This window comes from Escherichia sp. 10290, from assembly GCF_030295155.1.
GTDB classification, from domain to species: domain Bacteria; phylum Pseudomonadota; class Gammaproteobacteria; order Enterobacterales; family Enterobacteriaceae; genus Escherichia; species Escherichia coli_F.
Genome location: NZ_AP025741.1, coordinates 1,607,904 through 1,723,246, shown reverse-complemented (window position 1 = coordinate 1,723,246; position 115,343 = coordinate 1,607,904). Strand labels below are relative to the sequence as shown.

Genomic DNA, 115,343 nt, shown 5'->3' with positions numbered 1-115,343 from the left:
TGGCAGCAAGGTCGCGGTAATAGGTCAGCGCCTGCATCATCTCCGGCGTATCAAGGGTGATTTTGCCTTCGGCGTTAAAAACGTTGGCCTGATTGGATAACGCAAACTGAGAGAACGATTGTTCCGTCAGTACGCTTTCTGCCGTCGGCAGTGCAATACCGTATTTTTTATTCGCCGGATCGTTCAGTTTCTGTGCGACATCCAGCAACTGTTGCCAGTTTTTCGGCTCATCCAGCCCGGCTTTTGCCAGCACATCTTTGCGATACCAGATACCGCCAATCCATGCGCTGACAGGAACACCGGTCCAGGCGCTACCATCTTCGGTGCGCACAATCCGCAGAACGCCGTCATAAAACGCGCCTTCACCGACATTACTGATGACCGTAGCAACCGCTTTGCGATCGATAAGCTGTTCTTTGTCCATCACTTTCGCGTAGTCATGGCTGGTTTCGATCACTTCCGGCAGCGAGCCGCTACGGGAAAGGGTGATGACTTTGGTGTTATAGGCATCTTCTTCCACCGGCACTTGTTTAACAGTGATGCCTGGGTTTTCTTTTTCAAAACGCGCAATTAAATGACTAATTACCGCCTGGCGTTCCTGTTCCACCGAAGAATGCATAAACTCGATGGAAACATTCGTTTTATTTTCTTCTTTACAACCTGAAATCAGGGCGCAGGAAACCAGTGCTGATAACAGCACGATTTTTGATTTAATCATGAGATGTTCCTTTTTATTTAATCCACATAACCTGCCAGGGGCGCAGCGTTATTTCATTATCCACTATATCAACTTCACTAATCAGATCCCGACCGTGCAGGTCAGTAATATTTATATGCAGAATATTTTCACTGACATTAAACAACCCCGTCAGACAATCACCAGTTGCAGTGCTTCTTCGAATACGCATTACAGATGAATTAACCGTATCGATGGTAAAACTATTATCCGGATGAAATTCTTTATGCCGGCGACGAAGCGTAATTAAATGCGACAACTGATGATATACTGCGTGCCTGAGTGTCGTTTCATCGTTCAGTTCACTGGCTATCTCTTCACTACGATATTTCTTACGGTTAATCGCACGGTTATATCCCGGCTTTTCGACACCAGCGTAATCATTACGTGAACCCAGAATACTTTGAATATAGACAGCAGGCACACCGGGAAAGGTTAACAATATGGCATGAGCAAGAATAAACCGGGCACAGCGTTCTTCGTCACTGCAATCGCGATGGCTCAATGCGTCCATGTAGGTCACATTCATTTCATACGGACTGCGCGTACCATCGGGATTATTTTTCCAGTTTACTAATGCCCCTTCCTGCTGTAACGCCTCGACTAGCGCTAATATCTCGCTTTCAGGCAACAAGCCTCGCAGTGGGTTAAGTCCAATACCATCATGAGACGCGAGGAAGTTAAACCAGGTGGTTTTGCTGGAAGGCAACGTCAGACTTTGCGCCCACTGGCACAGCGCCTGGACGTTCTGTTTTTGCACCGCATGTAACACCAGCGGCGGCAGTGAGAACTGGTACACCATATGCGCTTCGTCATCGCCGTTGCCAAAGTAAGCAATGTTGTCTTTATGCGGGACATTGGTCTCAGTAATGATGACCGTCCCCGGCGCGACGCTGTCAGTAATGGCGCGTAACAGTTTGATAATTTGATGTGTTTTATCCAGGTGGATGCAACTCGTTCCCGGCTCTTTCCACATAAAGCCAACGGCATCCAGACGGACATACTCTGCGCCTTTTTCCAGGTAACACATCAGCACATCTACCATCGCCAGTAATACATCTGGGCTGCGATAATTGAGGTCAATTTGATCGTCGCTAAAGGTCGTCCATAAATGGCGCATTGAATTATCGTGCATTTTAAACGGCGTTAATAAGGGTAACGCGCGTGGGCGAGTGACGGCGCTAAGATCGGTTTGCGGGTCAACAGCAATGAAAAAGTCTTCAAAGCCTGGCTTTTGTTGTAAATAGTTTTTAAACCATTCACTTTTAGCCGACATGTGGTTGCAGACAAAATCAAACATTAAATGACTGCATTCACCGAGTTGCTGAATATCCTGCCACTCCCCCGCTTCACTGGCGACCTGATGATAATCAATTACCGAAAAGCCATCATCAGATGACCATGGATAAAACGGCAATAAATGAACATGTGAAAAAATGCTTTGCAGCCAGTGATGGTAAAACTGATTAAATGTGGGTAGTGGTTTTAAATCATTACTGTGAAATTGATCGGCATAGGTAATTAACACGACATCACTTTCATCCCAGTGTTTTTTACGTCGCTGTGTAATTAATCTTTTCGCACTCTCAAGACGCGTTACAAGTTTCTGTAAATGAGTCGCGGTAAATGTTCCACCGTAGATTTCGTCCAGGTAATCCGTAATTTTCTGTTTCATGTTGCCTTTCCGTGGTAGCGGTCCCATGAGACGAGAGACTACTCCGCAGAAAATAAACTGTCAATTGAGCACAAGGGTTTTAGTCACGCAGGAAATCATTTTTTACCAGGGAAAAAGCGTATTTGTGAACTGACGCAAATAATCTATGGGGATGTAAATAAGGTGTGACAGAAAAAGTAAACGGCGCATAAGCGCCGCTTAGGGGGGATTCTTTTAACCTTTGACCTTCGGCATTGCGATGTCTTTCAGGCCGCCAGCGTTCTCAACGTGGGTATATCCCATCTCGCTAAGGATCTCTTTTGCCTGCCCTGACTGGCGTCCGGCATTGCAATACACTTTCACGGTGTCGTTTTTATCCGGAACGGCGGTGGCAATGCGCTCTTTCACTTCCTTCAGGGGAATATTGATGGCTCCCTGAACGTGCTCTTGCTGATACTGCTCTGGAACACGAACATCGATCCAGTGTTCAGCGGCGAAAACGGGCAGTGAAAACACCAGTGTCAGAGCAAGTAAGCCTTTTTTAAACATGTAAGCGTCCTTCTATGGATGAAAATTGCCATCCATAATACGCCTTAGCTTTAACAATTTTTGCGAAACTCCCCTCACCTTTTATAACGCTGCGCCAGTTTATTGGCAGCCCGACTTAACAGCGGTTCCAGCGCCACGGCCAGCAACATTTTCAGCGGTCGGCGAGCAACTGATTTTATCGCCCAGCCAGCTACACCTGCCGGGCCATAGCGCAGTGCGGTAAGAAGTACCAGCTTGCCTGCTAATTTGAAACCAGGCTTCACCTTTTGCCCGGCCTGTTGCCAGCGAGTATTCATAACTTTCCTCACAGTTGACGGAAACGGCTACGTAACGTGAAAGTATCGGAAGTGACATAACGTTCCATCTCGCGTAAACGCGTTTCACTTGCCGCCAGTTCACGGTCGACATCATCCAGCAATTCGCTGCTGGAAGGTAGCTGCTCACCAAAGGCCATGTTGTCCGGCATTGGATCAAGCGCAAATGACAAAATGATGTAAGCAACCAGGGTAAACAGCGCCAGGCCGAAGAAAATCGACAGCACCACCAGGATACGTACCAGTTTTACCGGTACATCAAAATAGTTGGCAATCCCGGCGCAGACGCCACGTACCATGCCCTGCTGTGGAATACGCCATAATTTTTTATTGAGATTAATACCCGCCATTAGCGATCCCTCCAGTTCGGATGTTCTGCATCAAGAATGGATTCCAGTGCCTGAATACGTTCGCGCATCCGTTTTGCTTCATCAGCCAGTTGCGCTAATCGTTGCTGCTCACTTTGCGACAATTCACCGCGACCGGAACGATTGCTGTAATGCAGCCATAACCAGATCGGTAAAACAAACAGCACAAAAATGGTTAACGGAATAGCCAGAAATAGCGCGCTCATAAGGACTCCTTAGACGATGAGCGGCGGCGCGTTCGGACGCCGCCTGGATGTTATTATTGATTGTCTTGCTTCATTTTGGTTTTTAATTGTGCCAGTTGCTCGCTGATTGCATCATCGGCTTTCAGTTCGGCAAACTGATCGTCCAGCGATTTTTGTTTACCGAAGCTGTGGCTTTCTGCTTCCGCTTCCATCTGGTCAATTCGACGTTCGAAAGATTCGAAACGAGCCATTGCTTCATCCAGTTTGCCACTGTCCAGCTGACGACGCACATCGCGCGACGAGTTTGCCGCCTGATGGCGTAACATCAATGCCTGCTGGCGAGCGCGTGTTTCACTCAATTTGTTTTCCAGCTCGCCGATCTCTTTCTTCATACGCACCAGCGTATCGTCCACCAGCGTCACTTCATGTTCCAGGCTCTTAATCAGATCGGTCAGTTTCTGTTTTTCAATTAACGCCGCACGCGCCAGATCTTCTCTCTCTTTCAGCAGCGCCAGTTCGGCTTTTTCCTGCCATTCAACTTCACGCGCCGACGCTTGTTCAATACGGCGAGTCAGCTGTTTCTTTTCTGCCAGCGCACGCGCCGAAGTAGAACGTACTTCAACCAGTGTATCTTCCATCTCCTGGATCATCAGACGCACCAGTTTCTGTGGATCTTCCGCTTTCTCTAATAGAGCGTTGATGTTGGCATTTACGATGTCGGCAAAGCGAGAAAAAATACCCATAATGTTGTCCTCTTGATTTCTGCGTTCAGGATTGTCCTGCTGAACTATTAATACAATTTGCGTGCCAATTTTTTATCTTTTTGATTTATAAAGATCTGATTGAAGAATCAACAGCAACATGCCAGGATGAGTTAGCGAATTACACTAACAAGTGGCGAATTTCATCATGGCAGAATACAAAGATAATTTACTCGGTGAGGCGAACAGCTTTCTCGAAGTGCTGGAACAGGTTTCGCATCTCGCACCGCTGGACAAACCGGTGCTCATCATCGGCGAGCGCGGCACAGGTAAAGAGCTGATTGCCAGCCGTCTGCATTATCTCTCCTCCCGTTGGCAGGGGCCGTTTATTTCCCTTAACTGCGCGGCGTTAAATGAAAATCTGCTGGATTCCGAACTGTTTGGTCACGAAGCGGGCGCGTTTACCGGTGCGCAAAAACGTCATCCAGGGAGATTTGAACGTGCCGACGGCGGTACGCTATTTCTTGATGAACTCGCTACGGCACCGATGATGGTACAGGAGAAATTATTGCGCGTGATTGAGTACGGTGAACTGGAGCGCGTTGGCGGCAGCCAGCCATTGCAGGTGAATGTGCGGTTGGTATGCGCGACGAATGCCGATCTCCCGGCGATGGTCAATGAAGGTACTTTTCGCGCTGACCTGCTCGACCGGCTGGCTTTCGATGTAGTGCAACTGCCGCCCCTGCGCGAGCGCGAAAGCGACATTATGCTGATGGCAGAACACTTTGCCATTCAGATGTGTCGGGAAATCAAGCTGCCTCTGTTCCCGGGTTTTACGGAGCGCGCCAGAGAAACATTGCTGAATTATCGCTGGCCAGGAAATATTCGTGAATTGAAAAACGTGGTGGAACGTTCGGTGTATCGCCACGGCACCAGCGATTATCCGCTTGATGACATTATTATTGATCCCTTTAAACGGCGTCCGCCTGAAGACGCTATCGCCGTTTCAGAAACCACCTCGCTTCCAACGCTGCCGCTGGATTTACGTGAGTTTCAGATGCAGCAGGAAAAAGAGTTGCTGCAACTCAGTTTGCAACAAGGGAAATATAACCAGAAGCGCGCGGCTGAATTACTGGGGTTAACCTATCATCAGTTCCGCGCGTTGTTGAAAAAGCACCAGATTTAGCGAAGTTGGGCAATACAACTTGCCGGATGCGGCGTGAACGCCTTATCCGGCATACATAATGAATACGTCGTTTGCAGGCCTGATAAGCGCAGCGCATCAGACATTATTGCGTTGGGCTATTAATCGCTCAGCGCATCCTGCAATATTTTCATTGCCGCATCGAATTGCGCATCCGGGATGGTCAGCGGATACAGGAAGCGAATCACGTTGCCGTATGCACCACAGGTCAGCAGGAGCAGCCCCTGCGCCAGCGCGCGTTGCTGGATTTTCTGTGCAATCGCCGCTGACGGCTCGCCCGTTTGCGGATCGTTAAACTCTGCCGCAATCATCGACCCCAGACCGCGTACCGCCGCGATGGCCGGAACGCTTTCTTTGGCATCAATCAACGTATTTGTCAGACGCTGGCCCAGTTGATTAGCGCGTTCACAGAGTGATTCTTTGTCGATAATGTTGAGCACCGCGTGCGCGGCAGCCACCGCCAGCGGGTTCCCGGCGTAGGTACCACCAAGTCCGCCCGGCGCGGGCGCGTCCATAATATTCGCGTTACCGACCACGCCCGAAAGCGGCATCCCGCCCGCGAGGCTTTTCGCCATTGTCATTAAGTCCGGCTTATCGGCGTAGTGATCCATGGCAAACAGTTTACCGGTACGCGCAAAGCCGCTTTGCACTTCATCGGCAATCATCACAATACCGTGCTCGTCGCACAGGCGGCGAATGGCGGCAACCAGCTCTTTTGGCGCAACGTTGAAACCGCCTTCGCCCTGCACCGGTTCGAAAATAATCGCCGCCACCTGCTTCGCTTCAATGTCCGATTTAAACAAGCGTTCGATGGCATCGAGGGAGTCCTGCGTTGAAACGCCATGTAAATCTGACGGATAAGGTACGTGATACACCGAACCGGGGAACGGGCCGAAGCCGATTTTGTACGGCGCGACCTTTCCGGTCAGCGCCATGGTCATATATGTACGACCGTGGAAGCCGCCGCTAAACGCAATCACGCCAGGGCGTCCGGTATGGGCGCGGGCGATTTTCACCGCGTTCTCCACCGCTTCCGCATCGGTGGTGAAGAACGCGGTTTTAGCCTGCCCGCTCACCGGGGCAAGGGCGTTGATTTTCTCCGCCAGGGTGACGTAGCTTTCGTACGGCACAATCTGATACGCCGTGTGGGTAAACTGTTGCAATTGCTGCTCCACCGCCGCGACCAGATCAGGGTGGCGATGCCCGGTATTCAGCACCGCAATGCCTGCGGCGAAATCGATATATTCGTTGCCCTCTACATCCTTCAGCGTGGCGTTTTCTGCCGACTGGGCGAAGAAGTTACACATCACGCCAACCCCGCGTGGGGTAGCAGAAAGACGACGCTGATGGAATTCATTGTTGCTCATGTTTCACACCTTTTGACTCTTCACTGTTAATCGGAAATTAAACGCCCAGACGATCGCGCAGGCTGTAATAAGCCGCGCCCATCGCGGTAAATGGCACGCGCAGCGTGCGCCCGCCGGGGAACGGGTAATGCGGCAGATTGGCGAAGGCGTCGAAGCGTTCGGCGTCACCGCGCAGCAGTTCAGCAATCAAACGCCCGGCAAGATGGGTACAGGTGACGCCGTGGCCGCTGTAACCCTGCATGTAATAGATGTTGGTATCAAGGCGATCGAACTGCGGCATGCGCGACAAGGTCAGCAGGAAGTTGCCCGTCCAGCGGTAATCAATTTTCACGCCCTTCAGCTGCGGGAAGGTTTTCAGCAGTTTCGGCACCACAAGACGCTCAACGTCATCCGGGTCGCGCGCGCCGTAGACCACGCCGCCGCCGTACAGCAGGCGGTTATCGGCAGTCAGGCGGTAGTAATCAAGAAGATAGTTACAGTCTTCCACACAGTAGTTTTTCGGGATCAGCGAACGGGCTAAATCTTCCGACAGCCGCTCGGTGGTGATCACCTGCGTGCCGCACGGCATGCTGCGTTTCGCCAGTTCCGGCTCTACTTTATCGCCCAGATACGCATTCCCGGCGACAATCACATACTTCGCCGTCACCTGACCATTGGCAGTCCGCACCACGGCTGGCGTGGTGTGCTGGATATGCGTCACGGCGGAAAGCTCATACACGCGCCCGCCGTTCAGGCGAATGGCATCGGCTTCACCAATGGCGAGGTTTAGCGGATGAATATGCCCACCGCTGTGATCCAGCAGCGCACCAGTGTAGCGATCGCTGGCGACCTCGCGGCGAATAGCGTTGGCGTCCAGCAGCTCCAGCTGTTTATTGCCGTAGCGTTCCCAGTTCTCTTTCTGCTCTTCGAGTGTGGCGAGTTGTTTATCATTCATCGCCACAAACAGGCCGCCGGGGCGATAGTCGCAGTCAATCTGATAACGTTTGATACGTTCGCGGATGATCTCGCCACCCTCGAACATCATGCTGCCGAGCATACGGGCGGTATCCATGCCGTAGCTTTTTTCGATAACGTCGATGTCGCGGCTGTAGGAGTTCACAAGCTGCCCGCCGTTGCGTCCGCTTGCGCCGAAGCCGATGCGTGAGGCTTCAAGAACCACCACGTCAAAGCCCGCTTCCGCCAGATGCAGCGCGGAGGAAAGCCCGGTATAGCCGCCGCCGACCACGCAAACGTCGCAGGAAATCGACTCATTCAGCGTGTCGAATGGCGCGTATTTATTCGCACTGGCGGCGTAATAACTGCTGGTATGTTCGGTCATTTCAGGCCTCCAGGCTTATCCAGATGGTTTTCAGTTCGGTGAATTTTTCAAGGGCGTGCAGGGATTTGTCGCGACCGTTGCCGCTCTGCTTATAGCCGCCAAACGGCACGGTCATATCACCGTCGTTGTAGTTATTGACGAAGACGGAACCGGCTTTCAGGCGGCGACTCATGCGGTGCGCGCGGGAGAGGTCGCGTGTCCATACCGCCGCGCCAAGTCCGTACTGGCTGTCGTTGGCAAGCTGTAGCGCCTGTTCTTCTGATGTGAAACGCGTGACCACCAGCACCGGACCGAAAATCTCTTCGCGGCTTAAGGACGCATTCGGGTCTACATCTACAAAGATGGTCGGGCCGATGGCGGCAGCCAGCTCGGCGTTACGGCCATCCAGCAGCAGTTGCCCTTTGCTTTCGCCTTCCCGAATAAAGCTATGGACCGAGTCGGCGTGGGCGCAGTCGATTAAGGTGCCCATGGTGGTTGCGGGATCAAGTGGATGGCCCGGCTGCCAGTTTTGCGCCTGCTGTTTTAACAGGGCTAAGAACTCATCGGCAATGCTCTCTTCCAGCAACAAACGCGTTCCGGCGATGCACACCTGGCCCTGGTTATAGAAGATACCTGCAGCGGTGGCACTCGCGGCTTTTTGCAGATCCGGGCAGTCAGCGAAAACGATGTTGGCGCTTTTGCCGCCCGCTTCCAGCCAGACGCGTTTCATGTTGCTGTCGCCTGCATCTTTCAGCAGCTGTTTCCCGGTACGGGTCGAACCGGTAAAGGCGATGGCATCGATATCGTTATGACGCGACAGCGCCTGCCCCGCTTCATGACCAAAACCCGTCACCACGTTCAACACGCCATCCGGCAGACCTGCTTCTTTCGCCAGCCCGGCGAGACGAATCGCGCTAAGCGGTGATTTTTCCGACGGCTTCAGGACGACACTGTTCCCTGACGCCAGCGCCGGGCCGAGTTTCCAGCAGGTCAGCAGCAGCGGGAAGTTCCACGGTACAATGGCAGCAATCACGCCCACCGGTTCACGCACGATCATCGCCAGGTCATTGCTACTGGTGGTCGCCACTTCGCCATACACTTTGTCGATTGCTTCGGCGTACCAGCGAATGGCGCGCGCCGCGCCGGGAATATCATCACGCAGACTGTGACGAATCGGTTTGCCGGTGTCGAGCGTTTCCAGCAGTGCCAGCTCTTCGGCGTTGGCTTCCATTAAATCGGCGAGTTTATTCAGTACCGCTTTACGTTTTGCCGGAGAAGAGAGTGACCAGTCGCCGCGTTCAAATACGCCGCGTGCTGCGCTCACCGCACGGTCGATATCGACGCTCTTGCCGCGGGCAATTTTCGCCAGCGGTGCCTGGGTGACCGGATCAACGGTTTCAAAAGTTTCATTTTCCGCCGCAGCAGTATATTCACCGTTAATAAATAAGCGGGTTTCAATGGCGAGACTTAACGTTTTATCCTGCCAGTAAGCCAGATGATGAAAATTCATTATGACTCCTGTTTCACGTGTATCAGATATATGCAGTTTGTGAACGTCAGGGCGCAGAGATCCCCGGGCCGTATGCCCGTTTATTTCTGGCGACATTCTTTATGGATTGCCGGGCGCATTGCGCTTACCCGGCTTACAGAACAAAAAGATTAAAACGTGGTGGGCGTATGGGCGCTGATAATTCGGCAAATACCTGCCGACGTATTACTGAAACTGTGCGGGATGCCGGTATTAATGGCATAACTTTGCCCCGCGACGAGGTGGTAATCCTGACCATTAATCGTCAGAACAATTTCACCTTCCAGTACAGTGCCTATTTCCTCACCCTGATGCTTAATTCTTTCCCCAGTGGTTGTGCCCGGCTGGTAAGTTTCAAAGATCATCGCCAGCGTGCGATTCGGGTTACCGTTATGAACCAGCTTCATTGACACACCCTGACTGCCCATCTCAATTAAGTCGTCCTGATTAATGACGACCTGTGGCTCATCAGGTTTTTCCGGCTCGGAAAAGAATTCCGAGAGTGACAGACCATACACCTTCAGCAGCTTTTGCAGCGTACTGATGGCAGGGCTGACTTTATCTTGTTCTATCGTACTGATAGCACTGTGAGTCAGCCCGGAGAGTTCGGCGGCACGACGTTGTGAAAGCCCCTGCTGCTGGCGGATTTCCGACAAGCGTTTTCCTGGCGCCAGTCCCTCATCACTCATATTTGCATTTCCTTAAACTGTAGTGGTCAGAGTCGCTGTTTTTCAGCGATATGGTGCTGACAAGCGGTGATAAAGCCCTCGAACAATATACGCGAAAGCGCGTACTCGCTACTGTTCCATTCCGGGTGCCACTGTACGCCCAGCGCAAAAGGATGATTGATGACGCTAACCGCCTCAACTAAGCCATCCGGCGAGCGAGCTTCAACACGCAACCGTGGGCTAACGACCTTCGCCCCTTGTCCATGCAGAGAGTTTACCCAAAAGTTGCTACATTCAGGTAACAGTGCAGACAGCAATCCCCCCTCTTCAACCTGAACTTCATGCGACGGTGCATATTGCTGTTCCACCGGCAGTTCGGGATCTTCCCGATGTTCCAGCAATTCAGGCTGTTCGCACAGCTTGCGATGCAACGAACCACCGGTTGCCACCACCAGTTCCTGTAAACCCCGGCAGATGGCGAAAATGGGGATGCGCCTTTCGAGTGCGGCATTAATTAACGCCATGCTCAGAAGATCACGCCCGGGATCGGCGTCAGGCTCATCGCCGTTTTCACCATATAGGTGCGGCTGCACATTGCTGGGACTACCAGGAAGATAAATACCATCGAGTTTCGGCAAAAGTTGTTCAAGTAATGACGGTTCCGCCAGCGCATGTGGCAGCGCAATTGGCAAGCCGCCTGCGTGGATGATGGCATTCAGGTACTTTTCTTGCAGAGTCTGGGTCGCATGACCCTTAAGCCTGTTCCTGCACATTACGACACCGATAACCGGATTGTTCATTATATTTTCCATGCTCAATCTCACAAAGTGGACTAAATTATCGCCATTACTGCGCTTTAAATGACCTTTATGTTCAATATTTTTTCAATTTAGCAGCGGGTTTTCATTTTTGCAAACTCAATTTAACATTTGACAAACATTTAGTTTGCATACAGATTCGAATGGTGGTCATTATATTTTACGCTTTGATAACGAGCGGAAAACAAACCAAAGGCGAAGAATCATGGAAACCAATATCGTTGAAGTAGAGAACTTTGTTCAGCAGTCAGAAGAGAGGCGGGGTAGCGCCTTTACGCAGGAAGTGAAACGCTACCTGGAGCGCTACCCGAATACGCAATATGTTGATGTTTTACTTACCGATCTGAATGGTTGTTTTCGTGGGAAACGTATTCCTGTTTCAAGCCTGAAGAAGCTCGAGAAAGGGTGTTATTTCCCGGCCTCGGTGTTTGCAATGGATATTCTGGGCAACGTAGTAGAAGAAGCGGGCCTGGGTCAGGAAATGGGCGAGCCGGATCGTACCTGTGTTCCTGTTCTCGGTTCCTTAACCCCATCTGCTGCAGATCCTGAGTTTATCGGTCAGATGCTCCTGACCATGGTCGATGAAGATGGCGCTCCCTTTGACGTTGAGCCGCGGAACGTTCTTAACCGCCTGTGGCAGCAGCTACGCCAGCGCGGATTGTTCCCGGTTGTAGCGGTAGAGCTGGAGTTCTATTTACTGGATCGCCAGCGCGACGCTGAAGGGTATCTGCAACCGCCCTGCGCGCCCGGCACCGATGACCGCAATACACAAAGTCAGGTTTACTCCGTTGATAACCTCAACCACTTCGCCGACGTGCTCAATGATATTGATGAGCTGGCGCAGTTACAGCTGATTCCGGCAGATGGCGCGGTCGCCGAGGCCTCGCCAGGTCAGTTTGAAATCAATCTTTACCATACCGATAACGTGCTGGAAGCTTGCGATGATGCGCTGGCACTAAAACGCCTGGTGCGTCTGATGGCAGAAAAGCATAAGATGCACGCCACTTTTATGGCGAAGCCGTATGAAGAGCACGCGGGCAGCGGGATGCATATCCATATCAGTATGCAAAATAATCGTGGCGAGAACGTGCTTTCTGACGCGGAAGGCGAAGATTCGCCGCTGCTGAAAAAGATGCTCGCCGGGATGATTGACCTGATGCCGTCATCAATGGCGTTGCTGGCACCAAACGTGAACTCGTATCGCCGCTTCCAGCCGGGGATGTATGTACCGACGCAGGCGTCGTGGGGCCATAACAACCGCACCGTCGCCCTGCGTATTCCCTGCGGCGATCGCCATAATCACCGCGTGGAATATCGCGTGGCGGGTGCCGATGCCAACCCGTATTTGGTGATGGCAGCGATTTTTGCCGGTATTTTGCACGGTCTTGATAACGCGCTGCCGTTGCAGGAAGAAGTCGAAGGCAACGGGCTGGAGCAGGAAGGCTTACCCTTCCCGATTCGCCAAAGCGATGCCCTGAGTGAGTTTATCGAGAACGATCATCTACGCCGCTATTTAGGTGATCGCTTCTGCCATGTCTATCACGCCTGTAAAAATGATGAGCTGTTGCAGTTTGAGCGCCTCATCACAGAAACAGAAATTGAGTGGATGCTCAAAAACGCGTAATACCCCTTACGGGGTTGTTTCATCGGCCTGAGCGGAGCCAGGCCTGACATTTGCTGGTAATCCAGACATTTCCCGGATGTCGCGTTATGGAGCGCAGGCGGCAACGGGCTTCCGTTAACGATTAAGACTGTGACGAGGAAATGAGATGATGCCGATGATTAAATCCCCGCATGGCGAGGGAGGCTGCGTATGCGCCCCTCCTGCGACTGACTGGACTCCGCCCCCTTTGCTTCCCTTGCTAAACAGGTTTGATTTCAGGTCGATACGACCGCAAACCTTATTACGCAGGGGAGGCAGCAATTATGGCTATTAATTCACCACTGAATATTGCTGCGCAACCCGGCAAAACCCGTCTGCGAAAATCACTGAAATTGTGGCAGGTGGTGATGATGGGTCTGGCCTATCTCACGCCGATGACTGTGTTCGATACCTTTGGCATTGTTTCCGGCATTAGCGACGGTCACGTTCCGGCGTCCTATTTGCTGGCGCTGGCGGGTGTGCTGTTTACCGCGATCAGCTACGGCAAACTGGTTCGCCAGTTTCCGGAGGCCGGTTCGGCCTATACCTACGCGCAAAAGTCGATTAACCCGCACGTCGGATTTATGGTCGGCTGGTCATCGCTGCTGGATTATCTCTTTTTGCCGATGATCAACGTTTTGTTGGCGAAAATCTATCTCTCCGCCCTCTTCCCGGAAGTGCCGCCGTGGGTGTGGGTGGTAACCTTCGTCGCCATTTTAACCGCCGCGAATCTGAAGAGTGTCAACCTGGTCGCTAACTTCAATACCCTGTTTGTGCTGGTGCAGATTTCCATCATGTTGGTGTTTATCTTCCTGGTGGTTCAGGGGCTGCATAAAGGAGAAGGCGTTGGCACCGTCTGGTCACTTCAGCCGTTTATCAGCGAGAACGCGCACCTGATCCCGATTATTACCGGGGCGACGATTGTCTGTTTCTCGTTCCTCGGTTTCGATGCGGTGACCACGCTTTCGGAAGAGACGCCGGACGCCGCACGCGTGATCCCGAAAGCCATCTTCCTGACGGCGGTATACGGCGGCGTTATCTTTATCGCGGCGTCGTTCTTTATGCAGCTGTTCTTCCCGGATATCAGCCGCTTTAAAGATCCGGACGCCGCACTGCCGGAAATCGCACTGTACGTTGGCGGCAAGTTGTTCCAGTCGATTTTCCTCTGCACGACGTTTGTGAACACGTTAGCGTCTGGCCTGGCGTCACATGCCAGCGTGTCGCGTCTGCTGTATGTGATGGGGCGCGACAATGTGTTTCCGGAACGCGTGTTTGGCTATGTGCATCCGAAATGGCGGACTCCGGCACTGAATGTCATTATGGTCGGGATTGTCGCGTTGTCAGCGCTGTTCTTTGATTTAGTCACCGCGACAGCATTGATTAACTTCGGTGCTCTGGTGGCGTTTACCTTTGTGAATCTGTCGGTGTTTAATCATTTCTGGCGGCGTAAAGGAATGAATAAAAGCTGGAAGGAGCACTTCCACTATTTGCTGATGCCGCTGGTTGGCGCGCTGACGGTGGGTGTGCTGTGGGTTAACCTCGAGTCAACGTCACTGACACTCGGTCTGGTATGGGCTTCATTAGGCGGCGCATATTTGTGGTATCTGATCCGCCGCTATCGCAAAGTGCCGTTGTATGATGGTGACAGAACGCCGGTGAGCGAAACGTAATAGTCGGATGCGCGGCGCATTATCCTGCCTGAGGGTAATGCGCCGCGCCATTAACTATAAAAAGATGTATGACCCGGATCACGAGTGCTATCATCCGCCCTTATGCTTAGCGCATTAACCCCAGGGGCAAATAATGAACCACGATATCCCGCTAAAATATTTTGATATTGCCGATGAGTACGCGACCGAATGCGCAGAGCCTGTCGCAGACGCTGAACGCACACCGCTGGCCCACTACTTCCAGTTACTGCTCACCCGTTTGATGAACAATGAAGAGATCAGCGAAGAAGCCCAACATGAAATGGCTGCTGAAGCGGGGATTAATCCCGTACGCATTGATGAGATCGCAGAGTTTTTGAATCAATGGGGTAATGAGTAATTATTTCATTGCAGACGCTCGGTCAGTATCGTTGCCCGGATAAAGCGTTCACGCCGCATCCGGCTAAAAATGACACGCACTGCAGCGTGCTTTAATGGGTTTCTCACGATCGTACCGCTCTGCTCCTCGCTAAGTTGTTCTGTGAGTTATAGTTATAGAGAAATCACGGGTACGAATGTTGAACAGATGGCGACGTCACCTGTTCAACGACCAACCACACGGCCCTCATTACGACCCCTGAACACAAACGGTAATGGCAAATGTCATTAAATATTAGTAAGATAGCCTCTTTACATAAAATCCCTTAATATTATGCGCCAGGTATTATCGTCTCTTTTGGTGATTGCTGGACTTGTGAGTGGTCAGGCAATCGCCGCGCCTGAATCCCCCCCGCATGCTGATATCCGCGACAGCGGTTTTGTCTATTGCGTCAGCGGGCAAGTCAACACCTTTAACCCATCCAAAGCGAGCAGTGGGTTAATTGTCGATACCCTTGCCGCCCAGTTTTATGATCGACTCCTGGATGTCGATCCCTATACCTATCGCCTGATGCCGGAACTTGCCGAAAGCTGGGAAGTGCTCGACAACGGCGCGACCTATCGCTTCCACCTGCGTCGCGATGTTCCGTTTCAAAAAACCGACTGGTTTACTCCCACTCGTAAAATGAATGCCGACGATGTGGTGTTTACCTTCCAGCGAATTTTTGACCGCAACAACCCGTGGCATAACGTCAACGGCAGCAACTTCCCCTACTTCGACAGCCTGCAATTTGCCGATAACGTGAAAAGCGTCCGCAAACTGGATAATCATACCGTTGAGTTCCGACTCGCCCAGCCGGATGCTTCTTTTTTGTGGCACCTGGCGACCCATTATGCATCGGTCATGTCGGCAGAATATGCCGGGAAGTTAGAGAAAGAAGATCGCCAGGAGCAACTCGACCGTCAACCGGTTGGCACTGGACCGTATCAGTTGTCGGAATACCGCGCCGGGCAATTTATTCGCCTACAACGTCATGATGACTTCTGGCGCGGCAAACCGTTAATGCCGCAGGTGGTGGTGGATTTAGGCTCCGGCGGTACCGGACGTCTGTCGAAACTCCTGACCGGGGAGTGCGACGTTCTGGCCTGGCCTGCTGCCAGCCAGCTATCTATTTTGCGTGACGACCCACGCTTGCGTTTAACGCTGCGTCCAGGGATGAATGTCGCCTATCTGGCATTTAACACCGCTAAACCGCCGCTAAATAATCCCGCCGTGCGCCATGCGCTGGCTCTGGCGATCAATAACCAACGCCTGATGCAATCCATCTATTATGGTACGGCTGAAACGGCGGCCTCTATTTTACCGCGCGCCTCGTGGGCCTATGACAACGAGGCTAAAATTACTGAATACAATCCGGCGAAATCGCGCGAACAGTTGAAGGCGTTAGGGCTGGAAAACTTAACTCTGAAACTTTGGGTGCCCACACGTTCGCAGGCGTGGAACCCCAGCCCACTGAAAACCGCCGAACTAATTCAGGCGGATATGGCGCAGGTTGGCGTAAAAGTGGTGATTGTGCCGGTAGAAGGTCGTTTTCAGGAGGCGCGGTTGATGGATATGAGCCATGATCTGACGTTATCCGGTTGGGCGACAGACAGTAACGATCCGGACAGTTTCTTTCGTCCGCTACTGAGCTGCGCAGCAATACATTCCCAGACCAACCTCGCCCACTGGTGCGATCCGAAATTCGACAGCGTGTTGCGTAAGGCGCTCTCCTCGCAGCAGCTAGCGGCGCGTATTGAAGCCTATGACGAAGCGCAAAGTATTCTGGCGCAGGAATTGCCCATTTTGCCGCTGGCGTCGTCATTGCGCTTGCAAGCCTACCGTTACGATATCAAAGGGCTGGTTCTTAGCCCGTTTGGTAACGCCTCCTTTGCTGGTGTGTATCGCGAGAAACAGGATGAGGTGAAAAAACCATGATTATCTTCACCTTACGCCGCATTTTGTTATTGATTGTCACCTTGTTCCTGCTGACGTTCGTTGGCTTTAGCTTGAGCTATTTCACCCCACATGCGCCGTTACAAGGCGCGTCACTGTGGAATGCCTGGGTGTTCTGGTTTAACGGCCTGATCCACTGGGATTTTGGTGTTTCCAGCATTAACGGTCAACCGATTGCCGAACAGTTAAAAGAGGTCTTCCCGGCGACGATGGAACTGTGCATCCTCGCCTTCGGTTTTGCGCTGATTGCTGGCATCCCCGTAGGAATGATTGCCGGGATTACGCGCCATAAGTGGCAGGATAACTTGATCAACGCCATCGCCTTACTGGGCTTTTCAATCCCGGTGTTCTGGCTGGCGCTTCTGTTGACGCTGTTTTGTTCACTCACGCTAGGTTGGTTGCCCGTTTCAGGGCGTTTCGATCTGCTCTACGAAGTGAAACCGATTACCGGTTTTGCGTTGATTGATGCCTGGCTTTCGGACTCACCGTGGCGGGATGAAATGATCATTAGCGCAATCCGTCATATGGTATTGCCCGTGATCACCCTGTCGGTTGCGCCAACAACTGAAGTGATCCGACTAATGCGTATCAGCACTATCGAAGTGTATGACCAGAATTATGTAAAAGCGGCGGCGACCCGCGGTTTGTCACGCTTTACTATTTTGCGTCGCCACGTTCTGCATAACGCGTTACCTCCGGTTATTCCTCGCCTGGGCTTACAGTTTTCCACCATGCTGACGCTGGCAATGATCACCGAAATGGTCTTTAGCTGGCCGGGTTTAGGGCGCTGGTTAATTAACGCCATCCGCCAGCAAGATTACGCGGCCATTTCCGCCGGAGTGATGGTGTGTGGCTCACTGGTCATTATTGTTAACGTGATTTCTGATATTTTGGGTGCCATGGCTAACCCTCTGAAACATAAGGAATGGTATGCCTTACGATAGCGTATACAGCGAAAAGCGCCCGCCGGGCACGCTGCGTACCGCCTGGCGCAAATTTTATAGTGATGCCTCTGCGATGGTCGGTCTGTACGGCTGCGCGGGACTGGCTGTACTGTGTATTTTTGGCGGCTGGTTTGCGCCTTACGGCATCGATCAGCAATTTCTCGGCTATCAATTATTGCCGCCTTCATGGTCACGCTATGGCGAAGTTTCTTTCTTCCTGGGGACTGACGACCTCGGACGCGATGTTTTAAGTCGTTTACTGAGTGGAGCTGCACCAACCGTGGGGGGGGCATTTGTGGTGACGCTTGCAGCGACAATCTGTGGCCTGGTACTTGGCACCTTTGCCGGGTCGACGCACGGTCTACGCTCAGCAGTACTAAACCATATTCTGGATACCTTACTGGCGATCCCTTCTCTGCTGCTGGCAATTATCGTTGTAGCGTTTGCCGGACCGAGTTTGTCGCACGCCATGTTTGCCGTCTGGCTGGCGCTGCTGCCTCGTATGGTACGTTCGATTTACAGCATGGTGCATGACGAACTGGAAAAAGAGTACGTTATCGCCGCCCGTCTGGATGGCGCATCAACGCTGAATATTCTCTGGTTTGCTGTGATGCCAAACATCACCGCCGGGCTGGTCACCGAGATCACCCGCGCACTTTCGATGGCAATTCTCGATATCGCCGCGCTGGGCTTTCTCGATCTCGGCGCACAACTCCCCTCGCCTGAATGGGGAGCGATGCTCGGTGATGCGCTGGAACTGATTTATGTCGCCCCGTGGACTGTCATGCTGCCAGGTGCGGCAATTATGATTAGCGTGCTGTTGGTTAACCTCCTTGGCGACGGTGTTCGTCGTGCAATTATTGCGGGGGTGGAATAATGCCATTACTCGATATTCGTAACCTGACCATTGAATTTAAAACCGGTGATGAGTGGGTTAAAGCCGTCGACCGCGTAAGTATGACCTTAACCGAAGGTGAAATCCGCGGTCTTGTTGGCGAATCCGGTTCCGGCAAAAGTTTGATTGCAAAAGCAATTTGTGGGGTGAATAAAGATAACTGGCGTGTTACTGCTGACCGTATGCGTTTTGATGATATCGATTTGCTGCGTCTCTCCGCACGCGAACGGCGCAAGCTGGTTGGTCACAACGTGTCGATGATTTTCCAGGAACCGCAGTCGTGTCTTGACCCGTCAGAACGTGTGGGTCGCCAGTTGATGCAAAACATCCCAGCCTGGACCTATAAAGGCCGTTGGTGGCAGCGTTTTGGTTGGCGCAAACGTCGCGCTATTGAACTGTTGCACCGCGTGGGGATTAAAGATCACAAAGATGCGATGCGCAGTTTTCCCTATGAGTTGACAGAAGGTGAATGTCAGAAAGTGATGATAGCCATTGCACTGGCGAATCAACCGCGTCTGCTGATTGCTGACGAACCGACCAACTCAATGGAGCCAACAACCCAGGCGCAAATTTTTCGCCTGTTGACGCGTCTCAACCAGAACAGCAATACCACTATTTTGCTTATCAGCCATGACTTACAAATGCTTAGCCAATGGGCGGATAAAATTAACGTGCTTTACTGCGGTCAAACGGTGGAAACCGCGCCAAGTAAGGAGTTGGTGACAATGCCACATCATCCTTATACCCAGGCGCTGATCCGCGCGATACCAGACTTCGGCAGCGCGATGCCGCATAAAAGTCGCCTCAATACGCTGCCCGGCGCTATCCCACTGCTGGAACAGTTACCGATTGGGTGTCGTCTGGGGCCGCGTTGCCCGTATGCACAACGAGAATGCATTGTGACGCCACGTTTGACGGGGGCGAAAAATCATCTCTATGCCTGTCACTTCCCGCTGAACATGGAGAAAGAGTGAGATGATCGAAACGCTGCTTGAAGTGCGTAATTTAAGTAAAACGTTCCGTTACCGGACCGGCTGGTTTCGTCGTCAGACCGTAGAAGCGGTAAAACCTTTGAGCTTTACGCTACGTGAAGGCCAGACACTGGCGATCATTGGCGAGAATGGTTCTGGTAAATCCACGCTGGCGAAAATGCTGGCGGGAATGATAGAACCGACCAGCGGCGAGTTATTGATTGACGATCATCCGCTGCATTTTGGCGATTATTCCTTCCGTAGTCAGCGTATTCGCATGATTTTTCAGGATCCTTCGACCTCGTTGAATCCCCGTCAACGTATCTCGCAGATTCTTGATTTTCCACTGCGCTTGAACACCGATCTGGAACCTGAACAGCGTCGGAAACAGATTATTGAAACGATGCGGATGGTTGGGCTGCTACCGGATCACGTCAGTTACTATCCGCATATGTTGGCACCCGGGCAAAAACAGCGTCTGGGGCTGGCGCGCGCGCTGATATTGCGCCCAAAAGTCATTATTGCCGATGAAGCCCTCGCCTCACTGGATATGTCGATGCGTTCGCAGTTGATTAATCTGATGCTGGAGTTACAGGAAAAACAGGGCATTTCGTATATTTATGTTACCCAGCATATTGGGATGATGAAGCACATTAGCGACCAGGTACTGGTGATGCATCAGGGCGAGGTTGTCGAGCGAGGTAGTACTGCGGATGTGCTCGCCTCTCCGCTGCACGACCTCACTAAACGACTGATTGCCGGTCATTTTGGCGAGGCATTGACGGCGGATGCGTGGCGTAAGGACCGTTAATTTTCTGAATCAAGCTTGCAGAATATTCACCTCATTCTGACAGGGAAATTCATCCTGTCAGAATGAAGGGATGGATAAAATAAAAGCAAATGCCCGCGATTTAAGACGCAACCTCACCCCGCAGGAGCGAAAGTTCTGGCGATATCTTCGCAGCCGACGTTTTGCTGATTTCAAATTTCGCCGTCAACATCCGGTGGGGAATTACATTCTCGATTTTGCCTGTTGCTCTGCACGTTTAGCGGTAGAGCTTGATGGTGGGCAACATGATTCAGCTATCGCGTATGATACCAGGCGCACGCGCTGGCTTGAGTCCCAGGGCTGGACCGTGCTGCGTTTCTGGAATAACGAGATCGATCATAATGAAGAGGCGGTTCTGGGGGAGATTCTGCAGGAACTGAGCCGCCGGTCACCCTCACCCCAACCCTCTCCCTGAAAGGGCGAGGGGGCTGTATGTGCCTGTTTGTTGCTGCGCAGGCAAATGAACAAGCGGTGCCGGGGATCATTCTGCAGGAACTGAGCCGCCTGTTACCCTCTCCCTGAAAGGGCATGGGGGCTGTATGTGCCTGTTTGTTGCTGGGGTGACAACGCGCACAATCGGTCCCCTCGCCCCTCTGGGGAGAGGGTTAGGGTGAGGGGAAAAGCGCACACCCGTGCCCACATTCCTGCCAACTATAGCCACTCACACCCAGGTTGATTATAATAACCGTTTATCTGTTCGTACTGTTTATTCAAACGACGAATCGCCTGATTTTCAGGCAACAACAAGCATCAACAATAAGGATTAAAGCTATGGGTTTTCTTTCCGGTAAGCGCATTCTGGTAACCGGTGTTGCCAGCAAACTGTCCATCGCCTACGGTATCGCTCAGGCGATGCACCGCGAAGGAGCTGAACTGGCATTCACCTACCAGAACGACAAACTGAAAGGCCGCGTAGAAGAATTTGCCGCTCAATTGGGTTCTGACATCGTTCTGCAGTGCGATGTTGCAGAAGATGCCAGCATCGACACCATGTTCGCTGAACTGGGTAAAGTTTGGCCGAAATTTGACGGCTTTGTACATTCCATTGGTTTTGCACCGGGCGATCAGCTGGATGGTGACTATGTTAACGCCGTTACTCGTGAAGGCTTCAAAATTGCCCACGACATCAGCTCCTACAGCTTCGTTGCAATGGCAAAAGCTTGCCGCTCCATGCTGAATCCGGGCTCTGCCCTGCTGACCCTTTCCTACCTTGGCGCTGAGCGCGCTATCCCGAACTACAACGTTATGGGTCTGGCAAAAGCGTCTCTGGAAGCGAACGTGCGCTATATGGCGAACGCGATGGGTCCGGAAGGTGTGCGTGTTAACGCCATCTCTGCTGGTCCGATCCGTACTCTGGCGGCTTCCGGTATCAAAGACTTCCGCAAAATGCTGGCTCATTGCGAAGCCGTTACCCCGATTCGCCGTACCGTTACTATTGAAGATGTGGGTAACTCTGCGGCATTCCTGTGCTCCGATCTCTCTGCCGGTATCTCCGGTGAAGTGGTCCACGTTGACGGCGGTTTCAGCATCGCTGCAATGAACGAACTCGAACTGAAATAATCGTTCTGTTGGTCAAGATGGGCGGCGTTCTGCCGCCCATTATCTCTGTTATACCTTTCTGATATTTGTTATCGCCGATCCGTCTTTCTCCCCTTCCCGCCTTGCGTCAGGATAACGATTTCCTTCACGACCAAGGAGCGCCCATGGAACAACGCCACATCACCGGCAAAAGCCACTGGTATCATGAAACGCAATCCAGTACTGCGGAGAATGACGTTCTGCCTCTGGTCCCGGAAGCCGCAAAGGTTCGCGATCCCTTTCTGCTCGACGTGATCCTTGATGAAGAAACGCTGGCCCCCTTCCTTTCATGGATGGTCCCGGCGCGCATTCTTGCAGCGGAGTTGTTCCCTGACCAGCTTACTGTGACCCGTTCACAGACCTTCACCGCTTATGAACGCTTGACGACGGCCCTGACGGTTGCTCAGGTTTGCGGCGTCCAGCGGTTATGTAACTACTATTCGGCGCGACTTACGCCGCTCCCCGGGCCTGATTCCTCCAGGGAAAGTAATCATCGGTTGGCACAAATCACGCAATATGCCCGCCAACTGGCCAGCTCGCCTTCTATTATCGACAACCGATCGCGCCAACATCTGAATGACGTCGGTCTTACTGCCTGGGACTGTGTGATAATCAACCAAATAATTGGTTTTATTGGCTTTCAGGCGCGGACAATTGCGACATTTCAGGCTTATCTCGGGCATTCGGTACGCTGGTTACCCGGTCTGGAGATACAAAACTACGCCGACGCGTCACTGTTTGCTGATGAATCAATACGCTGGCGAAGCAGCTATGAGGTGGAAAAACTACCTGAAGAGCACACAAAAAGTTCTAATGCAGAACTTTGCCAACTGACCGAAACACTCTCTCTCCACCCTATTTCACTTTCCCTTCTCGAAAAGTTGTTAAACAGCACACGGGTCAATACACAGCCGGATAATAAGCTTGCGGCGTTGTTATGCGCGCGTATTAATGGCAGTCCTGCCTGTTTTGCTGCCTGTATGAATTCATCAAATGAATATAAAAAAATCAGCCCCCTTCTGCGCAAGGGCGAAAATGAAATTAACCAATGGGCTGACCGTGATTCTGTTGAGCGCGCTACCGTTCAGGCGATACAATGGCTGACCCGAGCACCCGATCGCTTTAGCGCCGCCCAGTTCAGCCCATTACTCGAACACGAAAAATCATCAACGCAGATTATTAATCTGCTGGTATGGAGCGGGCTGTGTGGCTGGATAAATCGCTTAAAAATCGCGTTGGGTGAGACATATTAACCTTGCCGCGTCAGACAGATTCGCGTAAAACTGTCAGCCGCTCTAATGGCCACCAAAATAGACAATTATGTTTCAGGACAACCCGCTGCTAGCGCAGCTTAAACAGCAACTGCATTCCCAGACGCCACGCGCTGAAGGGGTGGTAAAAGCCACAGAAAAAGGCTTTGGCTTCCTGGAAGTCGACGCGCAAAAAAGTTATTTCATTCCGCCGCCGCAGATGAAAAAAGTCATGCATGGCGACCGAATTATCGCGGTGATCCACAGTGAAAAAGAACGTGAATCCGCAGAGCCAGAAGAACTGGTTGAACCGTTTCTGACTCGTTTCGTGGGTAAAGTTCAGGGCAAAAATGACCGTCTGGCCATCGTTCCTGATCATCCACTCTTAAAAGACGCCATTCCTTGCCGCGCAGCCCGTGGCCTGAACCACGAGTTTAAAGAAGGCGACTGGGCGGTTGCCGAAATGCGCCGTCATCCGCTGAAAGGCGATCGTTCTTTCTATGCTGAACTAACACAATACATCACTTTTGGTGACGACCACTTTGTACCGTGGTGGGTTACCCTGGCGCGCCATAACCTGGAAAAAGAAGCACCAGACGGCGTCGCTACCGAAATGCTCGATGAAGGTCTGGTTCGTGAAGATCTGACAGCGCTGGATTTTGTCACCATCGACAGTGCCAGCACTGAAGATATGGATGACGCCCTTTTCGCTAAGGCGTTGCCGGATGACAAACTTCAGCTGATTGTGGCGATTGCCGATCCAACCGCGTGGATTGCTGAAGGCAGCAAGCTGGACAAAGCCGCGAAAATTCGCGCATTCACCAACTATCTGCCTGGCTTCAACATCCCTATGCTGCCTCGCGAGCTTTCTGACGATCTCTGCTCACTGCGCGCCAATGAAGTCCGCCCGGTACTGGCATGCCGCATGACGCTCTCCGCTGATGGCACCATTGAAGATAATATCGAATTCTTTGCCGCCACCATCGAATCCAAAGCGAAGCTGGTGTATGACCAGGTCTCTGACTGGCTGGAAAATACCGGTGACTGGCAGCCTGAAAGTGAAGCAATTGCCGAACAAGTCCGTTTGTTAGCGCAAATTTGCCAACGCCGTGGCGAGTGGCGTAATAACCACGCACTGGTATTTAAAGATCGCCCGGATTACCGCTTTATTCTCGGTGAAAAAGGTGAAGTGCTGGATATCGTCGCCGAGCCTCGTCGCATTGCCAATCGTATCGTCGAAGAAGCGATGATTGCCGCTAACATTTGTGCGGCCCGCGTACTGCGCGATAAGCTCGGTTTTGGCATCTATAACGTGCATATGGGCTTTGATCCGGCGAATGCCGACGCGCTGGCGGCGTTGCTGAAAACCCATGGTCTGCATGTCGATGCCGAAGAAGTGCTCACGCTGGACGGTTTCTGCAAACTGCGTCGTGAACTGGATGCGCAACCAACTGGTTTCCTCGACAGCCGCATTCGTCGCTTCCAGTCATTTGCTGAAATTAGCACTGAACCCGGTCCTCACTTTGGCCTCGGTCTGGAAGCATACGCCACCTGGACTTCGCCAATCCGTAAATATGGCGACATGATCAACCACCGTCTGCTGAAAGCGGTTATCAAAGGCGAAACTGCGACGCGTCCGCAGGATGAAATCACTGTCCAAATGGCCGAGCGTCGCCGTCTCAACCGAATGGCAGAACGTGATGTTGGCGACTGGTTATACGCACGCTTCCTGAAAGACAAAGCCGGGACCGACACCCGTTTCGCGGCGGAAATTGTCGATATCAGCCGTGGCGGCATGCGTGTGCGTTTGGTTGATAACGGCGCTATCGCCTTTATTCCAGCACCTTTCTTACACGCTGTGCGCGATGAACTGGTTTGCAGCCAGGAAAACGGCACTGTACAAATTAAAGGTGAAACGGCTTACAAAGTGACCGACGTTATTGACGTCACCATTGCCGAAGTCCGCATGGAAACCCGCAGCATTATTGCACGCCCGGTCGCGTAATCTCCTTTCACGGCCCATTCCTCATGAATGGGCCGTTTATTTCCCCGCTCCACCTTCGCCATATCCCGGCAGATTTTTAACTGACTTTCGTTTGAAAACTGGCGTTTTTCCAAAACTGGATTACAAATAAATAGATAAAAAAAACAATGCGTTTAGCCGCCGTTAATTTCATGTAAGTCATGTTGTTCCTTTTATTTAACCGCGAACTCCGCTGTTAACCGGAGGATATGCATCATGAAAACCGTTAGGGAGTCCACAACGTTGTACAACTTTCTCGGATCGCACAATCCATACTGGCGGTTGACGGAAAGCAGCGATGTTTTGCGCTTTTCTACCACCGAAACCACAGAACCTGAACGTACGTTGCAGTTATCTGCCGAACAGGCTGCTCGCATCAGGGAAATGACGGTCATCACTTCCAGCCTGATGATGAGTCTGACCGTCGATGAAAGCGATCTTTCTGTGCATCTGGTAGGACGAAAAATCAATAAACGGGAATGGGCTGGCAACGCGTCGGCATGGCATGACACACCGGCGGTTGCTCGTGATTTATCACACGGGCTTTCCTTTGCTGAGCAGGTAGTTTCTGAAGCACATTCCGCAATAGTGATTCTCGACAGTCGGGGGAATATCCAACGCTTCAATCGGTTATGTGAAGATTACACAGGGTTGAAAGAACACGACGTCATTGGGCAAAGCGTGTTTAAACTGTTTATGAGCCGTCGTGAAGCTGCGGCATCCAGGCGCAATAACCGTGTATTTTTTCGAAGCGGCAATGCATATGAAGTCGAACTGTGGATACCAACACGTAAAGGCCAGCGGCTGTTTCTGTTTCGCAATAAATTTGTCCACAGCGGCAGTGGCAAGAACGAGATTTTTTTAATCTGTTCCGGCACCGACATTACCGAAGAGCGCCGCGCTCAGGAGCGACTGCGTATTCTGGCAAATACCGACAGTATCACCGGACTGCCGAATCGTAACGCAATGCAGGAGTTAATCGATCACGCCATTAATCAGGCAGATAACAATAAAGTTGGGGTTGTGTATCTTGATTTGGATAATTTTAAAAAGGTCAACGACGCTTATGGGCATTTGTTTGGTGACCAGCTATTACGCGAAGTGTCATTGGCCATTTTAAGCTGTCTCGAACATGATCAGGTGTTGGCGCGTCCAGGTGGCGATGAGTTTCTGGTACTGGCATCCAATACCTCACAAAGCGCGCTGGAAGCAATGGCATCACGAATTTTGACCCGCTTACGACTCCCCTTCCGCATTGGTTTAATTGAAGTTTATACCAGCTGTTCAGTGGGTATTTCACTCTCTCCCGAACATGGTTCGGACAGCGCGGCTATTATTCGTCACGCCGACACAGCAATGTACACAGCGAAGGAAGGCGGACGAGGACAATTTTGCGTTTTTACCCCAGAAATGAATCAGCGGGTATTTGAATATCTCTGGCTGGATACCAACTTGCGTAAAGCACTGGAAAACGATCAGTTGGTTATTCACTATCAACCGAAAATCACTTGGCGTGGCGAAGTACGCAGTCTGGAAGCTTTAGTACGTTGGCAGTCACCTGAACGTGGGTTGATTCCACCGTTGGACTTTATTTCCTACGCCGAAGAGTCAGGGCTAATTGTGCCTTTAGGCCGTTGGGTGATTCTCGATGTCGTACGCCAGGTGGCGAAGTGGCGGGATAAAGGCATTAACCTGCGAGTGGCGGTAAACATTTCTGCACGTCAGCTCGCCGATCAAACCATTTTCACCGCCCTGAAACAGGTTCTCCAGGAACTCAATTTTGAATACTGCCCTATTGATGTTGAACTGACGGAGAGCTGCCTGATTGAGAATGATGAACTGGCACTGTCTGTTATTCAACAATTTAGCCAACTAGGTGCGCAAGTGCATCTGGACGATTTTGGTACCGGCTACTCTTCACTTTCGCAACTGGCGCGCTTTCCGATCGATGCGATTAAACTTGACCAGGTTTTTGTTCGAGATATTCACAAACAACCTGTATCGCAGTCGCTGGTCCGGGCGATCGTCGCTGTGGCCCAGGCATTGAATCTTCAGGTGATCGCTGAAGGAGTGGAGAGTAAAAAGGAAGATGCTTTTTTAACCAAGAACGGGATCAATGAGCGGCAAGGATTTTTGTTTGCCAAACCGATGCCCGCCGTCGCCTTCGAACGCTGGTATAAACGCTATCTGAAGCGCTCATAAGTAGATGAATATATATACTTAGCGATGTATTCCGTCATTATATATCGTATTCCCGGATGATAATTAGCCGTTGCCGTTAAACACTTCTCTTTTAGCGGCAATTTTTGCATTATTCACTTTCCCCCTTTTGCTATAAGGATGTCCTTGATGTCTGAATTTGATGCCCAGCGCGTTGCCGAACGTATTGATATTGTGTTAGATATCCTTGTGGCAGGCGATTACCACTCTGCGATCCATAATCTCGAGATACTTAAAGCAGAACTCTTGCGCCAGGTTGCTGAATCTACGCCAGACATCCCGAAGGCACCGTGGGAGATTTAACAATCGTGCCTTCAGGTTTTCCTATTTGAGGATGCCCGGCGCGTCAGTATTTTTTTATTAAGTATTATAACGTTATAAGAATTACAGCGATGAATTCCCGACAACAAACTATTCTACAGATGGTCATTGACCAGGGTCAGGTTAGCGTAACCGATCTGGCAAAAGCCACTGGAGTTTCTGAAGTTACCATTCGCCAGGATCTCAACACCCTCGAAAAACTGAGTTACCTCCGCCGTGCACATGGCTTTGCAGTTTCGCTTGATAGTGATGACGTCGAAACCCGTATGATGAGCAACTATACACTGAAGCGTGAACTCGCCGAGTTTGCCGCGTCACTGGTTCAACCGGGCGAAACTATCTTTATCGAAAATGGCAGCAGCAATGCCCTACTCGCCCGGACTCTGGGCGAGCAGAAGAAAAACGTCACTATCATCACGGTCAGCAGCTATATTGCACATTTGCTGAAAGACGCGCCTTGTGAAGTCATTTTACTCGGTGGCGTGTACCAGAAAAAAAGCGAAAGTATGGTTGGCCCTTTGACACGTCATTGCATCCAACAGGTGCATTTCAGCAAGGCATTTATTGGTATTGATGGCTGGCAGCCTGAAACTGGGTTTACCGGTCGCGATATGATGCGTACCGATGTGGTCAATGCCGTGCTGGAAAAAGAGTGCGAAGCGATAGTCCTGACTGACAGTTCGAAATTTGGTGCTGTACATTCATACTCCATCGGCCCCGTTGAGCGATTCAATCGCGTGATTACCGATTCGAAAATACGCGCCAGCGATCTGATGCATCTTGAGCACAGTAAACTCACCGTTCACGTCGTTGACATTTAACCATTTCCCTTCTCTACGGATGATTTGCTGTTTTGCAAATCATCCGCTCTAAGATGATTCCTGGTTGATAATTAAGACTATTTACCTGTTATTAACACTCTCAAGATATAAAATTATTATCAGCGATATAACAGGAAGTCATTATCACCTGCGTGATATAACCCTGCGCGCGAGCGGATTTCACGGAATAATTTCACCAGGCTTATTCTTAGCTATTATAGTTATAGAGAGCTTACTTCCGTGAATCATAAATTCAGGAGAGAGTATTATGTTTGTAACGAGCAAAAAAATGACCGCGGCTGTTCTGGCAATTACCCTGGCAATGTCTCTGAGTGCCTGTTCTAACTGGTCTAAACGAGACCGTAACACCGCAATTGGCGCGGGCGCAGGTGCATTAGGCGGTGCAGTACTGACCGATGGCAGTACGCTGGGTACATTAGGTGGTGCAGCCGTCGGTGGTGTTATTGGTCACCAGGTCGGTAAATAATCGTAAATAAATGTCGATTATCGACTCGCAATTATAATACGCTTGATTCTGTTCAGTACGAAATAACTGAATAATACACACAGTAAAATATTCTAAAGCCACGGATATATCCGTGGCTTTTTATGTTAACCGCCGGCGAGTTTTACCTTCATCCCTTTCGCTTCAAGCAGTGATTTTAATAAATCGCGCTTATCACCCTGGATTTCAATAATTCCATCTTTAACTGCCCCGCCGCAGCCGCATTTTTTCTTCAGTTCCGCTGCCAGTTTTGTCAGTTCGGCATCATCGAGATCGACACCGGTAATCAAGCAAACGCCCTTACCTTTACGTCCACTGGTCTGACGCTGAATACGCACCACACCGTCGCCTTTAGGGCGTACAGGGGCCGCTTTTGGCTCATCAATACGTCCGGTTTCCGTTGAGTAGACCAGACGGCTGTTGGAATCACTCATCATGCACTCCGCTGTAAAGAGGCGTTGATCGCTTTCAGCGTTTGCGCTGGATCTACCGATTGCGTTACCGGGCGACCAATCACCATATAATCAACACCAGCCGCCAACGCCTGTTCTGGCGTCATAATGCGGCGCTGGTCACCAGCTTCACTCCCCTGCGGACGAATGCCCGGCGTAACCAGTTTGAACTCCTGACCGAATACCTGTTTAAAGCGCACAGCTTCCTGAGCAGAACACACCACACCATCAAGGCCACATTTTTGCGTCAGTGCCGCCAGACGTTCTGCATAATCTGCAGGTGACAGCGTCACGCCAAGATCGGCCAGGTCGCTGGCTTCCATGCTGGTCAACACCGTCACAGCAATCAAAAGCGGTGCATCTTTGCCAAACGGGACGAGTGCCTCACGCGCTGCGGTCATCATACGCGCCCCACCGGAGGCGTGAACATTCACCATCCACACGCCTAAGTCAGCTGCAGCAGCGACAGCGTGCGCTGCAGTGTTGGGAATATCGTGAAATTTCAGGTCGAGGAAGATATCAAAACCACGCTGTTGAAGTTCGCGTACAAATTGAGGTCCAAACAGCGTAAACATCTCTTTGCCGACTTTCAGACGACAATCGCGTGGGTCGATCTTGTCGACAAAGGCCAGCGCGGCATCACGATTATGATAATCAAGGGCAACAACCACAGGAGAATTCGTAACAGCGCGGGAAGAAGATGAAGCAGTTAACGTCATGACCAGACCTTCTTGATGATGGGCACCGGAAGTGGCGCGAAACAGGTAAACGGCGAGCATTCTACCCGTGGAAATAAAAAATTAACAGTTGCGATTTCTCCCCTGGCAGGCTTTTCTGCGCCCGAGTTACCGGAGCACAATGGAACATTAATAATAAGTATGTTGTAACTAAAGTCGGATTTTTTTAAAAATTACAGGCCATCAAGACCGCGAATCGGTTTAATGGTTGACCAGGCCCGACAAGATGGACAATGCCAGTAGAGGGTGTATGCGGTAAAACCACATTTCTGGCAGCGATAACGAGGCTTACTACGCACCTTCTCGCCAACCATGTCACGCAGCACCATCAGACTCTCTTTGGCACGCCCTTCTTCCGCTTCATTTAAGTGGTAATCCATTAGCTTATGGAACACACGCATGGTCGGATGACGCTGAAGCTGACGCGTAATATAGACCTGTGCGGCCTCACTACCGTCGCGCGCTTCGATGATGTCCGCAAGCATTAGTTCAGCATCGGCACCGGTGTTCTCTTCCACCGCGCGCTGCAGGAACTCAGCCCATTCGGCAGTTTTACCCAACTGCTGGTAGCAGGTTTGCAGCATTTCCAGCGTTTCGCTGACCAGTTCTCTGTCCTGGGATATCACGCGTTGCAAACTTTCGACGGCTTTGGCGTATTCTCCTTTCGCCATAAATACGCGTCCCATCATGATGGATACGCGGGCGCTGTTTTTATCTGCCGCTGCACCTTTTTTTAACAAGGCCATGGCACGATCGAGATCGTCGCTGGCCATATGCTGTAGGGCTAACTCGCAGTAGAAATGAGCAATTTCGACGCGCTGCTTATCTTTACCCAGCTTCACCAGGCGTTCGGCAACATCAATTGCTTTCTGCCACTCGCTGGTAGCCTGGTAGATTTGTAGCAGTTGTTGCAGCGCACCAATGCGGAAGTCAGTTTCATCGGTCAACTGATTGAACATGTCTTCCGCGCGGTCGTATAACCCGGCGGCCATGTAATCACGCCCCAGTTGTTGAATCGCCAACAGACGCTGTTCATAGGTCAGCGAGGCGCTTTCCATTAGGGTCTGATGGATGCGAATAGCGCGATCAACTTCGCCACGCGAACGGAACAGGTTTCCGAGCGTAAGGTGGGCTTCAACGGTACCCGTATCCTCTTTAAGCATATCGAGAAACAGGTCTACCGCTTTATCCTGTTGATTACTAAGCAGAAAGTTAACCCCCGCTACGTAATCACGCGACAAGCGGTTGGCTTCATCTTGCTTGTTTTGTTGCGCACTTCTGCGGCCCATATACCAGCCATAGGCAGCGGCTACAGGCAAAAGCAGAAACAACAACTCCAGCATAGAAAGTTATTCCTTCGCCGCTGACGAATGCGGCGCTACAGCCACGTCAGTCGCGGGTGAAAGCTGGTTTTCCAGTCGCTTTATTTTACGTTCAGCGCGCGCCAGGGAAACACGAACTCGCAGCCAGAACAGGCCGCAAATCAGCCAACCGATAGCAAACCCCGCAGCAAACAATACCGCCAGCAATGTGGAAATACGGTACTCCCCTTGCGCTAACAGATAATTAAACGTCACCTGTTGATCGTTCTGCGCACCCAACGTGACCGAAATCACGAAGATCGCTAACACCAGTAAGAAAATGAGTAAATATTTCACATTACTTCCCGTTATGTGGTTAGAGCGAATAAATTATGGTCAACTTACCGCAATAGCCCTTTAAAGTACCATTTTCGCGCCGTCTGCGAAATGGCAACCACGCGCATTGTTGATGATTTAAGGGCTAAATTCAGAAAATCAACCAGCGTTAACTTTCTTGTTCTCGTTGTGCAATTTCGCGATTTTCTTCCGCAGGTGGTGTTAATGGCCCACAAATTCGTTGCGCAAGCCACGTTGCCACCGCCACCAGCGCCCACGAAATCAACGTAGCTACCACCAGATCGCGTGGCCAATGCATCCCGAGCAGCAGGCGGCTTCCCATGACTCCGGTTGCCCAGACCAGCAAGATAGCAATAGTTAACGTTCGCCGACGCGGCCATAGCAAACCAACGGCCAGCAGCGCCCAACTGGCAGCAAACATCGTGTGACCGGAAGGAAAGGCAAACCCCGTCTCTTTCTGCCAGTGTGAACGCAAATATTGTGGGATATTATTCTCTTCAGCCAACTGTTCTTTCACTAAATTTCCGCGTTCTGCTCGCTTTAAAGTGTAGAACTCATCAACCGGAATATGATGTGTTTTTTCCAGCCAGATTACAAAAGGTCGTGGTTCCTGGACTTTGTCTTTGATCCAGGATTTAACGCCTTGTCCCACAAGGATTGCCGCCGCCAGAATGGCAAATAACATAATGGCAGCCTTAATGCGAAAACGCAGACACCAGAGAAACCAGCCGAATAAAATCAAATGTGTAATGACGCCCCAGGGCTGAGTGACAGTTTCAGTAACCCAAAAAGCCGCTTTTAGTAGCCAACTTTGTTCTCCAGGTTGCCAACGCCAGCCAGAAATCCATACGGCTACCGGCATAACAAGCAATAGTGCAGCTCCCACTGCGGTACGTCTGGCAATCGAACGCATGGCATCTCCTTTTTGATAAGTCCCACAATCATAACTGAAAATGCCAGTTCCAGGAAAAATTGACAGATTTGTGCCATTCCGTGAACGATCGACGCGTCGTGATTAGGTGAACCCCTTCTCGTTATGGCAAAATAAGCCAATACAGAACCAGCATTATCTGGAGAATTTCATGCAGCTTAAACGTGTGGCAGAAGCCAAACTGCCAACCCCATGGGGCGATTTCCTGATGGTGGGATTTGAAGAACTGGCAACCGGACACGATCATGTCGCGCTAGTCTATGGCGATATTTCCGGGCATACCCCGGTACTTGCGCGCGTCCATTCCGAATGTCTGACCGGTGACGCCCTGTTCAGCTTGCGCTGCGATTGTGGCTTCCAGCTCGAAGCGGCACTGACGCAAATTGCCGAAGAAGGCCGTGGTATTTTGCTGTATCACCGTCAGGAAGGTCGTAACATTGGTCTGCTGAATAAAATCCGCGCTTATGCACTGCAGGATCAAGGTTACGATACTGTAGAGGCTAACCACCAGTTAGGCTTCGCCGCTGATGAGCGCGACTTCACTCTTTGCGCTGATATGTTCAAACTCCTTGGCGTCAATGAAGTCCGCTTGTTAACCAACAACCCGAAAAAAGTCGAAATTCTGACCGAAGCAGGGATTAATATTGTTGAACGCGTACCGTTGATTGTAGGTCGTAACCCCAATAACGAACATTATCTCGATACCAAAGCCGAGAAAATGGGTCATTTGCTGAACAAATAACCCTCTTGCATTGTTTAATTCATTTGCTTGCCGGAAGCAAAATAACCGGCAAGCAAATACTCGTTACTTCAACATATTACGAATGACATAATGCAAAATGCCGTCGTTCTGGTAGTAAGTCAACTCCGTCGCGGTGTCGATACGACAACAGCAGGGTACGACTTCCTGGCTACCATCCGCGCGCGTAAACGTCACCGGAACCGTCGCACCGGGTTGTAGACTTTGCAGATCGACAATATCAATCTTCTCTTCCCCGATTAGCCCTAACGTTTTACGCGTCACGCCTAGCGGAAATTCCAGCGGCAGGATGCCCATGCCAATTAAATTCGAACGGTGAATTCGTTCAAACGATTCGGCAATCACAACACGAATACCAAGCAGACGCGGACCTTTTGCTGCCCAGTCACGGCTGGAGCCTGATCCATACTCTTTCCCGGCAATCACCGCCAGCGGCGTTTGCTCCTGCTTATAGCGCATCGCGGCATCATAAATAGAGACGACATCACTGTCAGGTAGATGCCGCGTCATCCCCCCTTCAACGCCAGGCACCATTTCATTACGAATGCGAATATTGGCGAAGGTGCCGCGCATCATCACTTCATGGTTACCACGCCGCGAACCGTAGGAGTTAAAGTCTTTGCGCTCAACACCCCGACCTTGTAGATATCGCCCCGCCGGGCTATCGGGCTTAATGCTGCCCGCCGGAGAAATGTGGTCAGTGGTAACCGAATCCCCCAGCATTGCGAGGATCCGCGCACCGTGAATATCTTCCACAGGTGCTGGTGTTGCCTGCATTTCATCAAAGAAAGGCGATAAGCGAATATAGGTTGAATCCTCCTGCCAACCGTAGGTATCGGATCGCGCAACGTTAATCTCTTTCCATTCCGCCGTGCCTTCAAAAACTTCTGCGTACTCTTTGCGGAACATTTCTGTGGAGACTTGTTCTACCGCACGGGCAATTTCTTGTGCCGATGGCCAGATATCTTTCAGATATACCGGATCGCCTTTACGATCGTGACCAATAGGCTCAGAAGTGAGGTTAATATTCATATTTCCCGCCAGCGCATAGGCAACCACCAGCGGCGGCGAGGCCAGCCAGTTAGTTTTAACCAGCGGATGGATACGGCCTTCAAAGTTACGGTTGCCGGACAGCACCGCACCGACGGTTAAATCGCCTTTTTTGATTGCCGTTTCGATAGGATCGGGCAATGGACCAGAGTTACCAATACAGGTGGTACAACCGTATCCCACAAGGTTAAATCCCAGTTCATCCAGATACGGTGTCAGTTTCGCTTTTGCCAGATAATCAGAAACGACTTTCGAGCCTGGTGCCAGCGACGCTTTGACCCACGGTTGCCGCTTGAGGCCCAGAGTTACAGCTTTTTTCGCCAGCAAACCTGCGGCCATCAGCACACTTGGGTTAGAGGTGTTGGTGCACGACGTTATCGCAGCAATGACCACCGCGCCATCAGGTAACTGATACTGATGTCCGTTCATAACATAATCGACCGGCTGGCGATCTTTATGCGTGGCATTTACTTCCAGTTCGTTACTGGCGGCAAATGCTTTTGGTACATCGGGCAGTGCAACGCGATCCTGTGGGCGTTTTGGCCCTGCCAGGCTCGCTTCAACGTCATTCATATCCAGTTCTAACGTACTGGTAAAAATCGGTTCATCGCCCGGGTTACGCCACATGCCCTGCGCTTTGGCATATTTTTCGACCAACTCGACCTGATCTTCGCTGCGCCCGCTTAAACGCATGTAATCGAGGGTGACAGCATCGATTGGGAAGAAGCCACAGGTGGCACCATATTCTGGCGACATATTGGCAATGGTGGCGCGATCCGCCAGCGGTAGTGAATCCAGCCCATCACCATAAAATTCGACGAATTTCCCCACCACGCCATGTTTGCGCAGCATTTGGGTAACGGTGAGAACCAGGTCTGTGGCGGTAATACCTTCACGTAATTTTCCGGTGAGTTTAAAGCCCACTACGTCCGGGATAAGCATGGAAACCGGCTGGCCTAACATTGCGGCTTCGGCTTCGATCCCACCAACGCCCCACCCCAGCACGCCAAGGCCGTTGATCATGGTGGTGTGCGAGTCAGTACCAACGAGTGTATCCGGATAAGCAATCCATTCACCGTCCTGCAATTCGCTCCACACTGCTTTGCCGAGATATTCGAGGTTAACCTGATGGCAAATGCCTGTGCCTGGCGGCACGACGCTAAAACGACTGAACGCCTGCTTTCCCCATTTCAGGAACACATAACGTTCGTGGTTGCGCTCCATTTCCAGGCGCACGTTTTCTTCAAATGCCTCATCATCACCAAAACGATCGACGGTCACCGAGTGGTCAATGACCAGGTCGACCGGTGAGAGCGGGTTAACCTTTGCAGTATCGCCGCCGAGGCGTTTAACCGCTTCGCGCATTGCCGCCAGATCAACAACGGCAGGTACGCCGGTAAAGTCCTGCATCAGCACCCTTGCCGGGCGGTAGGCAATTTCACGGTCAGCATGGGCATTTTTCAGCCATCCCACCAGCGCGTAGATATCCTCTTCGGTAACCGAGTTACCATCCTGCCAGCGCAGCAGGTTTTCGAGCAAAACTTTGAGTGACTTAGGCAGACGGGTGATATCGCCCAGTGATTTGGCAGCAAGCGGCAGGCTGTAGTAGTGGTAAGTTTTATCTTTGGCCTGCAACGTGTCCTTACTGGCTTCTCGTAGGGTTGACGACATAGCTCCTCCTTAATGACAGGGTTGCGAAGCCCTGATTCTCTTCAGGGTGAATATTAAAGATAACACAAACATTGCGTAACGATTTGATAACAACCCAAATTGATAAAAGAGGAGAAACCTTGTGGCAAAGCAAATGAAAACCCCGCCGCAGCGGGGTCAGGGATCAGTGAGTAATGATCCAGAGGAGTTCGGCCCAGAAGAGCATCGACAGAGAAAATGCGCCCATCCAGGACCAATATTTCATATTTGTGTTGATCATAGGCTACACCCTTAACGGTTATTACTTTGTGTTGAGATAACTCAACCTGTTATTGCTGCGGTGTATTAAAAGCCCTTTAATTCATTAAAAATGGGTAATAAGAATGATGATAATTATTGTTTCGGCTGATCATCTTCAGCAAACAGTTCTATAAAGGCTTGCTGCTGCGTTGTTAGTTGCCAGTCGTCTGGAATAACGACGGAACATTCCCGTTTCGTTACTGGTTCATTGTCACTATGCTGACATAATTGTGACGACTCCAGTTGCTCCTGACCGACCATAGTTATCCCCACACTTTCCAAATCAGCAGTGCGACAACCACCCAGAAAAGTGCAGAACCAAGAAATACCGCTAGCCAGGCTTTGCGTTTTAATTCAGGGTCCCGGCGGGGTTCCTGATTTCCAGAAGGCATTGCTAACCTCATATAATCGCCATCACTTATCAGCAAGACGTTGAACGATTGGTGTAATTAATCATACGATGAGACAAATCCTAAAGAAACTTTAGTCAAAAATCCAGCGAATTTACGAATCGTCTCCAGTGAATAATTCAATCTTTTGACCTGAAATAGATATTTGAAAACTGGAGTTTGCGAGGCGGGTAATTAGACACTACTTTACAGGTGATTTACCCTATAAATATGAGGGATAAAAATATTGTGCACGGTATACAAATAAGCAACAAAAGAGAATATATTCCGGCACCTTCGCTACATAAAAGGTGCCGAAAATAACGCAAGAAATTATTTTTCCGGCAGTTTTATATCTTTAAACATGACCTCAATTTCTTCATTAGAGCGCAATGCGACAGCCGCATCAACGACATCACGCGTTAAATGCGGTGCAAAACGCTGAATGAAATCATACATATAACTGCGCAAAAAAGTACTACGGCGAAAACCAATTTTGGTTGTACTGTGGCTGAAGATATCGTGAGCATCAACGCGCACCAGGTCGGGATCGGCGACCGGATCCACCGCCATGCTGGCAATAACCCCTACCCCCAACCCTAACCGGACGTAAGTTTTAATGACGTCAGCATCCGTTGCCGTGAAGACGATACGCGGCGTTAACCCTGCGCGGTTAAAGGCAGTATCCAGTTCTGAGCGTCCGGTAAAGCCGAAGGTATATGTCACCAACGGATATTGCGCCAGTTCTTCAATGGTAATGGCTTTTTTGCCTGCCAGCGGGTGATCCGGAGTGACTACAATAGCCCGATTCCAGTGGTAGCACGGTAACATCACTAAATCTTCATACAGATGCAGCGCTTCTGTGGCGATAGCGAAATCGGCATTGCCTTTAGAGACAGCATCAGCAATTTGTGTCGGCGAGCCCTGGTGCATATGCAAAGAAACGCGAGGATAACGCTCAATAAAGCCTTTGATGACGTTTGGTAACGCATAGCGTGCCTGGGTATGCGTGGTGGCGATATACAGCGAGCCTTTATCCGGCCAGGTGTGCTCTCCGGCGACCGATTTTATGGCATCGACTTTCGACAGGACTTCACGAGCGATACGAATTATTTCTTGTCCTGCTGGCGTTACCTGCGTCAGGTGCTTGCCGCTTCGGGAAAAAATTTGAATGCCTAGCTCGTCTTCCAGCATTCTGACTTGTTTACTGATCCCGGGTTGTGATGTGTAAAGTCCTTCCGCCGTTGATGAGACATTCAGGTTATGATTGACCACCTCAACAATATAGCGAAGTTGTTGTAATTTCATGTTAAACCATCCACTTAGACGCCATCAGAACATCGTTTTTTCGTCACACCTGGCGGGTGACTAATACGATTTAATAATAAAAAATGTGCTAACTATAACCACTATATCATTTATAGCCTTAGTGTATAGGTGTGAAGAAAAAATAATATGCAATAAAAAAGGGCCGCTTTCGCGACCCTTTGTTTATAATAACCTGACAGGATTAAAGGTTATTTTTTCCCTTCAACCCATTTGCCATCAACATAAAATGCTGACCAGCCAGTCGCCTTTCCGTCTTTTTCCGAAGAGACATATTGCTGTTTGGTTTTACGGCTAAAGCGAACCATGGTCTTATTACCTTCCGGATCCTGCTGTGGCGCATCGGCCAGATAACGCAGTTTTTCCGGCAGACGGTCGCGGAAGCGATAAAGCTCTTCCACCAGTGGCGCACGTGTTTCACGCGATTTCGGGAAGGTATTGGCCGCCAGGAACACACCGGCAGCACCGTCACGCAGCACGAAATAAGCATCTGATTTTTCGCACGGCAGCTCCGGTAATGGCACCGGATCTTCCTTCGGTGGTGCCACTTCGCCGTTACGTAAAATCTTACGTGTGTTTTTACACTCTTCGTTAGTGCAGGCCATGTATTTACCGAAACGCCCCATTTTCAGGTGCATTTCAGATCCACATTTTTCACACTCAACGATCGGGCCGTCATAACCTTTAATGCGGAATTCGCCCTCTTCGATCTCGTAACCGTCGCAGGTTGGGTTATTACCACAGACATGCAACTTACGTTTCGGATCGATGAGATAGCTGTCCATCGCCGTGCCGCATTTCGGGCAACGACGTTTTGCGCGCAGCGCGTTGGTTTCAGCGTCTTCACCTTCCAGCACGTTTAGCACTTCGTTTTCCGGCACCAGGTTGATGGTGGTTTTGCAACGCTCTTTCGGTGGCAGAGCGTAGCCGGAACAGCCAAGGAATACCCCGGTGCTCGCTGTGCGAATACCCATTTTGCGACCACAGGTCGGGCAGTCGATGCTGGTCAGAACCATCTGGTTCGGGCGCATACCCCCCTCTTCGGGATCTTTTTCAGCTTTATCTAACTGCTGGGTGAAATCCGAGAAGAAGTGATCCAGTACAGCTTTCCACTCTGCTTCGTGATTTGCCACCTGGTCGAGGCTGTTTTCCATCTGTGCGGTGAAGTCGTAGTTCATTAACTCACGGAAATTCTCTTCCAGGCGATCGGTGACGATTTCGCCCATTTTTTCCGCATAGAAACGACGATTTTCTACTCGCACATAGCCACGATCCTGAATGGTCGAAATGATCGACGCGTAGGTAGACGGACGACCGATACCGCGTTTTTCCAGCTCTTTAACCAGCGATGCTTCACTGAAACGGGCTGGCGGCTTGGTAAAGTGCTGGGCTGGTGTCAGTTCAACGAGCGTCAGAGCATCGCCTTTATCGACTGCCGGTAAGATACGATCTTCATCGCCTTTACGCAGCGCAGGCATCACTTTCGTCCAGCCATCAAAGCGCAAAATACGACCGCGTGCTTTCAGGCGGAAATCGCCCGCACCAACGGTCAGCGTCGTGGAGTCATATTTCGCTGGGGTCATCTGGCAGGCAACGAACTGACGCCAGATTAACTGGTACAGTTTCTGCGCATCTGCTTCCATATCCTTCAGCGATTCCGCCATCACATTGACGTCAGAAGGACGAATCGCTTCGTGCGCTTCCTGTGAGTTTTCTTTGCTGGCGTACTGATTCGGACTTTCCGGCAGATATTTCTTACCAAAATTATCGCTGATATAACCGCGAACCATATTTACTGCGTCCTGACTCAGGTTGGTGGAGTCGGTACGCATGTAAGTGATATAGCCTGCTTCATACAAACGCTGCGCCATCATCATGGTTTTTTTCACGCCAAAACCAAGACGGGTGCTGGCAGCTTGTTGCAGCGTAGAGGTAATAAAAGGAGCGCCAGGTTTACTGGTTGTCGGTTTGTCTTCACGTTCCAGCACGCTGTAGCGCGCTTTTTCCAGCAGACTTACCGCAGCCTGAGTTTGTTCTTTGTTGACCGGGCGGAACGGTTTGTCGTTCTGATGAGTCACCTGCAACGCCAACGCATCACCAGATGGCGTGGTCGTGCTGGCATCGACTTCCCAGAACTCTTCCGGTACGAACGCTTTAATTTCACGCTCACGCTCGACCACCAGGCGGACCGCCACCGACTGCACACGACCTGCAGACAGACCACGAGCGATCTTTTTCCACAGCAGCGGCGAAACCATATATCCCACCACGCGGTCCATAAAGCGACGCGCCTGCTGGGCATTAACACGATCAATATTCAGCTCACCTGGTTTGTTAAATGCCTGGCGGATCGCGTTTTTAGTAATTTCGTTAAACACCACTCGGCTATAGCGCGCATCATCACCACCAATCACTTCCCGCAGGTGCCATGCAATGGCTTCCCCTTCGCGGTCAAGGTCGGTTGCGAGATAGATGTGGTCTGCTTTTTCAGCCAGTTGTTTCAGTTCAGAGACGACCTTCTCTTTACCAGGCAGCACTTCATAGTGCGCCTCCCAATTGTGCCACGGGTCAACCCCCATACGGTTGACGAGAGCGCCACGTTCATCCTTTTTAGGCTTTTTAGCCGTCTTGGTGGAGGTAGAGTCGGCACTCTTTTTGGCAGCTGAGCCACTGGTCGGCAAATCGCGGATGTGACCGACGCTGGATTTCACCACGTAGTCACTACCCAGATACTTGTTGATCGTTTTGGCTTTTGCCGGGGACTCAACGATGACAAGAGCTTTACCCATATTCACCTTACCTAATTTGATTCTTCCAGGAATGCGTCGCACGTTGATAAACCTTCCACTGGCAACGAGTTACCGATATGGACTCGTTCTCTGCGGATATCAACCCCTTGTCGTGACTCTGTTCACGAAAATTCAGGTGACTGAGTTAACAGGTCTTGGCCTACAGGCGCTATAGCACGACGGAATTTTGGTCGAATGTCAAGCAAATCTATTGCCAGATTGACGAAAGCGTCACACTGTACCTGATAAAATCCGATACGCAACTTTATTAGCATGCAAAATCCAAAGTTACCAGTAAGGCGCTCTTGCCACCAGCGTGGTATATTTGTCTGCAAGCCATGCCTGGCGTAGACTAATGTCCTTGTTTAAGGAGTAAATAATGAACAAAGAGACACAACCCATCGACCGCGAAACGCTGTTGAAAGAGGCCAATAAAATCATTCGTGAGCATGAGGATACGCTCGCAGGGATTGAAGCCACCGGCGTCACGCAGCGTAATGGCGTGCTGGTATTTACCGGCGACTACTTTTTAGATGAACAAGGATTGCCAACAGCCAAAAGCACCGCGGTGTTTAATATGTTCAAACACCTGGCCCATGTGCTTTCAGAAAAATATCACCTGGTTGATTAAAGCAAAACGCGAGGTCTTACCCTCGCGTTTGTCTTTTACATCAATGGCTTTTGCCCCCGCTGCCACCAGCGTAGCAACAATCGATCAGCGCTCTCTGCCGCGCTGCCGGTGAATCGGTCAATGAGTCGTTTACGCTGCATATAGCGTACATTGACCACTTCACGGCCTTCCATCAGGCTAAGAATAACTTCATCACTGGTGTTGATTTCATCAACCAGGCCTTTCTCTACCGCCTGTTGTCCGTACCAGTGTTCACCCGTTGCCACCTGTTCAATATCCAGAGACGGACGCATACGCTTCACAAAATCTTTAAATAACTGATGCGTTTCGTTCAGCTCTTCGCGGAATTTCTCCCGCCCTTCTTCGGTGTTTTCACCCAGCAAGGTCAGCGTGCGCTTATACTGCCCGGCGGTGTGCAGTTCGATATCAATATCTTTGCTTTTCAGGAAGCGGTTAAAGTTGGGCATTTGCGCCACCACCCCAATGGAACCCACAATAGCAAACGGTGCGGAAACAATTTTGTCCGCCACACAGGCCATCATGTAACCGCCGCTGGCAGCAACTTTGTCTACCGTAACAGTTAAAGGAATGTTTTTATCACGCAGACGCTGCAGCTGCGAAGCCGCCAGCCCGTAACCATGCACCATGCCACCAGGGCTTTCCAGACGTAGCACAACCTGATCCTGCGGTTTAAATGCTGCGAGTACCGCCGTTATCTCTTCACGTAGCGAGTTCACTTCATGGGCGTCCATGCTGCCTTTAAAATCCAGCACCCAGACGCGAGGTTTACTGTCAGTTGCCACCTCGCCCAGTTTGGCTTTCGCTTTTGCGGCTTTCGCTTCTTGCTTGTGCTTTTTCTTCTGCGCTTTATGCCACTGTTTTTGCTGATGAGTGTCCATCAGCGCCGCGGCCAGTTCTTCTTTCATCTCCTTATACTGTTCGCTGAGATTGTTGACCCGTAACTCGCCACGCTGGCGTTTATTACGTTGAGCAACATTGACAATAATGGCGGCAATCGCCGCAATCGCTAGCACAACGGTAACGATTTTCGCCAAAAACAAACCATATTCAGACAACAATTCCACGAGTCCCCACCTTGGTTAAACAACGCTTTGGCTCACAGTTTACAACAGGCATGTTAAGCCGTCTCGCAGAGATGTTATTGCAGCGAAAGTATGACAAAGTATCCATTTTGCGGTGTTATCGCCCCAGGCTGATTGAAATGCCCTTCTGTTTCAGGCATAAAGCCCCAAAGTCTTAAAGTACACTGGCAGCGCGACAGACAACGTCGTTGAGGAGTAGCCATGCATTACCAGCCAAAACAAGATTTACTCAATGATCGCATTATCCTGGTGACGGGAGCCAGCAATGGTATTGGTCGTGAAGCCGCGATGACGTATGCACGCTATGGTGCGACAGTGATTCTGTTGGGCCGTAATGAAGAAAAATTACGTCAGGTAGCCAGCCACATAAACGAAGAAACTGGGCGTCAGCCACAGTGGTTTATTCTCGATTTGCTGACCTGCACGTCCGAAGATTGCCAACAACTGGCACAGCGCATTGCCGTTAATTATCCGCGTCTGGATGGTGTTTTGCATAATGCCGGATTGCTCGGCGATGTTTGCCCAATGAGCGAGCAAAACCCGCAGGTCTGGCAGGACGTCATGCAGGTCAACGTTAATGCCACCTTTATGCTCACCCAGGCACTGCTTCCTTTATTACTCAAATCGGACGCCGGTTCACTGGTCTTTACTTCATCAAGCGTTGGACGTCAGGGGCGTGCAAACTGGGGCGCTTATGCAGCGTCGAAATTTGCCACCGAAGGGATGATGCAGGTACTGGCCGATGAATATCAGCAGCGCCTGCGCGTCAACTGCATTAACCCAGGTGGTACGCGCACCGCAATGCGCGCAAGCGCCTTCCCGACCGAAGATCCACAGAAACTTAAAACACCCGCTGATATCATGCCGCTCTACCTCTGGCTGATGGGCGATGACAGCCGCCGTAAAACCGGCATGACCTTTGACGCCCAACCGGGCCGTAAACCAGGAATATCCCAATGAGTGATGAACGCTACCAACAGCGTCAGCAGCGTGTAAAAGATAAAGTGGATGCCCGTGTGGCCCAGGCCCAGGATGAACGCGGTATTATCATCGTCTTTACCGGCAATGGAAAAGGCAAAACCACCGCGGCATTTGGTACAGCAGCTCGCGCAGTTGGTCACGGAAAAAAAGTGGGCGTCGTGCAGTTTATTAAAGGCACCTGGCCTAATGGCGAACGAAAACTGCTGGAGCCACACGGCGTTGAGTTTCAAGTGATGGCAACGGGCTTTACCTGGGATACGCAAAACCGCGAATCTGATACCGCAGCCTGCCGTGAAGTCTGGCAACATGCCAAACGAATGCTGGCAGATGCTTCACTGGATATGGTTTTGCTCGATGAGCTGACGTATATGGTGGCGTATGACTATTTACCACTGGATGAAGTGGTGCAGGCGTTAAATGAACGTCCACATCAACAGACGGTGATTATCACGGGTCGTGGTTGTCATCGGGATATTCTTGAACTGGCGGATACGGTAAGTGAATTACGCCCTGTCAAACATGCGTTTGATGCCGGTGTTAAGGCGCAAATCGGGATTGATTATTAAGGGAAAGCACCTCAAAAGATCGCCTCTTGAGGTGCTTTAATCATAATTATATTCAAGCGGCAATAGCAAAACTCAGAATCCGTTTAATCTCATTCAAATGTCCCGGATATGCTTCATGATTCTCAGCGTCAACATCTTCAATAAATAATATCAGTTCAGTAATTAACGCATTGGCATCTTCATAACTGATTCCGCTTAACTCTGGCGAAGTTTCAGTACCGTAGTTAATCGTCAGATTGTTCATCACCGTGAGGATAAGGATAAAATATTTATGACAAACCTTGCAAGTGGTTTTGTTGCCCAGAGTATTATACAGCATATCAAGTAATGCCAGTATTCTACGGTTTTGTACATCGTTCATAAAAAGCCCCTCCTATAACATTATTCCGCTGGCAATAAGTAATTTCGCCAGCCCCTCAGACGCCTTTAACCCACTAATGACCTGTGCGCGTAATATTTCATTTAATCTGTTTTGTTCAGCTGCCGTGCGTGTTTTATTAGTGTATAAACCTTTTAGATAATCACCCTTATCTATAAAGGCATTTAAAGCTTCAATCGCGGGCATTGCAGCAGCCGATGCCTGTAGTCTGGTTTCATTCACATTGATTACTGAACTTAGAAACTCCTTCCTGTTTTTCAGAGTGTTAAACTCTGTATTCTTAGAGTTTTTAGATACCGCATTATAATAAAGCATATTATTATGTACATTCGCAAAGGTATAATTTTCAATCTTATCGCCTTTTGTATAAATATCATTACGCAAAACAGTCATGTTTTTTATAAGTCTTACCCAATTTTTATCCGCCGTTTTACCTATTTTCCCAGCATTGACCTTTATTATATATAACTCGTTGAAATAACTTACTAAATCTTTAACTGCCGCTGCCGATTCAGCTAAATCTTTGCTATGTGAAACATCAAGTAGTGTTTGCGCGTTGTTTGCGTGATCCAGAGCCTGTTTAAGTAATGTCACTTGCTGACTTTCTGTAGTTTTTATGTCTTCAGTCAAGAGCTCTACATAAGCACTCATGCTATTAATGACTTCCATTGAAGCCAGTAGTTTCTCTTTTTCGAATGGGACTAATTGTACTTTATCTGTTTTTTCTTCAGGGGGCCTGCATAATTTTCCACCCTGACCATCGTTCGCAACATCAATGGTATAATCAGGTCGCAATGCACAATCCGGATTAGTCGCATAAAAATTAACAAGGAAGTTTTCACGAGAAGCATAGTATTGTTTAAAGAAACTTGCATTCGCCGCAACCGCCTTGTTACCCGCAGTAATAACAGTTTCAGCTTGCTCATTTTTCAATGCTTCAGTTGCACAACCTGAAAGCATTAACAGCGATAGAAATAATCCACTATATCTAATCATAACCCACCTCTTGACGTTGAGTTTATCTCAGATAATTAAATAGTAATGTGGCTATTCCCTGGCATTATTCATAAGCAAGTATGAAATTAAATTAAAATACTGCGACTATTTATCATGCTTCAAATGAAGAAAAGGCCCCGCAGGGCCTTTATTTAATACTTAACTTAAATTAACCGTTATTATTACGTCCACCAGAACGACGACCGCCGCTGACCTGGCTGTGACGTTTCACCGCACGACGAATTTGATTCGCCTTCATACGACGACGGTCTTTTTCTACAGCAACTTTAGAGCTGGTTTCTGGCGGTAGTTCCACCAGCTCACGCAGATAGTTAGTCTGGGCAAGATCCAGCTCAGTCCAGCCACCGCGTGGCAGACCTTTCGGCAGTGGGATATCACCGTAACGCACGCGGATCAGACGGCTCACCTGCACACCAACAGCTTCCCAAAGACGACGAACTTCACGGTTACGGCCTTCGGTCAGAGTAACATTGTACCACTGGTTGATCCCTTCGCCGCCGCTGAACTTAATGGTTTTAAAGGCTGCCGGACCATCTTCCAGCTGCACGCCACGACTCAAATCACGCAGTTTCGCGTCGTCAACCTGACCAAATACACGCACGGCATATTCACGTTCAACTTCACGGCTTGGATGCATTAGACGGTTTGCCAGTTCACCGTCGGTGGTAAACAGCAGGAGACCGCAGGTGTTAACGTCCAGACGACCTACGGCAATCCAGCGTGCACCGCGCAGTTTTGGCAGACGGTCAAATACCGTTGGACGCCCTTCCGGATCGTTACGGGTACACAACTCACCTTCCGGTTTGTAATAGGCCAGAACGCGACAAATTTGTTCAGCGGACTCACGTACCGAAATCAGGTGACCATCGATACGGATTTTCAATCCAGGGGTAATTTCAACACGATCGCCGAGTTTAGCAATTTTGCCATCAACACTCACACGACCGGCTTCAATAATAGATTCGATTTCACGGCGAGAACCGTGGCCGGCACGCGCCAGCACTTTCTGTAGCTTTTCGCTCATAGAGCTTCCTTTTGGTGTCGCCTTCCCAGGCGTCGAACAGGAGAATCAATGGCGCAGTAGAGCGCCATTTTAAGGCCGCGTAGTATACAGAGTTAATCACTTATAAAAAAGGCTTCACATCACCTACACCTTCACGCAATACGACTGGCGTATCATCGGTGAGATCAATAACCGTTGTCGGTTTCTGCCCGAGATAGCCGCCGTGAATAATCAAATCCACCTGTTTTTCCAGACGGTCTTTAATTTCTTCCGGGTCAGACTCGGTAAATTCGCTGCCAGGTAGCATCAGTGATGTGGAAAGCATCGGTTCGCCCAATGCTTCAAGCAACGCCTGCGCAATCGGGTTAGAAGGCACACGCATACCGATGGTTTTGCGTTTTTCCTGCAACAGACGGCGTGGCACTTCCTTCGTCCCCTTCAGGATGAAAGTGTAGTTACCCGGCGTATTGTTTTTCATCAAACGAAACGCAACGTTATCGACAAATGAATAGGTCGAGAGTTCAGAAAGATCGCGACACATCAGGGTAAAGTTGTGACCGTCCGGCAGCTGGCGAATACGACAAATACGCTCCATGGCGTTTTTATCTTCAATTTTACAGCCGAGCGCATAGCCGGAATCAGTTGGATAAACAATCACCCCGCCTTTACGCACGATCTCCACCGCCTGGTTGATCAGACGTTGCTGCGGGTTATCAGGATGAATATAAAAAAACTGGCTCATAATTCCCTCTCTGTGGTGTTCTGCGGCTGTTCCCATAGCTGCCAGACGCCTTCAACGCCTGCGGGCAGCCAGAGTTTACGACCCAGTTCGATCCACGGGCATGGCTGATGAAAATCAGATCCTTGTGATGCCCATAAATGGTGCTGGCGGGCAAGCGTCGCCAGTTGGGTGCGTTCATTGGGCGATTGCTGGCACTGCGCGACTTCCATCGCGTCGCCGTGGTGTTCGGCAAAATGCGCAACCAATCTTTTCAGCCATTTAGCACTAAGATTGTACCGCCCAGGATGAGCAAGCACTGCCTTACCGCCAGAATGATGAATGACATCAATAGCTTGTTCTATTGTACACCACTGTGGCGGAACGTATCCGGTTTTCCCGCGTGCCAGATATTTTTTAAAGACATCCGCTATTGAACTGGCTTTGCCACATTCAACCAAGAAACGCGCAAAATGACCGCGCGTCACCGCACCGCCCTGCGCCAGTCGTTGCGCGCCTTCCAGCGCCCCAGGTATTTGCGCTTTTTCAAGTCTTTCGGCAATTAACTTCGCCCGCTGATTGCGCCGTTCTGTCTGCTGCGCGAGGAACTCACTCATTGCCGAATGTGCAATATCAATATTCAGCCCGACAATATGAATTTCATGATTTTCCCAGACGGTGGATATTTCCACGCCAGGAATAAGATTCAGTGCCAGTCCTGAACGTGAAATTTCTTCTCTTGCTGGCGCGATTGCCGCTGTGGTGTCATGGTCGGTGATCGCCAGGGTGCCGACGCGCATCTCGACTGCACGGTGCACCAATGCTTCTGGCGTCAGGCAGCCATCGGAAGCTGTGGTATGGCTGTGCAGGTCATAAATCACTGCGTAATTCGTGTCGCTCAAGGCGCACTCCCGTTTTGGATAATGTTTTTGCGCCGACATCATAACGGTTCTGGCAAATATTCTGAAATGAGCTGTTGACAATTAATCACCGGACTAGTTAACTAGTACGCAAGTTCACGTAAAAAGGGTATCGACAATGAAAGCGATTTTCGTACTGAAAGGTTGGTGGCGCACTTCCTGAAACGGGCAGTGTATTCACCATGCGTAAAGCAATCAGATACCCAGCCCGCCTAATGAGCGGGCTTTTTTTTGAACAAAATTAGAGAATAACAATGCAAACACAAAAACCGACTCTCGAACTGTTAACCTGCGAAGGTGCTTATCGCGATAATCCGACCGCGCTTTTTCATCAGTTGTGTGGGGATCGTCCGGCAACGCTGCTGCTTGAATCCGCAGATATCGACAGCAAAGATGATTTAAAAAGCCTGCTGCTGGTGGACAGTGCGCTGCGCATTACAGCATTAGGTGACACTGTCACTATTCAGGCACTTTCCGGCAATGGCGAAGCTCTGCTGGCATTACTGGATAACGCCCTGCCTGCGGGTGTGGAAAATGAACAATCACCAAACTGCCGCGTGCTGCGCTTCCCTCCTGTCAGTCCATTGCTGGATGAAGACGCCCGCTTATGCTCTCTTTCGGTTTTTGACGCTTTTCGCTTATTGCAGAATCTGTTGAATGTACCGAAGGAAGAACGAGAAGCAATGTTCTTCGGCGGCCTGTTCTCTTATGACCTTGTGGCGGGGTTTGAAGATTTACCGCAATTGTCAGCGGAAAATAACTGCCCTGATTTCTGTTTTTATCTCGCTGAAACGCTGATGGTTATCGATCATCAGAAAAAAAGTACCCGTATTCAGGCCAGTCTTTTTGCTCCCAATGAAGAAGAAAAACAACGTCTCACTGCTCGCCTGAACGAACTTCGCCAGCAACTGACCGAAACCGCGCCGCCGCTGCCGGTAGTTTCCGTGCCGCATATGCATTGTGAATGTAATCAGAGCGATGAAGAGTTCGGTGGCGTAGTGCGTTCGTTGCAAAAAGCGATTCGCGCCGGAGAAATTTTCCAGGTCGTACCATCTCGCCGTTTCTCACTGCCCTGCCCGTCATCGCTGGCGGCCTATTACGTGCTGAAAAAGAGTAATCCCAGCCCGTACATGTTTTTTATGCAGGATAATGATTTCACCCTGTTCGGCGCGTCGCCGGAAAGTTCGCTCAAGTATGACGCCTCCAGCCGCCAGATTGAGATCTACCCGATTGCCGGAACACGCCCACGAGGACGTCGCGCCGATGGTTCACTGGACAGAGACCTGGACAGCCGCATTGAACTGGAGATGCGTACCGACCATAAAGAGCTTTCTGAACATCTGATGCTGGTGGATCTCGCCCGTAATGACCTTGCGCGCATTTGCACTCCTGGCAGCCGCTACGTTGCCGACCTGACCAAAGTTGACCGTTACTCTTACGTGATGCATCTCGTCTCCCGCGTTGTCGGTGAGCTGCGCCACGATCTTGACGCCCTGCACGCTTACCGCGCCTGTATGAATATGGGCACGTTAAGCGGTGCCCCGAAAGTGCGCGCCATGCAGTTAATTGCCGAAGCGGAAGGTCGTCGACGCGGCAGCTACGGCGGTGCGGTAGGTTATTTCACCGCACATGGCGATCTCGACACCTGCATTGTCATCCGTTCGGCGCTGGTGGAAAACGGTATCGCCACCGTGCAAGCCGGTGCTGGCGTAGTCCTTGATTCTGTTCCGCAGTCGGAAGCCGACGAAACCCGTAATAAAGCCCGCGCTGTACTGCGCGCTATCGCCACCGCGCATCATGCACAGGAGACTTTCTGATGGCTGACATTCTGCTGCTCGATAATATCGACTCTTTTACTTATAACCTGGCAGATCAGTTGCGCAGCAATGGGCATAACGTGGTGATTTACCGCAACCATATTCCGGCGCAAACCTTAATTGAACGTCTTGCGACCATGAGCAATCCGGTGCTGATGCTTTCTCCTGGCCCCGGAGTGCCGAGTGAAGCGGGTTGTATGCCGGAACTCCTCACCCGTTTGCGTGGCAAGCTGCCAATTATTGGCATTTGCCTCGGACATCAGGCGATTGTCGAAGCTTACGGGGGCTATGTCGGTCAGGCGGGAGAAATTCTTCACGGTAAAGCGTCGAGCATTGAACATGACGGTCAGGCGATGTTTGCCGGATTAACAAACCCATTGCCGGTAGCGCGTTATCACTCGTTGGTTGGCAGTAACATTCCGGCAGGTTTAACCATCAATGCCCATTTTAACGGCATGGTGATGGCGGTGCGTCATGATGCGGATCGCGTTTGTGGATTCCAGTTCCATCCGGAATCCATTCTCACCACCCAGGGCGCTCGCCTGCTGGAACAAACGCTGGCCTGGGCGCAACAGAAGCTGGAGCCGACCAACACACTGCAACCAATTCTGGAAAAACTGTATCAGGCGCAGACGCTTAGCCAACAAGAAAGCCACCAGCTGTTTTCAGCGGTGGTGCGTGGCGAGCTGAAACCGGAACAACTGGCGGCTGCATTGGTCAGCATGAAAATTCGCGGCGAGCACCCGAACGAAATCGCCGGGGCAGCAACTGCCCTTCTGGAAAATGCTGCGCCGTTCCCACGCCCTGATTATCTGTTTGCCGATATCGTCGGCACCGGCGGTGACGGCAGCAACAGTATCAATATTTCTACCGCCAGTGCGTTTGTCGCCGCGGCCTGTGGGCTGAAAGTGGCGAAACACGGTAACCGCAGCGTCTCCAGTAAATCCGGCTCGTCGGATCTGCTGGCGGCATTCGGTATTAATCTTGATATGAACGCCGATAAATCGCGCCAGGCGCTGGATGAGTTAGGCGTCTGTTTCCTCTTTGCGCCGAAATATCACACCGGATTTCGCCATGCGATGCCGGTTCGCCAGCAACTGAAAACCCGCACCCTGTTCAATGTGCTGGGGCCATTGATTAACCCGGCGCATCCTCCGCTGGCGTTAATTGGTGTTTATAGTCCGGAACTGGTGCTGCCGATTGCCGAAACCTTGCGCGTGCTGGGGTATCAACGCGCGGCGGTGGTGCACAGCGGCGGGATGGATGAAGTTTCATTACACGCGCCGACAATCGTTGCCGAACTGCATGACGGCGAAATTAAGAGCTATCAGTTGACCGCTGAAGATTTTGGCCTGACTCCCTACCATCAGGAGCAACTGGCAGGCGGAACACCGGAAGAAAACCGTGACATTTTAACACGCTTGTTACAAGGTAAAGGCGACGCCGCCCATGAAGCAGCTGTCGCGGCGAATGTCGCCATGTTAATGCGCCTGCATGGCCAGGAAGATCTGCAAACCAATGCGCAAACCGTTCTTGAGGTACTGCGCAGTGGTTCCGCTTACGACAGAGTCACCGCACTGGCGGCACGAGGGTAAATGATGCAAACCGTTTTAGCGAAAATCGTCGCAGACAAGGCGATTTGGGTAGAAGCCCGCAAACAGCAGCAACCGCTGGCCAGTTTTCAGAATGAGGTTCAGCCGAGCACGCGACATTTTTATGATGCACTGCAAGGCGCACGCACGGCGTTTATTCTGGAATGCAAAAAAGCGTCGCCGTCAAAAGGCGTGATCCGTGATGATTTCGATCCGGCACGCATTGCCGCCATTTATAAACATTACGCTTCGGCAATTTCGGTGCTGACTGATGAGAAATATTTTCAGGGGAGCTTTGATTTCCTCCCCATCGTCAGCCAAATCGCCCCGCAGCCGATTTTGTGTAAAGACTTTATTATCGACCCTTACCAGATCTATCTGGCGCGCTATTACCAGGCCGATGCCTGTTTATTAATGCTGTCGGTGCTGGACGACGATCAGTATCGCCAGCTCGCTGCTGTAGCCCACAGTCTGGAGATGGGCGTGCTGACCGAAGTCAGTAATGAAGAGGAGCTGGAGCGCGCCATTACATTGGGAGCAAAAGTCGTTGGTATCAACAACCGTGATCTGCGTGATTTGTCGATTGATCTTAACCGTACCCGCGAGCTTGCGCCGAAACTGGGGCACAACGTGACGGTGATCAGCGAATCCGGCATTAATACTTACGGCCAGGTGCGTGAGTTAAGCCACTTCGCTAACGGCTTTTTAATTGGTTCGGCGTTGATGGCCCATGACGATTTGAACGCCGCCGTGCGCCGGGTGTTGCTGGGTGAGAATAAAGTATGTGGTCTGACGCGTGGGGAAGATGCTAAAGCAGCCTATGACGCGGGTGCGATTTACGGTGGATTGATATTTGTTACAACGTCACCGCGTTGCGTCAGCATTGAAGAGGCGCAGGAAGTGATGGCTGCGGCACCGTTGCAATACGTTGGCGTGTTCCGCAATCACGATATTGCCGATGTGGTGGACAAAGCTAAGGTGTTATCGCTGGCGGCAGTGCAACTGCATGGTAATGAAGATCAGCTGTATATCGATACGCTGCGTGAGGCTCTGCCAGCAAACGTCGCCATCTGGAAGGCTTTAAGTGTCGGTGAAACTCTTCCCGCGCGCGATTTTCAGCACATCGATAAATATGTATTCGACAATGGTCAGGGCGGGAGCGGACAACGTTTCGACTGGTCACTGTTAAACGGTCAATCTCTTGGCAACGTTCTGCTGGCGGGTGGCTTAGGCGCAGATAACTGCGTGGAAGCGGCACAAACCGGCTGCGCCGGGCTTGATTTTAATTCTGCTGTAGAGTCGCAACCGGGCATCAAAGACGCACGTCTTTTGGCCTCGGTTTTCCAGACGCTGCGCGCATATTAAGGAAAGGAACAATGACAACATTACTTAACCCGTATTTTGGTGAGTTTGGCGGCATGTACGTGCCACAAATCCTGATGCCTGCTCTGCGCCAGCTGGAAGAAGCTTTTGTCAGCGCGCAAAAAGATCCTGAATTTCAGGCCCAGTTCAACGACCTGCTGAAAAACTATGCCGGGCGCCCAACCGCGCTGACCAAATGTCAGAACATTACAGCCGGGACGAACACCACACTGTATCTGAAGCGTGAAGATTTACTGCACGGCGGCGCGCATAAAACTAACCAGGTTCTGGGCCAGGCTTTGCTGGCGAAGCGGATGGGTAAAACCGAAATCATTGCCGAAACCGGTGCAGGTCAGCATGGCGTGGCTTCTGCGCTTGCAAGCGCCCTGCTCGGCCTGAAATGCCGTATTTATATGGGTGCCAAAGACGTTGAACGCCAGTCGCCTAACGTTTTTCGTATGCGTTTGATGGGTGCGGAAGTGATCCCGGTGCATAGCGGTTCCGCGACGCTGAAAGATGCCTGTAATGAGGCGCTACGCGACTGGTCCGGCAGTTATGAAACCGCGCACTATATGCTGGGCACTGCAGCTGGCCCGCATCCTTACCCGACCATTGTGCGTGAGTTTCAGCGGATGATTGGCGAAGAAACGAAAGCGCAGATTCTGGAAAGAGAAGGTCGTCTGCCGGATGCCGTTATTGCTTGTGTTGGCGGCGGTTCGAATGCCATCGGCATGTTTGCTGATTTCATCAACGAAACCGACGTCGGGCTGATCGGCGTGGAGCCTGGTGGTCACGGTATCGAAACTGGCGAGCACGGCGCACCGTTAAAACATGGTCGCGTGGGCATCTATTTCGGTATGAAAGCGCCAATGATGCAAACCGAAGACGGGCAGATTGAAGAATCTTACTCGATTTCTGCCGGACTGGATTTCCCGTCAGTCGGCCCGCAACACGCTTATCTCAACAGCATTGGACGCGCTGATTATGTGTCAATCACCGATGATGAAGCTCTGGAGGCCTTCAAAACGCTGTGCCTGCACGAAGGGATTATCCCGGCGCTGGAATCCTCACATGCGCTGGCCCATGCGCTGAAAATGATGCGCGAAAACCCGGAAAAAGAGCAGCTACTGGTGGTTAACCTTTCCGGTCGCGGCGATAAAGACATCTTCACCGTTCACGATATTTTGAAAGCACGAGGGGAAATCTGATGGAACGCTACGAATCTCTGTTTGCCCAACTGAAGGAGCGCAAAGAAGGCGCATTCGTTCCTTTCGTCACCCTCGGTGATCCGGGCATTGAGCAGTCGCTGAAAATTATCGATACGTTAATTGAAGCCGGTGCTGACGCGCTGGAGTTAGGTATCCCCTTCTCCGACCCACTGGCAGATGGCCCGACGATTCAAAACGCCACACTGCGTGCCTTTGCGGCAGGTGTGACCCCGGCGCACTGCTTTGAGATGCTGGCACTCATTCGCCAGAAGTACCCGACCATTCCGATCGGCCTTTTGATGTATGCCAACCTGGTGTTTAACAAAGGCATTGATGAGTTTTATGCCGAGTGCGAGAAAGTCGGCGTCGATTCGGTGCTGGTTGCCGATGTGCCCGTGGAAGAGTCTGCGCCCTTCCGCCAGGCCGCGTTGCGCCATAACGTCGCACCTATCTTCATCTGCCCGCCGAATGCTGATGATGATTTACTGCGCCAGATTGCCTCTTACGGTCGTGGTTACACCTATTTATTGTCGCGTGCGGGTGTGACCGGAGCTGAAAACCGTGCCGCGTTACCTCTCAATCATCTGGTTGCGAAGCTGAAAGAGTACAACGCTGCGCCTCCATTGCAAGGATTTGGTATTTCCGCCCCGGATCAGGTAAAAGCAGCGATTGATGCAGGAGCGGCGGGCGCGATTTCTGGTTCGGCAATTGTTAAAATCATCGAGCAACATATTAATGAGCCAGAGAAAATGCTGGCGGTACTGAAAGCTTTTGTACAACCGATGAAAGCAGCGACGCGCAGTTAATCCCACAGCCGCCAGTTCCGCTGGCGGCATTTTAACTATCTTTAATGAAGCAGGAAAAATCCTAAATTCATTTATTATTTATCTTTTTACCGTTTCGCTTACCCCTGACGTACGTTAACTTACGTCATTTTTCCGCCCAAAAGTAATATAATCAAACAAATTAATCCCGCAACAAAACACTACTAAAATCAATAATTTTCTCTAACCCACTTATTTCTTGGGTATTTATGAATATATCGAAACTCTTTTTCAAAATATATTTTTCACATTCCTTCTCACTTTGCTCAATTTGACTAATTCTCATTACCGACTAATTTTAATGAGTGTCGACACACAACACTCATATTAATGAAACAATGCAACGCAACGGGAGAAATAACATGGCCGAACATCGTGGTGGTTCAGGAAATTTCGCCGAAGATCGTGAGAAGGCATCCGACGCAGGCCGTAAAGGCGGTCAACACAGCGGCGGTAATTTTAAAAATGATCCGCAACGCGCATCCGAAGCGGGTAAAAAAGGCGGTCAGCACAGCGGTGGAAATAAATCAGGAAAATCCTGATCCGCCGTTAATTATTAATATCAGCTGACGTTGATAAAGATAATTGCCTCTGCGGGCCGTATGGCTCGCAGTGATTTCACTGGAGTAAAAATATGAATATGAAGTCCATTGAAGATGTATTTATTCACCTGCTTTCAGACACCTACAGTGCAGAAAAACAATTAACACGGGCACTGGCAAAACTCGCCAGAGCAACATCAAACGAAAAATTAAGTCAGGCTTTTCATGCGCACCTCGAGGAAACTCATGGACAGATTGAACGTATTGATCAAGTTGTGGAATCTGAACCGAATCTGAAAATTAAGCGCATGAAATGTGTGGCAATGGAAGGTCTCATTGAAGAAGCTAATGAGGTCATCGAAAGCACCGAGAAAAACGAAGTGCGTGATGCCGCACTGATTGCCGCGGCACAGAAAGTCGAGCACTATGAGATCGCCAGTTACGGGACCTTAGCGACGCTGGCTGAACAATTAGGTTATCGTAAAGCAGCGAAGCTTCTGAAAGAAACCCTGGAAGAAGAAAAGGCCACCGACATCAAATTGACTGATCTGGCCCTTAATAACGTAAATAAGAAAGCAGAAAATAAAGCCTGAAATATGAACTTTAACTTTTAGTCATTTTATAAAGAGGACATTTTCATGAATCGTATTGAACATTATCATGACTGGTTACGTGACGCCCACGCAATGGAAAAGCAAGCAGAATCTATGCTTGAATCCATGGCCAGCCGCATAGATAATTATCCTGAGCTACGCGCTCGTATTGAACAACATGTTAGTGAAACCAAAAACCAGATTGTACAACTGGAAACTATTCTTGATCGTAATGACATTTCACGCTCAGTCATTAAAGATTCTATGAGTAAAATGGCTGCACTTGGGCAGTCAATCGGTGGTATATTCCCTTCTGATGAAATAGTCAAAGGCTCTATTAGCGGATATGTCTTCGAGCAATTTGAAATCGCCTGTTACACCTCACTATTAGCAGCAGCAAAAAATGCCGGTGATACAGCTTCAATTCCAACCATCGAAGCGATTTTAAATGAGGAAAAAGAAATGGCCGAGTGGCTGATTCAGCATATTCCGCAAACAACTGAGAAATTTTTAATACGCTCTGAAACTGATGGCGTAGAAGCGAAGAAATAATACCCTTTATACCATGTCCTTATTGACCCCGTATATTACGGGGTCGTTTTTATGCGGAATTAAAAACGATATCCTGCTGAGAACATAAACACCCACGGATCGAGGCGTACGCTATCGTGTTGCTGTGCACCGCCCAGTTTATAATTGGCGGTGGTGTCAATATCCATGTACCACACTGACATATTCACCAACCAGTCACGGTTAATCAGATAATCAACCCCCACCTGCCCGGCAGCTCCCCAGGAATCTTTCAGACTGAGATCGGAAAGCCCCGCCTCTTTGCCATGATCGTTAAATCCATTATCAAAGAAGGTGGTGTAGTTAATACCTGCCCCAACGTAAGGACGGAATTTGCTGCTGGCATCACCAAAATACCACTGCGCCATCAGTGTTGGCGGCAGATGATGAACGGTTGCAATATCACCGGTCGCCCGGGTACCGATTTTATGGCGGAACGGCGTAGCTGCCAGTAATTCCACACCAATATTGTCGGTCGCCATATAAGTAAACGTCAGGCCCAGTTGAGTGTTATTGGTTACGCTAAATCCACCCAGACTTCCTAATGTACCACCAGCACCTTCTGTTGGACGTACAGTTGCAGAACCTGCACGCATAAAAAATTCGCCTGCTTCATGCGCAAAGGCACTGCCAGAGAGAAGAGTTGTTACTGCCAAAGCCGCCACTGTTAACTTTTTCATATCCGCTCCGTCGTTATGGTTATAAAAACGTGACGAATATACCCACATTGGAGTAACAAATGATCCTACACAGATCACATTATATATGATAATTCACCCTTTATTGATCTGGATTAATTTAGAAGTTGCACTGTGAATCCTGGTTAATGTGATTTAAATCAATTCCTATATATTTCACTACGCAAACATTAACTCGCTCGCCACTTGCTGCGGTTTGCCCATAGCTTAGACCCGCAATTACCTCCGCTTTACAAAGATATGCTTTTCCATACAAGACCTGATGCTGCCACCCGAGGCTTAACCAGGGTACAATTGCCCGCTAATTAACACCTGCATAAAACTCAAGGAGAGTGCATGTCTATCACGGCGCAGTCCGTATACCGTGACACCGGAAATTTCTTCCGTAATCAATTTATGACCATTCTGTTGGTATCGTTGCTATGTGCGTTTATCACAGTGGTGTTAGGGCATGTTTTCTCACCCAGTGATGCACAGCTTGCACAGCTCAATGACGGCGTGCCCGTTAGCGGCAGTAGTGGGTTGTTCGACCTGGTTCAGAATATGTCACCTGAACAGCAACAAATTTTGCTGCAGGCTTCAGCGGCGTCCACTTTTTCAGGATTAATCGGTAACGCCATTCTCGCCGGAGGCGTAATATTAATTATCCAACTGGTGTCTGCGGGTCAGAGAGTCAGTGCGCTTCGAGCTATTGGTGCCAGTGCGCCGATATTGCCAAAGTTATTTATTCTGATTTTTCTGACTACCCTTTTAGTACAGATTGGCATCATGCTGGTGGTCGTTCCGGGAATTATCATGGCCATTTTACTGGCTCTGGCACCGGTGATGTTGGTACAGGACAAAATGGGCATTTTTGCCTCGATGCGTAGCAGTATGCGGCTGACATGGGCGAATATGCGTCTGGTGGCACCCGCAGTACTGAGCTGGTTGCTGGCAAAAACACTATTGCTACTTTTTGCCTCTTCTTTTGCCGCATTAACCCCGGAAATTGGTGCCGTACTGGCGAACACTTTGAGCAACATGATTTCAGCCGTACTGCTCATCTATCTGTTCCGCCTGTATATGTTGATTCGCCAATAACCTTAAGCATTTGATTACGGAATCGTAAAATGAAGCAGTTTCTTGATTTTTTACCGCTGGTTGTCTTTTTCGCGTTTTACAAGATTTATGACATCTATGCGGCTACTGCGGCGCTGATCGTCGCCACGGCGATTGTGCTTATATATAGCTGGGTTCGCTTTCGTAAGGTTGAGAAGATGGCCCTGATCACTTTTGTTCTGGTGGTCGTCTTCGGTGGCTTGACGCTGTTCTTCCACAATGATGAGTTTATTAAATGGAAGGTTACTGTCATTTATGCCCTGTTTGCAGGTGCCCTGTTAGTCAGCCAATGGGTGATGAAAAAGCCGCTAATTCAGCGGATGCTGGGTAAAGAACTCACGCTGCCGCAACCGGTATGGTCGAAGCTGAATCTGGCCTGGGCTGTTTTCTTTATCCTTTGCGGTCTGGCAAACATCTACATCGCATTCTGGCTGCCGCAAAATATTTGGGTCAACTTTAAAGTGTTTGGCCTGACCGCTCTTACCTTAATCTTCACATTGTTAAGCGGTATCTATATCTACCGCCACATGCCGCAGGAAGATAAATCCTAACCAGACTGCCAGTCCTTCGGGGCTGGCACTGTATCTCCTCTGTTCTCCTCAGGAAAATCATAGTAGCATCGCGCCTGTGATTTTCCTTTTAAGTCGGTTTTACCATGTCTACAACACATAACGTCCCTCAGGGCGATCTTGTTTTACGTACTTTAGCCATGCCCGCCGATACCAATGCCAATGGTGACATCTTTGGTGGTTGGTTAATGTCACAAATGGATATTGGCGGCGCTATTCTGGCGAAAGAAATTGCGCACGGTCGCGTAGTGACCGTGCGGGTTGAAGGAATGACTTTCTTACGACCGGTTGCGGTCGGCGATGTGGTGTGCTGCTATGCACGCTGTGTCCAGAAAGGGACGACATCGGTCAGCATTAATATTGAAGTGTGGGTGAAAAAAGTCGCGTCTGAACCCATCGGGCAACGCTATAAAGCGACAGAAGCATTATTTAAGTATGTCGCGGTTGATCCTGAAGGAAAACCTCGCGCCTTACCTGTTGAGTAATAGTCAAAAGCCTCCGGTCGGAGGCTTTTGACTTTCTGCTTACTGAATTTCGGTGGTGCCGTTAATTTTAAACAGGATATTCACCACAATCCCACTGCCTGGCTTACCCGGCTCATAACGCCATCTGCGCATCGCATTTTTCACCTCACGCTCAAACATGTTCGCAGGCTTGGCTGAGAGGATTTGCACGTTATCCACGCGACCATCCGGCGTGACATCAAATTTAACTTTAACCTGCCCTTCAATGCGCAATGCCTGTGCTCGTGCCGGATACTGCGGCTGATTGCGACTTAATGCGCGTGGTCCTGAAGCCACACTTGTAACCGGCTTGCTGGTTGCAGCCGTCGCCGTACTTGATGTCGGGCGCGCGGGTGCCGTATTTTCAAACGGTGATGCCGGACGCGACTCTACGGGTTTGACATCGCGTTTTGGCTGCTCCTGTACCTTTTTCACCGGCTTCGGTTTTGGCTTAGGTTTCGGCTTAGGCTTTTCAATGACCACCGGTGCTTCTTTTGGCGGTTCAGGGATCGGCTCAGGTTCCGGTTCTGGCTCTACCACCGGCTCCGGTGGCGGCTGAACGGCTTGTGGCGGTTCGAGATCCGCAGGCGCAACCATCGTGACAGAAATTGGCTGCGCAGGCGCAGGTAGTTCAATAACCTGATGTACCGAGGTATAGAGCAGACCCGCCACAACAGCACCATGAATGCAGACCGAAAGTAACGTCGGCCAGGGGAAGCGGCGAGGTAAATCAAGGGTCATTGAAGTCATAATCATTTCAGCAGAAAAACCAGGCCTCGATTTTAAATGCAAATAGCAATCATATTCAATAAGGCAAGACGATCAGGATCAGTGAAAATGTCATTTTTGGCGTAATTGACCTTACTTTATGCATGGTCTTAACAAAGACATCATCTTTCCGTTGCAGATCTTCGCCCTTTCAAATAACGTACTTTACAACTTTCCCGAACAAGGAGTTGTGCCCGTGTTGTATGTTATTTACGCTCAAGACAAAGCTGATAGCCTCGAAAAACGCCTTTCCGTTCGTCCGGCACATTTAGCACGTTTACAGTTACTGCATGATGAAGGTCGATTGTTGACCGCCGGTCCAATGCCAGCAGTAGACAGTAACGATCCAGGGGCTGCGGGATTTACTGGCTCAACCGTTATTGCTGAATTTGAATCGCTGGAAGCAGCTCAGGCCTGGGCCGATGCTGACCCGTACGTGGCGGCAGGAGTCTATGAACACGTTTCAGTGAAACCATTTAAGAAAGTGTTCTGAATAGAGATTCAATATTTAAGGGCACGGTTTTAGCAACCGTGTTCTAGTTTGGCCTTTCCTTATAGGTCTGTCAGTGCATTCACCCCCACAAGCAGATAATAACTTTATCTGTATTTCTTTATATGATGTGAGCATATTCAGGAAAAATGCCCTTTCCTGACGCAGAGTTGCTCACTCAAAACCTTTGATTACTTCAGATAAAGTCATCTACTATTGTTTAACACATTCACGTGCTGCATGTATGTTCAGAAAATGTGCACGTTGAGATAATTAAACAAAATTGTGGTTACAGAGGTATCAGTGAGTCACTGGACTACATTCAAACAAACAGCAACAAATTTATGGGTGACCCTACGGCACGACATTCTCGCGCTGGCCGTCTTTTTAAATGGATTGCTTATTTTTAAAACAATCTATGGTATGTCGGTCAATTTGCTTGATATTTTCCATATCAAAGCCTTTTCAGAGTTAGATCTCTCCTTGCTGGCAAATGCCCCACTCTTTATGCTCGGCGTCTTTCTTGTCCTGAACTCCATTGGCTTACTGTTCCGGGCAAAGCTCGCATGGGCAATCAGTATCATTTTGTTGTTGATAGCGCTAATTTACACCCTGCATTTTTATCCCTGGCTGAAATTTAGTATTGGATTTTGCATTTTTACGCTGGTGTTTTTGCTGATACTGCGCAAAGACTTCTCCCACAGTAGCGCCGCAGCCGGGACAATTTTCGCATTTATTAGTTTCACGACGTTACTGTTTTACTCCACCTACGGTGCGCTTTATTTAAGCGAAGGTTTTAATCCGCGAATAGAAAGTTTGATGACCGCGTTCTATTTTTCGATAGAAACCATGTCAACCGTCGGCTATGGCGATATTGTCCCTGTTTCTGAATCAGCACGATTGTTCACTATTTCGGTCATTATTTCCGGCATTACCGTTTTTGCCACCTCCATGACTTCAATTTTTGGTCCGCTTATCCGCGGGGGATTCAACAAACTTGTAAAAGGAAAAAATCATACAATGCATCGTAAAGATCATTTTATTGTTTGCGGGCATTCGATTCTCGCCATCAATACGATTCTGCAACTGAATCAACGCGGACAAAATGTAACGGTTATCAGCAACTTGCCTGAAGATGATATCAAGCAACTTGAGCAACGCTTAGGTGATAACGCTGATGTTATCCCCGGTGACAGTAATGACAGTTCAGTATTAAAGAAAGCAGGAATCGATCGATGCCGGGCCATTCTGGCGCTGAGTGATAACGATGCTGATAACGCGTTTGTTGTACTATCGGCAAAAGATATGAGCAGTGATGTCAAAACAGTTCTCGCCGTCAGTGATAGCAAAAACCTGAATAAGATTAAGATGGTACATCCGGATATCATTCTCTCGCCGCAACTGTTTGGCAGCGAAATTCTGGCACGAGTTTTAAATGGTGAAGAGATTAATAATGATATGCTCGTTTCAATGTTGTTGAACTCCGGTCATGGTATTTTCAGCGATAACGATGAACAAGAAACGAAAACTGACAGCAAAGAATCGGCGCAAAAATAGAGTTTGAAGACGAAAGGGCAAACTTATTGGGCACCGCAATGGTGCCCAGAACATTTAGATATTGTAGATCGCAAACAATAACGAGTTACGCTGTTTGTTTAGAATGCACTTCCTGATGCTGTGGATACGCATATTTCGGCGCGACTGCCCCTCAAGCCAACGCGATTTACGTCGGCTAGCCTGACGCTGCATGCGCCAGCGCCCCACTTCCGTTCTACTCCGCTTCATGTTAACTACTCTATGCAATAACAGAATGGTCATTATACCCCCGACCCCGACGCTGACCAGTGCTTTTCCCGCGTTTTTATTTGCCAGATGAATCCATATGCGTAAACTCATAACAATGCGCTTTCAAAAGGATTTCTAATCTATGACAACCGTTTATACGTTGGTGAGTTGGTTGGCCATTCTGGGATACTGGTTGCTCATTGCAGGCGTAACTTTACGCATTCTAATGAAACGACGCGCAGTTCCCTCCGCGATGGCCTGGCTGTTGATCATTTACATTCTGCCCTTAGTCGGAATTATTGCCTATCTTGCCGTTGGCGAGCTCCATTTAGGCAAACGCCGCGCTGAGCGCGCCAGAGCGATGTGGCCTTCCACCGCAAAATGGCTTAACGACCTTAAAGCCTGTAAGCATATCTTCGCCGAAGAAAACAGCAGTGTCGCAGCGCCATTATTCAAGCTCTGTGAACGTCGTCAGGGTATCGCTGGGGTTAAAGGGAATCAGCTACAACTGATGACCGAGTCAGATGATGTGATGCAGGCGTTAATCCGCGACATCCAGCTCGCTCGCCATAATATCGAGATGGTGTTTTATATCTGGCAGCCCGGCGGCATGGCGGACCAGGTGGCTGAATCATTAATGGCCGCTGCGCGACGCGGCATTCATTGCCGATTGATGCTTGACTCCGCCGGCAGTGTGGCTTTTTTCCGCAGCCCGTGGCCCGAGCTAATGCGTAATGCCGGTATTGAAGTGGTCGAAGCCTTAAAGGTCAATCTGATGCGTGTGTTTTTACGCCGTATGGATCTGCGCCAACATCGCAAGATGATCATGATCGATAATTACATCGCGTACACCGGCAGCATGAATATGGTCGACCCTCGCTACTTCAAACAGGATGCGGGTGTAGGGCAATGGATTGATCTGATGGCGCGTATGGAAGGTCCCATCGCCACCGCGATGGGGATTATATATTCCTGCGACTGGGAGATTGAAACCGGGAAACGTATTCTGCCGCCACCACCAGATGTCAATATTATGCCGTTTGAGCAGGCCAGCGGTCACACCATTCACACAATTGCTTCTGGCCCCGGCTTTCCGGAAGATCTCATTCACCAGGCATTACTGACTGCGGCTTATTCAGCACGTGAATATTTGATCATGACGACGCCCTACTTTGTGCCCAGCGATGATTTACTTCATGCGATTTGCACGGCGGCGCAGCGCGGGGTGGATGTCAGTATTATCCTTCCGCGAAAAAATGATTCAATGCTGGTTGGCTGGGCCAGTCGCGCGTTCTTTACGGAACTGCTGGCTGCTGGTGTTAAAATTTATCAGTTTGAAGGCGGGTTATTGCATACCAAGAGCGTGCTGGTCGATGGCGAATTAAGTCTGGTTGGTACCGTTAACCTTGATATGCGTAGTCTGTGGCTGAATTTCGAGATTACCCTGGCAATCGACGATAAAGGGTTTGGTGCTGACCTCGCCGCCGTTCAGGACGATTATATTTCGCGTTCTCGTCTGCTCGATGCCCGTTTATGGCTAAAACGCCCATTATGGCAACGTGTCGCCGAGCGACTGTTTTACTTCTTCAGCCCGTTGCTGTAAAACGTCGCCAACAGAGGTTAAACAGGTAGTGACTATGGATATGGATCTAAACAATCGCCTGACTGAAGATGAAACGCTTGAGCAGGCCTACGATATTTTTCTCGAACTGGCTGCCGACAATCTCGATCCAGCTGATGTTCTGCTGTTCAATCTTCAGTTTGAAGAGCGCGGCGGCGCGGAGTTATTCGATCCGGCAGAAGACTGGCAGGAACATGTTGATTTCGATTTGAACCCGGACTTTTTTGCCGAAGTGGTGATTGGTCTGGCAGACAGTGAAGATGGTGAAATCAACGATATTTTCGCGCGAATTCTGTTATGCCGCGAAAAAGATCACAAACTGTGCCATATCATCTGGCGGGAATAAATAATCGCTTTTGCCATGAAAAAGGGCTGACAACTGTCAGCCCTTATTTTGTTTAAAGCGGATCGACTTTCAGGCAAGACACGGCGTGTCTGAAACTCCCCTCCAGCACAGGACGTGTTTTGGCACACTCTGGACCGGCAATCGGGCAACGGGTACGGAAAACACAACCGGAAGGCGGGTTGATCGGCGACGGTAATTCCCCTTCCAGTAACTGGATAGTTTTGTTCTTCTCCAGATCCGGATCAGGTATGGGGACTGCCGACATCAATGCCCTGGTGTAAGGATGTAGCGGATTGTGGTAGACCTCATCATAGGTCCCCAGTTCTACCGCATGGCCGAGATACATCACCAGCACACGATCGGAAATGTGTTTTACCACGGCCAGGTCGTGAGCGATAAAAATTAATGACAATCCCATCTCGCGTTGCAGCTGCTGGAGCAGGTTGACCACCTGCGCCTGAATTGACACGTCCAGCGCCGACACCGGCTCATCACAGATAATCAGCTTCGGTTCAAGAATAAGAGCACGAGCAATCCCGATACGCTGGCACTGCCCACCAGAGAACTCATGCGGATAGCGGTTAATCAGGTTAGGCAATAACCCGACTTTCAGCATCATCGCCTTCACGCGCTCGCGAACTTCCTGGCGTGACATTTTCGGATGATAAGTACGCAGTGGTTCAGCGATGATCTCGCCGATGGTCATACGCGGGTTAAGCGATGCCAATGGATCCTGGAAAATCATCTGAATATCACTGCGAACGGCACGCCATTCATCGGGCTTCATGCCCAGCAACTCTTTACCTAACCAGGCAACATGACCGTCGGTCGCTTTAACCAGGCCAATGATGGCGCGAGCAAAGGTGGACTTACCGCATCCCGACTCCCCTACCACACCTAATGTTTCCCCTTCATACAGGCGAAGAGTTACACCATCTACGGCTTTGAGCGTTTTCGGCGGTTGCCAGAACCACTGTTTGCCATCTTTGATTTCAAAGTGCACTTTCAGATCGGCGATTTCGAGGAGGACTTTTCTTCCTTCGGTTACAGCATTCATAACAGTTCCTCCACCGGTTTAAAGCAAGCACGCAGACGGCCAGGCGTAAACTCTTCCAGCGGCGGTGCGCTACTACAAATTTCCATCGCATGCGGACAACGTGGCTGGAACGGGCAACCTTTCGGTAATCGCAACAGGTTTGGCGGATTACCCGGGATGGTCAACATTGTTTCACCTTCCGCATCGAGACGCGGCACCGCGTTGAGTAAACCGATAGAATAAGGATGAACGGGTTGATAAAAGACATCGCGCGCGTTGCCATATTCCATCGTGCGCCCGGCGTACATTACCAGCACTTTGTCGCAGATCCCTGCCACCACGCCAAGATCGTGGGTGATCATAATGATGGCGGTATTAAATTCCCGCTTCAGTTCATTCAATAGCGTCATGATCTGCGCCTGTACGGTGACGTCCAACGCAGTAGTGGGTTCATCAGCAATCAGCAGCTTAGGTCGACATAGCAATGCCATCGCAATCATGACTCTTTGACGCATGCCGCCAGAAAATTCATGCGGAAACATCTTCATGCGTTTACGCGCTTCCGGCATTTTTACCGCATCGAGCATCCGCACCGACTCTTCAAACGCCTCAGATTTGCTCATGTTCTTATGCAACATCAGCACTTCCATCAACTGCTCACCGACGCGCATATAGGGATTCAACGAAGTCATCGGATCCTGAAAAATCATTGAGATTTGTTCAGCACGCAGTCTATTGAGTTCACGCTCTGGCAAATTGAGGATTTCACGCCCATTGAAGGTTGCCGATCCGCCAATACGTCCGTTGGCAGCCAGCAGGCCCATCAACGCAAATGCAGTTTGCGATTTACCCGAACCAGACTCACCTACAATGCCCAGCGTTTCTCCGGCACGTAGGGAAAAATTCAAATCATTGACCGCCGTGACGTCGCCGTCCGGGGTACTAAAGGTGACACGCAAATCTTTCACGTTCAGCAGTGCGTCAGCCTGTTGTTGTGCGAGCGGCACAGTTGCAGTTTCAATTACGCTCATGGCTGCACTCCTTAACGATCTTTCGGGTCGAGGGCATCACGCAAGCCATCGCCGATAAAGTTGAAACAAAATAGCGTCACCACGAGGAATCCCGCTGGGAACAACAGTAACCATGGAGAGACTTCCATCGAGTTCGCGCCATCACTCAGCAATGCGCCCCAGCTGCTTAACGGCTCTTGCGTCCCCAACCCCAGGAAGCTAAGGAAAGATTCAAAGAGGATCATGCTGGGCACCAATAGCGATGCGTAGACCACCACCACACCGAGAACGTTCGGTACAATGTGGCGAATAACAATGCCCGGCGTCGATACACCGCCAACTTGTGCCGCCTCAATAAACTCTTTACGCTTCAGACTCAGGGTTTGCCCACGCACAATACGAGCCATATCCAGCCAGGAAACCATGCCAATCGCCACGAAAATCAGCAGGATGTTTTGACCGAAAAAGGTCACCAGCAAAATGACGAAGAACATGAATGGGAAGGAGTTGAGGATTTCCAGCAGACGCATCATTACCGAATCCACTTTACCGCCCAGATAACCGGAAAGCGAACCATAAAGTGTCCCCACGACCACTGCCACCAGTGCCGCAGCAACACCGACCATGAGTGAGATACGCCCGCCAATCGCAACACGCACAAGCAGGTCGCGACCGGATGAGTCAGTACCAAAGTAGTGACCGGACTCCATATCTGGGGCGCTGGACATCATCGCCCAGTCAGTATCGTCATAGGCAAACTGCGAAAGCATCGGTGCCAGGATTACAAATAACGCGATTAGCACCAGCACTATCAGACTGGCAACCGCCGCACGGTTATGCATAAAACGTCGACGTGCGTCCTGCCACAAGCTGCGCCCTTCGACCTCCAGCTTTTCACTGAAATTTTCCAGCGTCTCGCTGTTTTTCTTACTTAACATCATCGCGAGCTCCAGTATCAGTAACGGATTTTCGGGTCGATAACCGCATATAGCACATCGACAATGGCATTAAACAAAATGGTTAACGCGCCAACCAGAATGGTCAGACTTAACACTAAGGAATAGTCACGATTCAATGCGCCATTAACGAACAATTGCCCAATCCCCGGTAAACCATAAATGGTTTCGATGACCATAGAACCGGTAATAATGCCGACAAATGCAGGGCCCATATAGGAGAGCACGGGTAACAGAGCAGGTTTTAATGCGTGGCGTAAAATGATCCGCCGCATAGGTAACCCTTTCGCCCGGGCAGTACGTATAAAGTTGGAGTGTAATACTTCAATCATAGAGCCACGGGTAATACGCGCAATACTGGCGATATAGGCGAGTGACAACGCCACCATTGGCAGTATCATGAATTTAAGCGCACCACCATTCCAGCCACCGCCCGGCAGCCAATGCAAAATGATCGCAAATATCATGACTAATAATGGCGCAACCACAAAACTGGGGATAACAACCCCGGTCATTGCCAGCCCCATCACGGTATAGTCCCATTTGGTGTTTTGTTTTAATGCGGCAATAACGCCAGCACTAACACCCAGTATTACCGCAAGGAAAAATGCTGCGGCTCCCAGTTTGGCAGAAACGGGAAAACTGGATGCAACCAGGTCGTTGACCGAATAATCTTTATATTTAAACGATGGACCGAAATCGCCATGCGCCAGTTGTTTCAGGTAGCTGAAATACTGTGTCATGATCGGATCATTAAGATGATATTTCGCTTCGATATTGGCCATCACTTCTGGCGGTAAAGTACGTTCGCCGGTAAAAGGGCTTCCCGGCGCGAGGCGCATCATGAAGAACGAAATAGTAATAAGAATAAATAGCGTCGGAATCGCTTCCAGACAGCGACGTAGAATAAATTTTAACATTGCCCTACCTTCTGGCCTGTGCCTTCTGTAATGCGATAAAAATCAGACACCGTGGAGCAGGACACTCCTGCCCCACGTATTGCCATTAGTGCTTCACAATGTACATATTCCGGGTGTAGGTATTATCCAGCGGATCTTTGCCGGTATAGCCACCAACCCACGGTTTCACCAGACGCGCATTCACGTAGTAATAAACAGGAACAATGGCCGAATCCTTATCCAGCTGTTGTTCTGCTTTAGTGTACAGAGCTGTGCGCTGCGCCTCGTCAGTCGCTTTCAGCGTTTCCGCCATAATGCTGTCAAAGGCCGGGCTCTTATAATGCGCGGTATTCATCGAGCTGTTCGACAGCATGGTGTTCAGGAAGGAAGTTGGTTCGTTGTAGTCTGCACACCAGCCTGCACGGGCCACATCAAAAGTGCCCTGGTGACGGGTGTCGAGGAACGTTTTCCACTCCTGGTTAACCAGTTTGACGTTTACACCAATGTTTTTCTTCCACAATGAAGAGGCAGCAATCGCCAGCTTTTTATGCAGATCGGAGGTGTTATACAACAGGTTGATGGTCAACGGTTTGTCTGCGGTATAACCCGCTTCAGCCAGCAGTTTTTTCGCTTCTTCGTTACGTTTTTCCTGGCTCCAGCCAAACCATTCCGGCTGAGTCAATTTTGCGCCATCAGTATACGGTGGAGTGTAACCATAGGCGGGCATGTCGCCCTGCGCTTTCACTTTATTAACAATGATATCGCGGTCCATACCCAGTTTCAGTGCGGTACGCACACGTACATCGTTGAATGGCGGTTTCTGGTTGTTAATTTCGTAATAATAAGTGCACAGGTATGGATCAACGTGAACTTCGTCCGGGATCTCTTTTTTCAGCTTCTGGAACAATTCGATCGGCATGTTGTTATAAGTCATGTCGATTTCACCACTACGGTAGCGGTTGACATCGGTAACTTCAGAAGCAATAGGCAAATAGGTTACCTGGTTAATAACGGTTTTCGCGTTGTTCCAGTAGGTTGGGCTGCGTTCAAGAACGATTCGTTCGTTTACGACCCAATCTTTTAAGGTATAGGCACCGTTGGTGATGATATTACCAGGCTGGGTCCATTTTTCGCCGAATTTCTCGATAGCGGCTTTTGGCACCGGTGAAGTTGATGGGTGAACAAGTAATTTATAGAAGTACGGAACAGGTTCACTTAAGGTGACTTCTAATGTGTGATCATCAATAGCTTTCACGCCGAGATCGGTAATCGGTTTTTTCCCTTCAAGAATTTCATCAATACCGGCGATATGCCCATATTGCAGATAACTGGCATACGGAGAAGCGGTGTTTGGATCAACAGAACGTTGCCAGCTATACACAAAGTCTTGTGCTGTGACTGGCGTGCCATCAGACCATTTCGCATCTTTACGCAAATGGAAGGTCCAGACTTTCGCGTCTTTATTATCCCAGGATTCAGCGACGCCAGGTGCCGGATGACCGTCAAGATCGCTGACCAGTAAGCCTTCAAACAGGTCTCGGCTGATATTAGACTCCGGAACACCTTCAATTTTATGCGGATCTAATGACTGAACTTCTGAACCATTGTTACGTACCAGCGTTTGTTTTTCCGCCAGTGTGACGCCTGCGGGTACATCAGCTGCCAGCGCGACATTCCCTGCCATAAGCGCAGCCAGAACGCCAGCTGCTACTAAACTTCTCTTGGTGATGTTGGTCATTGTTTTTTGGACTCCCTCATTATAATTACTGGTATTAACCAGCATGTGTAATCCCGGATTGGGACCCTGCACAGGCTCGGAGACTTTCTGCTGTCAGGTTACTTTATCGTTACGGATTGCTATCACCGACTTTATTTATTCTGGTGATTCAGACGATCACCTTATGTCGATTCGTACTGTGTCTCCCCTGTCGAGACACATTATTCTTTTGCGACGCTCTTTAATTGTTAATTATTCTCATTACCAATAAAAATCGCCTGGCGGTTGGTCGGAAAGTACCAAATGCGCTTCTTACTCGCCAATACATTTTGCAAAATTGTTAAGCAATTCTCTTTTATTGACAGTGTCAGAATCTACAGCGCGCGTCCATGCTTTAACAAACATCTTTCAATTCAATCAAATAGAGAACTGTTAAGCATGTCTATCTTTTCTGGCTATAGATTAAGTCGTGAAATACACAATAATTTAACAAACGATTATTATTTAGCACTTTCCTCTACCAAAGGCAGTGGAATTACTAATATCATTTCAATTATTCTTCAGCAAGCCCAGGATTATGATGTGGCGAAAATAACATGATGGTGAGGCGAAGCAGTTAAGGAAATCCTTATAACTAACTGTAATTTCAGAGGAATATTCTTACCTATTCCTTTTGCCTTTGCTTTTGATAACTGCGCGGGAACAAAGTAAAAATAATGACGAAAAAACGGAGCATGTCAGCTCCGTTTCATTTGAAAGGAATTAATTAAGCAGGCCGGGGAAAATCCCCTTAATACCAGTAACGATAAATTCAATCCCCAACGCCATCAGCAATAGCCCCATAATACGCGTAATCACGTTGATGCCGGTCTGGCGTAAAACCCGTACCAGCCACGGTGCCATGCGGAACAATCCCCAGCAGCATAAAGCAAACAATGCAATAGCCACAAAGAAACCAAATAGATAGCTAATACTGTGATAACGCGTACCCCAGACGATGGTGGAACTAATCGCCCCTGGCCCCGCCATCAACGGCAACGCCAACGGCACCACACCAATGCTTTCACGTACCGCGGTTTCTGATTTTTCTTGCTTGTTCTGTTTATCCTCGCCAAGCTTGCCGCTGATCATCGACATCGCTATTGTCACCACCAGGATGCCACCGGCGATACGGAATGAATCAATTGATATACCAAAAAGTTGCAGAATCGTGTCGCCGAGAAAAAGCGAGATCCACAAGATAATGGCCACAGACAGGTTGGCTGTAAGGTTCGTTTTGTTTCGCGCTGCCGCTGTCTGATAACTGGTCATGCTGATAAAGACGGGAATAATCCCTACCGGGTTGACCAGCGCAAATAACCCGATGAAAAATTTGAAGTAAACGGGAAAATCAAAAAGGGTCTGAATCACGGTTAGCTCCGAAGCAAAAGCCGGATAATGTTAGCCATAAATAAGGTTAAAAAGACGCGCTGACAATACGCCTTTTGACAGCATTTTTCACCTCCTAACTACTTAAAATTGCTATCATTCGTTATTGTTATCTAGTTGTGCAAAACATGATAATGTAGCCAACAAATCATACTACAATTTATTAACTGTTAGCTATAATGGCGAAAAGCCATGCTGAAAGGTGTCAGCTTTGCAAAAATTTGATTTGGATCACGTAATCAGTACCCAGAAGTGAGTAATCTTGCTTACGCCACCTGGAAGTGACGCATTAGAGATAATAACTCTAATGTTTAAACTCTTTTAGTAAATCACAGTGAGTGTGAGCGCGAGTAAGCTTTTGATTTTCATCGGTTAAGCAAATCATCACCGCACTGACTATACTCTCGTATTCGAGCAGATGATTTACTAAAAAAGTTTAACATTATCAGGAGAGCATTATGGCTGTTACTAATGTCGCTGAACTTAACGCACTCGTAGAGCGTGTAAAAAAAGCCCAGCGTGAATATGCCAGTTTCACTCAAGAGCAAGTAGACAAAATCTTCCGCGCCGCCGCTCTGGCTGCTGCAGATGCTCGAATCCCACTCGCGAAAATGGCCGTTGCCGAATCCGGCATGGGTATCGTCGAAGATAAAGTGATCAAAAACCACTTTGCTTCTGAATATATCTACAACGCCTATAAAGATGAAAAAACCTGTGGTGTTCTGTCTGAAGACGACACTTTTGGTACCATCACTATCGCTGAACCAATCGGTATTATTTGCGGTATCGTTCCGACTACTAACCCGACTTCAACGGCTATCTTCAAATCGCTGATCAGCTTGAAGACCCGTAACGCCATTATCTTCTCCCCGCACCCGCGTGCTAAAGATGCAACCAACAAAGCTGCAGATATTGTTCTGCAGGCTGCTATCGCTGCTGGTGCGCCGAAAGACCTGATTGGCTGGATCGATCAACCTTCTGTTGAACTGTCTAACGCGCTGATGCACCACCCAGACATCAACCTGATCCTCGCGACCGGTGGTCCGGGTATGGTTAAAGCCGCATACAGCTCCGGTAAACCAGCTATCGGCGTAGGCGCGGGTAACACTCCAGTCGTTATCGATGAAACTGCTGATATCAAACGTGCAGTTGCATCTGTACTGATGTCTAAAACCTTCGACAACGGCGTAATCTGTGCTTCTGAACAATCTGTTGTTGTAGTTGACTCTGTTTATGACGCGGTACGTGAGCGTTTCGCTACCCACGGCGGTTACATACTGCAGGGCAAAGAGCTGAAAGCAGTTCAGGATGTTATCCTGAAAAACGGTGCGCTGAACGCGGCTATCGTTGGTCAGCCAGCCTATAAAATTGCTGAACTGGCAGGCTTCTCTGTACCAGAAAACACCAAGATTCTGATCGGTGAAGTGACCGTTGTTGATGAAAGCGAACCGTTCGCACATGAAAAACTGTCCCCAACTCTGGCAATGTACCGCGCTAAAGATTTCGAAGACGCGGTAGAAAAAGCAGAGAAACTGGTTGCTATGGGCGGCATCGGTCATACCTCTTGCCTGTACACTGACCAGGATAACCAACCGGCTCGCGTTGCCTACTTCGGTCAGAAAATGAAAACGGCCCGTATTCTGATCAACACCCCGGCGTCTCAGGGTGGTATCGGTGACCTGTATAACTTCAAACTCGCACCTTCCCTGACTCTGGGTTGTGGTTCCTGGGGTGGTAACTCCATCTCTGAAAACGTTGGTCCGAAACACCTGATCAACAAGAAAACCGTTGCTAAGCGAGCTGAAAACATGTTGTGGCACAAACTTCCGAAATCTATCTACTTCCGCCGTGGCTCTCTGCCAATCGCGCTGGATGAAGTGATTACTGATGGCCACAAACGTGCGCTCATCGTGACTGACCGCTTCCTGTTCAACAATGGTTATGCTGATCAGATCACTTCCGTACTGAAAGCAGCAGGCGTTGAAACTGAAGTCTTCTTCGAAGTAGAAGCTGACCCGACCCTGAGCATCGTTCGTAAAGGTGCAGAACTGGCAAACTCCTTCAAACCAGACGTGATTATCGCGCTGGGTGGTGGTTCCCCGATGGATGCCGCGAAGATCATGTGGGTCATGTACGAACATCCGGAAACTCACTTCGAAGAACTGGCGCTGCGCTTTATGGATATCCGTAAACGTATCTACAAGTTCCCGAAAATGGGCGTGAAAGCGAAAATGATCGCTGTCACCACCACTTCTGGTACAGGTTCTGAAGTCACTCCGTTTGCGGTTGTAACTGACGACGCTACTGGTCAGAAATATCCGCTGGCAGACTATGCGCTGACCCCGGATATGGCGATTGTCGATGCCAACCTGGTTATGGACATGCCGAAGTCCCTGTGTGCTTTCGGTGGTCTGGACGCAGTAACTCACGCCATGGAAGCTTATGTTTCTGTACTGGCATCTGAGTTCTCTGATGGTCAGGCTCTGCAGGCACTGAAACTGCTGAAAGAATATCTGCCAGCGTCCTACCACGAAGGATCTAAAAATCCGGTAGCGCGTGAACGTGTTCACAGTGCAGCAACTATCGCGGGTATCGCGTTTGCGAACGCCTTCCTGGGTGTATGTCACTCAATGGCGCACAAACTGGGTTCCCAGTTCCATATTCCGCACGGTCTGGCAAACGCCCTGCTGATTTGTAACGTTATTCGCTACAACGCGAATGACAACCCGACCAAGCAGACTGCATTCAGCCAGTATGACCGTCCGCAGGCTCGCCGTCGTTATGCTGAAATTGCTGACCACCTGGGTCTGAGCGCACCGGGCGACCGTACTGCTGCTAAGATCGAGAAACTGCTGGCATGGCTGGAAACGCTGAAAGCTGAACTGGGTATTCCGAAATCTATCCGTGAAGCTGGCGTTCAGGAAGCAGACTTCCTGGCGAATGTGGATAAACTGTCTGAAGATGCATTCGATGACCAGTGCACCGGCGCTAACCCGCGTTACCCACTGATCTCCGAGCTGAAACAGATTCTGCTGGATACCTACTACGGTCGTGATTATGTAGAAGGTGAAACTGCAGCGAAAAAAGAAGCCGCTCCGGCTAAAGCTGAGAAAAAAGCGAAGAAATCCGCTTAATAAGTAGCGCTGTCTGGCAACATAAACGGTCCCTTCTGGGGCCGTTTTTTTGTTTTACCCAAAGCAACTTTCCCATAAACCGACAGCATTTGCCTTCATCATATTTACGGCGATGTATAACGCCTACACACAGCGATATTGTACTTTACAGGTCACAAGTCAACGTCACTGTAAAAGCGATCTGTGAGGGGTATAGTGGCGTTAAAGAACTGTCGAGAAGGGTATATACACCGGATGAAGTGCGTAAAATGAACTGACAGGATAAAAGCGCCCTGCTCACCCTGTCAGTAAAGAAATTCTTATTAATCGTGGCGATGCCTTTCCTGAATAGCCGTTAATGAGCCGACTTCTAACGCCTCTTTATAGTGTTTGCGGCATACAGAAACGTAGCGTTCATTACCACCAATAACCACCTGCTCACCTTCGTTATAAGGTCTGCCTGCTTGATCAAGACGCAGCACCATGCTTGCTTTACGGCCACAAAAACAGATGGTTTTTAATTCAACCAGTTTGTCGGACCATGCCAGTAAGTATTGGCTGCCAATAAATAATTCACCTCGAAAATCGGTACGTAAACCATAACAAAGTACGGGTATATCGAGTTGATCTACAACCTCCGATAATTCATATACTTGTTGTCTGGTTAAAAACTGGCATTCATCAACCAGTACGCAATGAATTGCCTGCTGTTCATGTTCCGCACGAATCTCATCAAATAATGATGAATTTTGGTTAAATAATTTTGCAGGCGATGACAAACCTATACGCGAGCTGACTTTCCCGGCACCAAAGCGATCATCAATTTCTGCCGTATATACGACAGTGCGCATGCCGCGTTCCTGGTAATTGTATGAAGATTGCAACAATGCTGTAGACTTACCCGCATTCATTGCGGAATAGTAGAAATATAGCTGTGCCATCAGCCACAGGCCCTCAATGATATGAAATAAAGTTGGCTGGAGTTTATCATAATTCGTCAGTTTTTCAGCTCAACAGTATGCATAGAAGTGGTATATGCGTTCTCCCTTACGAAGCCTTGCATAATCCTTCTGAGCTATCATTACAACTGCCTCGCTTGTTATAAGCGGGTAAATGACTGCTGGTAACTATTCACAATCTTTAACCTGTTGCGCAAGTAATAGCCCTCTGTTGACCTCCTGGAGATAGTGCAATACTAAGTCCCTGCTCTTATTGCGACTGTTCTACTTTTCATCATTCGCTTAATAGAGAATTCTCGTAAACACGACTAATACAGAAGACTGAAAGGTCGTCAGCCTACGATAATCTCCCCATAAAATGTGACATGAATCAGGAAGTTTTAACCTCACGTGCTGCGAAATCATCGGCGCAAATAGGGCTATATGCCGCGTCTTTTCTGGCTAATTTTATGAAAAGATATTTATTGGCGGCACAAAATAAAGAACAATTTTGAATTCCTTACATTCCTGGCTATTGCACAACTGAATTTAAGGCTCTATTATTACCTCAACAAACCACCCCAATATAAGTTTGAGATTACTACAATGAGCGAAGCACTTAAAATTCTGAACAACATCCGTACTCTTCGTGCGCAGGCAAGAGAATGTACACTTGAAACGCTGGAAGAAATGCTGGAAAAATTAGAAGTTGTTGTTAACGAACGTCGCGAAGAAGAAAGCGCGGCTGCTGTTGAAGTTGAAGAGCGCACTCGTAAACTGCAACAATATCGCGAAATGCTGATCGCTGACGGTATTGACCCGAACGAACTGCTGAATAGCCTTGCTGCCGTTAAATCTGGCACCAAAGCTAAACGCGCTCAGCGTCCGGCAAAATACAGCTACGTTGACGAAAACGGCGAAACTAAAACCTGGACTGGCCAGGGTCGTACTCCAGCTGTAATCAAAAAAGCAATGGATGAGCAAGGCAAATCCCTCGACGATTTCCTGATCAAGCAATAATCTTTTGTAGATTACACTTGCTTAAAATCCCGCCATCGGCGGGATTTTTTATTGTCCGGTTTAAGACAATTTAATAAGAATAAGCTATAAAAAAACGGCGTCGATTGCTCAACGCCGTTTCGTGGATAACACCGATACGGAAGTTACTTCTTAATGCCCATCTCTTCTTCAAGCCAGGCTTTAAATTCCGTGCCAAGGGTGTTATGACGAATACCGTATTCAACGAAGGCCTGCATGTAACCTAATTTATTACCGCAGTCATGGCTCTTCCCTTTCATATGATAGGCTTCCACCGTTTCTTTTTCGATCAGCATATCAATTGCGTCGGTGAGCTGAATTTCATCACCAGCACCCGGAGGGGTTTTTGCCAGCAACGGCCAAATATCCGCGCTAAGAACGTAACGACCCACAATAGCGAGATTAGACGGCGCAACATCCGCTTTTGGTTTTTCAACCACGCCAACCATCGGTACGCTTTCACCCGGCGCTAATTCAACGCCTTTGCAATCCACAACGCCATATGCGGTCACATCAGCAACCGGTTCAACCATGATCTGGCTATGACCCGTTTCATCAAAGCGGCGGATCATCTCTGCCAGGTTATCCTGTGACAAATCGGATTCATATTCATCCAGAATAACGTCAGGCAAAATAACAGCCACAGGTTCATCACCCACTACCGGGTGAGCACACAATACCGCGTGTCCCAGGCCTTTCGCCAGCCCCTGACGAACTTGCATAATAGTCACGTGCGGCGGACAAATAGACTGCACTTCATCAAGCAGTTGACGTTTTACACGTTTTTCCAGCATTGCTTCCAGTTCAAAACTGGTATCAAAGTGGTTTTCAATAGAGTTTTTAGATGAGTGAGTAACCAGCACAATTTCAGTAATGCCAGCCGCAATACATTCATTCACGACGTATTGAATTAATGGCTTATCGACAAGTGGCAGCATCTCTTTCGGGATGGCTTTCGTCGCCGGCAACATCCTGGTTCCTAATCCCGCAACGGGGATAACGGCTTTTTTGACTTTCGTATTAATGGCAGCCATTTAAATTCTCCTGGACTGTTCGTGTTTTGAACGTGTTCATATTTCTGTATCGCATCCCAGTATATCAGCACCCCGAAGGGGCTAAGTTCTGAAAAGGAGGCGAGTTAGCATAATTAAGACAATTACTTATACGAATGGCGACGATAGTACCACCAGCCGACATTAGCAGGTAATGCAAATTTAGCCCGCGTTATCGTTTGCTCATTCTGCAGACAACATCAAGCGAAGCCGACCACCGGTTCCCCATATTTGGCATTGCCAGGCATCGCATCGCTGGCTCAATTGATTCAAATAAGCGTTACCTAAAGTGCCTAACGGAACACCATTACTGATTTGCACCTGGTGTTCGCCAGTATTTAACGTCGCATTCAGACCCGCAGAAACCAGAATGAGATTTTTCAGTTCGCGATGATAATAGCCAACTAATAGCGGAAACTGCCCCGGCAGATTGGCCTGACGGAGTAAATGGTTTACCTGCTTCAATAACGCGCCCAACTCTGGCAACCGTTGATTTTGATGTGCAAGCTGTTCCTGTAATAATCCGTTAAACAATGCGCGTAATAACAAGGCAGCAAGTACGCCATTATGTCCAGCTCTGGTGACATCAAGGCAATAAAATGCCAGATCGTTTTCCGAAAGTGCGGCAATATCAAGCACCAGGCCGGGTTTGTCCGCGGCAACCAATTGACGATAATTAACCCGGCAATGGGAAATCACCTGCTGAACCGGCGGTTGCAATTCCTGTAATAATTTCGCCGCTGCGGCAGGGTTATCAACCATTGCATCCCAGTCTCGAAAAAGCCTCTCCTCTTCCTCAACGCGGGAATTAAACATGCTGGGATAGAGACAGGCAAAAACCATCTCGCGCAAGCGATTCAGATCTTTAACTGGTTTCAGCAAAACATCTTCAACGCCCAGACGTAACGCTTTGGCAATATCTGCCATATTTTCAGTGGCAGATATCACCAGAACCGGTGTCTGGTCACCTCTGTTGCGTATATGTTCCAGCAGTTTAAGCCCGTTCATTCGTGGCATCGCGATATCACATATCATCAGGTCTGGAGTGAAACCTCCCAGCAACTCAAGGGCATCCACCCCATCAGCCGCCAGTACCGTTGTCGCTCCCAATGAGGAAAACCACGAATCCAGAAGCGAGCGAAATACCTGCTCATCTTCAACAATGAGAATCTGTTTTCCGACCAATGGCTGCGTCATGTTCTCTCCCCTGACTGGCTTTACTCAATAGTGGCATGCTATTGCCACCTGCGCCTGTCAGAATTAACTTAAGTGTAGATAAAAATTCTGGTCAAATGTTGGTGCGTACCAACGGCAAAAGTTCGTCCATTTTCTTTTCCACTGCCAGCTGCCCAGCCGCAATGGCAGCGTGCGCGCGATGGAAATCAAGCGTAGATATTTGCGGGCAAACAGGTTGAATCAGAATATCGGGCGGATCACCTGCCATGCGGTTTCTTTTAAGGCGGTTCTCCAGCACCTGGATAGAAGTGGTCATAATCTCTGTTGCCGTTGGCGCTGTCACCGCCCGACGTGTCGTTATGCTGCCCAACCTTTCTTTCAGACGCGCATGCCACGGCAGAGAATCACCATTCTCGCTATTTTCTTCACTGACATTAAAGGAGAGCAGATCTTGTTGCATCAAATGAGCATCGTGCTGCAGGTCGACCGCTATCACAATATCAGCACCCAATGCACGCGTGAGCGAAATAGGAATTGGGTTAACTACTGCCCCATCAACCAGCCAGTAGCCGTTATGCGCAACGGGTGCCATTAGTCCTGGAATACTGCATGATGCACGAATAGCAAGATGGAGATCGCCTTCAGTAAACCATAATTCGCGCCCAGTACTTAAATTGGTGGCAACAGCCGCGAAGCGACGGGAACAATTTTCGATCTCTGTTTCCGGCATTATTTCGCGATATTGATTGAAGACACGCTCGCCGCGCAGTAACCCACCGCGCTGCCAGGAGAGATCCATCAGGCGTAAAACATCCCAATAACTGAAAGAGGTTACCCAATCTTCCAGCGCAGATAATCGATCGCATGCATAGGCCGCGCCCACCAGCGAACCAATTGAGCATCCTGCAACGATATCAATTTCAATACCCACTTTTTTTAGCGCATTAATAACGCCAATATGCGACCAACCTCTCGCCGCGCCAGATCCCAGCGCCAGCCCTATTTTTATCTTTCTCATTATTCCCGCAAGATTCCCCTGGAATGCAATCGTAGCAACATCGCTACTGCTCGGTTAACATAGTGCTACTCAGGCGGTTAATACGCCGTTATTGTTTCCAGGGAGATTATTTGTGTCTCAGCTTTGTCCCTGTGGTAGTGCTGTCGAGTATAGCCTATGTTGCCACCCTTATGTGTCTGGTGAAAAGGTTGCACCTGATCCAGAACATCTCATGCGTTCGCGTTACTGCGCTTTTGTGATGCAAGACGCAGATTATTTAATAAAGACCTGGCATCCATCTTGTGGAGCGGCGGCGTTACGTGCCGAATTGATTGCCGGATTTGCGCATACTGAATGGTTGGGATTGACCGTATTTGAACATTGTTGGCAGGACGGCGACAATATCGGATTTGTCAGTTTTGTTGCTCGATTTACCGAAGGTGGCAAAACAGGCGCCATAATTGAACGTTCACGATTTTTGAAAGAAAACGGTCAATGGTACTATATTGACGGTACACGTCCGCAGTTTGGCCGCAACGATCCCTGCCCTTGTGGTTCAGGTAAAAAATTTAAAAAGTGCTGCGGCCAATAATGGTTGACGGTACGGTTAAGCAAACACTCTCAACAAGGTTTTTCCAGCAATGCATTCACTCCAACGTAAAGTTCTGCGTACTATTTGTCCGGACCAAAAAGGTCTGATCGCCCGTATTACTAATATTTGCTATAAGCACGAGTTAAATATCGTGCAGAACAATGAATTTGTTGATCACCGTACCGGGCGCTTTTTTATGCGCACGGAACTGGAAGGCATTTTTAATGATTCCACCCTGCTGGCGGATCTCGACAGCGCATTGCCAGAAGGCTCCGTACGTGAGCTGAATCCTGCCGGTCGTCGCCGGATAGTGATTCTGGTCACTAAAGAGGCGCATTGCCTTGGCGATTTGTTGATGAAAGCCAATTACGGCGGCCTGGATGTCGAAATCGCGGCAGTTATTGGTAACCACGATACTTTACGTTCTCTGGTTGAGCGTTTTGATATTCCGTTTGAGCTGGTAAGTCATGAAGGATTAAGTCGCAACGAGCACGATCAAAAAATGGCGGATGCCATTGACGCTTATCAGCCTGACTACGTGGTGCTGGCGAAGTATATGCGCGTATTAACGCCAGAGTTCGTAGCACGCTTCCCGAATAAAATTATCAATATTCACCATTCATTCCTGCCAGCGTTTATCGGTGCACGTCCCTATCACCAGGCCTATGAGCGTGGCGTGAAGATTATTGGTGCAACCGCTCACTATGTGAATGACAATCTGGATGAAGGCCCAATCATCATGCAGGACGTTATTCATGTCGATCATACATACACGGCTGAAGATATGATGCGTGCAGGTCGTGATGTCGAGAAAAACGTATTAAGCCGCGCGCTTTACAAAGTGCTGGCGCAGCGTGTATTTGTTTACGGTAACCGGACGATTATTCTTTAATCGCTGGCAAAATAGAACTGGTTGCCTTTAATCCGTTACGGATGAAAATTACGCAACCAGTTCATTTTTCTCAACGTAACCCTTTACAGCGGCGTGTCATTTGATATGATGCGCCCCGCTTCCCCACAAGGGAGCAGGCCAGTAAAAAGCATTACCCCGTGGTGGGGTTCCCGAGCGGCCAAAGGGAGCAGACTGTAAATCTGCCGTCATCGACTTCGAAGGTTCGAATCCTTCCCCCACCACCATCTCAAGCATTACATCAAAATTTGAATTATCCCTGGTGGGGTTCCCGAGCGGCCAAAGGGAGCAGACTGTAAATCTGCCGTCATCGACTTCGAAGGTTCGAATCCTTCCCCCACCACCATCACTTTCAAAAGTTCCTGAAATCCCCAACAAATCCACAATTAAATATTCTGCCCATGCGGGGAAGGATGAGAAGCTTCGACTAAGGTTCGACTCGAGCGCCAGCGAGAGAGCGTTGCCGCAGGCAACGACCCGTAGGGCGAAGCGCGCAGCGCTGAGTAATCCTTCCCCCACCACCATCACTTTCAAAAACCCCTGTATTCTCCAACGAATCCGTAACTGAATATTCTGCCCATGCGGGGAAGGATGAGAAGCTTCGACTAAGGTTCGACTCGAGCGCCAGCGAGAGAGCGTTGCCGCAGGCAACGACCCGTAGGGCGAAGCGCGCAGCGCTGAGTAATCCTTCCCCCACCACCATCACTTTCAAAAACCCCTGTATTCTCCAACGAATCCGTAACTGAATATTCTGCCCATGCGGGGAAGGATGAGAAGCTTCGACTAAGGTTCGACTCGAGCGCCAGCGAGAGAGCGTTGCCGCAGGCAACGACCCGTAGGGCGAAGCGCGCAGCGCTGAGTAATCCTTCCCCCACCACCATCACTTTCAAAAACCCCTGTATTCTCCAACGAATCCGTAACTGAATATTCTGCCCATGCGGGGAAGGATGAGAAGCTTTGACTAAGGTTCGACTCGAGCGCCAGCGAGAGAGCATTGCCGCAGGCAACGACCCGTAGGGCGAAGCGCGCAGCGCTGAGTAATCCTTCCCCCACCACCATCACACCCTTAAATACTCAAAACCTGTTACTTCAAGCTAATTTGCCCCGTGGCACCGCGTTTACCGGACCTACAATATCCTCCCCTATATGTCAGATAAGCGAATCACTCCGCAGCGTACCCATAAAAAAACCCCGCCGAAGCAGGGTCTGTGTGAACTAAAATTCACTTAGTGGCGAGCGCGCACCAGCTGATACTTACGTGTCAGATACTCCACCGGGACACTCCAGATGTGCACCAAACGCGAGAACGGGAACAGCAGGAATAACGTCATCCCCAACACCAGGTGCAGACGGAAGATAAACGCCACACCATCAAGGTGTTGAGAAGCGCCACCGTGGAAGGTCACCACCGACTGCGCCCAGCCAACCAGTTTCATCATCTCGCTACCGTCCATATGTTGGGCAGAAAATGGAATAGTCAGCAGACCCAACGCGCACTGGATAACGAGCAGCGACAGGATCAGGATGTCCGCCCCGGTAGTCGTTGCACGCACACGCGGGCTGAACAGGCGGCGTTTCAGCAACAGCACGCCGCCAATCAGACACAGCACGCCGCTGGCACCACCAGCAATCATCGCCATTTTCTGTTTCACTTCAATTGGCAACCACGCTTCATACATCCAGTGCGGCGTCAGCATACCGAAGAAGTGGCCGACAAAAATCCCCAGAATTCCGATATGGAACAGGTTCGACGCCAGGTTCATCCCTTTGCGATCCAGCATCTGGCTGGATGCCGCGCGCCAGGTGTACTGCCCGTAGTCATAGCGCAGCCAGCTACCAATCAGGAAGACGGCCCCGGCTATGTACGGGTAGATATCAAAGAAGAACATATTCAGGAATTGCATTAGTGCTGTCCTCCGGTGGTGATATTCAGATATTGCGGCGCGACGGCACCGGCAAAGCGACGCTGATGAGCAGTGATTGCTGAATCACCGCAACCTTTGTCAGCAAAGAACTTAACCTGCTCTTCTTCCCAGACAGCATCCAGCGCCTGTGGCGTATCGTCGCGCGCTTCGTCGGCAATTTTTTCCGCCACTTTGTCGCTGTCGATAGCGGTATTCGCCAGTTTCAGCAGCAGATCAAACAGCACGGCATAACGGCTTTCACGCTGTTGCAGACGCGCGCTCAGCAACGCCAGAATCGGCGCGATATCTTTCAAACCTTCCACAGCTTCGCTTTGCGGCAGCTGCGCCAGATACTCCAGATACAGCGGCAGATGATCCGGTAATTCACGACTGTTCAATTGCAAACCGTGCTGCTCATACTGTGCCAACAAGTCAACCATTGCCTGGCCGCGATCGCGGGATTCACCGTGAACATGCTCAAACAGCAGCAACGACGTGGCGCGACCACGGTCGAACAGTTCGCTGTACTGGGCCTGAGCATCCAGCGGATCCAGCGCTGTTAAATCGCGCAGGAAAATGCCCAGCGCATGGGCATCCTCTTTCGACAGATTTTCCGACGCAGCAATCGCCTCAAACATCTCTTGTTGATGCTGCCATAAGGCAGCATCCGGATATTCAAGGAGACGCGATACAATCACGAGTTCGATCATGGGTGCGGCTCCGTTTTACTGGTCACGTCGATGGCATCGATACGGCGGCTGTTGAACAGATTGAATTTGGTATCTGAACCGTGGCAGCCGTCACCAAAGGTAAAGCCACAGCCATTTTTCTCCGGGAAGGCTTCCCGCGCCAGTTCACGGTGACTGCTCGGCACCACAAAGCGATCTTCGTAGTTGGCAATTGCCAGATAACGGTACATCTCCTGTGCCTGAGCTTCGGTCAGACCGACCTCTTCCAGCGCACGGGTATCAACTTTACCGTCAACGGTTTCAGCACGTTTGTAATGACGCATCGCCAGCATACGTTTCAGCGCGCGCAGTACCGGTTTGGTATCACCGGCGGTCAGCAGATTCGCCAGATACTGTACCGGGATACGCAGGCTTTCGACGTCTGGCAAAATACCGTTGCTGCCCAGCTCGCCCGCATCTGCCGCAGACTGAATCGGCGACAGAGGTGGCACATACCAGACCATCGGCAGCGTGCGATATTCCGGATGCAGCGGCAGCGCCAGTTTCCATTCCATCGCCATTTTATAAACCGGCGACTGCTGTGCGGCTTCAATAACGCTCAGCGGAATACCATCTTTAATCGCCTGCTCGATGACTTTCGGATCATTCGGATCGAGGAACACGTCCAGCTGACGCTGGTAGAGATCTTTCTCGTTCTCGGTGCTGGCTGCACGTTCAATCGCGTCGGCATCGTACAGCAGCACGCCAAGATAACGGATACGACCGACACAGGTTTCAGAGCACACCGTCGGCTGACCGGCTTCAATACGCGGATAGCAGAAGATGCACTTCTCAGACTTACCGCTCTTCCAGTTGAAGTAGATTTTTTTGTACGGGCATCCGGTGATGCACATACGCCAGCCGCGGCATTTGTCCTGGTCGATCAGGACGATGCCATCTTCTTCACGCTTGTAAATCGCACCGCTCGGGCAGGTCGCCACACATGCCGGGTTCAGGCAGTGTTCGCACAGGCGTGGCAAATACATCATGAAGGTGTTTTCGAACTGGCTATACATCGCCTTCTGGATGTTGTCGAAGTTCTTGTCTTTCGCCAGTTTGTCAAACTCGCCGCCCAGGTCATCTTCCCAGTTCGGTCCTTTTTCGATTTTCGCCATCCGTTCGCCGGTAATCAGCGAACGTGGACGGGCAATCGGCTGCGATTTGCTGCCTTCCGGCGCGGTATGCAGGTTCTGATAGTCAAAATCGAACGGCTCGTAATAATCGTCGATCCCCGGCAGATGCGGGTTAGCGAAGATTTTACCCAGCAGCATGGCGCGGTTACCCATGCGCGGTTGCAGTTTGCCGTTGATTTTTCGGATCCAGCCGCCTTTGTATTTTTCCTGGTTTTCCCAGTCTGTCGGGAAGCCCTGGCCCGGCTTGGTTTCCACGTTGTTGAACCACGCGTATTCCACGCCTTCACGGCTGGTCCAGACGTTTTTACAGGTCACTGAACAGGTGTGGCAACCGATGCACTTATCCAGATTCAGCACCATGCCGACTTGTGAACGAATTTTCATTTTACGCTCTCCTGTACCTGGTCATTGCCTTCGCCATCTAACCAGTCAATGTTCTTCATCTTACGCACTACAACAAATTCATCGCGGTTAGAACCTACAGTGCCGTAGTAGTTAAAGCCGTATGCCAGATGGGCATAGCCGCCGATCATATGCGTCGGTTTCGGCGTGATACGGGTGACCGAGTTATGAATACCACCGCGCTGGCTGGTGATTTCTGAACCCGGCAGGTTAACGATACGTTCCTGCGCGTGGTACATCATGGTCATCCCTGCCGGAACACGCTGGCTGACAACCGCACGGGCAGTCAATGCACCGTTGCTGTTGAAGACTTCAATCCAGTCGTTGTCGGCGATACCCAGCTCTTTGGCATCGGCTTCACTCAACCAGACCACCGGACCACCGCGACCTAAAGTCAGCATCAGCAGGTTGTCGCTGTAGGTGGAGTGGATACCCCACTTCTGGTGCGGTGTCAGGAAGTTGAGCGCTTTTTCCGGATTACCGTTAGATTTCTGGCCCATCACTTCTTTCACTGAACGGGTGTCGATCGGCGGACGATAAACCAGCAGGCTTTCACCGAAATCACGCATCCACTGATGATCCTGATACAGCTGCTGACGGCCAGAGAGCGTACGCCACGGGATCAGCTCGTGAACGTTGGTGTAACCGGCGTTGTAAGAAACATGTTCATCTTCAAGGCCAGACCAGGTCGGGCTGGAGATGATTTTGCGCGGCTGTGCCTGGATATCGCGGAAGCGGATCTTCTCGTCTTCTTTATTCAGCGCCAGATGCGTATGGTCACGACCGGTAAACTCGCTCAGGGCAGCCCAGGCTTTCACGGCTACCTGACCATTGGTTTCCGGTGCCAGCGTCAGGATCATCTCTGCCGCATCAATTGCGGTGTTCAGCATCGGCTGGCCTTTTGCCGGACCTTCCGCTTTGGTGTAGTTGAGCTTACGCAGCAGATCCATCTCGCTCTGGGTGTTCCAGGCAATCCCTTTACCGCCGTTACCGATTTTCTCCATCAGCGGACCGATAGAGGTAAAGCGTTCGTAAGTTGCCGGATAATCGCGCTCTACGACCATAATGTGCGGTGCAGTTTTACCTGGGATCAGGTCGCATTCGCCTTTTTTCCAGTCTTTCACATCCAGCGGCTGCGCCAGTTCAGCGGCAGAGTCGTGCTGGATCGGCAGCGTAACGATGTCGGTTTCTTTGCCCAGATGACCAACGCACACTTCGGAGAATTTCTTCGCGATGGCTTTGTAGATTTCCCAGTCGCTTTTCGCTTCCCAGGCCGGATCGACCGCCGCAGACAGCGGGTGAATAAACGGATGCATATCCGAAGTATTCATGTCGTCTTTTTCGTACCAGGTCGCCGTCGGCAAAATGATGTCGGAATAGAGACAGGTGCTCGACAGACGGAAGTCCAGCGTCACCACCAGATCCAGCTTGCCTTCCAGACCGTTGTCCTGCCAGTCCACTTCTTCCGGCTTCACGCCGCCCTGCTGACCCAGGTCTTTACCCTGGATACCGTGCTCCGTCCCCAGCAGGTACTTGAGCATAAACTCATGACCTTTACCGGAAGAACCGAGCAGGTTAGAACGCCAGATGAACAGGTTACGCGGGTGGTTTTTACCGTTTTCTGGTTGTTCTGCCGCAAAACGGATAGAACCCTCTTTCAGGGATTTCACGGTGTAATCCACCGGATTCATGCCCGCTTTTTCCGCTTCGCGAGCGATAGTTAGCGGGTTAGTGCCTAACTGCGGCGCAGACGGCAGCCAGCCCATGCGTTCTGCACGGACGTTGAAGTCGATCAGATGTCCGGTATAGCGGGATTTATCCGCCATCGGCGACAGCAACTCTTCTGCGGTCACAGTTTCATAACGCCACTGGCTGGAGTGGTTATAGAAATAAGAGGTGCTGTTCATGTGACGCGCCGGACGCTGCCAGTCAAGAGCAAACGCCAGCGGCTGCCAGCCGGTTTGCGGACGCAGTTTTTCCTGACCTACATAGTGCGCCCAGCCGCCACCGCTCTGACCTACACAGCCGCAGAAAATCAGCATGTTGATCAGACCACGATAGTTCATATCGAGGTGATACCAGTGGTTCAGCCCCGCACCGACGATAATCATCGAACGACCGTGCGTCTTGTCAGCGTTGTCAGCAAATTCACGGGCAATGCGGATAATCTGGCTGCGAGAAACGCCAGTGATCTGCTCGGCCCATGCCGGGGTGTAAGCTTTCACGTCGTCATAGCTGGTTGCGCAGTTAACGTCGTTCAGGCCACGTTCCAGACCGTAGTTTGCCAGCGTCAGATCATAAACGGTGGTCACCAGAGCAGTGCTGCCATCAGCCAGTTGCAGACGTTTTACCGGCAGCTTGTGCAGCAGCACATTTTCCAGCTCCACTTTATTGAAGTGTTCCGTGCCGTCGCCACCAAAGTACGGGAAGCCCACTTCAGCGATCTCATCCTGGCTACCCAGCAGGCTCAGTTGTAGCTCAGTTTCTTCGCCGGTTTTGCCGTCGCGCTGCTCAAGATTCCATTTGCCCTTCTCGCCCCAGCGGAAGCCAATAGAACCGTTCGGTGCAACCATTTCGCCATTGGTATTGAAGGCGACTGTTTTCCATTCCGGATTGTTTTCCTGGCCCAGCGCATCCACCAGATCGGCAGCGCGCAGCATACGACCCGCAGCGTAGTAACCGTCGCGCTCTTCCAGCATCACCAGCATTGGCATGTCGGTATAACGACGCACATAGTCGGTGAAATACTGGCTTGGGTTGTCGAGGTGGAATTCACGCAGCATCACGTGGCCCATCGCCAGCGCCATTGCTGCGTCGGTGCCCTGTTTCGGTGCCAGCCACAGATCGCACAGTTTGGCGATTTCAGCGTAGTCCGGCGTGACGGCAACGGTTTTGGTGCCTTTGTAGCGCACTTCAGTAAAGAAGTGAGCATCCGGAGTACGCGTCTGCGGCACGTTTGACCCCCAGGCGATGATGTAGCTGGAGTTGTACCAGTCAGCAGATTCCGGTACGTCAGTTTGCTCGCCCCAGGTTTGTGGAGACGCAGGAGGCAGGTCGCAGTACCAGTCGTAGAAGCTTAAGCAAGTACCGCCAATCAGCGAAAGATAGCGAGCACCCGATGCGTAAGAAACCATCGACATTGCCGGAATTGGCGAGAAGCCAGCGACGCGGTCCGGGCCGTAGTTTTTGATGGTGTAAACGTTAGAGGCAGCGATCAGTTCGTTCACTTCCTGCCAGGAAGAACGAACAAAACCACCACGTCCACGCGCTTGTTTAAAGCTTTTCGCTTTATCGGCGTCTTCAATGATAGAAGCCCATGCCTCAACCGGATCGCTATGCTGCGCCTTCGCTTCACGCCACATTTTCATCAGGCGTTTGCGCATCATCGGATATTTCAGACGGTTGGCGCTATAGAGATACCAGGAGTAGCTGGCACCGCGCGGGCAGCCGCGAGGTTCATGGTTTGGCAGATCCGGACGGGTACGCGGATAGTCAGTTTGCTGGGTTTCCCAAGTCACCAGACCGTTTTTAACGTAGATTTTCCAGCTGCAGGAGCCGGTGCAGTTTACCCCATGGGTAGAGCGGACGATTTTGTCATGCTGCCAACGCTGGCGATATCCATCCTCCCAGTCACGGTTGGTATTGAGAAGCTGGCCATGCCCATCGGCAAAGGTTTCGCCCTTCTGTTTGAAGTAGCGAAACCGGTCCAGGAATTTACTCATCGGTTTTCTCCTGTGGGAGCCTGTCGGCTCTCTGATAAATCGACATTGCTAATGTTTAAGGGCAAGGTAACGCTCTGAAACAGCGTGGGAATTGATAACGATCAAGAGTGATGGGGATGAAAAATAAAGTAAATTCCTAAGATACCCCTTTAGGATAATTAACAGTTACATCATAAAATACTGTAAATTAAGGCATTTTATACCTGTAGTTATTTAAACTATTAAGAATTTTATGCAGATGGGTATTAAGGAGTATTCCCCATGGGTAACATATTAATGGCTCTTAATGAAATCCGGCGAAATAAGCCATATAACATTAGTATGTTGTAACTAAATGATGCATAAAAAAAGCGCGACATCATGCCGCGCAAAGGATAATCAAATATTAAGATTTATTTTTTAGAATGCCGACCATATACCGCCCAGGTAATCACTACGCAGGCGATATAGAAAATCAAAAATACTTTCATTGCGCCGACTGGCGAACCCGTTAATGCCAGCGAGCTACCGAACGCTTTCGGGATAAAGAAGCCACCAATCGCGCCAATCGCAGAGATGAAACCCAGCGCCGCCGCCGTGTCGGTTGCCGCTTCACGCATCGCACGTTCGTCAGAACCCCCTTCTGCTTTCACGCGATCCATTGTCAGTTTACGGAAGATCACGGAAATCATCTGGAAAGTGGAACCACTACCCAGCCCAGCTGTCAGGAACAGCGCCAGGAAGACTGCGAAGAACGCCATGAAGCTTCCGCCCTGTCCGTCAGTCGGTAAGGTCAGGAACAGCAGGCCGCTGAAAATCGCCATCAGGATAAAGTTCACCAGTGTGACACGAGTTCCGCCCAGACGGTCAGATAATGCACCACCTGCAGAACGCGCCAGCGCACCAATAAACGGCCCGAAGAAAGCGTATTGCAGAATCTGAACATCCGGGAACTGCGTTTTTGACAGCATCGCAAAGCCCGCGGAGAAGCCGATGAAGGAGCCGAAGGTTGCCAGATACAGCAGGCTCATAATCCACAGATGACCCCGTTTGAGTACCGGCAACTGCTCCTTGATGGAGGCTTTCGAGGTAGCAAGATCGTTCATGCCAAACCACGCCGCAATGGTGAAGATGGCAAGGAACGGCACCCATACCCAGGACGCATTCGCCAGATACAGCTCAGTCCCATCCGGCTGTTTGACACCCTGGCTACCAAATACTGCGAAAATCGACAGTGATACCACCAGCGGAGCAACCAACTGCATGACGCTGACGCCCATGTTGCCCAGACCACCATTCAGACCCAGCGCGCCACCCTGCTTCTGTTTCGGAAAGAAGAAGCTGATGTTTGCCATACTGGATGCGAAGTTCGCGCCAGCAAAGCCGCACAGCAGAGAGATGATGATGAAGACGCTATAAGGCGTGGAGGTATCCTGCACGGCAAAACCCAGCCAGACGCAAGGAATAATCAGAATACCGGTGCTGAACGCCGTCCAGCGACGACCACCGAAGATAGGAACCATAAAGGAGTATGGAACACGTAACAACGCGCCAGAAACCGAAGGCAGCGCCGTCAACATAAATAGCTGATCGGTCGTAAAATTAAAACCGACTTTCGGTAAGTTCACCGCAACAGCACTGAATAACATCCATACGCAAAACGCCAGCAGCAGACAGGGAACGGAAATCCACAGGTTGCGGCTGGCAATACGTTGACCGCGTTGTTGCCAGAACGCAGGATCTTCCGGTCGCCAATCTGTAATGACAGCTCCAGTAGCCCTTTCGGGGGCGGATGAGTGACTCATAGACACCTCTGATACTCGTTTCGATGTCTGCCACCTTAGTGTCTGTAGCTAAAGGCAATTTGATGTAAATCAAACGATAAGATAACTTTATCTATCATTGATATTTATCATTACCCATAGTGAGTACAGTGATTTCATAAAAATTATGAGATTTTTCACGGTGCTGTAAAATCCCTACCCTTACCGATGTAAAGCGACTAACCACGCGGCAAATAAGGAGTAACTCTTTCCGGGTATGGGTATACTTCAGCCAATAGCCGAGAATACTGCCATTCCAGAATGTATCGTCACATTCATTAAGGTTATTGCTCATTTAAAGCCTGAAGGAAGAGGTTTGCATGCTTAAACGTTGTCTCTCTCCGCTCACCCTGGTTAATCAGGTTGCGCTTATTGTGTTGCTTTCTACTGCTATTGGACTGGCGGGGATGGCGGTTTCTGGCTGGCTGGTACAAGGCGTTCAGGGCAGCGCCCATGCGATCAACAAAGCGGGATCGCTGCGCATGCAAAGTTACCGTCTGTTGGCGGCAGTGCCATTAAGCGAGAAAGACAAGCCCTTAATTAAAGAGATGGAACAAACGGCATTTAGCGCCGAGTTAACCCGAGCAGCAGAACGAGACGGACAACTGGCGCAACTACAGGGTTTACAAGATTACTGGCGTAATGAACTGATCCCTGCGCTGCTGCGTGCACAAAACCGCAAAACGGTGTCAGCGGATGTCAGCCAGTTTGTTGCCGGGCTTGATCAACTGGTATCTGGTTTTGACCGCACCACGGAAATGCGCATTGAGACAGTGGTGCTGGTCCATCGGGTAATGGCGGTATTTATGGCACTTTTACTGGTGTTCACTATTATCTGGTTGCGGGCGCGACTGCTACAACCGTGGCGGCAGTTGTTGGCAATGGCGAGTGCCGTCAGCCATCGCGATTTTACCCAACGCGCGAACATCAGCGGGCGCAACGAAATGGCTATGCTTGGAACTGCGTTGAACAATATGTCTGCAGAACTGGCGGAAAGTTACGCCGTACTTGAGCAGCGGGTTCAGGAGAAAACCGCCGGGCTGGAACATAAAAATCAGATCCTCTCTTTTTTATGGCAGGCCAACCGCCGTTTGCATTCCCGCGCCCCGCTGTGTGAACGCCTGTCACCTGTACTCAACGGCTTACAGAATTTAACCCTGCTACGTGATATCGAACTGCGGGTGTATGACACTGATGATGAAGAGAATCATCAGGAGTTTACCTGCCAGCCAGATATGACCTGCGATGATAAAGGCTGTCAGCTCTGCCCGCGCGGTGTACTCCCCGTTGGCGATCGCGGCACAACCCTGAAGTGGCGGCTGGCTGACTCTCATACGCAGTACGGTATTTTGCTGGCAACCCTGCCGCAGGGGCGTCATCTTAGTCATGATCAACAACAACTGGTGGATACCCTGGTTGAACAACTCACCGCCACGCTTGCGCTGGATCGCCATCAGGAACGTCAGCAACAGTTGATCGTGATGGAAGAGCGTGCCACCATTGCGCGCGAACTGCATGATTCTATTGCCCAATCTCTCTCTTGCATGAAGATGCAGGTGAGTTGTTTACAGATGCAGGGCGATGCGCTGCCAGAAAGCAGCCGCGAACTGTTAAGTCAGATCCGTAACGAACTGAATGCATCCTGGGCGCAGTTGCGTGAATTGCTCACCACATTCCGCTTGCAGCTCACCGAGCCTGGATTACGTCCGGCACTGGAAGCGAGTTGCGAAGAATACAGCGCCAAATTTGGCTTCCCGGTGAAGCTGGATTATCAATTGCCGCCTCGTCTGGTGCCTTCGCATCAGGCAATCCATCTGTTGCAAATTGCCCGTGAGGCATTAAGTAACGCCCTCAAACATTCGCAAGCGAGTGAGGTCGTGGTGACAGTGGCGCAAAACGATAATCAGGTCAAACTGACCGTCCAGGATAACGGCTGCGGCGTGCCTGAAAATGCCATCCGCAGCAATCACTACGGCATGATAATAATGCGCGACCGTGCGCAAAGTTTACGAGGCGATTGCCGCGTCCGCCGTCGTGAATCAGGTGGCACCGAAGTGGTGGTCACCTTTATTCCCGAAAAAACTTTCACAGACGTCCAAGGAGATACCCATGAGTAATCAGGAACCGGCTACTATCCTGCTGATCGACGATCACCCGATGCTGCGAACTGGCGTAAAACAGCTTATCAGTATGGCACCAGATATCACCGTGGTTGGCGAAGCGAGTAATGGCGAACAGGGTATTGAACTGGCGGAGTCTCTTGATCCCGATTTGATCTTGTTAGATCTCAATATGCCCGGCATGAACGGTCTGGAAACGCTGGATAAACTGCGCGAAAAGTCCCTCTCCGGGCGCATTGTGGTATTCAGCGTCTCTAACCATGAAGAAGATGTGGTCACCGCACTGAAACGCGGCGCGGATGGCTATCTGTTAAAAGATATGGAACCGGAAGATCTGCTGAAAGCATTGCATCAGGCTGCTGCTGGCGAAATGGTATTAAGCGAAGCATTAACGCCTGTTCTGGCCGCCAGCTTGCGCGCTAACCGTGCCACTACTGAACGCGATGTTAACCAGTTAACCCCACGCGAGCGCGACATTCTCAAGCTGATTGCCCAGGGTTTGCCAAACAAGATGATTGCCCGCCGCCTGGATATCACCGAAAGCACAGTAAAAGTGCACGTCAAGCACATGCTGAAGAAAATGAAGCTCAAGTCTCGCGTGGAAGCAGCAGTATGGGTGCATCAGGAGCGCATTTTCTGATTACGGTTCCCAGCGCAGTTCGTCGTTTGACAATGCGTCGAACGGTTCGACAAGCGTTAGCGTGATCTCATTGGAGGAGACACGCTGCCCCTGGTTATCTTCCACCACTACAGACAATCGCCAGCGATTGCTTGCCCCTTCCCCGTTTTGCCAGTCAGGCATGATCAGCGTCCAGCCCTCCGCGCTATTGGCTTGTGCGCCCGGCGTCAAACTTAATATCTGCGTATCGCCCTGCCAAATCAGTTGCCGAATACCATAACGACTGCGGATTTGTAATTTCAGCGGCACTGTTTCGCCAGGTTTTAGATCCCACGGCGGTGTTGCCAGAAACACCGTTAACGTTTTTCGCTGTCGGTACTCAAGAGTCGGTAGATTATTTCGCTGCGGATTATCATAGCGACTACCACGTAACGACTGACTTTCGGCAACCTCGCCTGCAGAAAGTTGTTTTTTGAGTGGTACACCAAAACGGTAGTTAAGATTCAGCCCGAGGTTATTTTGATTCTCGCCGCTTTCACCCTGTTTATGCTGGGCCGTCACCGTGACTAATGGCACTGGGGTATAATTTAATCCCAGACTCAACGCGACGGGATTGTGATAACCCGTACCAGAGTTAAATAAATCAACGCGATCACCAAAATACTGTTCTACGCTGACGCTGGTATTGAGGTGTTGATAGAACGGCATGCGCATCCGGGCCGTCAGATCGTACCCGCGCGCCATCCTTTGTTCTTGTATGGCTGTCTGTTCATGCCATGCAGCAAACGGCTGATAATAGTTTGCTGATAGCCGCAAATATTCGCCCCACGCTTCGGCGCCAAGGCCTGCTCGCTGAAGATTTTCGTCCAGCAAGTTGTCATAAAAGGTGTTATACCCCACCAGCCAGTTGCCGCGCGCCCAGCGTTGCCCAACTCCAAGATTGCTCACCAGCCCATCATCCTGCTGAGTAAGACCAAGCTGGCTCCAGGTGAGATAACGATCATTATCCTGTAAAGGCACAAACCAACTTCCGCGACTGCCGGTGAAATGACCTTCGTTATCTACTTTGACGTCAACACTGGCATTTCCCCACGGTGATAGCCAGGATTCCAGGTGCTGATTAACCTGCTGACTAAGCGCGTCGCGGACTTTTCCCAATGCGAAAGCTTTTGCCTGCTCGCCAGTATCCAGCCCGTTATCATTCATACTGGTTTCGCCGAAATCTTTCACAATTTCAGCAAAGTGTTTTTCCCCATCATGATTTTCGGGAGCCATGCCTAAATCCGGCAGACCATCATTGTTATTATCAAAGGGATTTGCCGCTTTTTGCTCGAAGGTAGATTGTGCGTTAGCTGTACCGCCTGCCGCCAGCAAGAGTAAATAAAACGGAATAATGCGAGGAACGAAACGGCTCAAAACGTCGGTAACTTCCGGTAAAAAATGAAAAACCATAGCCTTAAAGAATAACGATTACTGGCAACTTTTGTCGTATTTTCTCGCGCTTTCAGGAAAATCCTTAAAAATGTGACCGATTGGTCAGACGCTGCAGAAGCAGTAAGATAGAAGATAAGTGTCTAATTCCCTGAATACAGGAGTAAATAATGCAAAAAATCGTGATCGTTGCCAATGGCGCACCTTACGGGAGCGAATCCTTGTTTAACAGCTTACGGCTGGCCATTGCGCTACGAGAGCAGGAGAGCAACCTGGATCTGCGCTTGTTCCTGATGTCTGATGCGGTCACAGCCGGGTTGCGCGGGCAAAAACCAGGGGAAGGCTACAACATTCAGCAAATGCTGGAGATCCTTACCGCTCAGAATGTACCGGTGAAATTGTGCAAAACCTGTACCGACGGGCGCGGGATTAGTACACTTCCTCTGATTGATGGGGTGGAAATCGGTACTCTTGTGGAACTGGCGCAATGGACGCTGTCAGCCGATAAAGTGCTCACATTTTAATGTTTGAGGGGGCGTCTGACGCCCCACTATGAGGGAAGTTTACTCAGGCGAATCCCGGCCGTAACACACCATCCGGATAATTCTCCGCCAGCAGTTTTTTTACCGATACCAGCAAATCATTCAGCCCATCGTCCTGCATTCCCAGTTTGATAAGCTCCTGTTCCAGTGAAAACAGGTATTGTGCGTTGGTTCCCAGTGGACCGCTCGCCGCCGCAATCAACGGCGCGATGACCTGAGCGCGAGTGTCAGATTCATATTCCGGATGTCGCGGGTCCATAATAAACACAATGGCGTTTACTGTGCGTCCATCATCAAGATCAAGCTGACACCAGGTTGGCAGATAACAGCCGGTAATCATCTCGCGCTTCCACAACAGGGTTAGTTCCTGCTCCAGCGTCTCTTCTGGCAGTCGATAGGCGACGCCTGTGGTGCGTCCGCCCTCTTTCAGTGCAAGCATCCGTCCCGGCTGGTGCGCAGTCCCGCGCCCGGCGGTCAGGCGCAGGCAAAACGCGCGATGCCATCCAACCAGTGTACCGGTGCACGACTCGGTAAACTCCAGTGCCGGATTCCACATCAACGATCCATAACCGAAGATCCACACCGGTCCCTCATCAGGTCGACAAGCCAGCGTCGCCGCCAGCGAAGCCGCCCGTTGCTCTGCTGACCATAAGAGTGATTCTTCAATGGCACCAAATGCCGTTTTACAATCGGCATTCATCAAGAAATCACGCGTTATCACCTTACACCTCCGCCACTGCATACTTCCCTGCGACAACTTTTTGGTGTCTTCCGGACATTTTACTGCTCATTTTGAAACCATTAACGGGACAATATGCAATCCACGGACCACTTGCAAGGCAACACCGCACGAATAGCTTTAACTAAGCTACCGGTTTTACGATTTTTTATGCCATTTATCATCATCCCCTTTGGCATATTCATGCTTCACAGCAGCCCAGGCCACTTTATGCGCGGTTTCTTCGCGACTGGCGTCATCACGCCGATCTTCTTTATCTTTATATTGATCCCATGCGCTGTTGAACGCTTCTTTATAGATATCCTGAGCATGAGACGGTAGCACGTGCTTTACGCTTTCCGGCAGATCGCTTTTCGTTTTATACGGCATCGTTGACTCCTTTTACAAAGTTGAACATTAAGTGTGGTCAACAATATCCACTCTTGCCAAAACATAAGAATTTTCATGTCAGACTCTTCTTAAGAAACGCTAAAACAAACATTGTCTAAACGCATTGCTTATTTTTATGGCCCGATGAGTAAAAAATCGACAGCGGGGTAAAAATTCGTAAAATGTTACCGATATCCAGACACTTTCTGTTATTTTTCCTACCTATTTTTTACATTTTCGATAAATTCATCTGCAAAGGGATAACCATAATGTCAAATGCTCAAGAGGCGGTAAAAACCCGCCACAAGGAGACTTCGCTTATTTTCCCGGTTCTGGCGCTGGTAGTGCTGTTCCTGTGGGGAAGCAGCCAGACACTACCAGTGGTCATTGCCATCAACCTTCTTGCTCTTATTGGTATTTTAAGTAGCGCCTTTAGTGTTGTCCGTCATGCGGACGTATTAGCCCATCGCCTGGGAGAACCTTACGGTTCGCTTATTCTTAGCCTTTCAGTGGTTATTCTTGAAGTCAGTTTGATTTCAGCTTTAATGGCAACCGGCGACGCCGCGCCAACGCTAATGCGTGATACGCTCTATTCAATCATTATGATTGTTACCGGTGGGCTGGTTGGCTTTTCATTATTGTTGGGCGGACGCAAGTTTGCCACCCAATATATGAATCTGTTTGGTATCAAGCAGTATTTAATTGCGCTGTTCCCCCTGGCGATAATCGTACTGGTATTTCCAATGGCTCTGCCTGTGGCGAATTTTTCAACCGGTCAGGCGTTACTGGTAGCATTAATTTCTGCGGCAATGTATGGCGTATTTTTGCTGATCCAGACCAAAACGCATCAAAGTTTATTTGTCTACGAGCACGAAGATGACAGTGATGATGACGACCCGCACCACGGTAAACCGTCTGCCCATAGCAGCCTGTGGCATGCTATCTGGTTGATTGTCCATCTGATTGCCGTTATTGCAGTCACCAAAATGAACGCCAGCCCGCTGGAGACATTGCTCGACAGCATGAATGCCCCTGTCGCCTTTACTGGCTTCCTGGTGGCTCTGTTGATTCTGTCGCCGGAAGGTTTAGGTGCGTTAAAAGCAGTGTTGAACAACCAGGTCCAGCGCGCGATGAATCTGTTCTTTGGTTCAGTGTTAGCAACCATTTCGCTTACCGTACCTGTCGTCACGCTAATTGCCTTTATGACGGGTAACGAATTGCAGTTTGCACTTGGTGCGCCTGAAATGGTGGTGATGGTGGCCTCTTTAGTGCTGTGCCATATCTCCTTCTCCACCGGACGTACTAACGTGCTCAATGGCGCAGCGCATCTGGCACTGTTTGCCGCCTATTTGATGACGATATTTGCCTGACAGTTATATCTCCTCCGATGACAGAAATCGGGGGAGATAATATAAATTCCTGCTTATTGTATTTCTTCATACTACCTGAACAGGTCGTTAATCAGAATTGCGAGCCTGTACCACAACCTGCACGAAACCACTGCAACAGCTGTTGAAAAGCCGGAATGTACTCTTTATTGCAAACATTTCAGGGATGAAGTGAAGATGAATTGAGACGTAATATCCACACCAAGCCGGCGTTATCCGGTGAGGCGCAATGTTGCGGGGGCTTTATCCCTGGTGGCATTGGTTGCTGGAAAGAGAAAACCCCCGCACGTTGAGAGGTAAAACCTGACAACAGAACGGGGGCTAATCTTGAACCATCAACAATTCAAGAATAGCCGCAAAATGTTGTCATTACAACAAGGCGGCTATATGACGCTCGCGCAGTTTGCCATGATTTTCTGGCACGACCTAGCGGCACCGATCCTGGCGGGGATTATTACCGCAGTGATTGTCAGCTGGTGGCGTAACCGGAAGTAAGGTGAAAACGGGCGTCAGGCTGCCGTGATGGCAATATGCGCCCGAAACCGGCCGCAGGGGTAACAGCCTGCGGCCCTTTTTGTCTTTATCTCTTCTGCAAGTAAATATTGGCAACCCGAGCTGGAAGCATCATCCAGAGCACTCATGAAACGACTGTAACAGCTGTTGAAAAACCGGAATGCACTCTTCATTGCAAACATTTCAGGGATGAAGTGAAGATGAATTGAGACGTAGTATCCACACCAAGCCGGAGTTATCCGGTGAGGCGCAATGTTGCGGGGGCTCTATCCCTGGTGGCATTGGTTGCTGGAAAGAGAAAACCCCCGCACGTTGAGAGGTACAACCTGACAACAGAACGGGGGCTAATCTTGAAACCAGACACTTCAAGAATAGCCGCAAAATGTTGTCATTACAACAAGGCGGCTATATGACGCTCGCGCAGTTTGCCATGACTTTCTGGCACGACCTGGCAGCACCGATCCTGGCGGGAATTATTACCGCAGCGATTGTCAGCTGGTGGCGTAACCGGAAGTAAGGTGAAAACGGGCGTCAGGCTGCCGTGATGGCAATATGCGCCCGAAACCGGCCGCAGGGGTAACAGCCTGCGGCCTTTTTTGTATCCGGCCCCATGAAAAAAGCCTTAACGCAGAACGCTAAGGCTTTAGTTTTCAGGCAAAAAAGATTACTTGCTGGTATCCAGTTCTTCGAAACCTTTCACCAGGTCATCAATCGCTTTCATCTGCTTGAGGAACGGTTCCAGTTTAGCCAGCGGCAGCGCGGATGGACCATCACATTTCGCATGTTCCGGATCCGGATGCGCTTCAATAAACAGCCCCGCCAGACCTACCGCCATACCGGCACGTGCCAGCTCAGCCACCTGAGCACGACGACCGCCGGAAGCTGCGCCAAACGGATCGCGGCATTGCAGTGCGTGGGTCACGTCGAAAATCACCGGTGAATTACCAGACACTTTCTTCATGATGCTGAAGCCCAGCATATCAACAACCAGGTTGTCATAGCCGAAGTTAGCACCGCGATCGCAAAGAATCACTTTTTCGTTGCCGCCTTCTTTGAATTTATCAACGATATTACCCATTTGGCCTGGGCTGACAAACTGCGGTTTCTTGACGTTAATTACCGCACCGGTTTTCGCCATGGCTTCAACCAGGTCAGTCTGGCGAGCAAGAAACGCCGGCAACTGAATCACATCCACAACATCAGCAACGGGCTGAGCCTGGCTTGGTTCGTGAACGTCGGTGATAATTTTCACGCCAAAAGTCTGCTTCAACTCCTGGAAGATTTTCATCCCTTCTTCCAGGCCCGGTCCACGATAAGAGTGGATGGAGGAGCGGTTGGCTTTGTCAAAAGAGGCTTTGAACACGTAAGGTATACCCAGTTTCTGGGTCACGGTTACGTAGTGCTCGCAAATGCGCATCGCCAGATCGCGAGATTCCAGCACGTTCATACCGCCAAACAGCACGAACGGCAGATCATTTGCTACGTTGATGTCGCCAATGCTAACCACTTTTTGTTTCATAGGATCGCCTTAATCTTGAGTAAAATGTCGATTAATTAATGCAGCACAATATGTTTATGCGCGATGTTATTTATTTGCGCACGGAGCATTTCGCTGATCGGGTCTTCCGGACACTGTTCAACGAAATAACTTAAATCGTTCAACGCAACGTGTTCGCAATCCAGTTGCGCATAAATCAACCCGCGATCGCGAATTTCATAGGGATCTTCCGGGTTGAATTGTAATAATGCTTCGCTGGTACGTAGCGCCAGCTCCATCTGATTTTCTTCCATCAACGAAGCTTTGAGTGTATCCAGCAATTTGCGGATTACCTCAATGTTATCAGCTTCATCAAGGTCTTCATAAAACAGTTCCGCCGACGGGCTGATATTTCCCTTTAACCATACGTCCAGCATATGTTCGCTTAACGATTCACCGTTAAAAGGATTAATCAGCCAAATTTCGCCATCCGGACATTCAATGCGCAGTATCAGCTGCGTAGGGAAAATCACCGGCAGCAGCGGCAAATCGAGACGATTCGCGACCCATAATAAAACGGCACCTAATGATACGGCACTGCCCTGTCGATTCTTTAACACCTGGTCCAGCCATAATGCATCGGAAAGACGATAAACGCCGCGTGAGGCTTTAAATCCCCAGTCGCCGTAAAACAGCGCGATCAGTTTTTCCAGCTGCTCTTCTAAAGGCAGAAGCTGGCTGATTTCTTCCTTCGCCAGAGTAACGAGACGCTCCAGTTCGTCGTAAACATCTTGCGAGGGAAAATCGCGGCGGATTGCTTCGCAAGCCAGGATCATGCCTTCGCACAATGGCGCTTTATTAAATTCGAAATCAGCTAACGATCTCATGACTTACCCCAGTAACGGTACTTTTGTGGTGGCGAGTTTAATGATGATGTACAGCACCACCAACGCCAGCGGGAAGGCAATAATGCGCGCCTGCTGACTGTGCATACGACGATAATCGAGTGCAATAAAACCCAAAACGATATAAATGATAACTCCAAACAGCTTTTCAGTCAGCCACTGTGCCTGCCCGGAAAATGGCAGGATGTGCGCTTTAGCCATCAACGCAATGCCGCTTAACAATAACACCGTATCGACAACCGGCGGCACAATGCGCGTCCAACGAGCAAATGCCTGTGGATGCTTCTGATAACGTAGCCAGAAACGTAAGGTTAATAGCCCTACAGAAAGCGCAATGCTAATGAGATGAACGCTAAGCAGTGTAGAAAAACTTGTCATTGATAATAGCGGCCGAGCGTTACGCGCTCGTTATCACCATAGTCCCGACAGGTTTCGACGTCATGATATCCCGCGTGGATAAATACCTGTCGCACCGCTTCGCCCTGCTGCCAGCCATGTTCCAGAAGCAGAAAGCCGCCGGATACCAGCGCGTTACGCGACTGTTCGATGATATGCACGATGTCTGCCATTCCACTGTCTGCCGCAACCAGCGCAGTGAGCGGCTCAAAGCGGACATCGCCTTGTTGAAGATGTGGGTCCTGCTCGTCAATATACGGCGGATTACTGACAATCATCGCAAACTGCTGCCCGGCTAGCGCGCTAAACCAGTTGCTTTGCAGAATATGGATATTTTTGATCGCCAGATTCTGGGCATTACGTTGCGCCAGGGCGATAGCATCAGGCATACGATCTACAGCGGTAATTTCGCAGTCCGGGCGCTCGCTAGCCAGCGCCAGCGCAATCGCCCCGGTACCCGTCCCGAGATCGAGAATACGGCAAGGTTGTTCAGGCAACCGCGCCAGTGCCTGCTCCACCAGACACTCCGTATCCGGGCGCGGAATTAAGGTCGCTGGCGAAACAAATAACGGCAGCGACCAGAATTCTCGCACCCCGGTTAAATGAGCAATAGGTTCACCATCGCGACGACGCGTCAGTAGCGCATCAAGTTGCTGACATTGTTCGTCAGTCAGCTGCGTTTCACCAAAGGCGAGAATAAAAGTACGCCCTTTGCCGGTAACATGCTCCAGCAGGATTTCAGCATCACGCCGCGGGCTTTCGCTCGCCTGAAGTTGGCTTATTGCTTCACGTAACCAGTGTTGATATTCCATTATTCCTGCTCGGACAACGCCGCCAGTTGATCGGCCTGATGTTCCTGGATAATCGGTTCAATCAGCATATCCAGCTTACCTTCCATCACTTCATCCAGACGGTAGAGCGTCAGGTTGATGCGGTGATCAGTAACGCGCCCCTGCGGGAAATTGTAAGTACGGTTACGGTCGCTGCGATCGCCACTCCCCAGCAGGTTACGACGGGTAGACGCTTCGGCCTGTTGCCGTTTTGCCATTTCTGCAGCGTGGATGCGAGCACCAAGTACAGAAAGTGCTTTAGCTTTGTTTTTATGTTGTGAACGTTCGTCCTGACATTCAACAACAATCCCGGTCGGCAAGTGAGTAATACGAATTGCCGAATCGGTGGTGTTAACGTGCTGACCACCCGCCCCTGACGAGCGGAAAGTATCAATGCGCAAATCTGCTGGGTTGATGTCCGGGAGTTCTGCGTCAGGCAGTTCTGGCATTACCGCAACGGTACAAGCAGAAGTATGAATTCGACCCTGCGATTCCGTAGCAGGCACACGCTGCACGCGATGACCGCCAGATTCGAATTTCAAACGACCATATACACCATCACCGCTAATTTTGGCGATGATCTCTTTATAGCCACCATGTTCACCCTCGCTGGCGCTCATGATTTCTACACGCCAGCGGCGGGCTTCGGCGTAACGGCTGTACATACGGAACAGATCGCCAGCGAAGAGCGCCGCTTCGTCGCCGCCGGTTCCGGCACGGACTTCGAGGAAGGCGTTACGTTCGTCATCAGGATCTTTTGGTAGTAACAGAACCTGTAATTGCTGTTCCAGTTGCTCGCTTTTTTCTTTAGCTTCGCGCAGTTCATCCTGCGCCATCTCACGCATTTCAGGATCGTCGAGCATCATCTGTGCGGTTTCGATATCTTCCTGAACCTGTTGCCAGTCGGTAAAACAGCGCGAAACATCACTTAACTGCGCATATTCGCGTGATAATGCGCGAAAACGTTCCTGGTCGGCGATAGTTTGCGCCTCACCCAGCAATGCCTGAACTTCTTCATGGCGTTCATGCAGGGCTTCCAGTTTGGCAACGATAGAAGGCTTCATAGGCGTAAATGCACCCTGTAAAAAAAGAAAATGATGTACTGCTACTCCAGCCCGAGGCTGTCGCGCAGAATATTCAGGCGTTCGTTATCCCCGTCACGGGCGGCCTGTTGAAGTGATTTCGTTGGCACATGGATCAGGCGGTTAGTCAGTTTCCATGCCAGATCCTGCATAATGGCTTGAGCGTCGCCGCCCTGCTCAAGGGCCGCTAACGCTTTGGCGGTTAACTCATCGCGAACTTGCTCTGCCTGGCTGCGATACTCGCGAATGGTTTCGCTGGCGCTTTGTGCACGCAGCCACGCCATAAATTCGCTGGTTTCCTGGGCGACGATAGTCTCCGCCTCAACTGCGGCAGCTTTACGTTGCGCCAGGTTGTGCGAAATAATGCTTTGTAGATCGTCAACACTATAAAGGTAAGCATTCGCCAGTTTGCCAACTTCCGGCTCAACATCGCGCGGAACGGCAATATCTACCAACAGCATCGGTTGGTTGCGACGGCTTTTTAATGCGCGCTCCACCATGCCTTTTCCGATAATCGGTAACGGGCTGGCGGTGGAACTGATGATGATATCGGCTTCGCGCAGACGTTCGTCAATATCGCTCAAGGCAATCACTTCTGCGCCGACTTCATCTGCCAGAATTTGGGCGCGTTCGCGAGTACGGTTGGCGATAATCATCTTCTGTACTTTGTGTTCACGTAGATGACGCGCCACCAGCTCGATGGTTTCGCCCGCACCCACCAGCAGTACCGTCACCGTAGAGAGCGATTCAAAGATCTGACGCGCCAGCGTACAAGCCGCAAAAGCGACAGACACAGCGCTGGCACCGATATCGGTTTCAGTACGAACGCGTTTTGCGACAGAGAAAGATTTCTGGAACATGCGTTCCAGTTCGCTGGCCTTCATATGGCCTTTTTGCGAATCGGCAAACGCCTTTTTAACCTGACCGAGGATCTGCGGTTCCCCCAGAACCAGTGAATCCAGGCCGCTGGCAACACGCATTAAATGGCTAACTGCATCGTTATCCTGATGCCAGTAGAGGCTTTTACGCAGATCGTCTTCATTGAGATTATGGTAATCGCAAAGCCAACGAATTAACGCCTCTTGCAGGTTATCCTGCTCTTCAACGCTAAGATAAAGTTCTGTGCGGTTACACGTCGACAGTACCACGCCGCCCTGCACCATCGGCTGCGCAAGCAGGCTGTCAAGCGCCTGATCGAGCTTATCCGGCGAAAACGATACACGTTCTCGCAGCGATACAGGAGCCGTTTTATGGTTGATACCGAGTGCTAAAAGGGTCATGTCTGCGGGAAATAATACCAACGTTGATAGGGTTAGTCTGCTCGCATCATACAGGATGCGCGAGATCAATAAAAGAGAGTGCCCCCTTTTGGAGTAATTGCCGAAAGCCGTTAGATTCTGGCAATTAAGACAACTTGAACATAGACGATAGCGGACGGTAACGCTAGCATTAAGGGTTATAACTGCAACGTATCTCAAGGACTTGTCATCATTATGCCCCTGCCCGATTTTCGTCTTATCCGTCTGCTACCACTGGCTGCTCTCGTGCTTACTGCCTGTTCCGTTACCACGCCGAAAGGTCCTGGCAAAAGCCCGGATTCGCCACAATGGCGTCAGCATCAGCAAGACGTGCGTAATCTTAATCAGTATCAGACTCGCGGTGCATTCGCTTATATTTCTGATCAACAAAAAGTCTACGCCCGCTTTTTCTGGCAACAAACCGGCCAGGATCGCTATCGTCTGCTACTGACTAACCCATTGGGCAGCACCGAACTGGAGCTGAATGCTCAGCCGGGTAACGTGCAGTTAGTCGACAATAAAGGGCAGCGTTACACCGCCGATGACGCCGAAGAAATGATTGGCAAATTGACCGGAATGCCGATTCCGCTCAACAGTTTGCGTCAGTGGATTTTAGGTTTACCGGGTGATGCAACCGACTACAAACTGGACGATCAATATCGCCTCAGCGAAATCACCTACAGCCAAAACGGCAAAAACTGGAAAGTTGTTTACGGTGGTTATGACACAAAAACTCAACCTGCGATGCCATCCAATATGGAACTCACCGACGGTGGTCAACGCATCAAGTTAAAAATGGATAACTGGATAGTGAAATAATGCGGACACAGTGGCCCTCTCCAGCAAAACTTAATCTGTTTTTATACATTACCGGTCAGCGTTCGGACGGTTACCACACGCTGCAAACGCTGTTTCAGTTTCTTGATTACGGCGACACCATCAGCATTGAGCTTCGTGACGATGGGGATATTCGTCTGTTAACCCCCGTTGAAGGCGTGGAACATGAAGATAACCTGATCGTTCGCGCAGCACGGTTGCTGATGAAAACAGCAGCCGCCAGCGGGCGTCTTCCTACGGGAAGCGGTGCAGAAATCAGTATTGACAAGCGTTTGCCGATGGGCGGCGGTCTAGGTGGTGGTTCATCCAATGCCGCGACGGTGCTGGTGGCATTAAACCATCTCTGGCAATGCGGGCTAAGCATTGATGAACTGGCGGAAATGGGGCTGACGCTGGGCGCAGATGTTCCTGTCTTTGTTCGGGGGCATGCCGCGTTTGCCGAAGGCGTTGGTGAAATACTAACGCCGGTGGATCCGCCAGAGAAGTGGTACTTGGTGGCGCACCCTGGTGTAAGTATTCCGACACCGGTGATTTTTAAAGATCCTGAACTCCCGCGCAATACGCCAAAAAGGTCAATAGAAACGTTGCTAAAATGTGAATTCAGCAATGATTGCGAGGTTATCGCAAGAAAACGTTTTCGCGAGGTTGATGCGGTGCTTTCCTGGCTGTTAGAATACGCCCCGTCGCGCCTGACTGGGACAGGGGCCTGTGTCTTTGCTGAATTTGATACAGAGTCTGAAGCCCGCCAGGTGCTAGAGCAAGCCCCGGAATGGCTCAATGGCTTTGTGGCGAAAGGCGTTAATCTTTCCCCATTGCACAGAGCCATGCTTTAAGCCGGGCAAGCTGAGTTTCGGTGACAACGTCACCTTGTTCCAGACGTTGCATCGCGCTCTTTAATACACCGCCTGGAAAGAATCATGCCTGGCCCGCACAGTTTTCGGCAGATTCTTTCCACCAATGGACGCATGCCTGAGGTTCTTCTCGTGCCTGATATGAAGCTTTTTGCTGGTAACGCCACCCCGGAACTAGCACAACGTATTGCCAACCGCCTGTACACTTCACTCGGCGACGCCGCTGTAGGTCGCTTTAGCGACGGCGAAGTCAGCGTACAAATTAACGAAAATGTACGCGGTGGTGATATTTTCATCATCCAGTCCACTTGTGCCCCTACTAACGACAACCTGATGGAATTAGTCGTTATGGTTGATGCCCTGCGTCGTGCTTCCGCAGGTCGTATCACCGCTGTTATCCCCTACTTTGGCTATGCGCGCCAGGACCGTCGCGTCCGTTCCGCTCGTGTACCAATCACTGCGAAAGTGGTTGCAGACTTCCTCTCCAGCGTCGGTGTTGACCGTGTGCTGACAGTGGATCTGCACGCTGAACAGATTCAGGGTTTCTTCGACGTTCCGGTTGATAACGTATTTGGTAGCCCGATCCTGCTGGAAGACATGCTGCAGCTGAATCTGGATAACCCAATTGTGGTTTCTCCGGACATCGGCGGCGTTGTGCGTGCCCGCGCTATCGCTAAGCTGCTGAACGATACCGATATGGCAATCATCGACAAACGTCGTCCGCGTGCGAACGTTTCCCAGGTGATGCATATCATCGGTGACGTTGCAGGTCGTGACTGCGTACTGGTCGATGATATGATCGACACTGGCGGTACGCTGTGTAAAGCTGCTGAAGCTCTGAAAGAACGTGGTGCTAAACGTGTATTTGCGTACGCGACTCACCCGATCTTCTCTGGCAACGCGGCGAACAACCTGCGTAACTCTGTAATTGATGAAGTCGTTGTCTGCGATACCATTCCGCTGAGCGATGAAATCAAATCACTGCCGAACGTGCGTACTCTGACCCTGTCAGGTATGCTGGCCGAAGCGATTCGTCGTATCAGCAACGAAGAATCGATCTCTGCCATGTTCGAACACTAATCGAACCCGGCTCAAAGACCCGCTGCGGCGGGTTTTTTTGTCTGTAATATCCATTTGTATGACCTATGCCTCCTTCACCTGCCATTTAGTTGACAGATGATGCGCTCACGGATGAAACATTATTGTGAACAAAATATTTTCCTCACATGTGATGCCTTTCCGCGCTCTGATCGACGCTTGCTGGAAAGAAAAATATACTGCCGCACGGTTTACCCGTGACCTGATTGCCGGGATAACCGTCGGGATTATTGCTATCCCGCTGGCGATGGCGTTGGCTATTGGTAGTGGTGTGGCACCCCAGTACGGTTTATATACCGCAGCTGTTGCGGGGATTGTCATTGCTCTGACGGGGGGGTCACGCTTTAGCGTTTCCGGTCCGACTGCGGCATTTGTGGTAATTCTCTATCCCGTTTCGCAACAGTTTGGACTGGCAGGACTGCTGGTCGCGACCTTGCTGTCGGGGATCTTTTTGATTCTGATGGGGCTGGCACGCTTTGGTCGCCTGATTGAGTATATTCCGGTTTCCGTCACCTTAGGTTTCACCTCGGGTATCGGGATCACCATCGGTACCATGCAGATTAAAGATTTTCTCGGTCTGCAAATGGCCCATGTCCCGGAACATTATCTACAAAAAGTCGGCGCATTATTTATGGCGCTGCCGACCATTAATGTGGGTGATGCTGCCATTGGCATTGTGACGCTTGGCATTCTGGTTTTCTGGCCGCGTCTGGGCATTCGTTTGCCTGGTCACCTTCCGGCCTTACTCGCTGGTTGCGCGGTGATGGGGGTTGTTAACCTGCTCGGCGGACATGTTGCTACCATCGGTTCGCAATTCCACTACGTTCTGGCCGATGGTTCTCAGGGTAACGGTATTCCGCAATTGCTGCCACAACTGGTGCTGCCATGGGATCTACCTGATTCAGAATTCACGCTAACCTGGGATTCTATTCGCACACTGCTGCCTGCGGCATTCTCAATGGCAATGCTCGGCGCAATCGAATCTCTGCTCTGCGCCGTGGTACTGGATGGTATGACCGGAACGAAACACAAAGCGAACAGCGAACTGGTTGGACAGGGACTGGGGAATATCATCGCCCCGTTCTTTGGTGGTATTACCGCTACAGCTGCCATCGCGCGTTCTGCCGCTAACGTCCGTGCCGGGGCAACTTCCCCTATCTCGGCGGTGATCCACTCTATTCTGGTTATTCTTGCCCTGCTGGTACTGGCACCGCTGCTCTCCTGGCTGCCGCTTTCCGCCATGGCGGCCCTGCTGTTGATGGTAGCGTGGAACATGAGTGAAGCGCACAAAGTGGTCGACTTGCTGCGTCATGCGCCGAAAGATGACATCATCGTCATGCTACTGTGTATGTCATTGACTGTGCTGTTTGATATGGTTATTGCCATCAGTGTGGGGATCGTGTTGGCATCGCTGCTGTTTATGCGTCGTATCGCGCGTATGACTCGCCTGGCACCAGTAGTCGTAGACGTTCCAGACGATGTCCTGGTTCTGCGCGTTATTGGCCCGCTGTTCTTTGCTGCGGCTGAAGGCCTGTTCACGGACCTCGAGTCACGCCTCGAAGGCAAGCGGATTGTCATTCTGAAGTGGGATGCCGTTCCGGTGCTTGATGCTGGTGGCCTTGATGCATTCCAGCGTTTTGTGAAGCGTCTGCCCGAAGGATGTGAACTCCGCGTGTGTAACGTGGAATTCCAGCCGCTGCGCACTATGGCTCGCGCAGGGATTCAACCGATCCCGGGACGCCTGGCGTTCTTCCCGAATCGTCGCGCGGCGATGGCGGATTTATAAGTACGAAATTGACCAGTCAGCGCAAACTGACTGGTCAGCAAACGGCATTATTTGTTAGCTATGACGGCGATTATCGCTACGGCGGCAACGTTTGTCATAGTGGCGAACCCACCAGTAACGGTCGCACACCTGTTCATGCCCGCCAACACGGGCACCCGCCAGCCAGAGAATGGCACCGACGAAAATACTTAGCACTGCACCATGTGCGAAATACTGGGGCATATTAAACTGTGGTAACTGGTTGAGGATTGAATACCCCACGCCGACCACCATTACCACCAGACCCAACCCCATGAGCACGTTACCGAGTAACGAAGCGTTTTTGCGTTTCATATGTCACCTCCGGAACTTTCTGGGTTGTAACAGGGAATACCCCTCTTCCTTATGTGTAAAGTATAGACAACACCCTGTGGGTTATGTGCGGGCGTGATCACAATTACAACCCTTATTTCAACAAAACTTTACAAATAAACGCCTGAACACCTTGACTTTCTAATAGTCCACTTAGGCAATTATTGCGTTATCTGCATTTGATACGCAGTTTTTTGTCAAGCGGGGCCGCAACCAGTAAACTACGCGCCAGTTATGTACACACTCAGGACAAAAAAACGTGACGATTAAATTGATTGTCGGCCTGGCGAACCCCGGCGCTGAATACGCCGCAACGCGACATAATGCTGGTGCCTGGTTCGTTGACTTACTGGCAGAGCGTTTGCGTGCTCCGCTGCGCGAAGAGGCTAAATTCTTTGGTTATACTTCGCGAGTCACCCTTGGAGGCGAAGATGTCCGCCTGTTAGTCCCGACTACATTTATGAATCTCAGCGGCAAAGCCGTTGCGGCGATGGCCAGTTTTTTCCGCATTAATCCGGACGAAATTCTGGTTGCCCACGACGAACTGGATCTGCCACCTGGCGTCGCCAAATTTAAGTTGGGCGGTGGCCATGGTGGTCACAATGGACTGAAAGACATCATCAGTAAATTGGGTAATAACCCTAACTTTCACCGTTTACGCATCGGAATCGGTCATCCAGGCGATAAAAATAAAGTTGTCGGTTTTGTGTTAGGCAAACCGCCTGTTAGTGAACAGAAGTTAATTGATGAAGCCATCGACGAAGCGGCACGTTGTACTGAAATGTGGTTTACAGAGGGCTTGACCAAAGCAACGAACCGATTGCACGCCTTTAAAGCGCAATAAGTCGTTGTCTGCGGCATTTTTGCCGAGTGCCGTGTATAATAGGCAAAGTTATTTCCATTTCTGCAATCTGTTAGCAATAACAGGTTGATTATTAAGATATTAAGGTGATTTAAATCATGGGATTCAAATGCGGTATCGTCGGTTTGCCCAACGTCGGGAAATCTACCCTGTTCAACGCGCTGACCAAAGCCGGTATTGAAGCGGCCAACTTTCCATTCTGCACCATCGAGCCGAACACAGGCGTCGTACCAATGCCTGACCCTCGCCTGGATCAACTGGCTGAAATCGTAAAACCGCAGCGTACGCTTCCCACGACCATGGAATTTGTCGATATCGCCGGTCTGGTAAAAGGCGCATCGAAAGGCGAAGGTCTGGGTAACCAGTTCCTGACCAACATCCGTGAAACCGAAGCGATCGGTCACGTTGTTCGCTGCTTTGAAAACGACAACATCATTCACGTTTCCGGCAAAGTTAACCCGGCGGATGATATTGAAGTTATCAACACAGAACTGGCGCTGGCAGACCTCGACACCTGCGAACGTGCGATTCATCGCGTACAGAAGAAAGCCAAAGGCGGCGATAAAGACGCGAAAGCCGAGCTGGCGGTACTGGAAAAATGCCTGCCACAGCTGGAAAACGCAGGTATGCTGCGCGCGCTGGATTTAAGCGCTGAAGAGAAAGCGGCTATTCGTTACCTGAGCTTCCTGACGCTGAAACCAACAATGTACATCGCCAACGTCAACGAAGACGGTTTTGAAAACAACCCGTATCTTGACCAGGTGCGTGAAATCGCGGCGAAAGAAGGTTCTGTTGTGGTTCCGGTTTGTGCTGCTGTTGAAGCAGACATTGCCGAACTGGACGACGAAGAACGTGACGAGTTTATGCAGGAGCTTGGGCTGGAAGAGCCGGGCCTAAACCGCGTGATCCGTGCCGGTTATAAGCTGCTGAACCTGCAAACTTACTTCACCGCTGGGGTGAAAGAAGTGCGTGCATGGACCATTCCGGTTGGTGCAACCGCGCCGCAGGCCGCTGGCAAAATCCATACTGATTTTGAAAAAGGCTTTATCCGTGCACAAACTATTTCGTTCGAAGATTTCATCACTTACAAAGGTGAACAAGGCGCGAAAGAAGCGGGCAAAATGCGTGCAGAAGGTAAAGATTACATCGTTAAAGATGGCGATGTAATGAACTTCCTGTTCAATGTCTAATTAATTTGTTGTCTCATGAGGTTTCGCTAAATCTCATGAAGAGCGCAAAAGTATATAAAATCCACGCAATTGCGTGGATTTTTTCATTTCACCGAGTCCTAACCATTCTTATAACATCCTACACTTTTGTGCTTATTGCCTATAGTGAACCACGAGAATAATTAAAGACATAAGTGTTCAGATGAGGGATATCTCATTAGCAATGAGATCACGTAAGTTTGTGTTCCACTGCACATCAGACACCTTTTACAGCTGATCAATATTGATCACGTTCCAATATGCTGGCGAGAAAAGGACTTGCCTGAAGAGCAATATCCAGCAGATAAAGCCCCCGAATAACGTGATTACGTGCGATCCTGGCAAGATGAAAATGATAACCAGTATCACGATAATAACGATATGCCAGAAAATCCATTGATCAAAAATGAATATCGATGTTTTTTGCTTTTTCTTATTAGTAATGCAAAAATGGCTCATATTGTTTTTGTTATGCAGTTACATCAAGCGAAAATCCCATAACTAATTAGGATTATTACCAAAAATATTCACCAAATTATTTAACCGCTGTTTGTTGTAATGTTTTTGTCATATTCATAGTAACGAATTGGAATAAGTAACGACAACTTAGGGAATAACTCGATCTAAACTCACCTTTGTAAAGGGGATGTTAAATATATATTAATTCCTGTGTTCCTGATTTTGCCCGGTAATAGAGAATTATTCTCAGAGCAGCTCATCATGATTGCACCATACAAATATCATGATGATAAGAGGATATTATTCATTGACTTAAACAAAATGACAAAATCCATAGACCCATAGCTTGGGTACTATATAGGAGTGGTATGGGCATCAAACAACACAATGGGAATACCAAAGCCGATCGTCTCGCTGAATTAAAAATCCGTTCGCCCTCCATTCAACTGATAAAATATGGCGCTATTGGTTTGAATGCAATTATCTTTTCCCCCCTGCTGATAGCTGCTGATTTAGGAAGTCAAAATGGCACCAATATTACTATTAATGATGGTGACAGAATTACAGGAGATACCGCCGATCCATCAGGAAACCTCTATGGTGTAATGACCCCAGCAGGAAACACGCCTGGCAATATCAACCTGGGTGATGATGTCACCGTCAATGTCAACGACGCCTCTGGATATGCAAAGGGAATCATTATTCAGGGCAAGAACAGCTCTCTGACAGCTAACCGACTTACAGTAGATGTTGTTGGTCAAACCTCTGCCATCGGCATTAATTTAATTGGTGACTATACACATGCTGACTTAGGCACAGGCAGCACCATTAAGAGTAACGATGACGGCATCATTATTGGGCATAGCTCAACACTAACAGCCTCTCAATTCACCATTGAAAACTCGAACGGTATAGGCCTAACCATCAATGACTATGGCACCAGTGTCGATCTTGGAAGCGGTAGTAAAATCAAGACCGATGGAAGTACAGGTGTTTATATCGGTGGTCTCAACGGCAATAACGCCAACGGTGCTGCGCGTTTTACGGCGACAGACCTGACAATCGATGTTCAGGGCTACAGCGCCATGGGAATAAACGTACAGAAAAACTCTGTTGTCGATCTCGGAACAAACAGTACCATTAAAACCAATGGCGATAATGCACACGGCCTCTGGAGCTTTGGCCAGGTGAGCGCGAATGCACTCACTGTTGATGTAACTGGAGCCGCTGCCAATGGCGTCGAAGTTCGTGGTGGTACAACCACTATCGGTGCTGATAGCCATATTTCTTCCGCGCAGGGCGGTGGCCTCGTAACCAGTGGTTCAGACGCGACAATCAATTTTTCTGGCACGGCAGCGCAACGAAACAGCATCTTTTCCAGCGGTTCTTATGGTGCCTCAGCCCAGACGGCAACGGCTGTTATCAACATGCAAAATACCGATATTACGGTTGATCGTAATGGCAGTCTGGCGCTGGGTTTGTGGGCGCTCAGCGGCGGTAGAATAACCGGAGACAGTTTGGCTATCACCGGCGCGGCAGGAGCCAGGGGGATTTATGCCATGACCAACAGCCAGATCGATCTCACGAGCGATCTGGTCATTGATATGAGTACACCCGACCAGATGGCCATCGCAACGCAACATGACGATGGTTATGCCGCCAGCCGCATCAACGCCTCGGGTCGTATGCTTATCAACGGTAGCGTTCTTTCTAAAGGTGGGCTAATCAATCTGGATATGCACCCTGGGTCGGTTTGGACAGGTTCTTCCCTCAGCGATAATGTCAATGGCGGAAAACTGGACGTTGCAATGAATAACAGCGTCTGGAACGTAACAAGTAATTCTAATCTCGACACGCTGGCGCTGAGCCATTCAACTGTCGATTTTGCCAGCCACGCGTCAACTGCCGGCACATTTACCACATTAAACGTAGAGAACCTTAGCGGTAACAGTACCTTTATTATGCGTGCTGATGTTGTTGGCGAGGGTAATGGCGTTAATAATAAAGGAGATTTATTGAATATCTGCGGGAGTAGTGCTGGTAATCACGTATTGGCTATCCGTAACCAGGGCAGCGAGGCCACAACGGGAAATGAAGTTCTGACAGTGGTAAAAACCACTGACGGCGCGGCCTCGTTCAGCGCGTCTTCTCAGGTTGAGTTGGGGGGATATCTGTATGATGTGCGTAAAAATGGCACTAACTGGGAGCTTTATGCTTCCGGGACAATTCCGGAGCCGACTCCTAATCCAGAGCCCACACCAGCTCCCGCTCAGCCCCCCATAGTCAACCCCGATCCTACGCCTGCCCCCGCTCCCACGCCTAAACCCACCACGACCGCAGATGCTGGCGGCAATTATCTCAATGTCGGTTACTTATTGAACTATGTTGAAAACCGTACGCTGATGCAACGGATGGGTGACCTGCGAAATCAGGGTAAAGACGGTAATATCTGGTTGCGCAGTTATGGGGGAA

At 50.1% G+C, this 115,343-nt stretch carries 116 protein-coding genes, 2 tRNA genes, 4 other RNA genes, 1 pseudogene and 1 other annotated feature (2 of these 124 cut by a window edge); of the genes and pseudogenes, 63 read left to right on the top strand and 60 right to left on the bottom strand.

From position 1 onward, the window contains the following. The 7 genes from QUE74_RS08635 to pspA all read right to left on the bottom strand — a co-directional run. Positions 1-718, bottom strand: the 5' portion of a protein-coding gene (locus QUE74_RS08635; RefSeq protein WP_000597441.1) for an ABC transporter substrate-binding protein. 575 nt of this gene lie to the left of the window's left edge; the window shows 718 of its 1,293 coding nt (coding positions 1-718); its start codon is at positions 716-718; the stop codon falls past the left edge of the window. Between the two features lie 13 nt (positions 719-731). Beyond that, complete coding sequence (locus QUE74_RS08630) at positions 732-2,411, bottom strand: sugar phosphorylase (RefSeq protein WP_001355258.1); 1,680 nt, start codon at positions 2,409-2,411, stop codon at positions 732-734. A 213-nt stretch (positions 2,412-2,624) separates the two neighbouring features. Then, a complete protein-coding gene (pspE, locus tag QUE74_RS08625) occupies positions 2,625-2,939 on the bottom strand; it encodes a thiosulfate sulfurtransferase PspE (protein ID WP_000473128.1) in 315 nt (104 codons plus the stop codon). Between the two features lie 74 nt (positions 2,940-3,013). Next, positions 3,014-3,235 (bottom strand): phage shock protein PspD, encoded by a 222-nt coding sequence (gene pspD / locus QUE74_RS08620; protein ID WP_001295585.1) that lies wholly within the window; start codon positions 3,233-3,235, stop codon positions 3,014-3,016. A gap of 8 nt (positions 3,236-3,243) precedes the next feature. Next, positions 3,244-3,603 (bottom strand): envelope stress response membrane protein PspC, encoded by a 360-nt coding sequence (pspC, locus tag QUE74_RS08615; protein WP_000907386.1) that lies wholly within the window; start codon positions 3,601-3,603, stop codon positions 3,244-3,246. Then, positions 3,603-3,827, bottom strand: coding sequence for an envelope stress response membrane protein PspB (pspB, locus tag QUE74_RS08610; protein WP_001274958.1), 225 nt, complete (start codon positions 3,825-3,827; stop codon positions 3,603-3,605). The genes pspC and pspB overlap by 1 nt, the downstream gene beginning before the upstream one ends. Before the next feature lie 53 nt (positions 3,828-3,880). Then, positions 3,881-4,549, bottom strand: coding sequence for a phage shock protein PspA (pspA, locus tag QUE74_RS08605; protein ID WP_000511034.1), 669 nt, complete (start codon positions 4,547-4,549; stop codon positions 3,881-3,883). Between the two features lie 166 nt (positions 4,550-4,715). Between pspA and pspF the strand changes: the two genes are divergently transcribed. Continuing rightward, positions 4,716-5,693 carry a phage shock protein operon transcriptional activator gene (gene pspF, locus QUE74_RS08600; RefSeq protein ID WP_000852835.1) on the top strand — a complete coding sequence of 326 codons (978 nt, stop codon included), beginning with the start codon at positions 4,716-4,718 and terminating at the stop codon, positions 5,691-5,693. A gap of 119 nt (positions 5,694-5,812) precedes the next feature. On the opposite strand, the gene puuE is transcribed toward pspF, so the two are convergent. From puuE to puuD, 5 genes are all read right to left on the bottom strand, one after another. After that, on the bottom strand, positions 5,813-7,078 hold the full coding sequence (gene puuE, locus QUE74_RS08595; protein WP_000069210.1) for a 4-aminobutyrate transaminase: 1,266 nt from the start codon (positions 7,076-7,078) through the stop codon (positions 5,813-5,815). A 37-nt stretch (positions 7,079-7,115) separates the two neighbouring features. Next, complete coding sequence (gene puuB / locus QUE74_RS08590) at positions 7,116-8,396, bottom strand: gamma-glutamylputrescine oxidase (RefSeq protein WP_000134835.1); 1,281 nt, start codon at positions 8,394-8,396, stop codon at positions 7,116-7,118. Position 8,397: 1 nt separating this feature from the next. Further along, positions 8,398-9,885: an aldehyde dehydrogenase PuuC gene (puuC, locus tag QUE74_RS08585; RefSeq protein ID WP_001009167.1), complete on the bottom strand. Its 1,488-nt coding sequence runs from the start codon at positions 9,883-9,885 to the stop codon at positions 8,398-8,400. A 149-nt stretch (positions 9,886-10,034) separates the two neighbouring features. Beyond that, a complete protein-coding gene (gene puuR, locus QUE74_RS08580; protein ID WP_001278727.1) occupies positions 10,035-10,592 on the bottom strand; it encodes an HTH-type transcriptional regulator PuuR in 558 nt (185 codons plus the stop codon). A gap of 26 nt (positions 10,593-10,618) precedes the next feature. After that, positions 10,619-11,383 (bottom strand): gamma-glutamyl-gamma-aminobutyrate hydrolase, encoded by a 765-nt coding sequence (puuD, locus tag QUE74_RS08575; protein ID WP_001307158.1) that lies wholly within the window; start codon positions 11,381-11,383, stop codon positions 10,619-10,621. A gap of 211 nt (positions 11,384-11,594) precedes the next feature. On the opposite strand from puuD, the gene puuA reads away from it, so the two are divergent. The 13 genes from puuA (at position 11,595) to rnb (ending at position 25,526) form a co-directional block, all read left to right on the top strand. Then, positions 11,595-13,013 carry a glutamate-putrescine ligase gene (puuA, locus tag QUE74_RS08570; RefSeq protein ID WP_001355257.1) on the top strand — a complete coding sequence of 473 codons (1,419 nt, stop codon included), beginning with the start codon at positions 11,595-11,597 and terminating at the stop codon, positions 13,011-13,013. A 148-nt stretch (positions 13,014-13,161) separates the two neighbouring features. Further along, a complete protein-coding gene (locus QUE74_RS08565) occupies positions 13,162-13,326 on the top strand; it encodes a YmjE family protein (RefSeq protein WP_123058307.1) in 165 nt (54 codons plus the stop codon). Continuing rightward, positions 13,316-14,701 (top strand): putrescine/proton symporter PuuP, encoded by a 1,386-nt coding sequence (puuP, locus tag QUE74_RS08560; RefSeq protein ID WP_001355256.1) that lies wholly within the window; start codon positions 13,316-13,318, stop codon positions 14,699-14,701. Before QUE74_RS08565 ends, puuP begins: the two co-directional genes overlap by 11 nt. A 133-nt stretch (positions 14,702-14,834) precedes the next feature. After that, positions 14,835-15,080: a YmjA family protein gene (locus QUE74_RS08555; protein WP_001015099.1), complete on the top strand. Its 246-nt coding sequence runs from the start codon at positions 14,835-14,837 to the stop codon at positions 15,078-15,080. 312 nt (positions 15,081-15,392) lie between these two features. Continuing rightward, a complete protein-coding gene (sapA, locus tag QUE74_RS08550) occupies positions 15,393-17,036 on the top strand; it encodes an ABC transporter substrate-binding protein SapA (RefSeq protein WP_001250200.1) in 1,644 nt (547 codons plus the stop codon). After that, positions 17,033-17,998 carry a putrescine export ABC transporter permease SapB gene (sapB, locus tag QUE74_RS08545; protein ID WP_000583264.1) on the top strand — a complete coding sequence of 322 codons (966 nt, stop codon included), beginning with the start codon at positions 17,033-17,035 and terminating at the stop codon, positions 17,996-17,998. Before sapA ends, sapB begins: the two co-directional genes overlap by 4 nt. After that, entirely contained in the window at positions 17,985-18,875 is an 891-nt protein-coding gene (gene sapC / locus QUE74_RS08540; protein ID WP_001146166.1) for a peptide ABC transporter permease SapC, read from the top strand. The genes sapB and sapC overlap by 14 nt, the downstream gene beginning before the upstream one ends. Then, entirely contained in the window at positions 18,875-19,867 is a 993-nt protein-coding gene (gene sapD / locus QUE74_RS08535; RefSeq protein ID WP_001128858.1) for a peptide ABC transporter ATP-binding protein SapD, read from the top strand. The genes sapC and sapD overlap by 1 nt, the downstream gene beginning before the upstream one ends. A gap of 1 nt (position 19,868) precedes the next feature. Further along, positions 19,869-20,675, top strand: a complete 807-nt coding sequence (gene sapF, locus QUE74_RS08530; protein ID WP_000573406.1) for a peptide ABC transporter ATP-binding protein SapF — start codon at positions 19,869-19,871, stop codon at positions 20,673-20,675. Between the two features lie 70 nt (positions 20,676-20,745). Beyond that, a complete protein-coding gene (locus QUE74_RS08525; protein WP_000357889.1) occupies positions 20,746-21,108 on the top strand; it encodes a DUF559 domain-containing protein in 363 nt (120 codons plus the stop codon). 356 nt (positions 21,109-21,464) lie between these two features. Further along, positions 21,465-22,253, top strand: a complete 789-nt coding sequence (gene fabI / locus QUE74_RS08520; RefSeq protein ID WP_000506490.1) for an enoyl-ACP reductase FabI — start codon at positions 21,465-21,467, stop codon at positions 22,251-22,253. A gap of 143 nt (positions 22,254-22,396) precedes the next feature. Then, entirely contained in the window at positions 22,397-23,524 is a 1,128-nt protein-coding gene (locus QUE74_RS08515) for a carboxymuconolactone decarboxylase family protein (RefSeq protein ID WP_001355255.1), read from the top strand. Positions 23,525-23,591: 67 nt separating this feature from the next. Beyond that, positions 23,592-25,526, top strand: a complete 1,935-nt coding sequence (gene rnb, locus QUE74_RS08510; protein WP_000484993.1) for an exoribonuclease II — start codon at positions 23,592-23,594, stop codon at positions 25,524-25,526. A gap of 76 nt (positions 25,527-25,602) precedes the next feature. Here rnb and QUE74_RS08505 read toward each other — a convergent pair whose 3' ends face one another. Continuing rightward, positions 25,603-25,707 carry a hypothetical protein gene (locus tag QUE74_RS08505; protein ID WP_000221855.1) on the bottom strand — a complete coding sequence of 35 codons (105 nt, stop codon included), beginning with the start codon at positions 25,705-25,707 and terminating at the stop codon, positions 25,603-25,605. A gap of 53 nt (positions 25,708-25,760) precedes the next feature. On the opposite strand from QUE74_RS08505, the gene pdeR reads away from it, so the two are divergent. After that, positions 25,761-27,746, top strand: coding sequence for a cyclic di-GMP phosphodiesterase (pdeR, locus tag QUE74_RS08500; RefSeq protein WP_000859969.1), 1,986 nt, complete (start codon positions 25,761-25,763; stop codon positions 27,744-27,746). On the opposite strand, the gene ymiD is transcribed toward pdeR, so the two are convergent. Beyond that, on the bottom strand, positions 27,728-27,856 hold the full coding sequence (gene ymiD / locus QUE74_RS08495) for a protein YmiD (protein WP_213054491.1): 129 nt from the start codon (positions 27,854-27,856) through the stop codon (positions 27,728-27,730). The genes pdeR and ymiD overlap by 19 nt on opposite strands. A gap of 37 nt (positions 27,857-27,893) precedes the next feature. Here ymiD and QUE74_RS08490 point away from each other — a divergent pair, with 37 nt between their 5' ends. From QUE74_RS08490 to osmB, 3 genes are all read left to right on the top strand, one after another. Continuing rightward, a complete protein-coding gene (locus tag QUE74_RS08490; RefSeq protein WP_001288368.1) occupies positions 27,894-28,067 on the top strand; it encodes a YciZ family protein in 174 nt (57 codons plus the stop codon). A gap of 89 nt (positions 28,068-28,156) precedes the next feature. Further along, the gene (gene yciT / locus QUE74_RS08485; protein WP_001088613.1) at positions 28,157-28,906 is read left to right on the top strand and encodes a DNA-binding transcriptional regulator YciT; all 750 of its coding nucleotides are present in this window, start codon (positions 28,157-28,159) and stop codon (positions 28,904-28,906) included. Positions 28,907-29,174: 268 nt separating this feature from the next. Then, a complete protein-coding gene (osmB, locus tag QUE74_RS08480) occupies positions 29,175-29,393 on the top strand; it encodes an osmotically-inducible lipoprotein OsmB (RefSeq protein ID WP_000498253.1) in 219 nt (72 codons plus the stop codon). Between the two features lie 125 nt (positions 29,394-29,518). Here the strand turns inward: osmB and yciH are convergent, their stop codons facing one another. The 5 genes from yciH to pgpB all read right to left on the bottom strand — a co-directional run bounded on the left by yciH (position 29,519) and on the right by pgpB (position 33,171). After that, positions 29,519-29,845 carry a stress response translation initiation inhibitor YciH gene (gene yciH / locus QUE74_RS08475; RefSeq protein WP_001353236.1) on the bottom strand — a complete coding sequence of 109 codons (327 nt, stop codon included), beginning with the start codon at positions 29,843-29,845 and terminating at the stop codon, positions 29,519-29,521. Beyond that, a complete protein-coding gene (pyrF, locus tag QUE74_RS08470; protein WP_000176265.1) occupies positions 29,845-30,582 on the bottom strand; it encodes an orotidine-5'-phosphate decarboxylase in 738 nt (245 codons plus the stop codon). Before pyrF ends, yciH begins: the two co-directional genes overlap by 1 nt. A gap of 191 nt (positions 30,583-30,773) precedes the next feature. Further along, positions 30,774-31,943: a lipopolysaccharide assembly protein LapB gene (lapB, locus tag QUE74_RS08465; protein WP_000891338.1), complete on the bottom strand. Its 1,170-nt coding sequence runs from the start codon at positions 31,941-31,943 to the stop codon at positions 30,774-30,776. 6 nt (positions 31,944-31,949) lie between these two features. Beyond that, positions 31,950-32,258, bottom strand: a complete 309-nt coding sequence (gene lapA / locus QUE74_RS08460; protein ID WP_000876284.1) for a lipopolysaccharide assembly protein LapA — start codon at positions 32,256-32,258, stop codon at positions 31,950-31,952. Between the two features lie 148 nt (positions 32,259-32,406). Next, entirely contained in the window at positions 32,407-33,171 is a 765-nt protein-coding gene (pgpB, locus tag QUE74_RS08455; RefSeq protein ID WP_001256551.1) for a phosphatidylglycerophosphatase B, read from the bottom strand. Between the two features lie 169 nt (positions 33,172-33,340). Here pgpB and ribA point away from each other — a divergent pair, with 169 nt between their 5' ends. Continuing rightward, entirely contained in the window at positions 33,341-33,931 is a 591-nt protein-coding gene (ribA, locus tag QUE74_RS08450; protein ID WP_001176295.1) for a GTP cyclohydrolase II, read from the top strand. Between the two features lie 63 nt (positions 33,932-33,994). Here ribA and acnA read toward each other — a convergent pair whose 3' ends face one another. The 6 genes from acnA to topA all read right to left on the bottom strand — a co-directional run bounded on the left by acnA (position 33,995) and on the right by topA (position 41,453). After that, positions 33,995-36,670 carry an aconitate hydratase AcnA gene (acnA, locus tag QUE74_RS08445; protein ID WP_000099556.1) on the bottom strand — a complete coding sequence of 892 codons (2,676 nt, stop codon included), beginning with the start codon at positions 36,668-36,670 and terminating at the stop codon, positions 33,995-33,997. Positions 36,671-36,833: 163 nt separating this feature from the next. Next, a complete protein-coding gene (ymiC, locus tag QUE74_RS08440) occupies positions 36,834-36,929 on the bottom strand; it encodes a small membrane protein YmiC (protein ID WP_001310756.1) in 96 nt (31 codons plus the stop codon). Positions 36,930-37,042: 113 nt separating this feature from the next. Beyond that, complete coding sequence (locus tag QUE74_RS08435) at positions 37,043-37,210, bottom strand: YciX family protein (RefSeq protein WP_001355251.1); 168 nt, start codon at positions 37,208-37,210, stop codon at positions 37,043-37,045. A gap of 2 nt (positions 37,211-37,212) precedes the next feature. Beyond that, on the bottom strand, positions 37,213-37,353 hold the full coding sequence (locus tag QUE74_RS08430) for a YmiA family putative membrane protein (protein WP_001300896.1): 141 nt from the start codon (positions 37,351-37,353) through the stop codon (positions 37,213-37,215). A gap of 318 nt (positions 37,354-37,671) precedes the next feature. After that, positions 37,672-38,646: an HTH-type transcriptional regulator CysB gene (cysB, locus tag QUE74_RS08425; RefSeq protein WP_000776253.1), complete on the bottom strand. Its 975-nt coding sequence runs from the start codon at positions 38,644-38,646 to the stop codon at positions 37,672-37,674. A 209-nt stretch (positions 38,647-38,855) separates the two neighbouring features. Beyond that, a complete protein-coding gene (topA, locus tag QUE74_RS08420) occupies positions 38,856-41,453 on the bottom strand; it encodes a type I DNA topoisomerase (RefSeq protein WP_001309471.1) in 2,598 nt (865 codons plus the stop codon). Between the two features lie 379 nt (positions 41,454-41,832). On the opposite strand from topA, the gene QUE74_RS08415 reads away from it, so the two are divergent. Beyond that, on the top strand, positions 41,833-42,084 hold the full coding sequence (locus tag QUE74_RS08415; RefSeq protein WP_001031530.1) for a YciN family protein: 252 nt from the start codon (positions 41,833-41,835) through the stop codon (positions 42,082-42,084). A gap of 35 nt (positions 42,085-42,119) precedes the next feature. Here the strand turns inward: QUE74_RS08415 and sohB are convergent, their stop codons facing one another. After that, entirely contained in the window at positions 42,120-43,169 is a 1,050-nt protein-coding gene (gene sohB, locus QUE74_RS08410; protein ID WP_000422059.1) for a protease SohB, read from the bottom strand. Between the two features lie 219 nt (positions 43,170-43,388). On the opposite strand from sohB, the gene QUE74_RS08405 reads away from it, so the two are divergent. Continuing rightward, a complete protein-coding gene (locus QUE74_RS08405) occupies positions 43,389-44,147 on the top strand; it encodes a YciK family oxidoreductase (protein WP_000559303.1) in 759 nt (252 codons plus the stop codon). Continuing rightward, positions 44,144-44,734 carry a cob(I)yrinic acid a,c-diamide adenosyltransferase gene (gene cobO / locus QUE74_RS08400; RefSeq protein WP_001278873.1) on the top strand — a complete coding sequence of 197 codons (591 nt, stop codon included), beginning with the start codon at positions 44,144-44,146 and terminating at the stop codon, positions 44,732-44,734. Before QUE74_RS08405 ends, cobO begins: the two co-directional genes overlap by 4 nt. 52 nt (positions 44,735-44,786) lie before the next feature. Here the strand turns inward: cobO and QUE74_RS08395 are convergent, their stop codons facing one another. The 5 genes from QUE74_RS08395 to rnm all read right to left on the bottom strand — a co-directional run bounded on the left by QUE74_RS08395 (position 44,787) and on the right by rnm (position 48,753). Beyond that, entirely contained in the window at positions 44,787-45,095 is a 309-nt protein-coding gene (locus QUE74_RS08395) for a hypothetical protein (protein WP_001000709.1), read from the bottom strand. 12 nt (positions 45,096-45,107) lie between these two features. Continuing rightward, positions 45,108-46,109, bottom strand: coding sequence for a hypothetical protein (locus QUE74_RS08390; protein ID WP_000622030.1), 1,002 nt, complete (start codon positions 46,107-46,109; stop codon positions 45,108-45,110). Positions 46,110-46,278: 169 nt separating this feature from the next. Continuing rightward, complete coding sequence (rluB, locus tag QUE74_RS08385; protein WP_001291206.1) at positions 46,279-47,154, bottom strand: 23S rRNA pseudouridine(2605) synthase RluB; 876 nt, start codon at positions 47,152-47,154, stop codon at positions 46,279-46,281. Between the two features lie 100 nt (positions 47,155-47,254). Next, positions 47,255-47,875: an L-threonylcarbamoyladenylate synthase gene (locus QUE74_RS08380; protein WP_001353240.1), complete on the bottom strand. Its 621-nt coding sequence runs from the start codon at positions 47,873-47,875 to the stop codon at positions 47,255-47,257. Beyond that, positions 47,872-48,753: an RNase RNM gene (gene rnm, locus QUE74_RS08375; RefSeq protein ID WP_001353241.1), complete on the bottom strand. Its 882-nt coding sequence runs from the start codon at positions 48,751-48,753 to the stop codon at positions 47,872-47,874. Before rnm ends, QUE74_RS08380 begins: the two co-directional genes overlap by 4 nt. 136 nt (positions 48,754-48,889) lie before the next feature. Between rnm and trpL the strand changes: the two genes are divergently transcribed. The 9 genes from trpL (at position 48,890) to QUE74_RS08330 (ending at position 57,261) form a co-directional block, all read left to right on the top strand. Then, positions 48,890-48,934: a trp operon leader peptide gene (trpL, locus tag QUE74_RS08370; RefSeq protein WP_001700591.1), complete on the top strand. Its 45-nt coding sequence runs from the start codon at positions 48,890-48,892 to the stop codon at positions 48,932-48,934. Beyond that, positions 48,911-49,004: a sequence feature (Trp leader region), on the top strand. (Overlaps the previous gene by 24 nt.) Before the next feature lie 21 nt (positions 49,005-49,025). Then, the gene (trpE, locus tag QUE74_RS08365; RefSeq protein ID WP_001194576.1) at positions 49,026-50,588 is read left to right on the top strand and encodes an anthranilate synthase component I; all 1,563 of its coding nucleotides are present in this window, start codon (positions 49,026-49,028) and stop codon (positions 50,586-50,588) included. Continuing rightward, positions 50,588-52,183 carry a bifunctional anthranilate synthase glutamate amidotransferase component TrpG/anthranilate phosphoribosyltransferase TrpD gene (gene trpD / locus QUE74_RS08360; protein ID WP_000763525.1) on the top strand — a complete coding sequence of 532 codons (1,596 nt, stop codon included), beginning with the start codon at positions 50,588-50,590 and terminating at the stop codon, positions 52,181-52,183. Before trpE ends, trpD begins: the two co-directional genes overlap by 1 nt. After that, complete coding sequence (trpCF, locus tag QUE74_RS08355) at positions 52,184-53,545, top strand: bifunctional indole-3-glycerol-phosphate synthase TrpC/phosphoribosylanthranilate isomerase TrpF (RefSeq protein WP_286331932.1); 1,362 nt, start codon at positions 52,184-52,186, stop codon at positions 53,543-53,545. A gap of 11 nt (positions 53,546-53,556) precedes the next feature. Beyond that, positions 53,557-54,750, top strand: a complete 1,194-nt coding sequence (trpB, locus tag QUE74_RS08350; RefSeq protein WP_000209509.1) for a tryptophan synthase subunit beta — start codon at positions 53,557-53,559, stop codon at positions 54,748-54,750. Beyond that, the gene (gene trpA, locus QUE74_RS08345; RefSeq protein ID WP_000443045.1) at positions 54,750-55,556 is read left to right on the top strand and encodes a tryptophan synthase subunit alpha; all 807 of its coding nucleotides are present in this window, start codon (positions 54,750-54,752) and stop codon (positions 55,554-55,556) included. Before trpB ends, trpA begins: the two co-directional genes overlap by 1 nt. A 380-nt stretch (positions 55,557-55,936) precedes the next feature. Continuing rightward, positions 55,937-56,116 (top strand): con-10 family general stress protein, encoded by a 180-nt coding sequence (locus QUE74_RS08340; RefSeq protein ID WP_000807647.1) that lies wholly within the window; start codon positions 55,937-55,939, stop codon positions 56,114-56,116. 92 nt (positions 56,117-56,208) lie between these two features. Beyond that, on the top strand, positions 56,209-56,709 hold the full coding sequence (locus QUE74_RS08335; protein ID WP_001056439.1) for a YciE/YciF ferroxidase family protein: 501 nt from the start codon (positions 56,209-56,211) through the stop codon (positions 56,707-56,709). A 45-nt stretch (positions 56,710-56,754) separates the two neighbouring features. Next, entirely contained in the window at positions 56,755-57,261 is a 507-nt protein-coding gene (locus tag QUE74_RS08330; RefSeq protein WP_001079517.1) for a ferritin-like domain-containing protein, read from the top strand. A gap of 59 nt (positions 57,262-57,320) precedes the next feature. Here QUE74_RS08330 and ompW read toward each other — a convergent pair whose 3' ends face one another. After that, entirely contained in the window at positions 57,321-57,959 is a 639-nt protein-coding gene (gene ompW / locus QUE74_RS08325) for an outer membrane protein OmpW (RefSeq protein WP_000737226.1), read from the bottom strand. 237 nt (positions 57,960-58,196) lie between these two features. On the opposite strand from ompW, the pseudogene QUE74_RS08320 reads away from it, so the two are divergent. From QUE74_RS08320 to yciA, 4 genes and pseudogenes are all read left to right on the top strand, one after another. Then, a pseudogene (locus tag QUE74_RS08320) lies at positions 58,197-58,286 on the top strand (YkgJ family cysteine cluster protein); the annotation flags it as partial. Positions 58,287-58,313: 27 nt separating this feature from the next. Continuing rightward, positions 58,314-59,057, top strand: coding sequence for a YciC family protein (locus tag QUE74_RS08315; protein ID WP_000028542.1), 744 nt, complete (start codon positions 58,314-58,316; stop codon positions 59,055-59,057). Between the two features lie 29 nt (positions 59,058-59,086). Continuing rightward, entirely contained in the window at positions 59,087-59,626 is a 540-nt protein-coding gene (locus QUE74_RS08310) for a septation protein A (protein ID WP_000808667.1), read from the top strand. A 104-nt stretch (positions 59,627-59,730) separates the two neighbouring features. Next, positions 59,731-60,129 carry an acyl-CoA thioester hydrolase YciA gene (yciA, locus tag QUE74_RS08305; RefSeq protein WP_000108160.1) on the top strand — a complete coding sequence of 133 codons (399 nt, stop codon included), beginning with the start codon at positions 59,731-59,733 and terminating at the stop codon, positions 60,127-60,129. A 39-nt stretch (positions 60,130-60,168) separates the two neighbouring features. On the opposite strand, the gene tonB is transcribed toward yciA, so the two are convergent. Continuing rightward, positions 60,169-60,888 (bottom strand): TonB system transport protein TonB, encoded by a 720-nt coding sequence (gene tonB / locus QUE74_RS08300; RefSeq protein ID WP_000171276.1) that lies wholly within the window; start codon positions 60,886-60,888, stop codon positions 60,169-60,171. Between the two features lie 223 nt (positions 60,889-61,111). Here tonB and QUE74_RS08295 point away from each other — a divergent pair, with 223 nt between their 5' ends. Both QUE74_RS08295 and kch read left to right on the top strand, forming a co-directional pair. Beyond that, complete coding sequence (locus QUE74_RS08295; RefSeq protein ID WP_000967595.1) at positions 61,112-61,408, top strand: YciI family protein; 297 nt, start codon at positions 61,112-61,114, stop codon at positions 61,406-61,408. Positions 61,409-61,708: 300 nt separating this feature from the next. Further along, positions 61,709-62,962, top strand: a complete 1,254-nt coding sequence (gene kch / locus QUE74_RS08290) for a voltage-gated potassium channel protein (RefSeq protein ID WP_001363916.1) — start codon at positions 61,709-61,711, stop codon at positions 62,960-62,962. Positions 62,963-63,016: 54 nt separating this feature from the next. On the opposite strand, the gene QUE74_RS08285 is transcribed toward kch, so the two are convergent. Next, positions 63,017-63,190, bottom strand: coding sequence for a YciY family protein (locus QUE74_RS08285; protein ID WP_001309467.1), 174 nt, complete (start codon positions 63,188-63,190; stop codon positions 63,017-63,019). 142 nt (positions 63,191-63,332) lie between these two features. Here QUE74_RS08285 and cls point away from each other — a divergent pair, with 142 nt between their 5' ends. Both cls and QUE74_RS08275 read left to right on the top strand, forming a co-directional pair. Beyond that, complete coding sequence (cls, locus tag QUE74_RS08280) at positions 63,333-64,793, top strand: cardiolipin synthase (RefSeq protein WP_000214516.1); 1,461 nt, start codon at positions 63,333-63,335, stop codon at positions 64,791-64,793. 34 nt (positions 64,794-64,827) lie between these two features. Beyond that, entirely contained in the window at positions 64,828-65,157 is a 330-nt protein-coding gene (locus tag QUE74_RS08275; RefSeq protein ID WP_000366958.1) for an HI1450 family dsDNA-mimic protein, read from the top strand. Positions 65,158-65,209: 52 nt separating this feature from the next. Here the strand turns inward: QUE74_RS08275 and oppF are convergent, their stop codons facing one another. The 5 genes from oppF to oppA form a co-directional block, all read right to left on the bottom strand. After that, a complete protein-coding gene (oppF, locus tag QUE74_RS08270; RefSeq protein ID WP_000994905.1) occupies positions 65,210-66,214 on the bottom strand; it encodes a murein tripeptide/oligopeptide ABC transporter ATP-binding protein OppF in 1,005 nt (334 codons plus the stop codon). Next, the gene (oppD, locus tag QUE74_RS08265; protein ID WP_000110962.1) at positions 66,211-67,224 is read right to left on the bottom strand and encodes a murein tripeptide/oligopeptide ABC transporter ATP-binding protein OppD; all 1,014 of its coding nucleotides are present in this window, start codon (positions 67,222-67,224) and stop codon (positions 66,211-66,213) included. The genes oppF and oppD overlap by 4 nt, the downstream gene beginning before the upstream one ends. An 11-nt stretch (positions 67,225-67,235) precedes the next feature. Beyond that, the gene (gene oppC / locus QUE74_RS08260; protein WP_000979659.1) at positions 67,236-68,144 is read right to left on the bottom strand and encodes an oligopeptide ABC transporter permease OppC; all 909 of its coding nucleotides are present in this window, start codon (positions 68,142-68,144) and stop codon (positions 67,236-67,238) included. Positions 68,145-68,158: 14 nt separating this feature from the next. Then, entirely contained in the window at positions 68,159-69,079 is a 921-nt protein-coding gene (gene oppB / locus QUE74_RS08255; RefSeq protein ID WP_000911112.1) for an oligopeptide ABC transporter permease OppB, read from the bottom strand. An 85-nt stretch (positions 69,080-69,164) separates the two neighbouring features. Continuing rightward, positions 69,165-70,796 carry an oligopeptide ABC transporter substrate-binding protein OppA gene (gene oppA / locus QUE74_RS08250; protein ID WP_001317786.1) on the bottom strand — a complete coding sequence of 544 codons (1,632 nt, stop codon included), beginning with the start codon at positions 70,794-70,796 and terminating at the stop codon, positions 69,165-69,167. Between the two features lie 417 nt (positions 70,797-71,213). Here oppA and QUE74_RS08245 point away from each other — a divergent pair, with 417 nt between their 5' ends. Next, entirely contained in the window at positions 71,214-71,375 is a 162-nt protein-coding gene (locus QUE74_RS08245) for a hypothetical protein (protein WP_000021855.1), read from the top strand. Between the two features lie 162 nt (positions 71,376-71,537). On the opposite strand, the gene ychE (QUE74_RS08240) is transcribed toward QUE74_RS08245, so the two are convergent. Together ychE (QUE74_RS08240) and ychE (QUE74_RS08235) are read right to left on the bottom strand one after the other, a co-directional pair. Further along, positions 71,538-72,185, bottom strand: coding sequence for an NAAT family transporter YchE (gene ychE / locus QUE74_RS08240; RefSeq protein WP_000616773.1), 648 nt, complete (start codon positions 72,183-72,185; stop codon positions 71,538-71,540). 30 nt (positions 72,186-72,215) lie between these two features. Further along, the gene (gene ychE / locus QUE74_RS08235; protein ID WP_211180492.1) at positions 72,216-72,269 is read right to left on the bottom strand and encodes a protein YchT; all 54 of its coding nucleotides are present in this window, start codon (positions 72,267-72,269) and stop codon (positions 72,216-72,218) included. Positions 72,270-72,661: 392 nt separating this feature from the next. Here ychE (QUE74_RS08235) and adhE point away from each other — a divergent pair, with 392 nt between their 5' ends. Continuing rightward, entirely contained in the window at positions 72,662-75,337 is a 2,676-nt protein-coding gene (gene adhE, locus QUE74_RS08230) for a bifunctional acetaldehyde-CoA/alcohol dehydrogenase (RefSeq protein WP_000301634.1), read from the top strand. Between the two features lie 302 nt (positions 75,338-75,639). Here adhE and tdk read toward each other — a convergent pair whose 3' ends face one another. Further along, positions 75,640-76,257, bottom strand: coding sequence for a thymidine kinase (gene tdk, locus QUE74_RS08225; RefSeq protein ID WP_000068076.1), 618 nt, complete (start codon positions 76,255-76,257; stop codon positions 75,640-75,642). Between the two features lie 603 nt (positions 76,258-76,860). On the opposite strand from tdk, the gene hns reads away from it, so the two are divergent. Next, positions 76,861-77,274 (top strand): histone-like nucleoid-structuring protein H-NS, encoded by a 414-nt coding sequence (gene hns / locus QUE74_RS08220; protein WP_286331928.1) that lies wholly within the window; start codon positions 76,861-76,863, stop codon positions 77,272-77,274. A 143-nt stretch (positions 77,275-77,417) separates the two neighbouring features. Here the strand turns inward: hns and galU are convergent, their stop codons facing one another. The 3 genes from galU to rssA form a co-directional block, all read right to left on the bottom strand. After that, entirely contained in the window at positions 77,418-78,326 is a 909-nt protein-coding gene (gene galU, locus QUE74_RS08215) for a UTP--glucose-1-phosphate uridylyltransferase GalU (RefSeq protein ID WP_000718995.1), read from the bottom strand. A gap of 201 nt (positions 78,327-78,527) precedes the next feature. Beyond that, positions 78,528-79,541: a two-component system response regulator RssB gene (gene rssB / locus QUE74_RS08210; protein WP_000193447.1), complete on the bottom strand. Its 1,014-nt coding sequence runs from the start codon at positions 79,539-79,541 to the stop codon at positions 78,528-78,530. A gap of 91 nt (positions 79,542-79,632) precedes the next feature. Beyond that, complete coding sequence (gene rssA, locus QUE74_RS08205; protein ID WP_001226476.1) at positions 79,633-80,538, bottom strand: patatin-like phospholipase RssA; 906 nt, start codon at positions 80,536-80,538, stop codon at positions 79,633-79,635. Positions 80,539-80,650: 112 nt separating this feature from the next. Between rssA and QUE74_RS08200 the strand changes: the two genes are divergently transcribed. The 8 genes from QUE74_RS08200 to QUE74_RS08165 all read left to right on the top strand — a co-directional run bounded on the left by QUE74_RS08200 (position 80,651) and on the right by QUE74_RS08165 (position 83,077). Then, the gene (locus QUE74_RS08200; RefSeq protein WP_001602321.1) at positions 80,651-81,109 is read left to right on the top strand and encodes a YchJ family protein; all 459 of its coding nucleotides are present in this window, start codon (positions 80,651-80,653) and stop codon (positions 81,107-81,109) included. 49 nt (positions 81,110-81,158) lie between these two features. Continuing rightward, entirely contained in the window at positions 81,159-82,001 is an 843-nt protein-coding gene (gene purU, locus QUE74_RS08195; protein ID WP_000555849.1) for a formyltetrahydrofolate deformylase, read from the top strand. A gap of 160 nt (positions 82,002-82,161) precedes the next feature. Further along, positions 82,162-82,246 (top strand) — tRNA-Tyr (locus QUE74_RS08190). 34 nt (positions 82,247-82,280) lie between these two features. Continuing rightward, positions 82,281-82,365, top strand: a tRNA-Tyr gene (locus tag QUE74_RS08185). A 46-nt stretch (positions 82,366-82,411) separates the two neighbouring features. After that, positions 82,412-82,543: non-coding RNA, RtT sRNA (locus tag QUE74_RS08180), on the top strand. A gap of 46 nt (positions 82,544-82,589) precedes the next feature. Further along, a non-coding RNA gene (locus QUE74_RS08175) (RtT sRNA) lies at positions 82,590-82,721 on the top strand. A 46-nt stretch (positions 82,722-82,767) separates the two neighbouring features. Next, positions 82,768-82,899, top strand: a non-coding RNA gene (locus QUE74_RS08170) — RtT sRNA. A 46-nt stretch (positions 82,900-82,945) separates the two neighbouring features. Then, positions 82,946-83,077, top strand: a non-coding RNA gene (locus QUE74_RS08165) — RtT sRNA. Between the two features lie 168 nt (positions 83,078-83,245). On the opposite strand, the gene narI is transcribed toward QUE74_RS08165, so the two are convergent. From narI to narK, 5 genes are all read right to left on the bottom strand, one after another. Next, positions 83,246-83,923 carry a respiratory nitrate reductase subunit gamma gene (gene narI / locus QUE74_RS08160; protein WP_001160117.1) on the bottom strand — a complete coding sequence of 226 codons (678 nt, stop codon included), beginning with the start codon at positions 83,921-83,923 and terminating at the stop codon, positions 83,246-83,248. After that, entirely contained in the window at positions 83,923-84,633 is a 711-nt protein-coding gene (gene narJ / locus QUE74_RS08155) for a nitrate reductase molybdenum cofactor assembly chaperone (protein WP_000571676.1), read from the bottom strand. The genes narI and narJ overlap by 1 nt, the downstream gene beginning before the upstream one ends. Beyond that, a complete protein-coding gene (narH, locus tag QUE74_RS08150) occupies positions 84,630-86,168 on the bottom strand; it encodes a nitrate reductase subunit beta (protein WP_000702650.1) in 1,539 nt (512 codons plus the stop codon). The genes narJ and narH overlap by 4 nt, the downstream gene beginning before the upstream one ends. Beyond that, a complete protein-coding gene (locus QUE74_RS08145; protein ID WP_000032985.1) occupies positions 86,165-89,908 on the bottom strand; it encodes a nitrate reductase subunit alpha in 3,744 nt (1,247 codons plus the stop codon). Before QUE74_RS08145 ends, narH begins: the two co-directional genes overlap by 4 nt. A gap of 392 nt (positions 89,909-90,300) precedes the next feature. Beyond that, positions 90,301-91,692 (bottom strand): nitrate transporter NarK, encoded by a 1,392-nt coding sequence (gene narK, locus QUE74_RS08140; RefSeq protein WP_000019836.1) that lies wholly within the window; start codon positions 91,690-91,692, stop codon positions 90,301-90,303. Between the two features lie 338 nt (positions 91,693-92,030). On the opposite strand from narK, the gene narX reads away from it, so the two are divergent. Then, positions 92,031-93,827: a nitrate/nitrite two-component system sensor histidine kinase NarX gene (gene narX, locus QUE74_RS08135; protein ID WP_000918047.1), complete on the top strand. Its 1,797-nt coding sequence runs from the start codon at positions 92,031-92,033 to the stop codon at positions 93,825-93,827. After that, complete coding sequence (gene narL / locus QUE74_RS08130; RefSeq protein ID WP_000070491.1) at positions 93,820-94,470, top strand: two-component system response regulator NarL; 651 nt, start codon at positions 93,820-93,822, stop codon at positions 94,468-94,470. Before narX ends, narL begins: the two co-directional genes overlap by 8 nt. On the opposite strand, the gene ychO is transcribed toward narL, so the two are convergent. After that, complete coding sequence (gene ychO / locus QUE74_RS08125; RefSeq protein ID WP_024166161.1) at positions 94,471-95,865, bottom strand: inverse autotransporter invasin YchO; 1,395 nt, start codon at positions 95,863-95,865, stop codon at positions 94,471-94,473. A 185-nt stretch (positions 95,866-96,050) separates the two neighbouring features. On the opposite strand from ychO, the gene ychN reads away from it, so the two are divergent. Beyond that, entirely contained in the window at positions 96,051-96,404 is a 354-nt protein-coding gene (ychN, locus tag QUE74_RS08120; RefSeq protein ID WP_001169669.1) for a DsrE/F sulfur relay family protein YchN, read from the top strand. 43 nt (positions 96,405-96,447) lie between these two features. Here the strand turns inward: ychN and chaC are convergent, their stop codons facing one another. After that, the gene (gene chaC, locus QUE74_RS08115) at positions 96,448-97,143 is read right to left on the bottom strand and encodes a glutathione-specific gamma-glutamylcyclotransferase (RefSeq protein WP_001295621.1); all 696 of its coding nucleotides are present in this window, start codon (positions 97,141-97,143) and stop codon (positions 96,448-96,450) included. Between the two features lie 156 nt (positions 97,144-97,299). After that, a complete protein-coding gene (chaB, locus tag QUE74_RS08110; RefSeq protein WP_001146444.1) occupies positions 97,300-97,530 on the bottom strand; it encodes a putative cation transport regulator ChaB in 231 nt (76 codons plus the stop codon). Between the two features lie 269 nt (positions 97,531-97,799). Here chaB and chaA point away from each other — a divergent pair, with 269 nt between their 5' ends. From chaA to QUE74_RS08095, 3 genes are all read left to right on the top strand, one after another. Then, positions 97,800-98,900 carry a sodium-potassium/proton antiporter ChaA gene (gene chaA, locus QUE74_RS08105; RefSeq protein ID WP_001306585.1) on the top strand — a complete coding sequence of 367 codons (1,101 nt, stop codon included), beginning with the start codon at positions 97,800-97,802 and terminating at the stop codon, positions 98,898-98,900. Positions 98,901-99,305: 405 nt separating this feature from the next. After that, complete coding sequence (locus QUE74_RS08100) at positions 99,306-99,413, top strand: type I toxin-antitoxin system toxin Ldr family protein (RefSeq protein ID WP_000170956.1); 108 nt, start codon at positions 99,306-99,308, stop codon at positions 99,411-99,413. Between the two features lie 427 nt (positions 99,414-99,840). After that, positions 99,841-99,948 carry a type I toxin-antitoxin system toxin Ldr family protein gene (locus tag QUE74_RS08095; RefSeq protein ID WP_000170965.1) on the top strand — a complete coding sequence of 36 codons (108 nt, stop codon included), beginning with the start codon at positions 99,841-99,843 and terminating at the stop codon, positions 99,946-99,948. 147 nt (positions 99,949-100,095) lie between these two features. On the opposite strand, the gene kdsA is transcribed toward QUE74_RS08095, so the two are convergent. The 6 genes from kdsA to hemA are packed head-to-tail and all read right to left on the bottom strand — an operon-like array spanning position 100,096 to position 105,401. Beyond that, positions 100,096-100,950: a 3-deoxy-8-phosphooctulonate synthase gene (gene kdsA / locus QUE74_RS08090; RefSeq protein WP_000811065.1), complete on the bottom strand. Its 855-nt coding sequence runs from the start codon at positions 100,948-100,950 to the stop codon at positions 100,096-100,098. Positions 100,951-100,985: 35 nt separating this feature from the next. After that, positions 100,986-101,795: an invasion regulator SirB1 gene (sirB1, locus tag QUE74_RS08085; RefSeq protein WP_001257059.1), complete on the bottom strand. Its 810-nt coding sequence runs from the start codon at positions 101,793-101,795 to the stop codon at positions 100,986-100,988. A gap of 3 nt (positions 101,796-101,798) precedes the next feature. Next, the gene (gene sirB2 / locus QUE74_RS08080; RefSeq protein WP_000200378.1) at positions 101,799-102,191 is read right to left on the bottom strand and encodes an invasion regulator SirB2; all 393 of its coding nucleotides are present in this window, start codon (positions 102,189-102,191) and stop codon (positions 101,799-101,801) included. Next, positions 102,188-103,021 carry a peptide chain release factor N(5)-glutamine methyltransferase gene (prmC, locus tag QUE74_RS08075; protein WP_000456452.1) on the bottom strand — a complete coding sequence of 278 codons (834 nt, stop codon included), beginning with the start codon at positions 103,019-103,021 and terminating at the stop codon, positions 102,188-102,190. Before prmC ends, sirB2 begins: the two co-directional genes overlap by 4 nt. Next, a complete protein-coding gene (prfA, locus tag QUE74_RS08070) occupies positions 103,021-104,103 on the bottom strand; it encodes a peptide chain release factor 1 (RefSeq protein WP_000804741.1) in 1,083 nt (360 codons plus the stop codon). The genes prmC and prfA overlap by 1 nt, the downstream gene beginning before the upstream one ends. A gap of 41 nt (positions 104,104-104,144) precedes the next feature. Then, positions 104,145-105,401 carry a glutamyl-tRNA reductase gene (gene hemA, locus QUE74_RS08065; protein WP_001355242.1) on the bottom strand — a complete coding sequence of 419 codons (1,257 nt, stop codon included), beginning with the start codon at positions 105,399-105,401 and terminating at the stop codon, positions 104,145-104,147. 213 nt (positions 105,402-105,614) lie between these two features. Between hemA and lolB the strand changes: the two genes are divergently transcribed. The 4 genes from lolB to dauA all read left to right on the top strand — a co-directional run bounded on the left by lolB (position 105,615) and on the right by dauA (position 109,991). After that, positions 105,615-106,238: a lipoprotein insertase outer membrane protein LolB gene (gene lolB / locus QUE74_RS08060; RefSeq protein WP_001130693.1), complete on the top strand. Its 624-nt coding sequence runs from the start codon at positions 105,615-105,617 to the stop codon at positions 106,236-106,238. Next, entirely contained in the window at positions 106,238-107,089 is an 852-nt protein-coding gene (ispE, locus tag QUE74_RS08055; protein WP_001260356.1) for a 4-(cytidine 5'-diphospho)-2-C-methyl-D-erythritol kinase, read from the top strand. The genes lolB and ispE overlap by 1 nt, the downstream gene beginning before the upstream one ends. Before the next feature lie 150 nt (positions 107,090-107,239). Beyond that, on the top strand, positions 107,240-108,187 hold the full coding sequence (prs, locus tag QUE74_RS08050) for a ribose-phosphate diphosphokinase (RefSeq protein ID WP_001298109.1): 948 nt from the start codon (positions 107,240-107,242) through the stop codon (positions 108,185-108,187). 124 nt (positions 108,188-108,311) lie between these two features. Continuing rightward, positions 108,312-109,991: a C4-dicarboxylic acid transporter DauA gene (gene dauA, locus QUE74_RS08045; protein WP_001033360.1), complete on the top strand. Its 1,680-nt coding sequence runs from the start codon at positions 108,312-108,314 to the stop codon at positions 109,989-109,991. A 54-nt stretch (positions 109,992-110,045) separates the two neighbouring features. On the opposite strand, the gene ychH is transcribed toward dauA, so the two are convergent. Then, a complete protein-coding gene (gene ychH / locus QUE74_RS08040; protein WP_000823885.1) occupies positions 110,046-110,324 on the bottom strand; it encodes a stress-induced protein YchH in 279 nt (92 codons plus the stop codon). A gap of 277 nt (positions 110,325-110,601) precedes the next feature. Here ychH and pth point away from each other — a divergent pair, with 277 nt between their 5' ends. The 3 genes from pth to QUE74_RS08025 all read left to right on the top strand — a co-directional run. Beyond that, complete coding sequence (pth, locus tag QUE74_RS08035) at positions 110,602-111,186, top strand: aminoacyl-tRNA hydrolase (protein WP_000152937.1); 585 nt, start codon at positions 110,602-110,604, stop codon at positions 111,184-111,186. Between the two features lie 116 nt (positions 111,187-111,302). Then, positions 111,303-112,394 (top strand): redox-regulated ATPase YchF, encoded by a 1,092-nt coding sequence (gene ychF, locus QUE74_RS08030; protein ID WP_000505866.1) that lies wholly within the window; start codon positions 111,303-111,305, stop codon positions 112,392-112,394. Between the two features lie 845 nt (positions 112,395-113,239). After that, positions 113,240-115,343, top strand: the 5' portion of a protein-coding gene (locus QUE74_RS08025) for an autotransporter outer membrane beta-barrel domain-containing protein (RefSeq protein WP_001353264.1). The gene runs 764 nt beyond the window's last position; the window shows 2,104 of its 2,868 coding nt (coding positions 1-2,104); its start codon is at positions 113,240-113,242; its stop codon lies beyond the right edge, outside the window.

Bases quoted from the DNA above. Each gene is read 5' to 3' on its own strand.
- QUE74_RS08630 (WP_001355258.1), bottom strand. From the start codon at position 2,411: ATGAAACAGAAAATTACGGATTACCTGGACGAAATCTACGGTGGAACA.
- pspE (WP_000473128.1), bottom strand. From the start codon at position 2,939: ATGTTTAAAAAAGGCTTACTTGCTCTGACACTGGTGTTTTCACTGCCC.
- pspD (WP_001295585.1), bottom strand. From the start codon at position 3,235: ATGAATACTCGCTGGCAACAGGCCGGGCAAAAGGTGAAGCCTGGTTTC.
- pspC (WP_000907386.1), bottom strand. From the start codon at position 3,603: ATGGCGGGTATTAATCTCAATAAAAAATTATGGCGTATTCCACAGCAG.
- pspB (WP_001274958.1), bottom strand. From the start codon at position 3,827: ATGAGCGCGCTATTTCTGGCTATTCCGTTAACCATTTTTGTGCTGTTT.
- pspA (WP_000511034.1), bottom strand. From the start codon at position 4,549: ATGGGTATTTTTTCTCGCTTTGCCGACATCGTAAATGCCAACATCAAC.
- pspF (WP_000852835.1), top strand. From the start codon at position 4,716: ATGGCAGAATACAAAGATAATTTACTCGGTGAGGCGAACAGCTTTCTC.
- puuE (WP_000069210.1), bottom strand. From the start codon at position 7,078: ATGAGCAACAATGAATTCCATCAGCGTCGTCTTTCTGCTACCCCACGC.
- puuB (WP_000134835.1), bottom strand. From the start codon at position 8,396: ATGACCGAACATACCAGCAGTTATTACGCCGCCAGTGCGAATAAATAC.
- puuC (WP_001009167.1), bottom strand. From the start codon at position 9,885: ATGAATTTTCATCATCTGGCTTACTGGCAGGATAAAACGTTAAGTCTC.
- puuR (WP_001278727.1), bottom strand. From the start codon at position 10,592: ATGAGTGATGAGGGACTGGCGCCAGGAAAACGCTTGTCGGAAATCCGC.
- puuD (WP_001307158.1), bottom strand. From the start codon at position 11,383: ATGGAAAATATAATGAACAATCCGGTTATCGGTGTCGTAATGTGCAGG.
- puuA (WP_001355257.1), top strand. From the start codon at position 11,595: ATGGAAACCAATATCGTTGAAGTAGAGAACTTTGTTCAGCAGTCAGAA.
- QUE74_RS08565 (WP_123058307.1), top strand. From the start codon at position 13,162: ATGCCGATGATTAAATCCCCGCATGGCGAGGGAGGCTGCGTATGCGCC.
- puuP (WP_001355256.1), top strand. From the start codon at position 13,316: ATGGCTATTAATTCACCACTGAATATTGCTGCGCAACCCGGCAAAACC.
- QUE74_RS08555 (WP_001015099.1), top strand. From the start codon at position 14,835: ATGAACCACGATATCCCGCTAAAATATTTTGATATTGCCGATGAGTAC.
- sapA (WP_001250200.1), top strand. From the start codon at position 15,393: ATGCGCCAGGTATTATCGTCTCTTTTGGTGATTGCTGGACTTGTGAGT.
- sapB (WP_000583264.1), top strand. From the start codon at position 17,033: ATGATTATCTTCACCTTACGCCGCATTTTGTTATTGATTGTCACCTTG.
- sapC (WP_001146166.1), top strand. From the start codon at position 17,985: ATGCCTTACGATAGCGTATACAGCGAAAAGCGCCCGCCGGGCACGCTG.
- sapD (WP_001128858.1), top strand. From the start codon at position 18,875: ATGCCATTACTCGATATTCGTAACCTGACCATTGAATTTAAAACCGGT.
- sapF (WP_000573406.1), top strand. From the start codon at position 19,869: ATGATCGAAACGCTGCTTGAAGTGCGTAATTTAAGTAAAACGTTCCGT.
- QUE74_RS08525 (WP_000357889.1), top strand. From the start codon at position 20,746: ATGGATAAAATAAAAGCAAATGCCCGCGATTTAAGACGCAACCTCACC.
- fabI (WP_000506490.1), top strand. From the start codon at position 21,465: ATGGGTTTTCTTTCCGGTAAGCGCATTCTGGTAACCGGTGTTGCCAGC.
- QUE74_RS08515 (WP_001355255.1), top strand. From the start codon at position 22,397: ATGGAACAACGCCACATCACCGGCAAAAGCCACTGGTATCATGAAACG.
- rnb (WP_000484993.1), top strand. From the start codon at position 23,592: ATGTTTCAGGACAACCCGCTGCTAGCGCAGCTTAAACAGCAACTGCAT.
- QUE74_RS08505 (WP_000221855.1), bottom strand. From the start codon at position 25,707: ATGACTTACATGAAATTAACGGCGGCTAAACGCATTGTTTTTTTTATC.
- pdeR (WP_000859969.1), top strand. From the start codon at position 25,761: ATGAAAACCGTTAGGGAGTCCACAACGTTGTACAACTTTCTCGGATCG.
- ymiD (WP_213054491.1), bottom strand. From the start codon at position 27,856: ATGCAAAAATTGCCGCTAAAAGAGAAGTGTTTAACGGCAACGGCTAAT.
- QUE74_RS08490 (WP_001288368.1), top strand. From the start codon at position 27,894: ATGTCTGAATTTGATGCCCAGCGCGTTGCCGAACGTATTGATATTGTG.
- yciT (WP_001088613.1), top strand. From the start codon at position 28,157: ATGAATTCCCGACAACAAACTATTCTACAGATGGTCATTGACCAGGGT.
- osmB (WP_000498253.1), top strand. From the start codon at position 29,175: ATGTTTGTAACGAGCAAAAAAATGACCGCGGCTGTTCTGGCAATTACC.
- yciH (WP_001353236.1), bottom strand. From the start codon at position 29,845: ATGAGTGATTCCAACAGCCGTCTGGTCTACTCAACGGAAACCGGACGT.
- pyrF (WP_000176265.1), bottom strand. From the start codon at position 30,582: ATGACGTTAACTGCTTCATCTTCTTCCCGCGCTGTTACGAATTCTCCT.
- lapB (WP_000891338.1), bottom strand. From the start codon at position 31,943: ATGCTGGAGTTGTTGTTTCTGCTTTTGCCTGTAGCCGCTGCCTATGGC.
- pgpB (WP_001256551.1), bottom strand. From the start codon at position 33,171: ATGCGTTCGATTGCCAGACGTACCGCAGTGGGAGCTGCACTATTGCTT.
- ribA (WP_001176295.1), top strand. From the start codon at position 33,341: ATGCAGCTTAAACGTGTGGCAGAAGCCAAACTGCCAACCCCATGGGGC.
- acnA (WP_000099556.1), bottom strand. From the start codon at position 36,670: ATGTCGTCAACCCTACGAGAAGCCAGTAAGGACACGTTGCAGGCCAAA.
- ymiC (WP_001310756.1), bottom strand. From the start codon at position 36,929: ATGATCAACACAAATATGAAATATTGGTCCTGGATGGGCGCATTTTCT.
- QUE74_RS08435 (WP_001355251.1), bottom strand. From the start codon at position 37,210: ATGGTCGGTCAGGAGCAACTGGAGTCGTCACAATTATGTCAGCATAGT.
- QUE74_RS08430 (WP_001300896.1), bottom strand. From the start codon at position 37,353: ATGAGGTTAGCAATGCCTTCTGGAAATCAGGAACCCCGCCGGGACCCT.
- cysB (WP_000776253.1), bottom strand. From the start codon at position 38,646: ATGAAATTACAACAACTTCGCTATATTGTTGAGGTGGTCAATCATAAC.
- topA (WP_001309471.1), bottom strand. From the start codon at position 41,453: ATGGGTAAAGCTCTTGTCATCGTTGAGTCCCCGGCAAAAGCCAAAACG.
- QUE74_RS08415 (WP_001031530.1), top strand. From the start codon at position 41,833: ATGAACAAAGAGACACAACCCATCGACCGCGAAACGCTGTTGAAAGAG.
- QUE74_RS08405 (WP_000559303.1), top strand. From the start codon at position 43,389: ATGCATTACCAGCCAAAACAAGATTTACTCAATGATCGCATTATCCTG.
- cobO (WP_001278873.1), top strand. From the start codon at position 44,144: ATGAGTGATGAACGCTACCAACAGCGTCAGCAGCGTGTAAAAGATAAA.
- QUE74_RS08395 (WP_001000709.1), bottom strand. From the start codon at position 45,095: ATGAACGATGTACAAAACCGTAGAATACTGGCATTACTTGATATGCTG.
- QUE74_RS08390 (WP_000622030.1), bottom strand. From the start codon at position 46,109: ATGATTAGATATAGTGGATTATTTCTATCGCTGTTAATGCTTTCAGGT.
- rluB (WP_001291206.1), bottom strand. From the start codon at position 47,154: ATGAGCGAAAAGCTACAGAAAGTGCTGGCGCGTGCCGGCCACGGTTCT.
- QUE74_RS08380 (WP_001353240.1), bottom strand. From the start codon at position 47,875: ATGAGCCAGTTTTTTTATATTCATCCTGATAACCCGCAGCAACGTCTG.
- trpE (WP_001194576.1), top strand. From the start codon at position 49,026: ATGCAAACACAAAAACCGACTCTCGAACTGTTAACCTGCGAAGGTGCT.
- trpD (WP_000763525.1), top strand. From the start codon at position 50,588: ATGGCTGACATTCTGCTGCTCGATAATATCGACTCTTTTACTTATAAC.
- trpCF (WP_286331932.1), top strand. From the start codon at position 52,184: ATGATGCAAACCGTTTTAGCGAAAATCGTCGCAGACAAGGCGATTTGG.
- trpB (WP_000209509.1), top strand. From the start codon at position 53,557: ATGACAACATTACTTAACCCGTATTTTGGTGAGTTTGGCGGCATGTAC.
- trpA (WP_000443045.1), top strand. From the start codon at position 54,750: ATGGAACGCTACGAATCTCTGTTTGCCCAACTGAAGGAGCGCAAAGAA.
- QUE74_RS08340 (WP_000807647.1), top strand. From the start codon at position 55,937: ATGGCCGAACATCGTGGTGGTTCAGGAAATTTCGCCGAAGATCGTGAG.
- QUE74_RS08335 (WP_001056439.1), top strand. From the start codon at position 56,209: ATGAATATGAAGTCCATTGAAGATGTATTTATTCACCTGCTTTCAGAC.
- QUE74_RS08330 (WP_001079517.1), top strand. From the start codon at position 56,755: ATGAATCGTATTGAACATTATCATGACTGGTTACGTGACGCCCACGCA.
- ompW (WP_000737226.1), bottom strand. From the start codon at position 57,959: ATGAAAAAGTTAACAGTGGCGGCTTTGGCAGTAACAACTCTTCTCTCT.
- QUE74_RS08315 (WP_000028542.1), top strand. From the start codon at position 58,314: ATGTCTATCACGGCGCAGTCCGTATACCGTGACACCGGAAATTTCTTC.
- QUE74_RS08310 (WP_000808667.1), top strand. From the start codon at position 59,087: ATGAAGCAGTTTCTTGATTTTTTACCGCTGGTTGTCTTTTTCGCGTTT.
- yciA (WP_000108160.1), top strand. From the start codon at position 59,731: ATGTCTACAACACATAACGTCCCTCAGGGCGATCTTGTTTTACGTACT.
- tonB (WP_000171276.1), bottom strand. From the start codon at position 60,888: ATGACCCTTGATTTACCTCGCCGCTTCCCCTGGCCGACGTTACTTTCG.
- QUE74_RS08285 (WP_001309467.1), bottom strand. From the start codon at position 63,190: ATGAAGCGGAGTAGAACGGAAGTGGGGCGCTGGCGCATGCAGCGTCAG.
- cls (WP_000214516.1), top strand. From the start codon at position 63,333: ATGACAACCGTTTATACGTTGGTGAGTTGGTTGGCCATTCTGGGATAC.
- QUE74_RS08275 (WP_000366958.1), top strand. From the start codon at position 64,828: ATGGATATGGATCTAAACAATCGCCTGACTGAAGATGAAACGCTTGAG.
- oppF (WP_000994905.1), bottom strand. From the start codon at position 66,214: ATGAATGCTGTAACCGAAGGAAGAAAAGTCCTCCTCGAAATCGCCGAT.
- oppD (WP_000110962.1), bottom strand. From the start codon at position 67,224: ATGAGCGTAATTGAAACTGCAACTGTGCCGCTCGCACAACAACAGGCT.
- oppC (WP_000979659.1), bottom strand. From the start codon at position 68,144: ATGATGTTAAGTAAGAAAAACAGCGAGACGCTGGAAAATTTCAGTGAA.
- oppB (WP_000911112.1), bottom strand. From the start codon at position 69,079: ATGTTAAAATTTATTCTACGTCGCTGTCTGGAAGCGATTCCGACGCTA.
- oppA (WP_001317786.1), bottom strand. From the start codon at position 70,796: ATGACCAACATCACCAAGAGAAGTTTAGTAGCAGCTGGCGTTCTGGCT.
- QUE74_RS08245 (WP_000021855.1), top strand. From the start codon at position 71,214: ATGTCTATCTTTTCTGGCTATAGATTAAGTCGTGAAATACACAATAAT.
- adhE (WP_000301634.1), top strand. From the start codon at position 72,662: ATGGCTGTTACTAATGTCGCTGAACTTAACGCACTCGTAGAGCGTGTA.
- tdk (WP_000068076.1), bottom strand. From the start codon at position 76,257: ATGGCACAGCTATATTTCTACTATTCCGCAATGAATGCGGGTAAGTCT.
- hns (WP_286331928.1), top strand. From the start codon at position 76,861: ATGAGCGAAGCACTTAAAATTCTGAACAACATCCGTACTCTTCGTGCG.
- galU (WP_000718995.1), bottom strand. From the start codon at position 78,326: ATGGCTGCCATTAATACGAAAGTCAAAAAAGCCGTTATCCCCGTTGCG.
- rssB (WP_000193447.1), bottom strand. From the start codon at position 79,541: ATGACGCAGCCATTGGTCGGAAAACAGATTCTCATTGTTGAAGATGAG.
- rssA (WP_001226476.1), bottom strand. From the start codon at position 80,538: ATGAGAAAGATAAAAATAGGGCTGGCGCTGGGATCTGGCGCGGCGAGA.
- purU (WP_000555849.1), top strand. From the start codon at position 81,159: ATGCATTCACTCCAACGTAAAGTTCTGCGTACTATTTGTCCGGACCAA.
- narI (WP_001160117.1), bottom strand. From the start codon at position 83,923: ATGCAATTCCTGAATATGTTCTTCTTTGATATCTACCCGTACATAGCC.
- narJ (WP_000571676.1), bottom strand. From the start codon at position 84,633: ATGATCGAACTCGTGATTGTATCGCGTCTCCTTGAATATCCGGATGCT.
- narH (WP_000702650.1), bottom strand. From the start codon at position 86,168: ATGAAAATTCGTTCACAAGTCGGCATGGTGCTGAATCTGGATAAGTGC.
- QUE74_RS08145 (WP_000032985.1), bottom strand. From the start codon at position 89,908: ATGAGTAAATTCCTGGACCGGTTTCGCTACTTCAAACAGAAGGGCGAA.
- narK (WP_000019836.1), bottom strand. From the start codon at position 91,692: ATGAGTCACTCATCCGCCCCCGAAAGGGCTACTGGAGCTGTCATTACA.
- narX (WP_000918047.1), top strand. From the start codon at position 92,031: ATGCTTAAACGTTGTCTCTCTCCGCTCACCCTGGTTAATCAGGTTGCG.
- narL (WP_000070491.1), top strand. From the start codon at position 93,820: ATGAGTAATCAGGAACCGGCTACTATCCTGCTGATCGACGATCACCCG.
- ychN (WP_001169669.1), top strand. From the start codon at position 96,051: ATGCAAAAAATCGTGATCGTTGCCAATGGCGCACCTTACGGGAGCGAA.
- chaB (WP_001146444.1), bottom strand. From the start codon at position 97,530: ATGCCGTATAAAACGAAAAGCGATCTGCCGGAAAGCGTAAAGCACGTG.
- chaA (WP_001306585.1), top strand. From the start codon at position 97,800: ATGTCAAATGCTCAAGAGGCGGTAAAAACCCGCCACAAGGAGACTTCG.
- QUE74_RS08100 (WP_000170956.1), top strand. From the start codon at position 99,306: ATGACGCTCGCGCAGTTTGCCATGATTTTCTGGCACGACCTAGCGGCA.
- QUE74_RS08095 (WP_000170965.1), top strand. From the start codon at position 99,841: ATGACGCTCGCGCAGTTTGCCATGACTTTCTGGCACGACCTGGCAGCA.
- kdsA (WP_000811065.1), bottom strand. From the start codon at position 100,950: ATGAAACAAAAAGTGGTTAGCATTGGCGACATCAACGTAGCAAATGAT.
- sirB1 (WP_001257059.1), bottom strand. From the start codon at position 101,795: ATGAGATCGTTAGCTGATTTCGAATTTAATAAAGCGCCATTGTGCGAA.
- sirB2 (WP_000200378.1), bottom strand. From the start codon at position 102,191: ATGACAAGTTTTTCTACACTGCTTAGCGTTCATCTCATTAGCATTGCG.
- prmC (WP_000456452.1), bottom strand. From the start codon at position 103,021: ATGGAATATCAACACTGGTTACGTGAAGCAATAAGCCAACTTCAGGCG.
- prfA (WP_000804741.1), bottom strand. From the start codon at position 104,103: ATGAAGCCTTCTATCGTTGCCAAACTGGAAGCCCTGCATGAACGCCAT.
- hemA (WP_001355242.1), bottom strand. From the start codon at position 105,401: ATGACCCTTTTAGCACTCGGTATCAACCATAAAACGGCTCCTGTATCG.
- lolB (WP_001130693.1), top strand. From the start codon at position 105,615: ATGCCCCTGCCCGATTTTCGTCTTATCCGTCTGCTACCACTGGCTGCT.
- ispE (WP_001260356.1), top strand. From the start codon at position 106,238: ATGCGGACACAGTGGCCCTCTCCAGCAAAACTTAATCTGTTTTTATAC.
- ychH (WP_000823885.1), bottom strand. From the start codon at position 110,324: ATGAAACGCAAAAACGCTTCGTTACTCGGTAACGTGCTCATGGGGTTG.
- ychF (WP_000505866.1), top strand. From the start codon at position 111,303: ATGGGATTCAAATGCGGTATCGTCGGTTTGCCCAACGTCGGGAAATCT.